Below are 115,343 nucleotides of genomic sequence, written 5' to 3' on the forward strand. Positions count from 1 at the left end.
CGGAGTAACCGGAATGGACTCAGGAGCGATTACAGGGCTTACTTACATGTTCATCGAAAGAGAGCGTATTTATGATATGTACGAGCAGATCTGCGGAGCAAGGATGACAACCAATATGGGAAGAATCGGAGGTTTTGAAAGAGATTTCACGCCTAAGTTTCATGAGTTATTGCAGGATTTCTTAAAGACTTTCCCGGCAAGATTCAAAGAATTCGGTACTTTATTAGAAAGAAACAGAATTTTTATGGACAGAACCATCGGTACAGGAGCTATTTCTGCCGAAAGAGCATTAAGCTATGGTTTCACAGGTCCAAATTTACGTGCAGCAGGAGTAGATTATGATGTAAGAGTTGCACAGCCTTATTCTTCCTATGAAGATTTCGACTTCATTATTCCTGTAGGAACTTCAGGAGATACTTACGACCGTTTCATGGTTCGTCAACAGGAAATCTGGGAATCATTAAAAATTATCAAACAAGCATACGAAAATCTTCCGGAAGGACCATTCCACGCGGATGTTCCTGACTTCTATCTTCCTGAAAAGGCAGATGTATATCAGAAAATGGAAGCATTGATCTACCATTTTAAAATTGTAATGGGAGAAACTGATGTACCGAAAGGAGAAGTTTACCACGCTGTAGAAGGTGGAAACGGAGAATTAGGATTTTATCTTGTAAGTGATGGAGGAAGAAGCCCTTACAGACTTCACTTCAGAAGACCATGTTTCATCTACTATCAGGCATACCCTGAAATGATTACAGGTTCTGTAATTTCAGATGCCATTGTAACGATGTGTAGTATGAATATTATTGCGGGAGAATTAGACGCATAACTGGAATTATAAATTTTGAATTATAAATTATAAATTGATTTTAGACCGTTATTCATTTAGAATTTAAAATCTAAAATCTAAAATTTCAAAAATGAGCGAAACAATAGCTTTTAAACCGGAAAGTTTAGCACAGGTAAATAAAATTATCGCAAGATATCCTGAAGGAAGACAAAAATCAGCTCTTCTTCCTGTACTTCACTTAGCACAGAAAGAATTCGGAGGATGGTTAGATGTTCCTGTGATGGATTATGTTGCCGAACTATTAAGTATCCAGCCGATTGAAGTATATGAGGTGGCTACTTTCTATACCATGTTTAATATGAAGCCGGTAGGTAAATATGTTTTGGAAGTTTGCAGAACAGGGCCTTGTATGGTTTGTGGAAGTGAAAAAATCCTTGACCATATCAGAACAAAACTGAATATTAAGGATGGAGAAACTACTGAAGACGGCATGTTTACATTAAAGCCTGCTGAATGTCTTGGAGCATGCGGATATGCACCAATGCTGCAGTTAGGAAAATTCTTTCATGAAAATTTAACAATAGAGAAAGTAGACGAAATCCTTGAACTTTGCAGACAGGGACAACTTGCTTTAGACTAATAAAGATTTTGAATCCCGGATTTAAAATCAGTTAATTTTTAAAATAATTATAAAAAGCTAACGGCCACAAACCAATAGCTAAAAGCATAATAAACAATGAGTAAAAAACTTTTACTTAAAGACGCACATATAGAAGGTATTCGCTACTTTGAAACGTACCGTAAACAGGGAGGTTATACAGCAGCTGAAAAAGCCTTGAAAATGACTCCTGACGAAATTCTTGAAGAAGTAAAAGCTTCAGGATTAAGAGGTCGTGGTGGAGCAGGATTCCCAACTGGGATGAAATGGAGCTTTTTGGCAAAGCCTGAAGGCGTTCCAAGACACCTTGTTGTCAATGCGGATGAATCTGAGCCTGGAACATTCAAGGATAGATACCTGATGGAGTTCCTTCCTCATTTATTGATCGAGGGAATGCTAATTTCTTCTTACTGTTTAGGTTCTAATGTTTCTTATATCTACATCCGTGGAGAATATTCATGGATTCCTGATATCCTTGAAGAAGCTATTGAAGAAGCCAAAGCAGCAGGATTTTTAGGTAAAAACATCCTGGGAACAGGTTTCGATTGTGAAATTTATGTTCAGAGAGGTGGTGGAGCATACATCTGTGGTGAAGAAACTGCATTGCTTGAGTCCCTTGAAGGAAAAAGAGGTAACCCAAGATTAAAACCGCCATTCCCGGCTGTAAAAGGACTTTGGGAAAGACCAACAGTAGTAAATAACGTTGAATCTATCGCAGCAATTGTTCCAATCATTGATATAACAGGTGCTGAGTATGCTAAAATCGGGGTGGGAAGATCTACAGGTACGAAATTAATTTCTGCTTGTGGAAACATCAACAAACCGGGGGTATACGAAATCGATATGACTATTACCGTAGAAGAATTCATCTATTCTGATGAATATTGCGGCGGTATTAAAAACGGAAAAAAATTAAAGGCTTGTATTCCCGGAGGAAGTTCTGTTCCAATCGTTCCCGCTAATTTATTGCTGAGAACAGTGAATGGAGAGCCAAGATATATGAACTATGAATCATTGGCAGATGGTGGTTTCGCTACCGGAACTATGATGGGTTCAGGAGGTTTCATCGTTTTGGATGAAGACCAGTGTATTGTAGATCATACTATGACTTTGGCAAGATTCTACAATCACGAAAGCTGCGGACAATGTACTCCTTGCCGTGAAGGAACGGGATGGATGTACAAGATTTTAAAGAAAATCGAGAAAGGAGAAGGAAAGATGGAGGATATCGATCTGCTTTGGGATATCCAGAGAAAAATCGAAGGAAACACGATTTGCCCATTGGGTGATGCAGCAGCTTGGCCGGTTGCAGCAGCAATCCGTCATTTCAGAGATGAATTTGAGTGGCATGTGAAAAACCCAGAATTGTCTCAGACACAAAATTATGGATTGGCACATTATGCAGATCCTATTCCGGCTGTTGAAAAGAATGCATAGGTAAAATGAAAAAATTATTGGTTGTCGGCTTAATGATGTCGAATTTTGTATTTGCACAGAATAAGAAAACAGATACTGCAAGTTATAACAGATCCGTTGAAGAGGATTTGTCATATGTAGCGAGTGAGAAACAGCAGATTAAAGCTGAAAAAAAAGAAAAGCCATTACCATTAAGCAAAAAAGGTCAGGTTTTCGTATTTTATGGATGGAACAGAGCGGCTTATAGCAATTCTGATATTCATTTTACCGGAAACGGATACGATTTTCAACTGAATAATGTAAGGGCACAAGACAGACCTACAAAATTTGGAATTGTCTATTTTGATCCAAGCTGGTTTACTGTAACACAGTATAATTTCAGAATAGGATATTTTATTAAAGACAATTTAGCGCTGGTACTTGGGATAGACCATATGAAATATGTAATGGACCAAAACCAGACTGTGGGCTTCAAAGGACATATTTCAGATCCTGAATATGCAGCAATGGTTCAAAACGGACAGGTAAATCTTGCAGATGAGAAGTTCCTTACTTTCGAACATACAGATGGACTTAATTATGAAAACTTAGGTCTTGAGAAATACAAAAACCTTGTTCATAAGAAGAATATAGATTTAGTATGGTCTTATGGAGCTGGAATCGGATTTATGTTTCCGAAAAGTAATGTAAAACTTTTTGGAAATGAAAGAAGTGACCGTTTTCACGTTGCAGGTATGGGAACCGATATCAGATCCAGTCTTAACTTAGTTTTCTGGAAAAACTGGATGCTGAGACTAGAAGGAAAAGCAGGTTATATTAATATGTGGGATATTAAAACTACATTGAATAACAAACCTGATAAAGCACGCCAGGACTTTGTTTTCGGACAGGTTCTAGGAGGAATTGGATATACATTTAATACTAAGAAATATAAATAACAAAGCCTATTGCTTAACGCATAAAGCTTAAAGCATATCATATGAGCGAAGAAGTTAAAAAATTCAAAATAACTATAGACGGACAGACTACTGAAGTGATGCCTGGTACTTCCATTCTGGAAGCAGCAAGACAAATCGGTGGAAAATCTGTACCTCCCGCTATGTGCTACTACAGCAAGCTAGAGACCAGTGGAGGGAGATGTAGAACATGTCTTGTAGAAGTTTCTAAAGGGTCTGAAGCAGATCCTCGTCCTATGCCGAAATTGGTAGCAAGCTGCAGAACAAATGTAATGGATGGGATGGAAGTAAAAAACCTTACTTCTGAGAAAGCTCAGGAAGGAAGAAAAGCGGTTACCGAGTTCTTATTGGTAAACCACCCGCTGGACTGCCCTATCTGTGACCAGGCAGGAGAATGTCATCTTCAGGACTTAGGATATGAGCATGGTGTAGACAGTACAAGAACAGAATTTGAAAGAAATACTTACGAAGCTGATGATCTTGGACCGAACATCAAATTGAATATGAACCGTTGTATTCTTTGTGCAAGATGTGTATTGACAGCAAACCAGCTTACAGAAACAAGAGAACACGGTATTCTTTTCAGAGGAGATCACGCTGAAATTTCAACCTATTTAAATAAAGCTTTAGACAATGACTTCATCGGAAATGTTATCGACGTTTGTCCGGTAGGAGCATTAACAGACAGAACAGCTCGTTTTGCAAGCAGAGTATGGTTTACAAAACCAATGAACGCTTCTTGTAAATGTGATAAGTGTTCAGGAAAAGCTGTAGTATGGATGAAAGGTGACGAAATCGTAAGAGTAACTGCAAGAAAAGACCAATGGGGTGAAGTGGAAGAATTCATCTGTGATACATGCCGTTTCGAAAGAAAAGCATTATCAGACTGGAACATCGAAGGTCCTAGACATATCGACAGACACTCTGTAATTTCATTGAACCACTACGAAAAACCTAAGGATGAGCTAAGAGTTTTAGACAATCCTATGGCTAAAGAAATCAGTGAAAAAGACGAAAAATAAAATAGTTGGATCTAAAAGCCGGAAGCTGGAAGTTTTAATAATAAACCTACAATCCACTTTTAACTTCAATCGTTTTAAAAAATATAAAAAAATTTGGTAATGTGATGAAGAGTTGATGCCGCGAGGTGATAAACTTCCAGCTTCCAGCTCCCATCTTCAAACATTTAAAATAAAAAATGGATTTACTTACATTTAAACTTATACTTGTACTAGCACTTTTCCTGCTATCACTGACGATTGCAGCCTACTCTACCTGGGCAGAAAGAAAAGTAGCCTCTATCATGCAGGATAGAATTGGTCCCAACAGAGCCGGACCTTTCGGATTACTGCAGCCTCTTGCTGATGGTGGAAAGTTTTTCTTCAAAGAAGACTTTACGCCGGCCAATGCAGAAAGATTCCTTTTCGTATTAGGACCTGCTTTGGTAATGTTTATTTCATTGATTACAGGAGCTGTTATTCCTTGGGGTAAAAGTTTAAATATTGCAGGTACTTCTTTTGATCTTCAGGTAGCTAACATTGATGTTGGTGTACTTTTCATCATCGGAATGGCTTCAATTGGGGTTTACGGAATTATGATCGGAGGTTGGGCTTCAAACAACAAATATTCATTACTAGGTGCTATCCGTGCTTCTTCTCAGATGATTTCTTACGAATTGGCAATGGGATTAGCACTTCTTTCTATCATTATGATGACAGGAAGTTTAGACTTAAAAGAAATTACAGAAAGCCAGACTACTGGGAAATTATGGGGTGTAATTCCTTGGGTTTCCGGGTTGAACTGGAATATTTTCTACCAGCCGATCGCTTTCCTTGTTTTCTTTGTAGCAGCATTGGCTGAAACCAACAGACACCCATTCGATTTACCTGAGTGTGAATCTGAATTGGTAACAGGATACTCTACAGAATATTCTTCCATGAAATTAGGTTTATATATGTTCGGAGAATATGTGAACATGTTTATTTCTAATGCATTTATGGTAGTTCTTTTCTTCGGAGGTTACAACTATCCTGGTATTGAATGGGTAACTCAGAACTGGGGTGAGAACACTGCAGGAATCTTAAGTATCGTAGCATTCTTAACGAAGACTGTAATCGGAATTCTGATCTTCATGTGGATCAGATGGACACTTCCAAGATTCAGATACGACCAGTTAATGCACTTGGGATGGAAAACATTAATTCCAATGGCATTGGTAAACCTATTAATTACAGGAGCTGTAATTTTAGCATTTGCAAACTAAGAAAATTTGAAAATGAGCTGATTTGAAAATTTGATAATGAAATCAAAGCTTTATCTTTAGCCTATCATATTCAATCATCAATATTAAATAATTAAGATAACAGACAAGATTAGTCTAAAATCTGGTGTCTAACATCTAATATCTATAATTAAATGAAACTTACAAACAGATCAAAAGTTGTTTCCAATAAAGAAATGACCCTTGCTGAAAAAATCTACCTTCCTGCTATCTTTACAGGGATGGGGATTACATTTAAGCATGCTGTAAGAACCGTGATAAAGGGTGCTCCCGCAGTATATTCGTATCCGGAAGTACAGAAGCCAAGAACAACCATCTGGAGAGGCCAGCACGTTCTGAAAAGAGACGAAGAAGGCAGAGAAAGATGTACAGCTTGCGGACTTTGTGCGGTAGCTTGTCCTGCAGAAGCCATTACGATGACTGCTGCTGAAAGAACAAAAGAGGAAAAAGGTCTTTACAGAGAAGAAAAGTACGCTTCAGTATATGAAATTAATATGCTAAGATGTATTTTCTGCGGAATGTGTGAAGAAGCCTGTCCTAAATCTGCCATCTATCTTACTGATAGACTAGTAGATGTGGAAACGAACAGAGGTTCTTTCATTTACGGAAAAGATAAACTAGTTGAAAAAATAAATGAAAGGATTGATATCACGACAAGACAATCCGAGAAACAAAAAAATGCGGTAAAATAATGGATCAGTTTTTATTTTTCTTGGTGGCGTTTTTAGCAGTGGCAAGTGCAGTTTATTTTGTATTTGCAAGAAATCCTCTCTATGCTATTTTGTCATTGATTGTTACAATGTTTTCAATTGCAGGAATGTACATTCTTTTAAATGCACAGTTCCTGGCAATTATCCAGATTATAGTGTACGCAGGTGCCATCATGGTACTTTTCCTTTACATCCTGATGATGCTTAATCTTAATAAAGGAGACGAAAGTAAGAAGAACAATACTTTAAAGTTTGTTGGAGTTTTTACAGCAGGTATTCTTTTAGTAGGTGTACTAGGAGTTTTCAGAGGTGTACAGGACAAACACATTGTTGTTGAAAATGTAGACAGAGGTATTGGTCTTACAAAAAATCTGGGTAGACTTTTGTTTAATGAATATGTTTTACCGTTTGAGCTTGCTTCCATCCTAATTTTGGCAGGTATTGTAGGCGCGGTATTAATCGGTAAAAAAGATTTATAAAATTATGGGAGAAGTAAATACATTTATACAAAGCATCCCTTTGGACTACTTCATCATTCTTTCATCAGTATTGTTCTGTTTGGGAGTAATGGGAGTATTGCTTAGAAAAAATGCTATTGTGATTCTGGGCTGTGTAGAGCTTATGCTGAATTCTGTAAACCTTTTATTGGCAGCTTTTTCAGCGTATAAAGGCAACGGCGACGGACAGCTTTTAGTTTTCTTCATTATGGTTGTGGCTGCTGCTGAAGTAGCAGTAGGTCTGGCAATTATTGCTATGCTGTATAGAAATACCCGTTCTGTAGATGTGAGTATATTTAATAAATTAAGAGGATAAGAATGGAGAATCTAGTATATGCAATAGTACTTTTACCACTTTTAGGGTTTCTTATTAACGGTTTATTCGGGAAAAATCTTCCAAAAATATTGGTTGGATCTTTGGCTACGGCAATGGTTTTCGGATCATTCTGTATCGCTGTAAGTCTTTTTATGAATTTCAATTCTGAAAGCCAGCCTGTAATCGTAAAAGCTTTTGAATGGTTTAGAGTCAATGGAGTTCAAATCAATTTTGGATTCCAGATTGATCAGCTTTCTTTAATGATGGTGATGATCATTACGGGTATCGGTTCACTGATCCACTTATACTCTATCGGATATATGAGTCATGACAAAGGATTCTATAAGTTCTTTACTTATCTGAACCTTTTCATCTTCTCCATGTTACTTTTGGTAATGGGAAGCAACTACCTTATCTTATTCATCGGATGGGAAGGTGTAGGTCTTTGTTCTTACCTGTTGATCGGATTCTGGTACACTAACGAAGAATACGGTAAAGCAGCAAGAAAAGCTTTCATTATGAACAGAATTGGTGACCTTGCGTTATTGATCGGTATTTTCATGATTGCTTCTCAGACCAATGCTGTAGATTATCTTTCTGTAGCAGAAAACGCTTCAAAATTTGAATTGGACGGAACAGTGATTATCTTTATCACAGCGAGTTTATTCATCGGTGCTACCGGTAAATCTGCTCAGGTTCCATTATATACATGGTTACCGGATGCGATGGCCGGACCTACTCCTGTATCAGCGTTGATCCACGCGGCAACGATGGTAACGGCAGGGATCTATTTGGTAGTAAGATCAAACTTCTTATTTACTTTGGCACCTACAGTACAGGGAGGAATTTTATTCATCGGATTCTTAACGGCTGCTTTGGCAGGATTCTATGCACTTCGTCAGAACGACATCAAAAAAGTATTAGCTTACTCTACCGTTTCACAGCTTGGGTTTATGTTCATTGCTTTAGGTCTTGGAGCGTATACAACAGCGATGTTCCACGTAATGACACACGCATTCTTTAAGGCTTTATTATTCCTGGGTGCAGGTTCTGTAATCCATGCAATGAGCAACGAACAGGATATGCGTTTCATGGGAGGTCTTAAAAAATATATTCCTCTTACCCACGCTACATTCCTTATCGGAACATTAGCCATCTCAGGTTTCCCTTTACTATCAGGGATGATCTCTAAAGACGAAATTTTAGTCGCAGCTTTCGCTAAAAACCCTGTTTACTGGGTAATATTATTTGCATTAGCGGCAATGACTGCAACGTATATGTTCAGACTGTATTATTTGACATTCCACGGAGAATTCAGAGGTACTGAAGAGCAGAAACACCACTTACATGAAAGCCCGTCAAATATGACATTACCATTGATCGTATTGGCTATTCTTTCTGTAATCGGAGGTTTCATCAATCTGCCACACTTCATCGGTCACGGACATTATGCCAAACTGATGGAATGGTTAAAGCCAGTTCTTACGGAACAAAGCTACAGCCAGATGGAAGCTACTCTTTCAGGAGTAGATTTCAATACTGAAATGATCTTATTAGCAGCAACAATCCTTATGTTCTTCTCTGTATGGTTTATCGTTAGAAACACCTACGTGAAGAAGAAAAAAATGGCTGTTGCAGAAGAAAGCTATACCGGATGGGAAAAGCTTTCTGCTAAAAAATTATACGTTGACGAACTTTACAACGCATTGATTGTAAAAACTGTTGAAGGATTAGGACGCGGAGGAAAGATGTTTGATAAGGGTATCTTAGACCGTTTTGTAAACTTTGTAGGTGATGGTGCTGAAGACAGCGGAAAAGCTATGAAGCGTGTTCAAAACGGAAATGTAGAGACGTATATTCTTATCATGTCTTTAGCTGTGGGAATTATATTAATTGTTAACTTTTTATTACAATAATAATGTCTTGTTTATTATTAACATTATTACTATTACCTCTAGTAGGTTCGGGATTAGTTTTTGCGTGGAAGAGTAATTCCAGCAAATATTTGGCACTGGGAATTGCATTGGTACAAATGCTTCTTACATTTTATATACTTTCGGATTTCGATTTTACTCCGACGGTAGATAGTGTATTGCAGCATGAGATCAATTATCCTTGGTCACAATTTATGAAGAGTTCTCTTCACTTCGGTATCGATGGGATGAGTATGCTTCTTTTATTATTGACCAACATTCTGGCTCCAATTATTATTTTATCATCTTTCAACGAAAATGTAAACTACAGAAATACATTCTACGGATTGATTCTGCTGATGCAGTTCGGGCTTGTAGGAGTGTTCACTTCTTTAGACGGATTGCTGTTCTACATTTTCTGGGAAGTAACTTTGATTCCAATTTGGTTCATTGCCGGACTTTGGGGACAAGAGAATAAGAGGTTCGAATTCACTACGAAATTCTTCGTATATACATTCGTTGGGTCATTATTTATGTTAGCCGGATTGATCTATGTGTACAACCACTCAGCATCATTCGCTTTAACAGATCTATACAATGCACAACTGAACGAAGTACAACAGACTGTGGTATTCTGGTTTATTTTCTTTGCATTTGCAGTGAAATTACCGGTATTCCCTTTCCATACATGGCAGCCTGATACCTATACCTACTCTCCTACTCAAGGATCAATGTTGTTATCAGGGATCATGCTTAAAATGGCAGTATATGGTGTATTGCGTTATTTACTTCCAATCACTCCGCTTCCGATAGCAGGAATTTCAGGGCAGATTGTGATCATTCTTGCAATTGTAGGTATTGTTCACGGAGCATTGATTGCTATTATCCAGACGGACATGAAGAGAATCATTGCATATTCATCTTTCTCTCACGTAGGATTGATGGTGGCAGGGATCTTCGCTTCTGCAGTAGTTACACTAAGAGGAACTTTCAATGTAGAAGGAGCTGAAGGAGCATTGGTACAGACTTTCGCTCACGGTATCAACGTGGTAGGATTATTCTACTGTTGTGATATTTTATACAAGAGATTTAAATCAAGAGACATCAGACAAATGGGTGGTTTAGCTAAAGTAGCGCCTAAGTTTGCTGTATTGTTCTTGATCATTATATTAGGTTCAATGGGAGTTCCATTAACTAATGGATTCATTGGAGAATTTATTTTGTTGAAATCTGTTTATGATTTTAATGGGACAGCAGCAGTAATTGCTGGTCTTACGGTAATTCTTTGTGCGGTGTATTTATTGAGATTCTACGGAAAGGCAATGTTTGGAGAAGGAGATGAAGCCGTTTTAAGTACAGCAAAAGATTTGTCAGGAGTAGAATTTTCTGTATTGGCAAGTTTAGCGGTTTTTGTGATCTTACTAGGTATTTTCCCACAACCGGTAATCGACATGGTGAGTAGTTCAGTGAAGTTTATCTACATGGCGATGGCTAACTAAAAAATTAAAAGATTTAAAAATTAAAAAATTAAGAGATTAGAGAGCATAAAGATAAAAGACGAAGAGATTAGGGATGGGAACTTTTGAACCCGGAACTTTAAACTCGAAACCTTAAACTTTAAACTTCAGATCTCGCACCTCAAATCTATATTATGAGTGTTTTAATTATTGTTTTCCTAACAGCAGTTATTGCGTTATTTTCAGGAGTTTTTGAACAAGGAAAATTCGCAAGATACATTGGGATTTTGGGATTAATCATCGCATTGTACGTAAGTTTTATGCCGGAATGTTCGTTCTTCGACCATTACAAGCATATGTATGAGTACAGTGGCAATACTGCATTATTCACTAAAATATCAATCGTAACAACATTATTATTATTCTTTCTGGGAGGTTTTGCGTTCAGCAACCACAGAAACCACCAGTCAGAATTATATGCATTGATGCTATTTGCATTATGTGGAGGGATCATCCTTTTCGGATACCAGAACCTGGTAACGATGTTCTTAGGAATTGAGATCCTTTCTATTCCATTATATGTAATGGCTGGAGCTAACAAAACTGATCTTAGATCCAATGAAGCTTCTATTAAATATTTCCTTATGGGTGCATTTGCAACAGGTTTCTTACTGTTCGGGATTGCGTTCATCTATGGAAGTGCAGGAAGTTTTGATCTGTACAAGATTCATGATTTTGGAGTAGCTAATTCAGGGAATGTAATGTTTATCCTAGGAGTATTACTGATTCTTTGTGCATTGGCCTTTAAAGTAGCTTTAGCACCTTTCCACATGTGGAGTCCTGATGTATATGCAGGCTCTCCTTCATTGATTACAGCTTTCATGGCAAGTGTGGTAAAGATCTCCGGATTCTTTGCATTATTCAGACTGATGACGCTTGGTTTCACCGGAGTTACTCACGAATGGATCAACGTTTTAGGAGTATTCTTAATCATTACCTTACTCTTGGCAAACGTTATGGGTCTTGCTCAGACGAATGCAAAAAGAATGCTGGCTTACTCTTCAGTATCTCATGCAGGATATATCGGATTGGTATTCTTCGGAATGACAAGCCTTTCTACTTATAACTTAGCATTCTATTTATTTGCTTATTCTTTATCTACAGTAGGAGTTTTCATGTGTCTGATCTGGGTAGAGAAATTAAAAAGAGAAACTTCTTTCGGAGCATTCAAAGGATTGGCGAAAACAGAACCTTTATTAGCAACAGCAGCAGCAATCTCTATGCTTTCAATGGCAGGGGTTCCGTTAACAGCTGGGTTTATGGGTAAATTTGCTTTATTCTCCCAGGCTATGAACGGTGCAGCTTTCTTAGTATTGGTAGCAGTATTGGGTTCTGCCCTGTCTATTGCCTACTATTTAAGGCTGATCATCGCAATGTTCTTCTTTAAAGAATCTACATTCAAATCATCAGAAAAAGTAACCCTTACTTACAATATCATTGCAGTAATAATAATTGTTTTAATTATTATCCTTGGGGTTTTCCCGGATCTATTTGCAAGAATGTTCGGATTATAAAATCTGAATTATACAATATAAAAAAGCACAGCTATTCAGTTGTGCTTTTTTATTATAAAACAGTGGTCATATCCGGATAAAAACAAAAACTTATATTTGAAAAAACAAAACCAGGAAACTCCGCATACTTTTAACTTTTACCTCTGTCAAATTTATCCTCCCTCTTTTAATTGAATATGAAAAACATTTTTTGCATCATATTTTTTGCGCTATTATCAATCAGCGGTTACTCTCAAAATAGTAAAGATTATAATTTCGGATTTGAATCAAGAACAGGAAATAATCCGTTACCTGACGGCTGGTTCAGCAGGGGAAACAACAAGGTAAAAACAGAATCAATCCTATCTCATTCAGGGAAAAATCTGTAAGCGTTCAATCTGACACGACAGAACGTACAGGAGGAATCGCATACATTCTTGTCAACAGCTACCGAGGAAAAGAAGTAACGCTGGCAGGCTATATCAAAACAGAAAATGTGGAAAACTCTGCAGGCTTGTTTATAACTTTTGAAGATCAATAAGAAATTCAACTTGAATCTAAAAACGTAAAAACAGAAAACATTCAAGGGACAGCAGATTGGAAAAAATATACAATCAACGTGGTAATTCCTAAAGACACAGATAAAATTATAATTGGAGGATTCCTAAAAGGGAAAGGAAAAGTCTGGTTTGACAGTTTTAAACTTTATATAGATGGAAAAAATGTTGGAGACTTATCCTCCCAGAATCTCTCCCAATCACATGATGAATTCTTTCTGGCTTCTCAGTTCAGAATAGACAGTCTCAATAACCAACAAATCAATAATCTGTATCAGCTTGGAAAAAACTGGGGATATCTGAAGTATCACAGTTCAGAAGTATCGATTACTTTTTCCCCTACAAAGACATCATAGGAAAGAATTGGGACAGTGTTTTAAAAAACTATATTCCAAAGCTAGTCCATACCAAGGATGAACTTCCTATTTATAAAGAATTTGATCAGAATATCGGTTATATTTATGCTGCTGCTACCACGAAAGATGAGATCCAGACGGTCATGAAAAAATTTATGAATAAAAAAGGAATTATCATTGATCTCCGATGCTATCCTAAAGAATTTTCAACCTCCATAATTTCTGATTATTTTTTTCCTACCTCCAAAGAATTTGCAAAATTTACAGCAACATCATTGCAGCATCTGGGAAAATTTGAGATGAGCGGAAAAGCAAAAATTGGAAAAGCAAACAGCAATTATTACAAAGGTAAAATAGCTATTTTAGTGGATGAAATCACACAAAGTGCATCAGAATTTCTTACGATGGCTTTACGAACAGCTCCCAAATCTGCTGTAATTGGTTCACAAACAGCCGGCACAGACGGAGATCTTTGTGAGATACCTCTTCCAGGCGGAATAATGACCGCTATAAGTGGATTGGGAATATATTACCCGAATGGAAAAGGTACCCAGAGAACAGGTATTTCTATTGATATTCAGGTCAAACCAACCTTACAGTCAATCCGTAAAGGAGATGATGCTCTTATTCAAAAAGCTATAACGTTTATTAATCGGTAATATAAATTATGAGAAGAGGTAACCCTTACTTACGACGTCATTACAGTAGTCATTGCTTTGATTATCATTCTGGGAATCTTCCCTGATTTCTTTGCGAATATGTTCAGATTGTAAACAACATCATAAGGAATCAATATAAAACCTTCCAGCTGGCTCTGGAAGGTTTTATTTATTTGGTACCTATATCTTTATTGTATACAAAACATGCATTTAACTATCCAATACATTAACTATTTCAATATATTTCAAAAAATTACTATGCTATACATTGTAAAAAAAATTAAGCAATGAACACTAACAATATAAAAATTATCAATTATATATTGTTATTTCATTTATATTTAAAATAAAATGCCAATTATTGAATTTTAATAAAAATATCGTATTAAAAAAAGTTAAAATAAAACATAAAAAACAATACCATAATCAATACATTTGTTTTGAATTTACAACAAAACACAATTAAACTTGAAATGATGAAGATCAACAACAATGCCGCTGCCGCGTTTCTATTATGCTCAATAGGCTTGGCACAAGCACAGGAAAAAGATTCAGTAACCGCGAAAAAGCTGGACGAAATAGTGATGGTCGGCACCAGAACTGCTCCAAGATCGAGCATCTCCACTCCTCTACCTATTGATAATATAGATGCAGCTATCATTCAATCGTCCGGCCATAGTTCTGTAGGACAAGCACTACAGTACAGGATTCCATCCTTTAATTCTACCAGCGCCGCAGTGCAGGATGCTACTTCATTGCTGGATCCTTTTGAAATCAGGAATATGGGATCATCAAGAACATTAGTTTTGATTAATGGAAAAAGAAAGAATCAGTCTTCTCTCATCTTCACTCAGAATACAATTGGAAAAGGAGAAACGGGAGCTGATTTATCATCTATTCCGTCTATTGCCATCAAAAAAATAGAAATCCTGAGAGACGGAGCTTCTGCCCAATATGGTTCTGATGCAATTGCCGGAGTTATCAATATCATATTAAAAGATAAAATAAACTTTACAGAAGCCAGTGCAAATCTGGGGCTGTACTCAAAAGGAGACGGCTTTTCTCAAAATTTTAATTTGATCACTGGATCTACATTTAAGAACGGAGGCTTTCTTACATTTTCCACCAATCTCCAGAATAATGATTATGCCTACAGAAACGGAAAGGTAAATGCTTACTGGGATGCACAAACATTTGGAGCCAGTCAAAGTGATGTGGATGCTTATTTAGCCAAATATCCTGATGCTCAAAATAAAAATGCATACCCCAAAAAGAACAGCATAAGTTTTTTGATAAATACTTCCATACCGGTATCTGACCGCTCCAGCCTGTATGCAAATGCCTCATTTGCCACCAAAAAGGTAAGCAGTTTTGCCAATCACAGAACACCTTATTGGGTAAATCCCGCCAATGTTCTGAATTCACCCGACGGCTTTACGCCTACATTTATTGGAGACCTTACCGATTACGGAGCCACTCTGGGATACAAAACCAAAACAGAAAGTGAATGTAATATAGACCTGAGCGCAACTTTTGGGGGAAATAAAATTTTATATACAGTAGGAAATACCTTTAATGCAGCATTAGGAGCATCCAGTCCTATTAATTTTAGGCCCGGTGGTTTCAGATTTAATAATATTATCGGGAATATTGATGTTTCCAAAAGATTATCAGAACATATTGCATTGGCATTCGGTTCTGAAGCAAGAAAAGAGGAATATGAAATCTACGCTGGAGATCCTGCTTCCTATTATCAAACAGGATCCATTTCTTTTCCGGGATCATCACCAGAAAATTCCGGAATTTTTTCAAGGTATAATATTGGCGTCTATGCAGATGCAGCCTTTGATATTTCCGAGGCCACAACATTTAATGCCACGGCGCGTTTTGAAAATTACAGCGATTTTGGAAACTCATTGGTTTGGAAACTCAGTGCAAGACAAAACATCATGGGAAAAAAACTGATCGCCAGAGGATCTGTTTCTACAGGGTTTCGCGCTCCTACTCTTCAACAGGTGTATCTTTCTACTATTCAGAATGTTTTTGCTAACGGTAATATCGTTACAGAGGGTCTGTTTAATAATGTAGGTAAAGAAGCTAAAGCAGTAGGAATCCCCAATTTAGATGCTGAAAAATCCCTTAATTTCACCTTAGGACTTGGAATCCAGCCCAATAAAAATTTTTCTATTACCATCGACGGATATTTGATCAATGTGTATGACAGAATCTTACTAAGTTCCAGAATGAGTGATAAAACTACAATTTTAGATCCTTTAAACAATATAGGAATTACCAATGTGAACGCCGCAAGTTTTTTCATCAATGGTGTAGACACAAGAACTATAGGTCTGGACCTTGTTGCCAATTATAGAAATATAGATCTGGCCAAAGGCAAACTTGCCTTTAATCTTGCCCTGAATATGAATCATTCTAAAATAACGGAGAATTCAGACAAGCTGAACGGGCTTAACCTCTCTGCTCCTTTTAACAGAACCGAGGAAGCATTAACCACCACTTCCAGACCAGCTTTAAAAGCTGTTCTCGGTATAGATTATACCATTCAAAAATGGAATATATCACTCAACAATACTTTGTTTGGAAAAGCTACTTATGCGAACAGCGGTATGCCGGGAGCTAATCTGGCCTGGAATGATCCTAATGCCGAATCACAATCCTATCTGAGATTCAGGCCAAGAATTACTACAGATATTACCATCAACTACAATATCAACAGCAAAAATACCATTAACTTCGGTATTCTGAATGTCTTTAATGTTCTGCCTAAATGGGAACTGCGGAATCTACCGGCAAATACAGCGTATGATGAAGTTTATAATACCGTTACCTTCAACGGAAGATATCAGCAGTCCAGCTATGATGCCCAACATTTCAGCATTTTTGGAACACAGTTTATAATCGGATATAATATTAAATTCTAATATTCATATATTTTTAAATACTAAAGTTGTCCTGAATAATTAGGACAACTTTTTTCAAATTCTAAAAAAACATCTATCTGCGCTTTCTAAATGACTAAAATAAAAACATTTACAGAAACCTAAACAAAAAAGAAGGGAATCATCATTTATACCCATTCAAAACACATTTGTAAATAGTGTTTTTTTCATAACTTTACTTTAAATTTCAGCTCTTGGCTAATCTCTATAAAAAAGACTCTCCTTTTCAGGTTTATATATCATTCAAAAAATATTTGGATGTTCTGGAACATATCCGGTATAATGACAGATTAGAGTATAGAGTCAACTATGCAGAATCATTGATCGAGAGCACAAGAAATTATAAAGAGCTTAGAGAAGGTTTTCAGGACACCGCTTTTCTCGAACAGCATGAAGACCTCATCAGACTGCTTCTTGCAGATCTTTTCCCAACAGGTCTTACCAGAAATGAAATAAAAGCAGCGAGTATTCCTCTTTCCAATATCACATTCAATTATACCGAAAGGTTTAAAGATATTCTTAAAGATGCCGGACAAGACTTTGAAATAGAGCTCAGAAACATTACAGACAATGAGTTCTATGTATTCTGCTGCTGCCTGATTCTTCAGAGCTACTTCAAAAAAGATATTAAAAGCACTATTCCGTTCTATTATGATATTCCTAATAAACAGGGAATCATGAAACATTATAAGATTACGGTCAATTCAGATTTTACCGAAATTATCCCCACAGAAGATGCTAAAATCCCATCTGATGATGTGCTGGATATGCTTTTGGAAAACCTGGATGATTTTAAGTTGTGGAAAAAGTATTTCCCTTCAGAATCATGGATATTAAAAGGTTTCACTATCATTTCATTAGTAGACTGTACCTCGGAAGTGGCACTTTCTGATCTGAAATCAAGCATGATAGAGATTGATCCTGAAAATTTGAATCCTAATGAAAATCTGACTGAAATTTTCAAATCCTATTTTGATGTTTCGGAATTGAGTTTCGGGCTGATGACTTTTAATAAAAAAGAACAGAAACTGGATAAACTCCCAATTTATGAGAGTCTTCTTACAAATCATATTCTGGATTTCTGGATTAATGCTTTTGACGAAGATACCCGTAAGAGTACATTTAATAATTTAAATCATAATTCAAAACCTGTAGTTGTTTCCAATGTAAACAACCTGGAGGAAAGTGTAAAACAACTCCCTTCCTTCAGTATTTTAAAGGACAATAATGTCAACAGTTTCATGGTAATTCCTATCATGAAAGACGGTGAACTCCTAGCGATTATGGAGTTTACCTCTCCTATTGCCGGAAGTTTTAATGGTTTAAAACTTAAAAAACTGGAGTTTTTCACTGATATGGTTCTTTTCTCTCTGAACAGATTCTACTTTGAGAAAAACTATCAGATAGAAGCTATTATCCAGCGTGAATATACAACCATCCACGACAGTGTGGTGTGGAAATTCAGAAATGAAGCCGAAAAATATTTCACCGCATCGCTCGGTAAGAAAATATATACCTTAAAGCAGATTGCTTTCAAAAACCTTACTCCGCTGTTTGGTGTTTCGGATATCCGTTCTTCTTCGGAAAAGCGTTATAACCTGATGCTTCAGGATCTTAATCAGCAGATCGAATGGCTAAATGAGATTTTTATACTCACCAATTCCGATTCAGAAAAATTTTTGCTGGCACTGGATGTATTTGAAAATGAACTCAACAATGAGATCAAAGCTGATACAGAACAACGCTTTCAACGATTATTAAGGGAAGAAATTCATCCTTTTTTACAAGGGAAGCTGGAAATAAGAACCTCAAGGGAAATAAAGGCGAAGATCAAGGACTATTTTTCACACATCTTTACACCAACTGACCTTTTTTATCACCACAGAAAAAATCTGGATGATTCTATCACTCTGGTGAACCGTAAACTGGCAGATATGCTGGACGAAACTCAGATAAAAGCACAGGAAATTTTCCCACACTACTATGAAAGATTTAAGTCTGATGGTGTAGAGCATAACCTTTACATTGGCACCACCATCGCACCTGAGCTTCATTATACTTCAAAAGTTGTTCACAAACTGAGATACTGGCAGCTGAAAACCATCTGTAAAATGGAACTTGAATTTCACTCATTCAAAAAATATCTTCCCGTACAGCTGGATATCGCCTCACTGATCTTTGTCTATAATGAAAAAATAGACATCCGTTTCAGAATGGATGAAAAACGTTTTGATGTAGACGGAGCTTACAATTCCTATTACGAAATTATCAAAAAACGCTTGGATAAAGCCCATGTGAAAGATTCTTCAGAACGCATCACCGCTCCTGGAAAGATCACCATCGTCTATTTCGGAATGGAAAATCAGAAAGAATACCTCGACTACATTTCCAAACTCCAGAAGAAAGGAGTACTACAAAATGATATAGAATTCTTAAGGGTTGAAGATCTTCAGGGAATTACAGGATTGCTGGCACTGAGAGTTTCTTTTACACTTCCACAGGAATAGAAGTTATTTAATCTATAAAGTAAGTATCCGGCTTCTTCAATTCACCTTGAGGAATTCCCGCCTGTTCAAAAATAGAAAATTCAATCGTACGGCAGATACTGTTCAGCGCAAGGTCATTCTCTTCCTCACCAAAAGGCTCACCAATCTCCTGAATAATGGCATCAAGAGCAATAAAGGTATAACTGATTAACAGAACAATCATAGGCATCATCCACCCCAGGGAATCTACCAGTCCGAAAGGAAGCCAGAAGCAGTACAGATATACAGTACGATGCAGAAGAACACTGTAAGCAAAGGGTAACGGAGTATTGTAAATTCTCTCACAACCACCGGAAATATTAGAAAACTGATTCAACTGATGATCCATGGCAGTCATTACAATGGTATCAATATTTCCTTTTTTATTCTGTTCGTTCAGCCAGTCTGCAATAAATCCCAGAATAATACTTGGAATAAATTTTTTATCCTTCACCTCTTCCAGTTCTTCAGGAGAAAGAAGCCTTTCAAGATGTTCTGTTCCGGATTTATCTCTCAGTTGAAAATTCAGCGACCAGGAAAATGCAGAGATAAGCTTAATGATTTTCTCTTTTTCTTCTTTAGCTTCGGGAGAAGAATCGTTCACTAACGATAAAATCTGTCTCGTCAAAGATCTGGTTTCAATAACAAGAAGTCCCCAAAGCTTCCGCCCTTCCCAGAAACGATCATAGCTCGCAGAATTACAGAACCCCATAAATATAGCAAGAGCCAGCCCTATCAATGTAAAAATCGTAGGATTCAGATGTACTTTATAATCAAAGATTCTTCCTTTGAAAATATAGATAGCCAGGGAAAACAGCGTGATAATGCTAAGCTGAACAACAATTTTCTTTAATACAGAGCCTCTCCATATAAATAACATTTTCAGCCAATTTGTTCGCTGTCTTACTATCATTTGTGTGTTTATTGTTTAATTAAAGACTAAGAAAAGCAAATCCAAAAGACAGCACGGAAATTATAATCCCTGCCATAAAGACCTTATAAGTGATAGATAAAAGCTTATATTTCCGATCAAGTACCTTTCCAAGATAATACAGATCTTTTACCATAGAATCATAAATATAATCTCTGTCTTTGATCAGATCTTTCATCGCATTATGGTAATCATCAAATAGCATTTGGTGAAAATTTCCAAAGAAAAGCAGATTTACTTTTCTGTTGGCAATATCATTAGCAGTGAAGGTTGTTTTGGTAACATTGGGCTTGGTAGATAATATCGCAAAAACAATCGTTAGCACACTAGATAGCAGCAGAATGAAACTTGGAAGGATCAGATGGGCATTCTTCGGGGTATCCAGCTTGGGAACCAGTACAGAAAGACAAACCGAAATAATCACGGCATTTACAGATAAAAGGATATTGGCTTTGCTGTCTGCAATGTCGCTCAGTCTTGTATGGTTGTTAAGCGTTACTCTGAACAATGTATCTACACTTCTGTCAGATTTTTCTTTATCCTTTTTACCTTCTGAATTTTCCTTTTTTTCCTCTTTTTTCTCTTCTTCTTTTTCCAGCTTCTTTTCGATCTTTTTAATGTTCTTCTTTTTCAGAGGCTCCCAGTTTTCTTTAGCATAATCCGTATAAAAAGTATGCTTATTTTTCAGCATATCCAGATTTCCGGCATTCCATTCTTCATTAGAGAAACATCTTACATTCGTCAGCTCCCATTCTTTTCTCAAAGCATCAGAAATATCGTTATAATCATGACCTGCAAAATGACTGAAATCCGCATCTTTTACAATTTTTTCCAGTAAATTCTGAGGTTCATAATGTATTTTCGTAGCCAGAATCAGTTTTTCAACATCCGCGATATAATTTTCCGGATAATTTTCCTCCTGTAAAAAGGCTTTCATTACTTCCACACTCCTCTCTTCATGGTTCAGGGCACATTCTATATACCCGGTATCATGAAACCATAATGCTACGAGTACTTTCTCCTGATCCTCTTGAGAGACAGGAGTATTTTTCATGATTTCCTCAGCCTTATTGACCGTATAGGCAGTATGGATAAAATTATGATAAAAATATACTGAAGATAACTTATCTTTGAATAAGATTTCAACATAATTTTTAGCTTTTTGTAGAATGCTCATTCCTGAAATTTTGTTAATGTAAATTTATGAATTTATCCTTTAAAACTCATTTAAAAAATACTTCTATTGTTCTTCGAACTGTAATGTCCGCAGGAGCCCTTTATTCCTGTGCTACATATAACGTACAAAAGGGCAAAAACTTATTTGAAGTAAAAGATTCTGAGATAAAATCTGAAAATGATTTTAAACTTTTTCTGATTGGAGATGCAGGAAACGCAGATGAACCTCAGGCACAAAAAACACTGAGTTTACTGAAAAGCAAACTGGATTCTGCCGACAGTAACTCTATGCTGATCTTTTTGGGAGATAATATCTATCCTAACGGGATGCCTAAAGAAACAGATAAAGAGTATGCCTCAGCTAAAGATAAACTGGAAAATCAGCTTGCCATAACGAAGAATTTCAAAGGTAAAACATTGGTAATTCCCGGAAATCACGATTGGTATAACGGACTGGAAGGATTGAACGCTCAGGAAGGACTGGTAAAAAAATACCTCGACGACAAAAAAGCTTTTCTGCCTAAAAACGGATGTCCTATTGATGATATCAACGTTTCTAAAGACATTAAGCTCATAGCTGTTGATACAGAATGGGTTATTGCCAACTGGGACAATTACCCGGGAATCAATAAAAACTGTAATATCAAAACCCGCGAGGATTTTTTTACAGAATTTAAAGATCTGATCATTAAAAATCAGGGTAAAAAAATCATTGTTGCTTTACACCACCCCATTATAAGCAGTGGGACCCATGCAGGTTTTAATTCTGCAAAATCCCATCTTTATCCTTTCAAAAGTAAAGTTCCGGTTCCTGTAGTGGCAAGTGTAGTCAATATACTAAGGAGTTCCTCCGGAGCAAGCCCGGAAGATATCAATAACCAGCATTATGCAGATCTGGCTAACAGATTAAAAAGTATTGTTCAGGACAAGGAAAATATTATTTTCGTTTCCGGACATGATCATAACCTGCAATATCACGAAGATGGAAATCTAAGACAGATCATCAGTGGTGCAGGTTCCAAAACAGACCCGTCTACCATTATAGAGAAAACTGATTTTTCTTACGGAGGAAGTGGTTTTGCTGTTTTAAATTTCAGAAAAGATGAAAGTACAGATGTTGAGTATTTTTCTACGAAAGATGCGCAACTTCAAAAACTGACTCATATTTCAGTAATTTCCAAGCCGGATGTATTTGTCAATAACTTTCCCAATTCTTTTCCGCAGACATTTTCCTCAACCATCTACCCGGTACAGCTTACTCAAAAAAGAAAATTTTACCGATGGCTTTGGGGAGACCATTACAGATATTATTACGGAATTCCGATTGAAGCTCCAACAGCCAATCTTTCAGAATTAAACGGCGGATATATCCCTTTCAGAGAAGGTGGAGGAAACCAGTCCAACAGCTTACGACTGAAATCAGCGGACGGACAGGAATTTGTGATGCGTGGAGTGAAAAAGAGTGCCATCCGTTTTCTTAATAATATGGCTTTCACAAAAAGTACGTTAGGTGAAGAACTTACTGATACTTTCCCTGAAAAATTCTTGTTGGATTTTTATACGACCAACCACCCGTTTACTCCGTTTACGATTGGAAATATGTCAGAGAAACTGAATATTTTGCACAGTAATCCAAAACTCTATTATATTCCTAAACAACAAGCTTTGGGGAGATATAACGAGAATTATGGAGATGAAATGTACATGATTGAAGAACGTTTTTCTTCTGACCCTAAAACATTGGCTTATCTCGGTAATGCAAAAGATATTGTTTCCACGGATGATGTATTGAAGAACCTCAGCAAAAGCAATAAATATTCTGTTGACAGAGAATCCTATATCAGAGCCAGATTATTTGACATGCTTATCGGTGACTGGGACAGACACTCGGATCAGTGGAAATGGGCAGAATATGAAGCGGGTGACAAAGTAGTGTATAAACCTATCCCTAAAGACAGAGATCAGGCATTCAGCAAATATGACGGAGCTGCATTTAAGCTTATTATGAATGTTCCGGCAATTCGCCATATGAAAACCTTTACAGAAGATATCAGCAGTGTCAAGTGGCTTGCTATGGAACCCTACCCGATGGATCTGGTCTTTTTAAAAGGAGCTGATCAGACAGAATGGGAGACTCAGGCAAAATATATTCAGGAACATCTTACTGATGTAGATATTGATGATGCTTTCCATAATCTTCCGAAAGAGGTACAGGACAATACCATTGCTGAAATTCAGAGAAAGCTGAAAGTAAGAAAAACAAAACTTCAGAGCTACGCTGCTCAGTATTATGATGTATTACAGAAAAAAGTATCTCTGGCAGGAACTGTAAATCCTGATAAGTTTGTCATCACCAAAAACGGACATTCAGTACTTGTACAGCAATATAAACTGGGCAAGAACAAAGATCAGAATGAGCTGGTTTTTGAAAAGACCTATCATGATTCAAAAACAAAAGAATTGTGGATCTACGGACTTGAAGATGATGATATCTATGAAGTGGCAGGAACCGGAAACCCTAAAATGAACATCCGGCTGATTGGTGGATATAATCATGATACTTATAATGTTGCTGATGGAAGAAAAGTGAAGATTTATGATTTTAAATCTCAGAAGAATACTTATAACGCTGGCAATGCAACCAAAAACATCACTGATGATTATGACATCAACAGCTATAATTATAAACACCCGAAATACAATTCCTTTGCAGGATATCCAAACCTTGACTATAACCCGGATGACGGTGTCATTCTAGGCGTTCTGGCCAATTATACAGTCAATAACTTCATCCGTGATCCTTATACCCAAAGACACAGCTTAAAAGCTAATTTTTATACTGCTACTGCAGGATTCAGCCTTACCTATAAAGGAGTATTTAAAAAGGCTATCTCAGGTTGGGATTTCAATCTGGATGCATTTTATACGACTCCAAGGTTTTCTCAAAATTTCTTTGGCCTTTCCAATGAAAGTGAATATGATAAGGAAGATACGGAAAGAGAATACAACAGAGCCAGAATTTCAAAATTCAACTTTGCACCTTCTATCTCTCAGAAAAGCTGGATGAATCTGAGTCATCAGTTTCAATTAACCTTTGAAGATAATAAAGTCCAGAGAAAGGCTGACCGCTTCATCAACCAGTCACCGGACGTAAGACCAGGTGTATTTAACAGCCAACAGTTTGTAGGAGCCAATTATACATTTGGCTATAAAAATGCAGATAATACAGCATTCCCTACTCTTGGACTGGAATTTATGCTTAATGCCGATTGGAAAGCAACTCTTTCCGACTTTAATAAAAACTTCCTGACTGTAAAAGGAAAGCTTGCCATTGATCATAGAATTGATAAGAAAGGAAAATTTGTTTTTGCCAATTCCAGTAACGTAATGTGGATCAATAATAACAATTTTGAATTCTATCAGGCCGCTGCAATTGGAGGTAACAATGGGATGAGGGCTTTCAGAAACGAAAGATTCTCAGGAAGATCATATTTTACCAATAATTCAGAGATACGATGGGATTTTGGGAGAGTAAGAAACAATATTATTCCTGCGAATATGGGAATTCTTATCGGATATGATATCGGCCGTGTATGGAATGACAGTGAAAATTCCAGAAAATGGCACCAATCTGCCGGTGCCGGTGTATGGCTGAGTATTGTAGAAATGATGTCTGCAAGACTGAATTATTTCTATGGTTCGGATGGTGGAAGACTTTCCGCAGGGGTAGGAATGAAATTTTAAATAATCAAATTTTCATCATCAGTATTACAATTTTAAGACAGATACAAAACATTCTTTAAAACCTATTAAAACTAATTACAGTTGAATATTCAAAAAAAATCCAATTTTAATTAAATTTAATAATCCTAATTTTCAGCTTACATTTTTCATTAATAAAACCAATATGGCTTTTAAATAAAAGCCATATTTTCAGCTATATAGGTCAACACCACACATAGCTTTATATGTTTATCAATTCTTTAAAAAACAGACATTTTAAAAACATTTTATATTTGTAGCAATAAAAAAATCGACAAATGATGAAAAAGAAGCTATTGTATATGGCATTATTTACCCTGTTTATACATTTAAATGCACAGATAGGGATTAAAACATCAACACCTCAACATACTTTACATGTCAATGGTTCACTACAGATCGTTAAAGACCTGAATATAGGCGGCGATGACAGAACTAAAGGTAATTCAGGAAACAAAGGTGAGGTCCTAATGTCAAACGAAGCCGGAAATACTCCGGTATGGAAAACAATTGAATCTGAAAATTTCTTAAAAGTTGTGTATGTAGGGAACAAAACAGATATCAGCCCATCCAGCGGCAGTTATACAGGAACACACTCTACTCCAATCACCATTCATGAAAGTTATTCACAAACCTACGTCTTCAATGTGAGTAATAAGATTGATACAGCTTATTTAACTTATAACTCAGCAACAGGACTTTTCACAGTGGTAAAACCCGGGTTTTATAATATTGTTCCTTATGCAACCTATGATCTTAATCTAAATCCGTCAGGACAAACTGCAGGAACAGCAAATTCTTATATCCAAAAGGTTTCGCCGGCACTTATAACGCTTGCAGGCATATCTACAGGCCATGGAGAACGCACTACAGGATTGAACCATAATCTTTCATCCATTAACTTTTTCAATACAGGAGAAACCTTCAGAATACGCTGCCGATATACTCAGGATTTTAGGCTATCAAGTGGAAATATCCATATCTCTTACCTTACTCCATAAGATGTAAAAATGTCAATCACTTCAATACATTCATATATTCAAAAACCCCACAGATTTCTCTGTGGGGTTTTATTTGATTTTTTATAGTATTGGAAAGAATAATAATACCTGTCCGTTAGCATCGTATTTATAGTTCCATATTTTTGTTGTTGTCTTTGGAGGAATATTGCCATTAGCCGGATTTAAATTTTCCGTGACAGATACTTTTTTTCTGAAATTATTAGCAGATAAGCTTTTCTCATACAACTCATTATTCAGCAGATAAAGTTTTTTAAATGGATTTGCAGCGTTATCAAAATCAGAATATGTAATCGTAGTTAACTTATTATCTATTCCACTTATTTTTTCTATGACCTCACTTTTAGTAAGGTTATTATTGCTATAATAATAGGTTGTGAAATATTCATAACCACCAGGACCTTCAAATTTCCAATAAATCTTTTTTAATTTATCCTGTTCATAAGTATAGGTTTTGGTGTCAGCTACAGAACCAGGGCCGGTTACATTATTTACATAATAATGTTCCTGTTTTACAGGCCTGTTATTATCCATGGTAAAACGATATTCCTGATAGCCTTGAAAATTTGCTCCTTCCAATTCACTTAAGATTACTTTATTATTACTGTAAGACAGTGTAGTAATCTTATCGGCAAAAAACATATCCTCCATTTGCATAAATATTTTATAAAACCTTCCTTTAACATTCGTTAAATTTCCATTTTCATAAGTAAATTCATAAAATTCTTTAGGATTAGGTGTTCCGATACCATCTACCCCATTAACATAAGCTTTTTCAGTCTGTATAACCGGAGGCGGCGGTGGAGTATCCGCTGGGGTATCATCACTGCTGCTGCATGAGAGCAGGCTTAATGCAAGTGAAATGTAAAACAATTTTTTCATGGTTAATTAGTTAGTATATTTATTATAAAAATATAAAATTTAGTTTAAAGAAAACGTATATACATTCCCCCCTTCATTTTTCCCTTTCTCGTCTGCAATCATAACTGTTTTATCATCAAGAAAAACAATGGCTTCTTTCTGGGAATGATGATTCAATGGAATTTTCTGAATTTTTGCACCACTGAAATCGTTGGCCGTAAAGCCTGTAAGAACGTGTACATTTTTATGCGTAAGCAATACAATTTTATCTTTTGTACTGTTGATCGTAGCTGAAGTAATGGCTGCATCATTATAACCACCCTGAAGTTTTAGTTTTCCGATTAATTTTGCTTCAAAATCACCTTCTTTATTGGGCACCTGGAATACAAGGAAAGTTCCGTCAAAACCCTTACTTCTGTTTTTTGTGAATAAGTAGAAGTTACCATCCATTTCTACAAAAGCTTCACAATCGTACAACAGGTTTGATTTTTTTGGTGGAAATTCCGTTTGACCCTGATAATGGAATTTTGTGGTTTGAACAACTTTTGTTGTTGTCTGTGTACTGCTGGTAAGATCAGTTTTTAAAATAGCAAGATCGGTACGGTTATTATCATTGTTACCAAAATCTCCGATATAAATATTTCCCTGAGCATCTGATATAATGTCTTCCCAATCTGTATTTTCTGTATTTTCTACAGGCACTTTTGCCAACATTTCACCTTTATCATTGATGCCGTATACTGCATTTTTATTCCCTCTGTCTTCTATCACCCAAATGGTCTTCTTATCTTTTGATAAAGCAATTCCGGAGACTTCCTTCAACTTCTTAGGTAGGGAAAACTGGACTTTCAATTCATCCTCGTTAGTGGGAGAATTCTGAGCTTTTGGATTACAGCTCAATAGAAGCAAAGCAGGTAAAATAAGAAAACGTAACATATTTATTTTTATTTTTTTAATTGAATGTAAGAAGCATTAATTGTTCCAATAAAGGGCTATGAAAGCTTTTTTGCCTTTTCCCACAGAACATCCATTTCTTCCAGAGACATATCTGCCAATTTTAAATCCTGTTCCTCAGCAAGTCCTTCCATTTTTTGAAATCTTGAAATAAACTTAAGATTGGTTCTTTCCAAAGCAGAATCGGGATTAATTCCTGAAATTCTTGCATAATTGATCAGTGAGAAAAATACATCCCCAAGTTCCTGTTCCTTTTTATAGAGATCAGTCTCAGCATGAAACTCCTGAATCTCTTCATCTACTTTTTTCCAGGCATCTTCGGCATCATGGAATTCAAAACCGATTCCTTTTACCTTATCCTGGATTCTGTAGGCTTTTACCAAACTCGGCAAACTTTTCGGTACTCCACCCAAAATAGATTTATTTCCTTCTTTTAGTTTTAATTTTTCCCAGTTCTGTTTCACCTCTTCCTCATCTTTCACTTCAATATCTCCATAGATATGAGGATGGCGGAAAATCAGCTTTTCATTAAGGGAATTGATCACATCTGCTATATCAAAACTTTCTTTTTCTGAACCAATTTTAGCATAAAAAACCAGGTGAAGCAGAACATCTCCCAGCTCTTTTTTTATTTCCTGCAGATCATTCTGTAAGATAGCATCTGAAAGTTCATAGGTTTCTTCAAGGGTAAGATGACGAAGCGACTCTAAAGTCTGTTTCTGGTCCCACGGACATTTCTCACGAAGATCATCCATGATATCCAGTAATCTTCCAAAGGCCTCTAGTTTCTCCTGTTTCGTATTCATAAGTAATGAAAAATTCAATCTTGTACAAATGTAAGGGATATTTTGGGTCTGTGGTAGTGGTTTGGAGTGAAAGTTAAGAGTTTGTGGATATGGAATGCAAGAGGTTACAGGTTTAGGGTTTAATGTTTAAAGATACAGACGAAATTTGAACTTAGCAGAAAACTCACTAATCCCTATTATCTGTCATCTGCTACCTCATAAAAAACAAAAAGTCTTGTCAGAAATTTCCTGACAAGACTTTGTATTTTTAATTCAAATTGAATGAATTATCCTTGTTTTCTGTGCGTACTTTTTGGAGCTGATTTTGCAGCTGAAGTAGCTTTTACTTTTGGTGCAGCAGGTTTTTCTGCTTTTGGAGCTTTTTTAGCTTCTTTTTCAATGTTTAATTCTTCTGCAGGCTCTCCATCCAAAGTTTCAGGCTCTGCCTTTACAAAACTTTCAGGAGTAATATATCCCGCTTTATGAAGAACATTGTACCACTGAGCCAATTTCTTGATATCAGAAGCATATACTCTTTCTGTATCATAGTTAGGTAAAGAAGACACCATAAATTCTTTTAAATCTGCATCAGAAGATTTGTGAGAAATTGTTTCTTTATAATCATTGTTTTTAGCAATATTTTCAAAAACTTCGAACAAAGGAACTTCTTTTTCAAATGTAAACATGGCAATATTATCCAACAAACTTACCTGGCTTGAGTTTCCAATACTTACTTTTTTCTTAGTGGTAACATCTTCAATGATGAATCCGTTTCTTAATTGAGAAACTAATTTGTAAAGTCCTGGCTTTCCAGAAATTGAAATTATTTTTTCTAACAGCATAATTTTATTTTTTGTAAATTCTGCAATCAGCTCTAAGCTTTTTGCTTTATATTATTTCTTTTATCCTTGTTTAAATTATTTTGGAAATCTCATTTTGTAACCAATGCTTACGTCACCCTGAGAGATTTTTGTCAGTTTACCTTTTACCAGTTTCTTTTTCAGAGCACTCAGGTGATCAGTAAACAGTACCCCTTCAATGTGGTCATATTCATGCTGAATTACGCGGGCTCTAATATCGGAAAAAGTTTCTGTATGTTTCACAAAATTTTCGTCATAATATTCAATAACGATTGTCCCTTTTCTTTTTACATCTTCTCTTATATCCGGAATAGAAAGACAGCCTTCATTAAACTTCCATTCTTCACCTGATTCTTCAAGAATTCTGGCATTGATGAATACTTTTTTGAACTCTGCCAACTCATCTTTAATATCTTCATAATCCTCATCTTCAGCAAGAGGAGTCACATCTATTATAAATACACGGATATCCAAACCGATCTGAGGCGCTGCAAGACCTATGCCATTTGCGCTGTACATCGTTTCAAACATGTTATCTATCAATTCCTGTAATTCGGGATAATCTTTGTCTATATCTTTTCCCACTTTTCTCAAAACAGGATCCCCAAAAGCTCTTATCGGTAAAATCATCTTAATTTTTGTTCTAAAAAATTCTGCAATATGATGGTTGCACTTACTTTATCTATTAATCCTTTTTCCTGCCTCTTTTTTTTGTTTTTTCCACTTTGAGAAATAAAAAACGAAGCCATTTTGGAAGTAAACCTTTCATCAAAACGATGGACCGCAATATCCGAAAATTCTTTTTTAAATTCTTCAATGAATTTTAAAATATCAGTTTCGATTTCCGAAACGTTTCCTTTCAAATCTATGGGAAGCCCAATTACCACTTCATCTACCTTATTTTCATTGAAATATTTTTTCAAAAATTCCATTAAAAAACGGTTCTCTACAGTCTCCAGCCCACTGGCTATAATCTGCATATCATCTGTTGCAGCGATACCACAACGAGCCTTTCCGTAGTCAATTGCAAGGATTTGTCCCATAAGTCTGCAAATTTAGTAAAATTTACTGATTTTATTCATAACGCAGTTTTTTTATATAAATCATGTTTTATTCCATTATTTTTTTTATAATTTTAATCTTCCAAAAAACAATTATATGAAGAAACTCATCCTCGTAAGACATGCAAAAAGCGACTGGCCGGAGGAAACGGAGGACTTTGACAGACCATTGGCAGACAAAGGTTTGACAGACGCTATGCACATGTCCAGATTCCTTAAAAATAATAATATTTCCATCGATCACTTTGTGTCAAGCCCCGCAGTACGTGCACTGAATACGTGTAAAATTTTTAATCAGGCTTATCAACTTAACTGTTCTACTGATGAAAAATTGTACAATCCTTCGGAAAGAAGTTTTGAATCTGTAATTTATGACCTGGATGACACCCTGAATTCAGTTGCTTTTTTCTCTCACAATAATGGAATTTCAAATTTTGCCAATTCCATTTCTGAAGATATTTTTCATTTTCCCACATGCGGAGTCGCTGGTTTTGAAGTAGACTGTGAATCGTGGTCAGAATTTGACGGTGCCAAAAAGAAACTGCTGTTCTTTTATGAACCAGGGAAAATATAACGTTACATCTCTCTTTTTTTATGCGGCTCTATTCATCTTTCTTTTTTCATGTCAGAAACAGAAGAAATCTTATTTTGAATAGACTGCACTGAATGATATAAAACTCCCGGCTTCTCCAAAACCCGGAAGCTGGCGGTATAACCATCATGAGCATTTCCAGACATTTGAAGATTTTCAGAAAGTAAAAAAAATAAAACCTGAACCTGGAAAAAACACGATTTATCTTCAACCCATCGGAACTTTTGATGAACTTCAGAAAAGAGAAATAGCACTCACCAAAGAATATTTAAAAATATATTTCCAGCTGGAAATAAAAATCCTTCCCGTTTTACCCAATACGATCTTTCCTGAAAAAGTCAAAAGAATTTCAAAGGAAGGACACGAACAAGTTCTGGCAGGTTATGTACTGGACAGCATTCTGATCAAAAGAAAACCTAAAGATGCTGTAGTACTGATGGGAATTACAGAGAAAGATCTTTTTCCAAAACCAGAATGGAACTACGTTTTCGGACTTGCATCTTATGAAGAAGGTGTAGGAGTAACCTCTATGTATAGATTTGCAAATGGTCATTTAACCGATTCCAATTTCAATGAAAGTTTTTTAAGATTAATAAAAATCAGTTCCCACGAGATCGGACATATGTTCGGAATCAGCCACTGCCTGAATGCCAACTGTGTGATGAATGGAACCAACTCACTTACAGAAACAGATTATCACCTTGCAAGAGCTTGCTCATTGTGTCAAAGGAAACTGAATTCAAGCATTCATTATGACAATAAGAAAAGACTTCTTGAACTAAAAAATTTCTTTGAAAAACAACACCTTAATACAGAGCTTACTTTAGCAAATCAGGATCTGAATCTTGTACAGTAAACTACCATTCCTTTTACAGACTTCACATTCCCCTCCTCTGGAGGGGTGGCAAAAAATTTATTTTTTGACGGGGTGGTTAAGTTTCGGCTAAAGCTATTATCGTTGTAAAAATGAAAAAACGGGCTAAAGCCCGTTTCTATTGAATATTTTTTCGATATTATTATTTCTTCTTCAAATCCAGATCATCAAAATCAAAACTGAAATCTGTCACATCAGAAATCGCCTTTAATTTTGCAGATTCTGCCTTTCCGTTTTCGTCATAACTGAAAATAATATAAGCATCTGCATCATAGCTTCTGTCATCCCATTTGATAATAAAAGAATTGTTAGAATAAGGAAGCAATTCTCCTTTTAATCTTGGAGAGTTTTTACATGAAATTCTGTAAGTATTTCCCTGTTGTGCAATTTCCACATCACCAAACCATACGTCATTATAAGTTCCTGTAAACTGCTCTGCTTTTGGCTGAAGAGATTTCTCTTTTTTAAATGTTTCTGATTTTACAAAAGCATCTTTCTTTTGTTTATTAAAATCTGCTTCCATCTTAGACATTCTGTCACCATATGTTTTCAGCCAGTTTCTGTCTGCTACACCAAGATAAGAATCCTTTACCGTATTGGTAATCGTATTGAAAGCAGCGCCGGATTGTTGGTTCGTCAATACAACAATTCCCAGCTTCATATCCGGAATCAAAGTGAATTGGGTAACCGTTCCAATTAACCCACCGGTATGCTGTATCTGCTTATGCCCTTTAACATCGCTTAGAAACCACCCTAAACCATATCCGTAGAAGCTTGTATCGTATGGATTTTTTGCAGCAACTCTATCAGGGATCTGAAGATTCCAAAGCTGCTGAACATTTTTATCTGAAACTAATTTTTTCCCGTCTTTAGTGGTGAAATTATTTAGCAGACATTCTGCCCAGATCGTCATATCCTTAATATTACTCATAATTCCCCCTGCGGCATTTGCTGTTTCGTTCCAGTCGTGGGGAACGGCAATTGCTTTTCCGTCTACAGGAGCATGTGCATCAATTTTATTCGTTACAGACTTTGCTCTGTTATAGCTCCCAAAGCTTGAAGTCATCCCTACAGGTTTCATAATTCTCTGTTCGATAAATTCTGCCCAGCTTAATCCTGAAACTCTGTGAATTACTTCTCCGGCAACAATAAACATGATGTTATTGTAATCTAATTTTGTTCTGAAAGGATTCTCAGGTTTCAGGTATCTCACATTATGAACAATGTCATTCACCGTTAAGTTCCCTCCTTCCGGAAAAAACATAAGATCTCCCTGTCCAAGGCCCAATCCGGCTCTGTGAGTGATAAGATCTTTTATCGTTACATTTTGAGAAACGTATGGATCGTACATTTGAAACTCAGGAATATATTTTGAAACTTTATCATCCCAGTTCAGTTTTCCTTCATCTGCTAAGATTGCTAATGCTGTACATGTAAAACCTTTAGAATTGGAAGCAATTCCCACCAATGTATTATCATCCATAGGCTGTTTGGTCGTAAGAGAACGTACTCCAAAACCTTTGGAATAAATCATTTTTCCATCTTTTACAATTCCCACGGACATTCCAGGCACATCAAAGGTTTTCAGGGTATTTTGGATCAGCTCGTCCAGTTTTTTTTCTTCAACCTGCGCATTGGCCAGTCCTACGGTCAAAAGAAAAATGAAAAAAGAAAGTTTCTGTTTCATTGTTTATTTTAATTTTCCCAAATTTACTAAATATTAAGTGATGCTAATTTTAGCATGGTTAAAAGTTTACATATTTTACTGATAAACCCGTTGTATTCATGAAAAAGACTATTTGTATCTGTATTTTCTCTCTTTTCGCAGTCAGTGGTATCAAAGCCCAGGACAGAACTTCCAATCCTTTACTTTTACAAACCTGGAATCTCAGTAAAATGGATACTTATATTTATACCTACGAAAAGCAGGAGGGTTTTGAGGCAAGAAGAGAAGGAATCAGATTTCAGAAAAATGGAAAAGTCACAGGAAACCTGATTAAATCTACATTAAGATATGATACTCTGGAAGAACCGGTTACTAAAAATGAAAAACCAGACCGTTACATCGGGAGCTGGAAAAAAGCCTCAGATTCTACAGTAACTTTAGTATTTCCTTCCAATACGAATATGACCGGTACTTTTGTTATTTCAAAGCTTACGGAAAATCAACTGAAACTAAAAAAGGTTTTCAGTGCGGATATAGAAAAGAAACTGGATTCTATCCGAAGAACAAAAAATATTATTGACTGATATCCTACATTATTCTCTGAAAGGAATCAGATCTGATAAGTTTATTAAAGCTTCTTATATTTGCAGTCTTAAAAAAATCAAAAAAATGGCAGTAAACAGATTATTGGCTTTCTTCTTCCTGATGATAAGCTGTAATTTATATTTTTCTCAGAACGTCACCATCAAAGATGATAAAGTTTTATTAGATGGAAAACAGATTCTGAAAGCTGAAAAAATTAATGTGGCCCAGTATTCATTTTTTTCTATGAAGAATGATGAAGAGATTCTTCTTTACCGATATATGGACAATGAAACTCCAAGCTATGTAAGTGATGATTATTTTATCCTGAATTTTCTGCCTGAAAAAACAAAAGTAGAATCAACAGATATAGCCAAAATTGCCAATTTTATGAATTCTAAAAAAGGAATGGAAAAGCTGGTAAAATGGTTATTAAAAGAAAGAGTAATCAATCATGACGGAGAACTGAATCCTGAACGTGTAGCGATATTCAAAGATAAATACCACGAAAATATTACAGAAAGAACCCTTAGATAATGACAAAGATCCTTCTCCTTTCCGACTCTCACTCATATATTGATGACCGGATTCTGGAATACGCTTCTCAGGCTGACGAAATATGGCATTGTGGAGATTTTGGAAATCTTGACGTCATTGAGCAGCTGGAAAAGATAAAACCTCTGAAAGGAGTCTACGGCAACATTGATGATGCTAAAATCCAGGCTGAATTTCCGGAGGTCAACCGTTTCTTTTGTGAAAAGCTGGAGGTTTTGATGATTCATATCGGAGGTTATCCCGGAAAATATACTCCACTTACTAAAAAAGAAATAGCAGAAAAAGCGCCTAAATTATTTATCTCGGGACATTCGCATATTTTGAAAGCGATGTATGATGAGAAAAACAACCTGCTGCACCTTAATCCCGGTGCCTGTGGAAAACAGGGCTGGCATAAAGTAAGGACGATGATGCGCTTTGTGGTAGACGGTGAGGAAATCAAAGATCTGGAAATTATTGAACTTGGACCGAGAGTTTGAGTGTTTAAGTGTAGAGGAGTTTGATTTCATACATTTTACTTTCTACCTTTGTACAATAATTGATTCAGACAAGTCTTAAAATATGAAAATCGGCGACAAGGTTTCGGTAGTAGATGAAGATTTAAGCGGAGTGGTAACTTCCGTGAAGGGAAATATTGTCGTTTTTAAAGATGAATATGGCTTTACCCACCAATATCCTAAAGAAAAACTGGTTCCTAAGGATTCTGATCTTTATGAAAATATCAGAGTAATAAGAAAAGCAGAACCTAAAAAAATCATTTCTAAGAAACATCAGAAAAATCATTTGGTTTTAGACCTTCATTTTCATAATTTGGTAAAGAATCCCAATGACTATGACAGCTTTGAAAGATTGTTTATCCAAAAGGAAAAACTGATTGAAGTGATCGGGTTTTGCAGAAAGAACAACCTGAAGAGACTGGAAATTGTTCATGGCATTGGTGACGGGACTTTGCAGAGGATGGTTTGGGATGTATTGGAAAGCCAGGTCAATATTGATTTTTATAATAAGGAAATACTTCACCATCAATCGGGTGCGGTAATGGTAGAATTTCACTAAATTTGCATCAATTGAAATATGAACGTACTTAATTTACTTTTTACCAAAGACGGATTGATCTGCCAGATTGTTAAAAACAAAAACATTCTGGAGGAAAAATCTTATTTCGTTACTGAAGAGACCCCAGCCAATCTTATTGAGCAAAAGCTGGACGAAGTTCTTATTAAGCAGCGCTATGATGAGATCCAGGTGATTTCAGCATTTAATCATTTTACTCTGATGCCTGAAGGTTTTTCTGAGCACGAGGCTGGATTTGATCTGATTGCCTTCAACGCTCCTGCCGATAGAGAGAAGGAAGAGCTGATGCTTTCTATCAACAAAAAATTCAATATCCAGTTTTATTATACTTTCCCGAAAAATTATTATAAAAAAATAAAAGAGCTTGCGATACCGGTTCATTTTAATTTCTCCGGAGAAAAGTTTCTAAGTTCAATTAATAATAAAACCAACAAGGAAATTCACATCAATCTTTATCATAACCAATGTGAGTTTTTTGCGATTGACAATAAAAAAATAATCCTTTATAATAATCTTGATGTCAACTCAGAAGTAGATTTCCTTTACTTCATTATGTTTACATTGAGTAAGATAGGTTTTGGAATCAATGAAACCAGCTTTTATGCTTATGGAGAAACTACGGAAAATGAAACATTCATTTCCGAACTTCAGAAATTTGTTAAAAATCTGAAAATTGTTTTTGACAATATTCCAAACAAGAATTTTATACTTAACTAGGTTGCAGGCCGCAGGGAATAGGGTTAGAGCCCAAACAACCACCTGCCACCTATAATCTATTACCTAAACCCTAACAACAATATGTTCAGAATAATATCAGGCAAATGGAAAGCCAAAAAAATTGCCGCCCCTAAAAACTTTGATGTAAGGCCTACCACCGATTTTGCGAAAGAGGCTTTATTCAGCATTCTGGAAAACAAATACGATATGCAGTCGATCTCCGTGCTTGATCTTTTTGCAGGAATTGGCTCTATTACCTTTGAATTTGCTTCCAGAGGATGCCAAAGTGTTACCTCTGTAGAAATGAATCCAAAGCATACGGCATTTATCAACACTACCGCTTCTGAGCTTGACATGGCACTTCAGATCAATGTACAGAGAGGTGATGTATTTGACTGGCTTAAAAAATTCAGAAATAAAAAATCTTTTGAGATTGTTTTCTCTGATGCTCCTTTTGAAATGGAAGAAAAGAAGTATTATGAATTGATTTCTCTGGTCTTAAACAATAAATACCTGAAAGAAAACGGAGTTCTCATCGTGGAGCACCAAAGCCGTATGAAGCTAGAACATCCCAACCTAATAGATACCCGAAAATACGGAAACGTGAGTTTCAGTTTTTTTGAACCGAATAAAGAAGATAATCAGGAACTTTAATTCCTGATTATTTTTTTTGACCTTTCCGGAGCTGTTTTTCCCCAGTCTGTAATTGCTTCCAATACGGGAAGAAGAGTCCTTCCAAAATCCGTTAAGGTATATTCAACCATTAACGGAGGTTTTTCTGTAAACACTTTTCTGTCAATAATATCATCTTCCTCCAGCTGCTTAAGCTGAAGACTCAATGTCCTTTCCGTAATGGTAGGAATTATTTTTCTTAGTTCATTATATCTTTTAGCACCATCTATCAGGTGAAATAAAATCACAGCCTTCCATTTTCCGCCTATAAACCTCATGGTTACACTGGTGCAGCATGGGTATGCTTTATCATCTATTGTATACATTTTTATACTATCCTTTTTTACCGTTATTGCAAAGTTAATAAACTTAAATTAATTTTGTAACTATAAAAATGATAGTATAAAATTATGAACTTTTTAGACAAAATGAAAAACAGGTATACTGTAAAAAAGTATAACCCACAGGGAAAAATCAGTGAAGAACAGATCGCTACTTTACAAGAGATTTTACATCTCAGTCCTTCATCTATTAACAGCCAGCCATGGAATTTTATCTTTATAAAAAATCCTGAAATCAAGAAACAACTGGCAGACAAATCCTATTTTAATAAGGAAAAAATTCTGGACAGCAGCCATATAATCGTTTTCCAGGCTCTTAAAAATCCGGAAGATTTTGAAAAGCAGATCGAAGGTGTCCTTCCGGAAGGATCTGTTGCTTATTACAATAACTTTGTAAAGTCTAAAGGAGAAGATGGAATTAAATCCTGGCTTAAACACCAGGTTTACTTATCACTAGGTGTCTTGCTTTCTGCCTGTGCCGATATGGAAATCGACTCAACTCCAATGGAAGGAATTGAACCCGAAGGATATGATGCTATCCTGAATAATGAAAAATACGAAACATTGCTCGCAGTCGCTATCGGGGAAAGAGATGAAACAGACACCAATCAGCCTAAGTTTAATCCAAAAACCAGACTGAAAGCTGAAAAGGTAATTGTAGAGGCTTAATTTTCTTTACCAATATATACTAAAAAAGCCTGCTTCAATATGAGGCAGGCTTTAATTTATAATACTTTCAATTCTAAATCTATTGTTTTCCCAAAGAACTTCTTTGAGATCTTTTCAAAATTCTTGGTAAGATCGGAAAGGTAGAAGTGATAATTCGGTTTGGGGTTATTATCATTTAAAAGGTTGTACTTATCCAAAATAATCTTCAGATGGTTCGCTACAATATTCGGAGAGTCAATAACACGGACTCTGTTTCCGTAATACTGTTTGATTTCATCAATTAAAAGAGGATAATGGGTACAGCCCAAAATAAGTGTTTCAATATTCTTTAATTTACTATTACTTAAATAATTATAAATAATTGCATGAGTGATCGGATGGTTTTTAAATCCTTCTTCAATAGCAGGAACCAGCAATGGCGTTGCCAATTCATCCACTTTGATCCATTTATTATGCTTTCGGATACTCTTTTTGTAAAGTCCGGAATTCACAGTAGCTTTGGTCGCAATAACTCCTACATTATTGTGGATTTCATAAGATACTTTTTCTGCTACGGGATTGATAACGTCTATAACAGGAACTTTTCCTGCAACAGACTGCATCACTTCATTTAAAGCATTAGCTGTTGCCGTATTACAGGCAATTACAATCGCTTTACAGTTCTGCTGCAGCAAAAAATTGGTGATCTTTGTAGAATATTCAATGATTGCTTCCTTGGATTTTTCTCCGTAAGGAAGATGCTTTGTATCTCCAAAGTAAATAAGATCTTCATTAGGCAGAAGTCTTTTGATTTCTTTGGCAACGGTAAGGCCTCCCACCCCACTGTCGAAAATTCCGATAGGCTGGCTTGGTGAAAGATGTGAATAATCTTGTTTTTTAGTTTTCAAATGAACTGAAATTTTATACAAAATTAATGAATTTATGTTGCATAGTATAATATACTACTTAATTAAAAAATTTTGATGTTAGATTATATTTTAGATCTGTCATGCTGAGCAAAGTCGAAGCATCTTTCATTCTATACGATAAACAAATCTGAGGCAATTCCGTCTGCCATAAACCAATGTTTCTCAGGGATTTTTAAATGGTCATTCTCAATAATTAAAATACCTTCTTCTATTTTCGTTTTGATTTCTGTCTGAAAATGTTCCAGTAATCTATCTGAAAATTTATTTTTTAAACTCCTAAGATCTACACCCCAGATCGTACGCAGGCCAATCATGATCATTTCATTGAACTGATCTTCCTTAGAAAGAATTTCTTCTTCTTTGGCCAACAGTTTATTATCATTAAGCTTTCTAATGTATTGCTGGTTATTAGCCACATTCCAGCTTCTGACATCAAATCCGTTATAAGAATGTGCCGAAGGTCCTATTCCCAGATATTCCTGATATTTCCAATAGGAAGAATTGTGACGGGAGTAGAATCCTGGCTTGGCAAAATTGGAAACTTCATAATGTTCAAAGCCATTATCTTTTAAAAAGTCAGACAGATAATAGAATTCTCTGTTCTGTTCTTCTTCTTTTGGACTTTTCACCTTTCCTTTTAAAATCCAGTTTTCCAAAGCTGTTTTGGGCTCTACTGTCAAAGCATAAGACGAAATATGAGGAACTTCCAATGCAATTGTTTTATTCAGGTTTTCTTTCCAGATCTCAAGATTGGAGGTTGGTGAACCGTAGATCAAATCAATACTCAGGTTTTCAAAGCCAAAATCCTGTGCCCGTTTGATAGAACCTTCTGCCTCGGAAGCAGTATGGGCCCTGTTCATTAATTTTAAATCTTCTTCAAAAAAACTTTGAGTACCAATAGACAGTCTGTTCACTGGTGTTCCGGCTAATTGTTTTAAAAAACTTTTATCCAGATCATCCGGATTGGCTTCCAGAGTAATTTCAATATCTTTTTCAAAACTGAAATACCGTAACGCTTCATCAATTAAGGAATTGATTTCATCTACGGATAGAATAGAGGGTGTTCCTCCGCCAAAATAAAGGGATTTCAGCGTTCTGTTCTGTAATTCATCTTTTCTGAGCAGCATTTCGGTTTTCATTGCACGAAGCATTTCATCCTTGAAATTCAGGGATGTTGAAAAATGAAAGTTACAATAACTGCATTTTTGTTTACAGAACGGAATGTGAATATATATCATAAAAAAAGCTCTGAAATTTTTCAGAGCTCAAATTTATTTAAATTAAATTAATTAGTATCTAAATCCTCTAGCATTAATAAAGTTGTCAAAGTTATAACCCAGACCAATCATGAAGCTGTTTCCACCATAGCTTTGGATATCAGATATTCCAAGGTTATAAGTTGCTCCGATCATGAATTTGTTGAATCTCACTTTTACAATTGGAGAGATACTCAGGTTCTGATTGTCAAATCTGTTCTGAACCGTTCTGTAGCTTACCCCGAAAGAGAATGCGTTGATATCATTAGAGAATGTAGCCATAAGGTTCCAGTCTATCATTCTCGTTGAGTTTGTATTAAGGTTGATTAATGCTGATGGTGCTATTGTAATATTATCAGCAATGTTCCAGTTATATCCTAAGTTTAAGAAGAATTTAATTGGAGAAGGCTCGTAGTTGTTTACGATAGAAGCATCATTACTTAATGCAATATCATTTACGGAAACACCCCCGAACAGCCCTCTATAGGTAGCAGCCAAACCGAAGTTTGCATACACCATGAAGATATTACTTTCTTCACCTCTCAATAACGGGTCGCCTCCTTCTTCAGTATTAATTTTAGAATAATCAAAGTTCATGTTATAGAAGTTAACACTTGTACCGAAAGAGAACTGGTCTTTTCTGTCTCCTTCACTACTTAGAGGAATAAAATATGAAGCACCAGCTGTAATCCCTCCTGCAGAAATAGGTCCGTTGCTATCTCTGAACACAGAAATTCCAGCACCTACTCTATCAAAGATATTCGCATTAATCCCGATTGACTGAACATTCGGAGAATTGTTGAACTTTGAAAATTGTTGTTGATAATTGGCGTTGAGCTGTACGTAATCTGTTTTTCCGTATTGAGCTGGGTTGAACAGGAACTCACCATCCAAAAGATATTGCTGATAGTATGGTAGTGATTCTTGTGCTTTGTATGCATTTGACAAAAGAGCTAAACATACGATAGCATATAGTTTTCTCATAACAAATCTTGATTTCAATTCAACAAATATAAAAAAATTCTCAATATATTTTTAGTTTTCTAAATAATTTCTCCATTTTTTTACGGCATCCGCCATATCTTTGGGCATTGGGCTCTCAAAATATAATTCCTTTTTAGTCGTTGGGTGTATAAATCCGAGGGTATGGGCATGAAGGGCATGTCTTGGCAAAATTTCAAAAACATTTTTAATGAATTGCTTATATTTTGGGAGATTTATCCCTCTTAGAGGCGTATGTCCTTCATATCTTTCGTCATTAAACAAAGTATGCCCGATATGTTTGAAATGCGCCCTGATCTGATGGGTTCTTCCCGTTTCAAGCTTACATTCTACCCATGTCATGTATTTGAATCTTTCAAGGACTTTATAATGGGTTACTGCGTGTTTTCCATGGCTGCCATCTTCATAGACAGACATCTGCATTCTGTTTTTAGGATGTCTTCCGATATGGCCTCTGATTGTACCTTCTTCATCCTGAGGGTTCCCCCATACAAAAGCCCAGTACAGTCTTTTGGTAGTTCTGTTGAAGAATTGTTTTGCCAGAAAGCTCAATGCATACTCATTCTTGGCGATCACCAGCAGTCCGGAGGTATCTTTATCAATCCTGTGAACAAGCCCTACTCTGTCAAGATCAGACTTTGCTCCATTCTTTTCAAAATGGAAAGCCAGCGCATTCACCAATGTTCCGTCCCAGTTTCCGAATCCCGGGTGTACAACCATTCCTGCTTCCTTATCCACTACCACAAGGTCATCATCTTCATAAATGATATTTACAGGGATATCCTGCGGAACAATGACATTCTCTCTCGGAGGATGGGTAAGCAGCACCGAAATCTGATCTCCCGGTTTCACACGGTAATTCTGTTTTACAGGAGCTCCGTTCACCACAACGTTTCCGGCTCTGCAGGTCTGTGAAATTTTATTCCTTGAAGAATTCTGCCTGTGGATCAAAAGGAACTTATCAATTCTTAATGGTTCCTGTTTACTGTCAACAGTGATATTAAGATGTTCATACAATCCTTTATTTTCCTCGTCAATATCGATGTTTTCAATACTGTTGGAATCTAATAATTCTTCATCTAAAAAATCGTCGTTATCTTCTGACATTGTTTTATTTTTTTTACACAAAAGGCCTCAACATTTTGCAGTTGAAGCCTGTATTTTTGATATTAATCTGATTTTATTCTACGACTACCTTCTTAGCTTTCGGCTTTTGAGCAGGCTGTTGTGTCGTTGTTGAAGCAGCCGGTTTAGCTGTATGTCCTGTAGCAGGAGCAGCAGTAGAAATTTTAGGCTTCTCAGTTGCTGAAGTGGCAGGTTTAGAAGTCGTTGTCTGTGTCTTAGGGGTCTCATTTTTTGGCACTTCAGGCTTTGGAGTTTCTCTTCTAGGTACCGGAGCAGGCACTACAGGAGCATCATAACTTGGTTCATTATGTACTTCTTCATATCGTACCGGAGGAAGTGAAGTATCTACCTTCATACGGTAAATAGAATTCAGCTGCTCTATTTTCGCTCTTAGCTCTGCCGGAGTTTTCTTACTGGCCCAAAGGTCAATCTGCATTCCCTGATCACGAACATCTCCTGAAGCAGGATCCTGATAATAAATAATATCCGATTCGTCTTTGCTTCCATCTTCATGCTCTACCAGTCCAACTTCAAACATACTTTTGGTAATGACAGCTCTCGCTTCTTTTACCGTAAGTCCTACTACATTTGGAATGGAAATATTTCTCATAGGTCCTGAACCTACTACTACATCAATAATGGAGAATCTAGGTAAACGAGCACCCGGATTTACCGCATTTCCTTTATATAAAATTCTTAAAAGGGCATCCTTCTGAATACTCGGTTCATAAATGGTATCTCCAATCTTAAGACCCACCTGATCCAGTCTCTGGAATGCAAGCCCTGAATATTTATTGATAACATCCGGAACGGCAATCGGAGCCCATGTTCTCGGGTTTACTGTAAGGTGTACTGTTCTTCCGTCCTTTACACGGGAACCCGGTGCAGGATAAACCTGAAGAACCTGGAATGGTCTGAATTTAGGATTATAGTTGGCACTGTCTACTTCATATTCCAATCCTGTATCATCTAAAATTTTAACAGCGTCATGTATAGATTTATTTACAATATTAGGAACAGGTATTTCCTGACCATGATTTGTATGGTGTTCCAACCAGCGAAATGTGAGCCATACCAACCCTGCAAAAACACCGATGGCTATTACTAAATTCAGTAAAACTTTCCAATTGAAAAGTGATTTAAGCATACTTAAAAATACTTTAATTATAACCGCAAATATAGCTAATAATTTTAGAATGGACTTTTTATTTAACACAATTCATTTTTGATCTTAAAATTTGCGGATTTCCCATATTGCATTGCATAAAATGTTTAAATTTGCCTTAATTGATACTATATGATTATGAACAAAAAAAGTGTTGCCGTAGTAATGGGAGGCTATTCTGATGAATATGTCGTTTCTTTAAAAAGCGGACAATTGATTTATGATTCTTTAGACAGAAATCTCTATGATGTATATAAGGTAGTAGTCCTTAAAGATGAATGGTATTTTTTAGGAGAAAATGATAAAAAATACGAGATCAACAGAGGTGATTTTTCTGTAACTTTAGATAATGGGGAAACCTTAAAATTTGATGCCTGCTTCAATATCATCCACGGGACTCCGGGAGAAAACGGAATTCTTCAGGCATACTGGGATGCAATAGATCAAAAATATACCGGATGTGATTTTTACCAGAGTGCTCTTACATTCAATAAGAAAGATACTCTTGCCGTATTATCAAAGTATGGAGTTTCTTCCGCGAAAAGCATCTATTTAAGAAAAGGTGAAGAAATCAATGTAGATAAGATTGTATCAGAATTGAATCTACCGCTATTTGTAAAACCTAACCAGTCCGGATCTTCTCTGGGAATCACTAAAGTAAAAGAAAAATCTGAACTGATTGCCGCTACTGAAATCGCATTCAAAGAAGATAATGAAATCCTGATTGAAAGTTTCCTGGATGGAATGGAAGTTTCTGTAGGAGTTATTGATTTTAAAGGAGAAACCATTGTTCTGGGAATTACAGAAATTGTTCCTACCAACGAGTTTTTCGATTATGAAGCAAAATATGAAGGTGCTTCTGAAGAAATTACACCAGCAAGAATTGATGATGAAACCACAAAAAGAGTGGAAGAAATCGCTAAAAGAGCATACAATTCATTAGGAATGAGTGGTTTCTCAAGAAGCGAATATATTTTAATGAATGGAATTCCTTATATGCTTGAAATGAATACCAATCCGGGATTCTCTCCTGCAAGTATTCTCCCACAACAGGCAAGACACTATGGAATTTCCATTATGGATCTTTGCGGAAATGAAGTTGAAAAAGCTTTAAATAAATAAAAAAGTTAGAAATTAAATGCTAGAAGCTAATTTAAAGTCTATAGCAGATAATTCACTAATCAAAATCATAACTCGTACAACATGAAAATTGCTGTTTTCCCAGGGTCATTTGACCCGATTACACTAGGACATTACGATATTATAGAAAGAGCGGCCCCATTATTTGATAAATTAATCATTGCCATAGGGCAGAATTCTCAGAAGAAATACATGTTCCCTCTTGAAAAAAGAATGGAATTTATCCAGAACTCCGTAGCAGAATTTCCCAATGTGGAAGTAGATTCGTTTGAAGGGTTAACGGTAGACTACTGTTTTGAAAAAAATGCTCAATACATTATAAGAGGGTTAAGAAATCCTGCCGATTTTGAGTTTGAAAAAGCAATTGCTCATACCAACAGAACATTAGCCCACAAAAAACTGGAAACTGTATTCTTACTGACCTCCTCAGGAAAATCTTTCATCAGCAGCAGCATCGTAAGGGAAATTATCACCCACGGCGGCGAATATGAGCTGATGGTTCCGGATTCGGTAAGAGTGGAGAAATAAACACAACAATATTTGATAAGCGATAAATGATAATTGATACAATGGCCAAGAATTTGCTTAAGCAAAAAATCATTCATCAATTATCATTTACCATTTATAATAGATATGCACGAACAGTTCAATTTTGCTATAGAAGTCCTGGGGACCATTGCTTTTTCCATGTCTGGAAGTTTTGCAGCCATGCAGAAACGGCTTGATCCGTTCGGAGTGCTTATTATTGCATTTGTAACTTCTGTGGGAGGCGGAACTGTAAGAGATCTTTTGCTTGATATTCCTGTATTCTGGATGCATGATATCCTGATGTGTACCCTTATCCTGGTGACCAGTATTTTCTCCATGATATTCAAATCTCTTGAGAAAAACTTTAAAGTAACTTTATTTATTTTCGACAGCTTTGGTCTTGGGTTATTTACCATTATCGGAGTTCAGAAAGGTTTAAATGCAGGTATACATCCTATGATCTGTATTGCATTAGGAACCATAACAGGTTGTTTCGGAGGGATTATCCGGGATATATTGCTCAACAGGATACCATTGATTTTCAGAAAGGAGATTTATGCTACCGCATGTATCGTGGGAGGAGCAGCATTTCTGCTGATGACCAAGTATACTCCACTCTCCTATACTTTTATACAGGTTTTCACCATTATCCTGATTGTTGTGATCCGAACTTTTGCTGTAAAATATCATTGGCAAATGCCTAAATTTTATGGTTATGATCAGAATTCGGAAATGTAAAACATATTTTTATCCATAAAAAAAGCACCTGAAACAGGTGCTTTTTATTTTTATATTTTCTAGCTAGAAGAATTTCCCTCTATTTCTCATATTAGGGTTGTGCATATGCTTCTGCATGGTTGGCATTTTCAGCTGATCTTTCATCATTTTGATCTGATCAGTCATCATTCCAGCACTATCTAATCTTTTAGCTTCTTCCAATAGCTTCTGCCCTTCCTGCTTTCTTCCTTTAGAAATAGCGGCTGCTGCAAGATTTAAAGTAGCCATTGCCCTGTCATGTTTCATATTCAAACCATATTCCAAAGCTTTCTTCATGAAAGGCTCTACTTTTGCAGGGTGATCCTGAGCTTGTGTTAATCCTAATAAATAGTGAAAATATCCATATTGAGTTTTATGAAGCTGTCCTTTATAATCAGTTATTTTTGACAGCCACTCGCCGGCTTTTTCCATATTCTGTTTTCTCAGTTGCCAGAATGCCAACAGGATATATTCATTTTTAAAGAATAATAAGATCGGGGATGCCGCTAAAAGAAAAACAACAATACCCCATCCAAGATTTCTTGTGAAAATCATCAGATAAAGTCCTGCCAGGATAAGAACTGCTGCTATTGCAATTTTTATGTATTTATTCATTATTAAATTTTAGAAGTGCAAAGATAATAAATTTAAGGCTTAAAGTTCAAAAAGTCAATTGTGAATGGTCAATTCGCTGCGCTTGTTAATTTTTGTAAATGTGAAAATTCACGATTCACTGTGCGAAGCAAAAATTCACGATTCATTTATGCTTCTTTTTTTATTTTTTCAAACGTCTGGAAACAGAAATCATAGCTATTCTTTTCATCTTTCTCATGACAGATTTCGTTTGTTTTTTTCCAAATCTTCGGATCTATCTTCGGAAAGAATGTATCAGCTTCAAGATCTGCCTTCACCAAAGTAACTTCAAGCCTGTCTACAACCTCCATAGTCTGTTCATAGATATTTCCACCACCAATAACGAAAACTTCTTCATCAATCTTTTTAGCAAACTTCAATGCTTCCTTTATACTTCCTACAATAAGGATTCCTTCCTCAAACCAGTCTTTCTTTCTTGACACAACAATATTGGTACGGTTCGGAAGAGGTTTCCCAATACTTTCATATGTTTTTCTTCCCATTATAATCGGATGCCCTGAAGTAATATCTTTAAAATGTTTTAAATCTTTAGGAAGATGCCAAAGCAACTGATTATCAAAACCAATTTCATTTTTCTCTCCCATTGCCACCACTATTGTTGTCATTCAAATATTTTTTTACAAAATTAGCACATAATTTGTATATTTGGTTAGCACAAAAAATTTAAAAAAATAAACTATGAAAAATAAAGGATGTCTGGGCGCTGGAACAATTGGTATCGCCCTCCTTATCATTGTTGCTGTTCTATTCTTTTGGGGAAAAAGCGGATATAATAATTTCGTAACCAAAGAACAGACGGTCAACACAAAATGGTCAAACGTAGAAACTGTGTATCAGAAAAGAGCGAACCTTATTCCTAACCTGGAAAGAACGGTAAAATCGTATTCAAAATTTGAACAGGAAACTTTAACGCAGGTTGTAGAAGCACGTTCTAAAGCTACTTCTATCAACATTGATCCTACAAACATGACTGAGGCTGATATTGCTAAATTTCAGGCAGCACAAGGTGAGCTATCCGGAGCATTGAGCCGATTGATGGCTGTAGTAGAGTCCTATCCTAACTTAAAAGCAGACCAGCAGTATATCAACTTCCAAAGAGAATATACCGCTATTGAAAACAGCATCAGAACAGAAACTGTTTATTACAATGAAGCTGCACAGGATTACAACACTTCTATCAAGACTTTCCCAAATAATATTTTGGCGAATTTCACCAACTTTAAAGAAAAACCTTATTTCAAAGCTGAAGCAGGAGCTCAGAAAGCCCCTGAAGTATTCAAATAAATAATGGGTAATTTCCTAACAAATCAACAGATCGCTTCCCTAGTGGAAGCGATTCAGTCTGCGGAAGATCATTCTACAGGAGAGATCAGGGTACATATTGATTCCAATACAGATAATCGGGATGCTAAAACAGCATTTGAGGTTTTCAAAAAACTCGATATGGACAAAACCGCTGAAAGGAATGCTGTTCTTTTCCATGTCAATTTCGAACAAAAATATCTGACCATCATTGGAGATATCGGAATCCATGAAAAGGTAAAACAGTCTTACTGGGACCATCTTCACGACTATATTACTGCTGAATTTGCCAAAGGACATTATTACCAGGCTCTGAAAAGTGCCATCTTGGAAACAGGACTTGAACTCAAAAAATATTTTCCTGTTGAAGGAGAAAATCCAAACCAACTCTCAAATGAAATTACGTTCTCTTAAAATAGTATTTTCATTTTTATTGCTTTGCTTTTACACTTTTGTATCAGCACAATACACTATTCCTGAAAAACCGGCCGTTCTTTATCCTGTTTTTGATGAAGCCAATCTGCTTTCTCAACAGGAAAAAGATGCCCTGAATAATAAGCTGATCAAGTTTGCAGATACTACCTCAACGGAAATTGAAGTAGTGATCATACGCTCTACCAAAGGAGAAGATGTCAACTTTCTGGCAACCATGTTTGGGCAGAAATGGAAAATCGGAAAAAAAGGAGTAGATAACGGCGTCGTTTTCCTTATTGCAACAGAAGACAGAACAATGTCTATCCAACAGGGACGTGCCGTAGAACAATACCTTACCGCATCAGTAGCAGGACAGATCTTAGATTATATTGTTACGCCCAACTTCAAAAAGGGCCTTTGGTATGAAGGGATCAATGGAGGAACCTCAGCCATTATGGAGGCTGTTCAGGGCAAATTCAAACCTGTAGCAACAACGGCTCCTTCCGGTAATGGAAGCGCTTTTAAAGTTCTTATTATCGCTTTTATTATTTTCATCATTATTGCTATACTTTTCGGTAACAGAGGAGGCGGACGTGGTGGAAATAATGACGATGACGATGATGTGATCATTACAAGAAAAGGACGCAGAAATTATCCAGGTGGTTTCTTCCCATTCCCTGGCAGTTTTGGAGGTGGCGGATTTGGTGGTGGAAGTTCCGGCGGCGGTGGCGGCGGATTTGGAGGCTTCGGCGGTGGCGGAAGTTTCGGAGGCGGTGGTGCATCCGGCGGATGGTAAATCAGTCAATCATTTTCAAAATATATAAACAGATCAGGTCATCACGACCTGATTTTTTATTTAAAAACCGAAAATATCATCAATTCTTTACCTTTTCTTAATGTTAAATTGTTTTTTTCATATTAAAAAATTAACAAAACCACATAAAAACTATCTTTTATTTAATATTTTTTCGCTATATTTACTGAAAACAGGATTATGAAGAAGACGCTGGTAGTATTTGCACACCCTTATCTGGAGCACTCCAATTCGAATGTAGAGCTCATCAATTTCTACGTTCGCCACCAGCATTATACCCTAAGAGATCTTTATGAAGAATATCCTGATTTTCATATTGCAGCCTTCAGAGAAAGAAAACGCCTTAAAAATTATGAACGCTTTGTCTTCCAGTTTCCTTTAATATGGTTTGGAATGCCTCCTCTTCTCAGATTATGGATTGATGAAGTTTTCGACAGAGACTGGCTTAAAGAAGGCGAACACAATCCTCTGGAAGGAAAAGAAGTCTATATTCTGATAACCACCGGGGGAAAAGAAAGATCTTTCAGCAAAACCGGCACTTATCAATATACAATCGATGAGTTGATCAGCGGACTCATTGTTTCCTTAAAAGTTTTCAAAGCAGATATCAAACATATCAAGATCGTATACGAAGCCAATAAGCTGTCTAAAAAAGAAATTATCCTGCATAAAAAAGAATTTACAGAACTCCTCAATCAATAATTTATGGAATCCAGCTTAGCGATGAACACATTAATTTTCCTGGGTGTAGCCATTATCATGGTTCCATTGGCCAGGAAATTAGGGTTGAGTTCTGTAATCGGTTATATTTTAGGAGGAATCATTATCGGTCCATATGTACTCAGGCTTACAGGAAAAAATGTGGATGACATCATGCATGCCAGCGAATTTGGAGTCATTATGCTTTTATTCCTGGTAGGTTTGGAACTTGAGCCCCGGAAATTCTGGGAGATGCGAAAGAAAATAATGGGACTGGGACTTTCTCAGATGGCACTTACTATTTTATTGCTTTTTTTAGTGTTCATCAGTGTAGGCTGGAGAGTAGATAAAGCAATTACCATTGCCATGTGTTTTGCATTATCTTCTACGGCAATTGTTCTGCAGACTTTACAGGAAAAAAACAATCTCAAGACCACAGCTGGAGAAGCCTCATTCTCTACCTTACTTTTTCAGGATATTTCTGTGATTCCTATTCTGGCAATACTCCCTCTTGTAGCTAATTATAAAGCCAAGCATCATGATAATGAAATTCAGATTCTGATCCAAAAGCTGCCGGAGTGGCTGCAGGCCAGTACTGTAATTTTTGGAGTAGCTCTGCTTATTTTATTGGGCAGATATGTCTTTGTTCCTTTTTTACGCTATGTTTCAAAATCGGGAATGACAGAACTGCTGACTGCCTCATCCCTGTTCCTGGTTATTGGTGTTTCCGAATTGATGGTTGTCATCGGACTTTCTCCCGCATTGGGTGCTTTCCTTGCCGGGGTAATGCTTGCCAACAGTGAGTTTCGTCATGAGCTGGAAGCGCAGATCAATCCTTTCAAAGGACTGCTGTTAGCCGTTTTCTTCGTTAGCGTTGGATCAACCATTAACTTTAATATTATCCAAAAAGACCCTTTATTTATCTTCAGTACTGTATTTACTGTGCTGGCTGTAAAATTTGTTGTTTTATACACTATCGGAAAGTTTTTCAGGATAGATACTCCTCAAAGTTTCTTTTATGCATTTGCACTATCCCAGGTGGGAGAATTTGCATTTGTACTCCTCAATTATGCCTCGGATCTTTATCTGTTAGGTCCTGAAATGAACGCTCAAATGATGGCTGTTACTGCAATTACCATGTGTATTACTCCCATTCTTTTGATCATTAATGACAAGTTTATTACTCCGAAATTCATTAAAGAAATTCCCGAAGAAGAAAATGATTACAACATTCTCGACAATGATATAATTCAAAAGAAAATTATCATTGTAGGTTTTGGACATTTCGGAAGTACTGTGGGACGTCTTTTAAAGGCTAATAAAATATCAGCTACTGTTTTGGACCGTGATTCTGATCGTGTAAAACTGCTCAGAAGTTATGGTTTTAAAGTATATTATGGTGACGCTACCAGAATACCCATTTTGCGGGCTGCCGGAATTGAAGATGCTGAAATTTTGGTTTTATGTCTGGATGATCCGGATGATAATAAATTCATTGCAGAACTTGTCCGTGAGCATTATCCTAGTGTTAAAATTTTTGTGCGGGCAAAAAACAGAATTGACGCCTATGAATATCTTAACAGTGGAGTCAATCATATTTACCGTGAAACATTAGGAACAGCCGTTGATATGGCCGTTGATGTACTTCATGAAACAGGAATGAGAAAATATGCAGCGAGACGTATGGGGCAAAGGTTTATGGCTATTGATAAGGCATCCATCAGAAAACTTGCCAAAATGAAGGAAAATGATGATGACATTACGCTGTTTACTACAAAAGAAATCCTCCAGCGAGAGGAGGAATTATTAGCTTACGACAATCTTAATTTTGATAATAAAAATTGGGAAGGATCCTCATCCACCGATGAAGAAGATGAGGATGAATCCCAGGATTAGTTTATTGGATGTTTACGCTGCCACCGCTGCTTTCATCTTTGATCACATTCTTAAGCTCGCCTTTTTTAGAAATATCCACACTTCCACCGGATGAAGCACCTGCTTTCACACTGGCGACAGCACTGATATGAACACTTGCCCCACTTGATGCATCTGCTTCTACATCATCAGCGATAACTCCTTTAGCCGAAACACTACTGCCTGAAGATGCACTGATATCTGCTTTTTTCGCTTTTCCGGAAATATCAAGCGTAGACCCTGATGAAGCTTCAATATCAAGGTTAACAGCCCATATTTTACCATCATAGCTGCTGCTGCTGCTTATGTTAATATCCATATCGTTAGCTTCCAGATCTCCGGAAATACTGCCTGCACTTGATGCTTCAACATCTGTTTTCTCCTGGGTAAATTTATCTTTTATGATAATTCTTGCAGCTGAATCAGCAAGAAGTTTATTAAAGTCTTTTGTATAAATTTTAGCAGTCACTTTGCTGATATTCATCACTCTGATACCAGGTTTATAATGAATGTGCAGCTTTCCGCCATCATTATCTACAAGAATTTCATTGATGATACTTTGAGGTGCTGAGATTTCTACTTTTTCTGTTTCAGATTTTATGATTTCAGCTTCTATAGCCTGGGAAACCTGAATTTCATCAAAATCTCCGTTAAATTCTTTATGCTGTATCGGACCGCTTTCTTTGTTCACGACTTTCTCTACCCAGTTACTTCTGTCACCATCTCTATCTCTGTTTCTGTTCTCATGTTTATCATTACATGAGGCTAATGAGGCTAATGCCGCTAAGGCTGAAAAAATAAATAAAGTCTTTGTTTTCATGCTTATTTCTTTTGTCGATTATTTTTGTTGATTTCTTTAATTAAATAACAACTAATTTATAAAAAATATTACATTACATTTAAAAATACTGCAATTACCTACAATCCAGATTTTTCAGAAAGAACTTGATGTGCCCTGCAATGCCTAACGTATTCATTTTAAAATCACTCACAAAACGGCTTCAGTAAATACCTCTGCCAAAATTGATCCTATGATACAAGTTTTTAATATCTTTATGCTTTAATAACAACTATATTTATGAAGAATATTTCATCGGTATTATTAATTTCTGCCTTGGCGTTCAATCAATCTTGTACTACAATGAAACAGACCGATATTCAACAGGAGCTACCCGCACCTGATCCCTCTTTATCTTCTAATCCTTTTATGAAGAAAAGCAAGCTTCAATACGAAGCTCCGGAGTTTGACAAAATCAAAAATGAGCACTTCAAACCTGCTTTTGAATATGGTTTGAAGCAGCATGAAGCTGAAATTGTAAAAATCGCCAACAATCCGGCTGCTCCTACTTTTGAAAATACAATCGTTGCATTGGAAAAAAGTGGTGAAGTATTGAGAAGAGCACAAATTGTATTCTCAAATCTTACAGGTGCAAATACAAACCCTACTTTGCAGGCTTTAGACGAAGAATATGCACCTATTTTTGCAGCCCATTCTGATAAACTGTACCTGAATGAAAATCTTTATAAAAGAATACAGTCCATCAAAGAAGACGGTCTAGATTCTGAAAGTAAAAGACTGGTACAGTATTATAAGCAGAATTTTGAAATTGCAGGAGCAAATCTTTCTGCGGCTGATAAAGAAAAGCTAAAACAGCTCAATCAGGAACTGGCTTCTCTTTCTACACAATATTCTAATAAATTATTGGAAGCAAGAAAGCAGGGAGGTGTATTTTTCTCTGATGCAAAAGAACTGGACGGACTTTCTGCTGATGAAATTGCAGCGGCAGCAGCTGATGCAAAAACGGCAGGACAGCCTGGAAAATATCTTCTGGCTTTACAAAATACAACACAGCAGCCCCTTTTACAAAATTTAAAAAACAGAACTACCAGAGAAAAGCTGTTCAAAGCTTCATGGACTAGAGCTGAAAAAGGAGATGCTAACGATACAAGATCAACAATTGAAAAACTTGCTAAACTGAGATTGAAAAAAGCTCAGATTTTAGGCAAGAAAAACTTTGCTGAATGGAAACTTCAGGACCAGATGGCAAAAACACCTGAAGCTGCTACTAATTTGATGAACCAGATTGCTACTCCCGCAGTGGAAACAGCAAGACGTGAAGCAAAAGATATCCAGGATCTTATTGATCAGCAAAAAGGAGGTTTCAAAGTAGAGCCTTGGGATTGGAATTTCTATGCTGAACAGGTAAGAAAAGCTAAGTTTGATCTTGATGAAAGTGAAATAAAACCTTACTTTGAAATCACAACGGTTCTTGAAAAAGGTGTTTTCTTCGCCGCTGAAAAATTCTACGGACTGACTTTCAAAAAGAGAACAGATCTTCCGGTTTATCACCCTGATGTAGTAACCTACGAAGTTTTTGATCATGATGGAAAATCTATCGCCATCTACTATCTGGATTTCTATACAAGAGATTCTAAAAACGGTGGTGCATGGATGAGTAACTTTGTTGAACAGTCTTATTTATTAGGAACAAAACCTGTAATCGTTAACTGTTATAACTATCAGAAACCGGCTCCGGGAAAACCTTCATTAATCAGTTATGATGATGTTTCAACGATCTTCCATGAATTTGGTCACTCTATTCACGGAATGTTTGCAAGCCAGAAATACCCTTCTCTTTCAGGAACAAATGTACCAAGAGACTTTGTAGAATTCCCTTCTCAGATCAATGAGCACTGGGCTTTAGATCCTGTGGTTCTGAAAAATTATGCTGTACATTATGAGACTAAGCAACCTATTCCACAGGCTTTGGTAGACAAAATCAAAAAGGCATCTACTTTTAATCAGGGATACATGACTACTGAATTGGTTTCTGCTGCTGAACTTGATATGGATTGGCATACAGTAAGCAACGACAGCCAGTTTATTCCTGTTTTAGATTTTGAAAAGCAGTCTTTAGCCAGCCATGGATTCAATTTGGCAACGGTTCCGCCAAGATACCACACTCCTTATTTTGCACACATCTGGGGAGGTGGATATTCTGCAGGATACTATGCTTATTTATGGTCTGAAACGTTGGATAATGATGCATGGGAATGGATCAGTAAAAACGGTGGGTTAACCAGAGAGAACGGTGACCGATTCAGAAAATATATTCTTTCCGTAGGAAATTCTGTGGATCTGAATCAGGCATTCAGAGACTTTACAGGACACGATCCGGATATCAAACCATTATTAAGAAACAGAGGATTTATAAAATAATCTATGATACTCAATACAGGTATAAAAGTATTGTCCTCATTAATCATTCTGACTTGCTTTTCATTAAAAAACAAAGGATTTGAAAGCAGGTCAGAATCTTTATTTCAAAAACAATCTGATACAACAATCTCTAAGGAATTAGAGGAATACATTAAAGAAGAGAGAAAGTATCTGGATTCACAATGTATTGCTGAAACCGCAAGAGCACATGCAGACATTAAAAAAGGCAAGCTTGTTTATTTTCATTACTTCGGAATGGTAGAAAGCTACAGAAGCAATGCTGAAATGGATGTTCTTTTGAAACAAAAGAATATCGATGTTGGAAGTGCCCTGTACTACTGCACGGTTCCTTTGGAGCTGCAAAATTGTTATGAAGATGTAATGTCAAAGGAAATTGACAGAAAGTTTGGCCCAAAGTTCATCGATTCTTTGAGACATATCGCAGACGTACAATATGTTAAAAAAAACATTGACAAAGTCTATGATTTTGAAGAATGTGATACCATTTCAAGGTATCCGGGCAGCAAATCTTACGGAGACTTTTTTAAAGATTATGAAAAAGACTTTTGGAAAAATGTGCACTATCCCGATGAATTTGAATACCGGCAAGACAAAGACTTTTATTCTTCTATTTCTGCGAAATTTACCCTACACAAAAACGGAACAGTCTCAGATATAGATATTGATCTTACCTTCCAAAATAAAAAAAATTATAAGTACTCATCCTACTTTATCAACGAAATAAAAAAATTTATAAAAAAAACAAAATGGGTTCCTGCCAAAACTATGGGAATAACAGTAAACAGCAGGGTTCCTCTCACATTATTTTTTAAATAACCATGAAAAAAATCATTACGGCAACATTATTAGTTGTCTTTGAGGCAATGTATGCTCAAAAAGGCCATGCAAAACCACAAGCCAATAAAATAGATCCCCAACTTGTGGGTCTGTGGAAAGGAAGCGAGAAAGACCAGCAGGTAGAAGGTATGGAAAAGCGCTGGGTAATGGAAAGAAAAGCAGACGGCACTTTTATGCTTATTTTCACCGCTATCCAGAATTGCGACGTCAGACAAGTTATCGAAAGAGGGCAATGGTGGATTGAAAAAGGAGAATTTCATGAACTTCATTTTAACTCAGGGAAAACGGATATTTACACATACAAGGTTTTAGATCCATCCCATGTAAAATTTAATTCAAAAGAGCAGGCTCTGGATATAGCCACTGAAAATTACAGCTTTGTAGATACTAAAATTGACGAAGACAATCAGTAAAAGATAACGGGAAGCATTCTTTAAGAGTGCTTCTTTTTATTTATAATTCATTTCTATTGATATTCATTATTTTTGCAGTTCAACATTTAAAATACACTATATGGACTGTCCCTGCTGTTCAGGAAAATCATACGAAGAATGCTGCAAGCCTTATCATACCGGAGAAAAACATGCTCCTACTGCCGAAGCTCTGATGCGTTCAAGGTTCTCTGCTTTTGCCATCCCGAATGGTGAATATCTGATGGAGACTACCCTTCCGGGAAAAAGAAAATACCACAATAAGAAAGATCTTCAGGAATGGGGAGAAATCAACCAATGGACAAAACTGGAAATTATCCGTACTCCCGCTTTAAACCAGGTAGAGTTTAAGGCTTATTATACAGACCAGAACGGACATCCACAGCTTCATCATGAGTTTTCGCTTTTTCAGAAAATGCACGAACGCTGGTATTATGTTTCAGGAGAATTTTTGGATGAGTGATAGAGCCTGATTTGTTGGTAACAATTTAATGTAGAATAATTCTTTGCGTATAGAATCCCCAATATTACGCACCAATAATAAAAATCCCCACAGATAGTTTTGTGGGGATTTTTTTATCTTTTATCCAAAAAATATTGGATAAATATTCATAAAATGTCCGAAAAAACCGGACATTTATATTATTTTTTAGTGAGCTTCGTTTCCGTCAATTCCGTGAGCATGACCATGAGATAATTCCTCTTCAGTTGCCGGACGTGTGTTCAAAATTTCTACGTCGAAATCTAACACTTTTCCTGCCATTGGGTGGTTAAGGTCTGCTACTACAGCTTCTGGTGTTACTTCTACCACAAAAGCCTGGAAATTATTCCCTTGGTTATCAGACAAAGGTAAAATAGCTCCGATAGGTGGAGTTCCTGATTCTTTAAACATCTCAATCGGCAATTGAGCGATAGCGTCTGGCTGTCTTTCACCATAAGCTTCTTCAGGCTGAATAACAAAAGCAGCTTTATCACCAGCTTTTAAACCTAAGATATTTTCTTCAAACTTTGGAATCATCATTCCTACACCGTACAAAAATGTAAGTGGATTTTCTGCTGTTGTTTCTTCTACAAGAACTTTAGTTCCGTCCGCTTCGATAGTGTGAAGGATGTAACGTACAGCTACAACGTGATTGTTTTCAATTGTCATATTTTTTCTTTTTTTCGTGATTTCGTTTCACGATTAATGTTACAAATATACTATTTTTTGAAATGATTCAATGAGCCTGGAAGCCAGGAGATGGAAGAAGGAAACTATGAAAGGCATAAAGAAAATATATCTCCCTTTTACTTTATATTAATTCCATAATAGCTTCAATAACTTCCAGCCTTTATTTTTTTCTGGTCTCATCTCTTTTTTTCTGTCTCAGCATAAAAAGATACAGACTTTCCACTTTTGTTCTTGCCCACGGTGTTTTCCTTAGAAACTTCAGAGAAGAGTTGATGCTTGGGTTATCTGTAAAACATTTAATATTGATCTGCTCACCCAATTTCTCAAATCCTTTGTAATACTCTACCAGTTCTTCAAGAATAGCATCAAGCCTTTTTCCATGTAAAGGATCTTTTGATTTTTCTTCCATAACGCAGTAAAATTAAAACATTTTATCAGACCTGGCCACTAAAATTGTTTAAACTCTTAATCTTTAGTATTTTTGATGAAGCTATTTCTTACCCATAAAAATTATTCGTTACCAACCAATATGAGCAAAAACAACGAAGCAAACAGGAAAAAAAATAAAAAGCAAATTGATCAGAAAAAACGGAAAATACAAAATGCAGAAGCAGAAAGGAAAACACGTTTAAAGCAAATCCGGGAAGACTTCAAAGCAAAAGAATCTGATAATCAACTATAAAAATGGTTTATTACTCAACTTACTTTAAACAATAATAAATTTATGAAAATTCTGCATACCGCCGACTGGCATTTGGGAAAAAGACTGGACCGCTTTTCACGGATGGAAGAGCAAATCCTGGTAATGGAAGAGATTATAGGCATTGCCGATGAGGAACACGCAGATCTTATTCTTGTTGCCGGTGACCTTTTTGATAATTTTAATCCAGGTGTAGAAGCCATTGAGCTTTTTTATAAAACCCTGAAACGTTTATCTTTAAATGGAAAACGTCCTGTGATTGCTATTTCCGGAAATCATGATTCTCCCAGCCTAATCAATGCCCCAGATCCTCTGGCTCGTGAATGCGGAATTATTTTAATAGGACATCCTAAAGCCGAGATTACACTTTTTAGTACAGAATATTTCAAAGTTTCAAATTCTAAGGCAGGTTTTATAGAATTAAAAATCGGAGGAATAGATTTTCCTGTAAGAATTCTTCATACTCCTTTCGCAAATGAAATCCGGCTAAAGGAATATTTTGGTGAAAATAAAGAGGAAGAAATTAATAAAGTACTTTCAGAAACATGGAAAAACCTTGCAGATCAGTTTTGTGATGATTCCGGAGTCAATATTCTGACCGCTCATTTATATATAAATAAAAGAGGTGCAGAAATTCTGGAAGAACCGGAAGGAGAAAAACCTATTAAAATCGGAAATGCAGATCTGATTTTTTCGGACAGTATTCCTGAGCAGATCCAGTATACAGCACTTGGCCATCTCCATGGGTTTCAGAATATCGGTACAAAAGAAAAACCCGTTATTTATTCATCTTCTCCCCTTTGTTACAGCTTCAGTGAAGCCGGGCAGAAAAAGTATGTTTCCATTATTGATACAGAGCCGGGAAAAACAGTGTCTTACGAGAAAAAAGTACTGAAAAGCGGAAGAATTTTAGTCAGAAAAACATTTACTTCCATCGAAGATACCGTTCAATGGCTGGAAGAAAATCCCAATACATTTATAGAACTTACCCTTGAGAGTGAGACATTTTTAACAGCTGATGAAAGAAGATTAATTTATCAGTCTCATAACGGGATCGTTCACCTTATTCCAAAAGTCAAAAACCGGGAGCTTGATGAAGAGCAGAGCCACGAAATCAATTTAAATCAGAATATTGATATATTATTTAAAGATTATTTTAAATCCAAAAACGGCGGGCAGGAAGCCAATGAAGAACTGATGAATTTGTTTAACGAAATTTTAAATGCATAAGCCATGATCCCTGTTCAACTAACTATCGAAGGACTTTACTCGTACCAGGAGCGCCAGACCATTGATTTCAGAAACCTTACTGAAGCGGGACTTTTTGGTATTTTCGGGGCGGTGGGTTCTGGAAAATCATCGGTTCTTGAAGCCATTTCATTTGTCTTGTACGGAGAAACGGAACGTCTGAACATGCGTGATAAAAGAGCTTATAACATGATGAATTTAAAATCAAACAGCTCTTATATAGAATTTGATTTTATAAATTATGAGAATAAGCTTTTCCGTGCTACCCGTGACTTTAAGAGAAATTCCAAAAAATTTGAAGAAGTAAAGCCTAATGCAGTTACTTTCTATGAAAATAGTAATGGCAAATGGATTCCTCTGGATCACTCTAATGCAGAAATAATCATTGGGTTAAGCTATTCCAATTTTAAGCGAACCATCATTATTCCGCAGGGACAGTTCAAAGAATTCCTTGAACTGGGTGCTGCAGAAAGAACAAATATGATGAAGGAGATCTTCAATCTTCAAAAATTTGACCTTCAGAACAATGTTTCTGCACTTCATGTAAAAAACAGATCTGAACTGGATCAGCTTGAAGGTCAGTTAAAAGGTTTTGAAGAAATCAATGAAGAGAAGATCAAAGTTCAGAAAGAACAGCTGACTGAAGAACAGAAACTACTTTCGGAATCCAATGAAAAACTGGAAAAGATTTCCAACACTTATCAACAGCTGAAAAACTTAAAAAGCGATTTTGACAGTTTACAGCAGAATAAGGAAAAATTCAGCAGACTCTCTGAAGAGAAACCTCAGATGGATGCGCTGGAAGCGCAAGCGGAATTATATGACCGTATTTTCAGACTCTTCAATCCATTGATTATTGAGAAAAATAAGCTTTCAAAAGAGATTTCGGAGAAGCGGAACGAGAGAGAAGAACAAATTAAAGCATGGCAGGAAACTGAAAAGGCCTTTATCGTTATAAAAGAACAACTTTCCATTCTTGAGCCGCAGTTCAAAGCTTTGGAACAGTCCAAAATTCAGGAAAATGATATGAACCTTATCCTTCAGGTTCTGAAGTTTACTGAGGAAATCAAAATTCTGAATGAAAGAACCCAGAAAGGTTCCGAAAAAGTAAAAGAAGTAGATCTCAATAAGGAGAAGATTCAAAAGAAGATTGATGAACTTTCTTCACATGTGAAACTATTGAAGGAACAAAAAGTGGATTCCGCATTGTTATCTGAAGTGGGAAATTGGTTTATTCAACAAAAAAATTTAAAAAAATCACTTCAGGAACAAACCGAAAAGATTGAGAAATATCAAAAACAGATCGGAGAAATTGCAGAAGAATTAAAACCTTTTGCTTACAACGAAAATTATAAAGAAGACTTCAGAATCAGAAAAGAAGCCTTAGAAACTAAGAAAAAGGAACTTTCTCAGAAACTGGATCATCTCAAAATACAAAAAGAGCTTTCCCGTTTTGCCAGTGAGCTTCATGATGGGGAAAACTGTCCTCTTTGTGGTTCTAAGGAACATCCGCATATTGTGGAATTTCATGATGTGAATGCTGAACTGCAGGAAATTCAGGAGAAAATAACATCCGTAGAACAGGAAACAGCTGGTCTTCAAAAGCAGGAAGCAGAAATTGATAAAATTCTGGACCGAAAAAAAATCTTTGAGGAACAGCTTTTTTCAGAACAGAAAATTATCCTGCAGATTCAGAAAGATATTGAAAATCATATTCTGAATTTCTCATGGAAGCCTTTTTCCCCGGATCAGGAAGAAGAGTTTGATAAAAAACGTTCAGACTCATTTACTTTAGAAAAAAAGGTTGAGGAAACGGAGCGAAACACTGCTTTGGAAAGAGAAAATCTGGAAAAAGAAACCAAAACGCTGGAAAAGTATAAGAGTGCCCTCGAGGCTTTCCGTTTGGAAGAAGTTTCAAAACAGGAGCAGATCAATATCAGCCGTTCCGGGCTTAAAATTCTTGACTGGAATAGGTATGCTCAAAAGGAAAAAGCTGAGATTGAAGACACTTATCAAAAGTTGGTACAATCTAACAGGGAAACCGAAGAAAATTACCAAAAGGCATTACAGCAGGAAAAGATTCTCTCTCCGAAACTGGCAGAGCAAAAAGCCATTGTCAACCAATCTGAAAAACAGATCACAGAACTCGAGAAGGAAATTTCCGGTAATGAAGAAGCTATCGTCAAAGCTTTGGCAGCTCAAAATTTTACAGAGTTCAGAGAGGTTGAAAATATTTTACTTCAGGAAATCAATATTCAACTGGTGAGAACAAAAGTTCAGAACTTTAAAGTTGATTTTGAAGCTTTAAAGAAATTCATCGGAGAACTGGAATTAAAACTGAAGGGACTGTCATTCGATAATGAACAGTTTTCTCTGGCTGAGCAACAGTTCGGTGAAGCGCAAAGTGAACAGAAAAAAATAAGTGATTCTGTAGTAACAAAAACTGCAGAAATAGACCGACTGGAAAAAGAATTCGTAAAAAAAGAAGACCTTTTGAAAGAACTGGCAAAACTTCAGAAACGTTCAGAGAATTTAAAAATAATGATGAACCTGTTTAAAGGAGCAGGTTTTGTACAATATGTTTCATCTATTTATCTGAGACAACTTTGTGATCATGCGAATGTGCGTTTCCACAGAATGACCAGAAACCAACTGAGTCTGCAGCTTAATGAAAATAATGATTTCGAGATCATCGATTACCTCAACGAAGGGAAAAGCAGAAGCGTAAAAACGCTGTCGGGAGGGCAGGCATTTCAGGTCTCTTTAAGTCTGGCTCTGGCACTGGCAGAAAGCGTTCAGGCCAATGCACAGGCAGATAAAAATTTCTTCTTTATTGATGAAGGCTTTGGAACTCAGGATACCGAATCTGTGAATATTGTATTTGAAACCCTCACCAATCTGATGAAAGAAAACAGGATTGTAGGAATTATTTCGCACGTTGAAGAGCTGAAAGAGAAAATTCCTACAGCTCTCAATATCATTAAAGACGAGGAAAGAGGAAGTCTGATTGAGATTATATAATTAATCTTTAAACCTCAAAAGAAATTAAACTAAGGCTGGCTTGAACATTTATGCATGAAGAATCAATACAGCCTTTACAGATTTGTTCAGGATCTCGTCTACAGTACTACCGGAAAATAATCGGTAAATAATATTATGATTGTGTTTTACAAGACATAAAATATCTGTTTTATTGGTTTCTATGAAATCAATAATTCCGCTTGATGGTTTATCATCCTCAACGTAATGAAAGGTGATTTCCACAGAAGAAAGCTGATCTTTTAATTTTTTTTCACCATTTTCTATGGCTCTTGCAGCTGTATCTTTGTCTGAAATATGAAGTATTTCCAATTTTTTAGGATCGGAAACTTTAAGGATCTGGTTCAATGCCTTTACATCCCTTACGGATAGTTTTGTGGTTTTATAATCTGCAGCCAGCGTGATAACAGGTGTTGGATGAAGTATACTTTCCGCAGGAACTATTAATGTTGGAATCCGCATTTTGCTAATGGCTAAACTGGCATTGCTTCCTATAATTCCCTTAATGCCCGTAGCTCCCGTCATTCCCATTACTAAAAACGATACATCATTATATTCTATGTATTTGGTAATAACATTTCTTAAAAAGCCAACATCACAAACGGTTTTTACCGGAATGTCTTTATATACGTCATTATTACAGAAAGTATCTGTCCATTCTTTCAGAGCGGATCTTTTTCTTGCATAGTAATCTTCAATAAAAATGGCGTTGTATGTACTATTGTTGATGCCTTCCGTAGGATGAATGGCATTCAGTACCGTTACTTTCATCTTTAAAGTTTTGGCGAGGGAGAGAGCATACAACAGCGCATTACCTGCGTTATTGGAAAAGTCTGAGGCAACTAATATTTGTTTCATTTTTTTTCGGTTTTAATAATAATCACTGAACTAAAAATCTGCCACTAAATAAACAGATGGAAACATATAAATAACAGTAAAGATAATACAATAGAAACCGGTAAAGTAAGTACCCAGGCAAGACCGATACTTTTTAATGTAGCCGGATTAAGGTTACTTTTACCACCGGAAGCGACCATAGACCCTGCTATACCACTTGACAAAACATGCGTGGTACTTACCGGTAATCCCAGCAATGTACTTATACCGATAGTAGATGCGGCAACAATTTCGCTGGATGCACCCTGAGCATAGTTCAAATGTTCATTTCCTATTTTCTCACCAATAGTTACAGCAATTCTCTTCCAGCCTATCGTAGTTCCCAGCCCGAGAGATACTGAGATAATAATAATCACCCATAGGGGAGCAAATTCGGTTAATTTTTTAAGTTCAGAAATCTGGCTGGTAAGTATTGCTCTGTTGGATTCGTCAATAGCTATGGTTTTATTTTCATTCAGCTTTTTCAGAGAATCAACAAGGTTGTCTATCTGTTTCCGGAATTTATAAGTAGCGGCTTTGTCTTTTTCATTCTTATGGATCAGATGTTCTTTTACATTTTCAACAGCCAGATTCAATGTCTTAAATTCTGCTGTATTTCGAGTATTCCGGGCAGCTGTTGCCTGTAATGTACGTTCCGTTGTGTTCAGGATAGAAATAATCTTATCATTAGGAATATCATGATTAACTGCAAATTGGGCAGGCATGAAAGCAATCAGGATCAGCATAAAAAGTCCTACACCTTTTTGTCCGTCATTACTTCCGTGAAAAAAGCTTACTAAAGTACAGGTTGTTATTAAAATGGCTCTGATCACCAAAGGAGGTTTGTCATTAGCTCCGGTTGGAATATGAAAAAGCGTTTTATAACGGATTACATATTTAAAAAACCACATCAGCAAAACAGCTAAACAAAATCCTACTATAGGGGATAAAATAAGTGACATCCCAATTTCTTCTGCTTTATGCCAGTTCACTCCTCCGCCATAATACCAGGTAAATCCTAAGCCGGCACCAATTAAAGCACCAATCAGGGTATGAGAACTGGAGCATGGTATTCCAAAATACCAGGTTCCCAGATTCCAGATGATCGAAGCCAGTAGAACAGCAAGAACCAAAGAGGCTCCCACAGCAATTGGCAGCGTTATGAGCGTATCCATAGGTACCAATTTTAAGATTCCCATCGCAACAGCAATTCCCCCTGTAAAAACTCCCAGAAAGTTCCAAAAGCCTGACCAAGGGATTGCGATAACGGGCTTAAGAGCTTTGGTATAAATTACAGTAGCCACAGCATTGGCGGTGTCATGAAAACCGTTTACAAACTCAAAAGCCACTACCGCTACAAGACACAGGATGAAAATAATGACAAGACCTGTACTGAGATCCGGATCCACTGAAAAAAATAGAATATTGTTTAAAAGCATGGTTTTTTGTTTAGATTTTGGAATAACTGGATCAACAGAGCATCCAGAATATTGAGAAATGAAACCATCAGAAAGGGATAATAAGAACGATATCCTGAATAGCAATGGATTTTAGAATATCCAAACAACCTTTTGAACAAACTGGCTGTGAGAATAAACAGTTTGTCACCAGTACAATACAAAGTTTGTATCATACGGATTATAGACAGGTCAATCATTAATAGCTATCGTTTTGTTTCATCACTGTAAAGAAATGAAGTTTAAAAGATTACGATGTTAATAAATGATTAACAGTTTATTATATTTAAAAAATAAGAGTCTTTGCAATATAAGACAAAATAAAAAGGAGACCTTTTCTGGTCTCCTTTTTTTATATCTCTAAACTTCCTTGTTATAATCCTTGTATAACAGGCTTCACTTCATTCCCAAACAATTCAATAGACTTCATCATCACCTCATGAGCAGGATCTCCCACATCCATATGTCCGATAAATCTTGTAATTCCGAAAATCTCTTTCATATAAGCAATTTTGTCTGCTACTTCTGCCGGGCTTCCGATAAATAAAGCGCCGTCTTTGCTTCTTCCGCCATCATACTGTGCTTTTGTGTAAGGGGCCCAACCTCTGGAAGCCCCTATTCTATCCATCTGAGATTTATAATTATGGAAATACCCGTCCACTGCTTTTTGATCATCACTCACAAAAGTATGTGAATGAACGGCAATCTGCATTTTTGAAACATCATGTCCCGCTTTCTGGTATTCCTGCTTATAGAATTCGATCAGATTTCTAAACTGAATCGGCATTCCTCCAATAATGGCTACCACTAAAGGCATTCCCAATTGTGCTGCACTTAAAACAGACTGCGGAGTTCCTCCAACAGCTCTCCAGATTGAAAGTTTTCCATCATTCTTTGCTCTTGGATACACGGTTTGATTATTCATGGGAGCACGAAGTTTCCCAGACCAGCTTACATTTTCCTCAGAATTGATTTTCAATAATAATTCTAACTTTTCATCAAATAGCTGTTCATAGTCATCCAAAGAATAGCCATACAACGGAAATGACTCAATGAAACTTCCCCTGCCCACAAATATTTCGGCTCTTCCGTCTGAAATCAGATCCAGTGTTGAAAAGTCTTCATATACTTTTACCGGCTCCGAAGAACTCAAAACAGTAACTCCACTGGCTAGTTTTATATTTTTTGTAATGCTTGCTGCAGCTGCCAATACTATTTCCGGTGAGGAAACAGCATAATCCGGACGGTGATGTTCTCCCATTGCAAAAACATCAATTCCCACCTCATCCATCAATTTTACCTGATCCAATATTTCACGGATCTTAATTCCTGCATCTCTATATTTTCCGGTTGACTGGTCAAATGCCAGATCACCAAACATACCTATTCCTAATTCCATATTGTTGATTTTAGTGATACAAAAATACCACTATGAAAAATCAAAAACATTGATGTTTGGTAAGATCGAAAAGTTGTTGTTTTTTCAAACACAAATAACACTAATTTTCCACCAATAACACAACATTGTCATTGCGAGCAAAGCGAAGCAATCTCAATTAAGCATAATACAATAATGTTAAGGTAATGTTCAAAAAAATCCAGCCTAAAACTGGACTGGATTTTTTTATTATTTCTTCAGATATAAATCAAAATAATCTGTAATCTTCTGCATCAGATGAACTCTGTCTTTCCCGATCACATTATGCGGATGCCCCGGATATGTAAAGTAATCTAACTGAACTCCGTTATCAACAGCAGATTTGATGAATTTTATAGAATGCTGCCATACTACTACATCATCCTGTGCCCCGTGAATCATCAGTAGTTTTCCTTTCAGATTCTGAACTTTATCCAAAAGATTAGCAGCTGCATATCCCTGTGGATTTTCCTGTGGAGTATCCATATATCTTTCTCCGTACATGATCTCATACATGCTCCAGTCGATTACCGGTCCTCCAGCTACTCCTACTTTGAATACATCCGGCTTACGAAGCATGAAGCTTGTTGTCATAAATCCTCCAAAACTCCATCCATGGATTCCCATTTTATCTCCGTTTACATAAGGAAGAGACTTTAAGTACTCTACTCCCTTCATCTGGTCGTTCATTTCTGTAGTTCCCAGGTTTCTGAATACAGCCTGCTCAAACTTCATTCCACGATTGGAAGAACCTCTTCCGTCCATGGTGAAAATAATATATCCGTTCTGAGCCATATATTCATACCAAAGGTTTCCGGAAGCCGGGAAGCTGTTTGTGATCAACTGTAAGTGCGGTCCGTTATACAGATAAACAATGGCAGGATATTTTTTATTCGGATCAAAATTTGTTGGAAGGATGATTTTCCCATACAAAGGAGTTCCGTCATCTGCTTTTAGCTCTACATTTTTAATTTCCGGTCTCTGATAATTCTTTAATGGATTTTCAGAAGTAAGGATATTGGTAGCTTTTAAATTAGAAGTATTGATAATATTGGCAACTCTTGGTGAATTGGCATTGCTGTAAGCATCATACAGATAATTTCCATCATTGCTCAAAGTTCCGGCATGCATCCCTTCTGCACTGTCCAGTCTCTGCATTTTGAAATTAGTCCAGTTGATTCTATATAAATGTCTTTCTAAAGGAGTTTCTTTTGTGGAAGTGAAATAGATTTCCTTTTTCTTTTCATTGAATCCTAAGATATCCGTTACCAGCCAATCACCTTTTGTGATTTGTGCTACCAGTCCTTTTTCTAAACTATAGTGGAACAAATGATTGTATCCTGTTCTCTGACTCTGCCAGATAAAGTCTGTATTGGAATTCGGGAAGAAAGTAAGTGGATGCTGCGGCTCGACATATTTGCTGTCTGTTTCTTCAAATAATGTTTTTACCAGTTCTCCGGTTGCAGCATCATACTGATTCATTTTCATATGATTCTGACCTCTGTTCAGAACTCCTACGAAAATATACTTTGAATCCGGACTCCATGTAACGGCTGTTAAATATTGATCTTTTTCTCCCTCAACTTTTAAGAAAGTCGTAGCTTGAGTTTTAATATTGAAAACACCTAATGTTACCTGATGAGAAGTCTGACCAGCCATTGGGTATTTGATATTGTGATTCACAGCTGGCGTTACAGACCAGTCAATGATTGGGTAATCAGCAACCATACTTTGATCCATTTTATAAAATGCTACACTCTCAGAATTGGGAGCAGGAAAAATTCCTGTATCAATTCCGAACTCATTTCTATGAACAGCTTGCCCGCTGATAATATTTTCATTGGTTTCATTGGTTACAGCAATGGTTTTTCCATTTCTGTTTACAAATAAATTATTCTTTGCTGTGAAGGCAAAAGTCTGGCCGTCACCAAACATTTTCACATTCGCGGCATCCTGATCTACAGCAGCTGTACTTTTTACTTTCCAGTCATTTCCTGATTTTTCAATCCATGACATTTTACCGCCTGTTGTAAAATATCCATTGGAATTTCCTGTAAATTTGATTGCAGGAACTGCCTTCAGTTTATCATTGGATAAGTTTCTATTCAGTTGGTTCAACGAGATCAGAGTATCCTGCTTGTTGGTTTTCAAATCTGTAATCAAATAACCACCTTTCACTGCCTGGATGTATGATTTTCCGTCTGCAGCCCATGAAAACTGGGAAATATTTTTCACTGCAAGGTTTGTTCTCATCCCATTTACAGCCTCTGCCATAGTAAATTTCTGGGTCTGGGCAAATGCTGAACTGCCTAAAACCAGCATCAATAAAGAAAAATTATGTAATTTCATTGTATAAAATTGAATCCATCAAAAATAAGAAATAAAAATCATCCGTTAAGAAATGTTAAATTAAAACATTCATAAATTAGAATTCATGCTTTCAAAGAAATTATTTCTTAACTTAATAGTAGAATTTTTATAGGTATTAAAATAGGTCAATCGTGAATTGTCAATACGCTCCGCTTGTCAATTTTTAAACTTTGGGACAGCTATAGCCATTCACCATTCACTTGCGAAGCAAAATTGACTATTGATATAAAATGCGTCAATCGTAAATTGTCAATCCGCTCCGCTTGTCAATTTTTAAATTTTGAGACAGCTATAGTCATTCACCATTCACTTGCGAAGCAAAATTGACTATTGATGTAGAAAAATGCATTTCTTATCCTATATCAATGACTTGTATAGGTATCCTATCCTAAATTTGCATCATTATAACAAACAAAAAATACAAAATACAATGGCAACAAAATGGATCTTAGACCCTACGCATAGTGAAATTACTTTCAAAGTAAAACACATGATGATCTCTAATGTAAAAGGAAGCTTCAGAACCTTCACCGCTGAAATTGAATCTGAAGATGAGTTCTTTGCAAATGCAAAAACTACAGCTACAATTCAAACAGATTCTGTATTCACAAACAATACAGACAGAGACAATCACTTAAAGTCTGCAGAGTTCTTCAACGCTGAAGTACATCCTACAATCACTTTTGAATCTCAGGCATTAAACAATTCTATCGTTGGAAATCTTACCATCAACGGAATTACAAAACCTGTAGATCTTGACGTAGATTTCGGAGGAATCAATGTAGACCCATGGGGAAATACAAAAGCAGGTTTCTCTTTTGAAGGAAAAATCAGCAGAAAAGACTTCGGATTAAACTGGAATGCAACTCTTGAAGCAGGAGGTGTAATGGTAAGTGATGATGTAAAAGTAGCTGGTGAATTACAGTTTGTAAAACAGGCTTAATAAATAACATATATTATAAAAGGTTCAGGGATTTTTCTAAAAGCCTTGAACCTTTTATTTTTTTATAATCTTCAATATTTATGAACCTCAATGATCTTCAAAACATAAGCGACGGTTTTAAAAGCACACAGAGAATGCCTGTTTTATTTCTTGGACACGGCTCACCAATGAATGCCATTGAAGAGAATCAATTTGTGCAGGGTTTCAGAAAAGCTGCCTCAGAAATTCCAACACCTAATGCAATTCTTTGTATTTCTGCTCATTGGTATACAGCCGGAACTTTTGTAACCGCTATGGATATGCCGAAAACCATCCATGACTTTTATGGGTTTCCAAAAGCTCTTTTTGATGTGCAGTATCCTGCCCCGGGAAGTCCGGAATTAGCAAAGGAAACAGCAGAGCTCCTTCTCCCTGTTGATGTGGAAGAGGATCACAGCTGGGGACTGGATCATGGTGCATGGTCCGTCATTAAGCATATGTATCCTGATGCAGATATTCCTGTGATTCAGCTGAGTATTGATCATACAAAGCCTCCGCAGTATCATTATGATCTTGCGAAAAGACTCAATAAGCTTCGTGAAAAAGGTATTCTGATCATCGGAAGCGGAAATATCGTTCATAACCTCCGCCTTATCGACTGGAAAAATATTAATACAGTAGGTGCCGGCTGGGACTGGGCAATAGAAGCCAGAGAAAAAACCAACAACTGGCTTCTTGACGGTAATTTTCAAAATATTATTGATTATCAGAAACAAGGAACTTTCTTACAGTATGCTGTTCCTACCCCTGATCATTATCTTCCTTTATTATATACTTTGGGGCTTAAAGATCAGTCTGAAGAGCTTACTTTATTCAACGATGAGCTTATCGGAGGCTCGCTGAGTATGACGAGTGTAAGGATTGGATAATCATAATCGGATATTAAAAATAAAAAAGGAAATACCTCAGCTGAGATATTTCCTTTTCTTTTATAAAGGTAGTATTATTTACTGTACTGCTTTTAATACATTGATGTTTCCGTAGCCATAGCTTGAATTAACATTTGGATAGTAAGTAGCAGCCTGTCTCATTTTATTAAGTACCTGATCTCTTGTCCATGATGGATTTTTAGCCCAAACTAATGCTGCGATTCCTGCTGTAGCTGCTGTGGCTACTGAAGAACCACCTACATAGTCTGCCTGCCCGTTGTAATAGCTCAATACAGGAACCGTATTTCCTGAAGATCTCTCCATCTGAAAGGTAAAATCAATCTGGCTTCCGGAGTGGCAAACATCGCATTTCTGATTGGATGTATTCTCTTTTACCCCTGTTATCGCCTGAGTTTCCGACATTGATGCAGGGAAAATCACCCCCACAAAACTGGTAAAGCTGGTAGAAGTTCCTCCGGCACAAAAAATAAGTTTTCCTTTAGAATAAGCATATTTAACACCATCTTCAATTTTCCCGACAGAGAAAATATGTCCCATAGACATTGAAATGATTTTTACACTGGTGTTATTACCCAATTCTGTAAAAGCCGTTTTTACAGCAGTCTGCTCGCTGGATGTTTCCAAAACAACATTTTCTGCGGCTCTGTAAGCGATCAGATTGGCATTGTAAGCTACTCCTACCGGCAGTCCTGCATTATTTCTTGGGGCTGTCATTACGGAAGCCATTTTTGTTCCGTGTCCGCACTGATCTCCGGATCCATCTGAGTTATACACTCCCACTTTGCTGATTGTTCTTCCTGAAGAAGCACCATTATTAAAGCTTCCTCCCAGTAAAGTCTGTTCCGGAGAAACCCCTGTATCAATAAGTCCGATGGTAACACCTGCTCCTGTACTGTAGCTCCATGCTTCAGGAATGTTGTGTTTTGTGAAAGCCCAAGGAATTTTTGCGCTTGGTGTTGTAGATGTGTAGTCTGCTGTACTTAATGTTGATGATGAAAAACCACATCCTGATGAACCGCTTCCAGAGGATTTTGCAGCTGCATTATATTGAGCCTCAAATTCAAAATAATGATAATCTGCCGGCTCTACGTATCGGATGTTTTTCATTTGTCGAAGAGCAGTAATGGTTTCTTCTTTTTCAATCACAACATCCATCTGATTAAGATATTGATCTGAAAGAAGAAGGAAATTTCTTTCCTCTTTTCCTTCATATTTTTTGATGACAGAAAGGACCTCCTTTTCCATTTCACTGTTGTTTGGGGATTTACTTCTGTCAAAGTCATCCTTAGAAGCTCCAAAACCTATGGATACCATTTTGTTCCCACGGAAAATAGCACTCCATACGAAATGATCGGATTCATTCTTCCAATTGAAAGCACCATCCGTTTTAATAGCCTGATTGATCCGTTCATTGATCTGTTTTGCCGTCAGTGGATCTTTCTGAGCCATTTCTGTTTTTACATTTTCGTTCTGAAGTTCTTCTCTGGAACACGAGTGTAAGGCAAAAAATATTGCCAGTAGGAATACAGTTTTTTTCATATGTTATAATTTTGGTTGGTTCCACAATATAACACTTTGACGGGAATTAAAAACTGAAAAAAAATGAATTTACCATTACATGAATATTAAATTACAATTCTTTCTCGTAGCAGACACTTTGCTCTATTCCAATGTATTGTCCGTAGTTGGGTATTCTGTAAAAACCGTTTTTTTCATACACTGAAATAGCACTTTTAAGATCCTGGGACGTTTCTAAAACGGCTTTTTCAAAATTCAATTCTGCTGCCCAGTTTTCAAGCTCTTTTACAATGGCTGAGCCTAGTCCTTTTTTTCTGAATTCCGGATCGGTAAACATTCTTTTTATTTCTACTGTATCTTCGGAAAATGGTTTGAATGCCCCGCAAGCTGCCGGAATAGCATCAATATAAACTACAATACAGTTTTTAATCGTATCAATTTTATTAAACTGAGCAAAAAAATCATCTTCCTCACCATTATGTTCTGCTAATGTAACGTCAAGAGATTTTACTAATTTTTGAAAGTCTGGATTGGTAGAGTCTGTTCTAAGTACATTCATGTCTATTTGATTTAAAAATTGAAGTTGTGAAAACAAAAAGCTCCCTTTCGGAAGCTTTTATTTTTATGGAGCTGGTGGAGGTGGATTTTGAAAATTATAATGTTTATTCAATTTATCATTAACCCTTTTATCTAATGCTTGTGCATAATCACTTCCAATTTTCATTGAATCATTCATTAAGTTGGGCATATTTTCAATCATTTTCTGACCTGCCGGAGTTTTATAAAATTTAATAAGCTCATCAACGTCCGAATCAGTAAAATACTTTTTATAGACAGGAATGTACAACGCAAAAATTTTCTCCGATGACATGTCTTTTTTAAACTCATCCCAGAAACTATCCGGTAGATCTTTATACCTATTGTTATAATGATCCATAAACTGTTGAAAAGCTATAGACAACATCTTATCTGATCTTGTTAAAGTGATCAGTTCTTTCAATTTTGCTTCATTTGACTGAGAAAAAGCATTTATTCCCAGCAAAAAGAAACATAAAATAATCCCCTTTCTCATTTCTTATTTTACATCAACAATAAACTTTCTCTCATTGATGAGCTCTGCAATGGCCAGCATATCTTTACCGATCAGTCTGTCGTCTTCCAGTTTGGCAACTTTGGAACGAAGAATCGTAAAGTTTTCTTCAATTACTTTAGAGCATTTCGCCGGTCTTCTGAATTCAAGTCCCTGAGCAGCAAACATGAGCTCAACAGACAAAATGTTCACAAGATTTCCAAGAACCTGATTGAATTTTCTTCCTGAGATACTTCCCATAGAAACATGATCCTCCTGGCCTAAACTTGTAGGAATAGAGTCTGCCGATGCCGGGAAACATAATGTTTTATTTTCTGTAACCAAAGCAGCTGAAGTATACTGAGGAATCATAAATCCTGAGTTTAATCCTGAGCTTTCCGTCAATAATCTTGGAAGACCGTATTTTCCTTCTAATAATAAATAACTTCTTCTGTCAGAAATATTTCCTAATTCTGCAGCCGCCAGTGTAGCATAGTCTAAAGGAAGAGCCATCAGCTGTCCGTGGAAGTTTCCGCCTGAAATAGATTCTTCGGCACTTAATACAATCGGGTTGTCTGTTACGGAATTCAACTCTGTTTCCGCCATACTTCTAAGGTGCTCAAAAGCATTTCTGCTGGCTCCGTGAACCTGTGGTACACATCTCATGGAATAAGGATCCTGAACTCTCTCACAATCTTCGTGAGCTTTCATATTTTCTGATCCTTTTAAGAATTTAAGCATTCTTGCCGCTACTTTTTTACTGCCTTCAAAAGGTCTGATCTCGTGAAGCTCTTTTTTAAATGGGCTCGCAGAACCTCTGTATGCTTCAATACTCATTGCAGCAGTCATATCTGCAAGATCTAATAAGTATTCGAATTTTTCAAGTCCTTTGATCGCATGGGCAAGGATAAACTGTGTCCCGTTGATCAGTCCTAATCCTTCTTTTGGTCCTAAAGCCAATGCTTCAAGATCATGTTTATTCAGCACTTCCATGGTCTCAGAAACCTGATCTCCTTCCCAAACCTGTCCTAAACCAAGCAATGGCAGCACCAGATGGGCTAAAGGAGCAAGGTCTCCCGAAGCTCCTACAGATCCCTGTTCAGGAACCACCGGGATGATATCTTTTTCCAGCATCAGAATCATTCTTTCAATAACTTCAAGAGAAACTCCTGAAAATCCTTTTGAAAGGGCATGAACTTTAGCAATCATCATGATCTTGGAAAGTTCTTTGTCAATCGGTTTTCCTACTCCTACTGCATGGGAGATGATCAGATTATATTGTAACTGAGCTGTTTCGTCTGCTGATATTTTAGTATCACATAAGGGTCCGAACCCGGTATTGATTCCATACACACATCTGTCAGACTCTACTATTTTCTGTACGTTTTTCTGTGATTTTAAGATTTGTTCTTTTGCGGCTTTATTAAGCTTGGCTTTATTTGGCTTTTTACAGATTTCCAGAACATCATGGAAAGTAAAAACATCTACTCCGTATATCATTTCTAAAAAATTTTCTTAAAATTACGCATTTAACAATAATTGGAAAAGCTAAATTTCAATCTTCTATATTTTTATATAAACAAGGGAATTATTTTACTATTTTTAGCCCCGAAATTAAAAACAATAATACATGAGACTGAAAACTCTACTCCTTGCTTTATGTGTAGCAAGCACAACAGCTTTCGCCCAGAAAGTAAAATATTCTAAAGAGGACATCAAAAAAATGGAAACTTACCTTTTCAATGAAGGTTTTAATGCTCCATCGCCTAAGAAAACTTCTACAATTATCTTAAAAGACGGAACTACATACAAAGGTTTCTGTAATAAGATTGAAACCAAAAAAGGGCAGATCTACGAAGTAGCTATCAAAGACAGTGTAACAAAAAAGAATACTACATTTAATGCTGATCAGATCAACGAGATGTATGTATATCCGAGCAATGCAGAAAAGATTGCTAAAGTGGCCAAATATATGGGAAACATCAGAAATTTTGGCACTAAGAAGCTGACTAAAAACACCAACAACGACAGAATTTATTTTGTAAACCAGACTGTTTCCTTAAAGAACAAAAAAGATGATAAGGAATTCCTGATGCAGGTAATCAATCCTGGTTTTGATGATATTATTTCAGTATATCACGATCCCAGGGCTAAAGAAACAACAGGTTTTTCTGTAATGGGCTCTCCACAACTTGGAGGCGGGGTTATCAAATCTTATTATGTAAAGAAAGGAGATAAAGTGATGTGGCTTCACAAAGATGATTTCGAAGACAATTATGATTTCCTTTTTGGAGACAATCAGGACTTTATGAAAAAGTATCCTAAAAACTCAGTGGAATGGGATTACTTCAGTTTTCTTATAAGTGAATATACTGCAATAACAAACGGATAAAATAATTTGACCTTATAAAAAACCTGTAGATCCATCTGCAGGTTTTCTTTTTTAAATAGGGAAAGTTTCCTTAATTTTGTTATATGAATCCTTCTTTAGAACTACAGCTCAAAACCTTACCATCCGAACCCGGCGTTTATCGTTATTATGATAAAAATGAACAGCTTTTGTATGTGGGGAAAGCTAAAAATCTTAAAAAGAGGGTTCTCTCCTATTTCAACAAAAACCTTTCCGGATACAGGATCAAAATAATGGTCGGTAAAATCCAACGATTGGAAACGACAATTGTAAACAGTGAGTATGATGCACTTTTATTGGAGAATAATCTGATCAAGGAACATAAGCCGTTTTATAATGTCATGCTGAAAGATGACAAAACCTATCCGTGGATATGCATCAAGAATGAAGATTTCCCAAGAATTTTTCTGACCAGAAATGTAATTAAAGATGGATCCGAATATTATGGTCCTTATGCAAAAGTGCGTCCTGCAAAGATCTTACTGGATACCATCAAGCATATTTACAAGCTCAGAACCTGCAATCTGAATCTTTCTCCAGCTAAGATTTCGGAAGGAAAATATAAAGTCTGCCTTGAATATCATATCAAAAACTGTGAAGGCCCGTGTGAAGATCTTGAAAGTAAGGAAGAATATGATGAAAAGATAGATGCCATCCGTGGAATAATCAAAGGGGATTTCCGCAAAGCTAAAGATTATCTGGTCAATCAAATGATGAAACTGGCTTCCAACCTTCAGTTTGAACAGGCTCAGATCATTAAGGAAAGACTGGATATCCTGGAAGATTACCAGGCTAAGAATACGATAGTTAACCCTAATATTGATGATGTAGATGTCTTCGGAATGACCAGTGATGAAACGGCAGCATATGTCAATTTCTTTAAAATCAGAAATGGAAATATCATTCAGAGTTTTACTACTGAGATCAAAAAAATCCTTGAAGAAACAGATGAAGATATTATGGAAGAAGCATTGATCGAGATCCGTCAGAAGTTTTCTTCTGATTCCAAAGAAGTACTGCTACCATTTCATTTGTCTGTAGAAATTCCTAATGTAAAACTGATTGTTCCTAAGGTTGGAGATAAAAAAAGAATTGTAGAGCTTTCTGAAAAGAATGCTAAAGAATATCGTCTGGAAAAACTGAAACAGGTTCAGATTGTAGATCCTGAAAGGCATACCAACAGAATCATGGCTGAAATGCAGAAACTTCTCAGAATGCCGGTTGAGCCGAGACATATTGAAGGTTTTGATAACTCAAATATTCAGGGAACGAATCCTGTCTCAGCATGTGTTGTTTTCAAAGACGGCAGACCGAGTAAAGCAGATTACAGAATTTTCCATCCTAAAACAGTGGAAGGGCCTAACGATTTTGCGACTATGGAAGAAGTGATCTACCGCCGTTACAAAAGGATGCTTGATGAAGGTGAAGATCTTCCCCAGCTGATTCTGATAGACGGAGGAAAAGGGCAGCTGTCTTCTGCAGTAAAGAGCCTGAGATTGTTGGGACTTTACGGAAAGATTACCATTGTAGGTATTGCCAAAAGACTGGAAGAGATTTTCTTTCCTGAAGACCCTATTCCTTTATATCTGGATAAAAAATCCGAGACTTTAAAAATTCTACAGCGTGTACGTGATGAAGCTCACCGATTTGGGGTAAAGCATCACAGAACCAGAAGGAAAAATTCTACTATTAAATCTGAACTGGAAGAAATTTCCGGTGTTGGAGAAAAAACTATTGAACTACTTCTGTCTAAACTGAAGTCTGTAAAACGTATCAAAGAAGCTAATCTGGAAACTCTGGAAGAGATTTTAGGGAAAAATAAAGCTAAAGTAATTTGGGAGTTTTTTAATGCCAATTGATAAACTCTGGTACAGACAGTTAAATTTTCACAACTAAAAGGCAGTTTTCATAGCATTTCACCATCATTTCCTATTTCATCAAAAAGGGACAAAAGCCCAATATTTTATTGAATACAACAGAAATACTACAATGAAAAACAGAAATAAATAAATATTTTATTTAAAAATGGTATTATATATATTTTTTTCATAAATTAGTATTATCAACTAACAACGATAATATTATGAAATTTTTTCTCTTTTTATAAATTTTTCTACATTTTCATTACCATTATAGATGATGACTTATCTCTCGTATTTGTATAGTATATGTTTTTTGTAGAAAGCCCAAACACAAACCTTTTCAAACTTTCGAAAAAATGAAAAACACATCAGCATATATATTATAAAAGGCTCTTTTTTAAGAGCCTTTTATGTTTATTATTTTATTATTTTCAGATTATTTTGCCATAAAAACTTCTTTGGAATATCTTCCGTCAGCCTGTGGAATATCTATCACAATACCCCCATTTTCAAAATATCCAATGGTAGTATTTCCATCAGCCAGCTTTACAATGAAAACTGAGTTCTTAGAAGTGGTTTTAAAAGCTGCAAATGGCACAGAACTGCCAGATTTAGCCAAAATAAACTGATTAGGATCAATCTGTATTTTTTGAAGATCAAGTTTCCCATTGGAGTAGCTATTCGCTTCAGGAGTAGTCGTAGATGCAACAGATACGGCAGGTTCAGGAGATGTATTCTGACCATTGGTGGATGCGGGTAAGAATGCAACAGGATTTGAAAGCGGGATTTTTATTAAAGCTTCTTTTATTGCATCCTGTAATCCTTCTTCATATTCTTTGATTTTTGACCCTCCTTTTGATTCCTGTATTAAATTATTATTACAATCCTTAAACTGTACTATTACTTTATTTTTAAATAAATTTTTATCATTAATAACATCAGCATTCACCACATTACAGAAATTACTTTTAGCTTCTGCAGGCCAGTTATCTTTAATTACCGGAAGTACTATATACTTTTTCCCTGCCAAAGCTTTGATGAAAAAGTTTTTTAAACCATAATCTTCCTTAAATGTTTCAAATTTTTCAGGAACTGAAACATATTTGTAGTCTGAAACTTTTTGTGCAAAAACCATTGTTGAACTTACTGCCAACATCAATATTGATAACTTTTTCATTTTCTATAATTTTAATCGTTTCTGAATGCTCCCATATCCAGTTTCAATGAGAAGAAATTGGAATAGAAGTTAGATCCACCTATCCCCGAATTTGTAATCGCATAATCCAGTGTAAGCCCTCTGTATCTTATTCCAAGACCTGCACTTGGCTGGAAAGAAACTTTTCTCTTAAGATCTTCTATATCTGTAATCGACTGGAATCTGTTGATCCCCAATCTCACAAAAATCATTTTCTGATACCCTAGTTCAGCTCCGGCATAAGGGCTGATACTTGCAAAATCTGTGGAAATTAATGAAGCGGTTTTAGCAAAATCCACATTTATCCCTGCTTCTGGCAATACATATACACTGCTATTGATTTCAAATAATTTACTGGCACCTACATTCAGCTTAGGCATTGTAAGTTCCAGTTTATCTTTCGGTGCCGGGTTGAATTCTTCTCCGTTAACAACGGTTGAAAGTTCTTTCTGATTGATACTCCAGAAGTTTACGGTAGTAGTAATATCTCTTACCATACCTCCAAACTTCCATCCGTTATCTGCTTTATAAATAGCACCCACATCAAAACCAAAACCATAACCACTTGCAAATTTACCTACGTTACGGTAGACAATTTTAGCATTTACCCCAACATCCAATTTTGGATTTCCTCCGGGTCTGAAGGCATAAGAAAGGATAGCAGCGTAATCGGATTGAGAGAATTTAGTAATTTTATCATAATCAATATTCCCTTCTGAGTCAATCATTTGGGTAGTATTCAGAATATTGTCTACCCCAAGTCTTACCACTGAAACACCAAAAACACCTTCTTCAAGTACTTTCGCATATGCCAGATAGTCGTATTTTGCGATAGACTCAAAGTATTCTGCGTGCATGGCTGCACCCTGCCAGTCTCTTTCAACTGACATCAAACCTGCAGGGTTCCACATAGGAGAATATACATCATCCTGATTGGTAATTACTGCCCCACCCATTGCAAGACCTCTTGCTCCGGCTCCGATATTTAAGAATTCATTGGAATATTTCCTGATAATCTGAGATTGAGACAGCCCAAACAGCAGTGAAAATGCAAGTAAAAGATATTTTTTCATCATATAAATTTGATGCTTAGTTTAAGTTTTTAGTTTTTCTGGCTTTAATTAATCCATTGACAATGATAGCCAGTATCATAACTCCTGAAGCAATATAAAATATAGGGCTCATATGTTCTGATTCCCCAAAGATAAAAAAAGCTAGTATAATTCCGTAGACAGGTTCTAAATTAACTGTTAAAATTAAAGTGAAAGGTGATATATACTTCATTAAATTCACCGATTCTAACATAGGAAAAGCAGTGAAAACACTAGCTAACAAGCATATTAACGCCAAATCCCGGTAGTTTATTTCATTCATCTGAAAAATTTGCCCGGAAAGCAAATAAAATATCATTAAAATGAACCAACCACAGAAAATTTCATAAAAAATAATGTTTCCTGAGCTCGTTTTACCAAACATTTTACCATTAAAAACAGAAAAAATAGTCCCGAATACAGCACAAAAGATTCCATAAATAATACCTTCTTTAAAATGAAATTCCGTTTTAAAGATCAATAGTATACAGGCAACAATGACTGTTCCCATAATGACTTCAGAGATATCAATTTTTCTTTTAAAAATAATAGGCTCCAGGATAGAGGCAAAAAGTGTAGATAAGGAAAGACAGCTTAATGCAATAGAAACATTGGAGACTTTAATAGAATAAAAAAAGCAATACCAATGAAGCGCCATAGCAAAACCTATTGCTGCCAGCTGAAAAAATATTTTCCTGGAAACTTTTATACTGTCCTTTTTAAAAACTCTGATGAATACAAAAAGAAAAATAGAAGCAAAGAGCATTCTGTAAAATACCAGAATCTGTGCATTGGCATGAATCAATTTTCCCAAAATTGCGGTGAATCCCCACAAAAATACAATTAAGTGTAACCTGAAAAGCGCCAATTTATGCATAACCTATCTCCTTAGAATTTTTAACGTGCAAATTTACAAATACGCTTTTATAAATCTTATAAAAAAATATAAATTTACATTAATAAAAAGATGATAAATAAAGTTTTTAATAGTTTTTTACCTAATACAGCACCTTTTCTATTCATTTAATAAAAAGATCAAAATTACAATATGATATTAAGTCCAAATATTGAAATCAAAACAAAACGTCTAACCTTGAAGCCTGTTAAAGACTTATATATAGATGATATTTTAGAACATTTTACAAATGATGTTACCAGATACATGCCTTTTAATCCACAAGGTAACAGACAGGATATAATTACCTTCGTTAATGAATCCAAAAGAACTCTGTCGCAAAACACAGATCTGGTAATGGCTGCCCTGGACTCTGATGGTGATTTTACAGGATGTTGCGGTATCCATAATATAACAGAAGAATCTGTTGAGCTTGGCCTTTGGTTAAAAAAAAGTTCTCAGGGAAAAGGATTGGGAACTGAAATCATAACAGCCCTCATAGAATTCCTGGAAAAGAATTTCACTTTCAAGTATATTTTATATCCTGTAGATGAAGAAAATATAGCAAGCAGAAAAATTCCGGAAAAATTAGGCTTTATTCCTGCTAAAAAATATAAAAAAACCAAGAATCATCTTATCGACCTGAATATTGTAGAATATAGAAAGTATTACTAGCTATCGCACAAACAGCAATAAAAAAAACCCTGAAAATTTGTTAAACTTTCAGGGCCTTCAAATAATAAACTATTAAAAAAATAAACTAGGAACTTAGAGTATTTTGCAGAGAATATCACCTCTGTTACTCTACTGTAAAGTTAGAAAAAATATAAATTATTTAAAAATATTTTTTAGTTAAAAATTTCACAATTTACTAGAAACCAAAGTATTAAACAACTGTTTTACTTCCTATTTGTATTCCTCATAAAAATAGTATCTTTAAGCGTAAAAAATTAAAAATTTTATGGACATTGAATTCAATAAACGAGAAGATCAAAACAGATTAAAATTATCTGAAATAAATCGCTTACTCACTGAGATCAAAAAAGGTGGTGGTGAGAAGAGGCTTCAAAAGCTTCGTGATGAAGGAAAAATGACAGCAAGAGAAAGAGTAGATTATCTTCTCGATAAAGATTCAGATTCCATAGAAATAGGAGCATTTGCAGGATACGAAATGTATAAGGAGCATGGAGGATGTCCTAGCGGCGGGGTTGTAGTGGTGATTGGCTACGTTTCCGGAAGACAATGTATCATCGTTGCCAATGACGCTTCTGTAAAAGCCGGTGCATGGTTTCCTATCACAGGAAAGAAAAACCTGAGAGCACAGGAAATTGCTATGGAAAACAAACTTCCAATCATCTATCTGGTAGATTCTGCAGGTGTTTATCTGCCTATGCAGGATGAGATCTTCCCGGATAAAGAACATTTTGGGAGAATTTTCAGAAATAATGCTAAAATGAGTTCTATGGGAATCATCCAGATCTCTGCCGTAATGGGAAGTTGTGTAGCCGGAGGAGCTTATCTTCCTATTATGAGTGATGAAGCCATGATTGTAGATAAAACAGGCTCTATTTTCCTTGCCGGAAGCTACCTGGTAAAGGCCGCTATCGGAGAAAGTATTGACAATGAAACATTGGGCGGTGCTACTACTCACTGCTCTATTTCAGGAGTGACAGATTATAAAGCTAAAGATGATAAAGATGCTTTGAACAGAATCAAAAACATCATGAAGTCTATCGGAACTACTGAAAAAGCAGGTTTTGACAGAATAGAAAGCTTCCCACCTAAAGAAAATCCTGAAAATATCTTCGGAATTATGCCGGTTTCAAGAGCTGAGCAATACGATACTTACGAAATTATTAAATGTATTGTAGACAACTCCGAATACGAAGAATATAAACCTGATTACGGTAAAAGTATTATCTGCGCAACAGCCAGAGTTGATGGCTGGTCTGTAGGTATTGTAGCCAATCAAAGAAAGCTTGTTAAGAGCGGTAAAGGAGAAATGCAGTTTGGTGGAGTGATCTACTCAGATTCTGCAGATAAGGCTACACGATTCATTGCTAACTGTAATCAAAGAAAAATACCTTTAATCTTCTTACAGGATGTTACCGGATTTATGGTAGGCTCGAAATCTGAACATGGAGGTATCATTAAAGACGGAGCCAAAATGGTAAACGCTGTTTCCAATTCTGTAGTTCCTAAATTTACCATCATTACAGGGAATTCTTATGGAGCAGGAAACTACGCTATGTGTGGTAAAGCTTACGATCCTAGACTCATCGTTGCATGGCCTTGGGCTGATCTGGCTGTAATGGGAGGTACACAGGCTGCAAAAGTACTTGCTCAGATCCAGGAATCTACATTAAAGAAACAAGGAAAAGAAATTACCGAAGAAGAGCACAACGAAATTCTGGATACAATTTCAAAAAGATATCAGAAGCAAACCGAATCTACCTATGCAGCAGCAAGATTATGGACAGATGCCATCATCAACCCTGCAGATACAAGAAAATGGATTTCTATGGGAATCGAAGCGGCTAATCACGCTCCCATTACTGAGAAATTCAACTTAGGAGTAATTCAAGTCTGATCTCAATATATTTATAAAATAAACACGGCTATTTCAGTTTGAGATAGCCGTGTTTTTATTTATATCTTTAAATTATAGGAATATTAGTTTCCATATTCTTCTTTACAAAATTCTATAGGCCCGCCCAGCCTCATACAGCATTGATATTTGCTCAAACAGATTCCATTAGGCCATCCCGGAGGATAACACATTCCAAATGCCGGATCATCCGGGCAACCAGGGCCACCGCTTCCTTTAAGTGATTTTAAACTCTCTCTAGAAATCTTTACCAGATTTTTCATAGTTATTTAGTTTTTGATAATTCCTACTCTATTATAGCTTTTCGGATTACGCTTTTCTAATATACTATTTTTTCAATATCTAGTGAAATTTAATAAGAATTTTTTCATCTTCAATTTAAAGTATTCTTAAGTAAGATTTATATATACGATAAAATAGGATTGATGAGGAAATACTTTAACAAATTTCAGAAGCCTTCTCCCGCTATCCATTCATACTCCTCGCGCCAGGCTGCCCTGCGCTGCATCCCACTGGGTCTCCCAGGCATGCTGCGGGGTAACCATTACTATCGGGGCTAGGAGAAGGAGTCTAATTATGAATTATAAGTTATGAATGATGAGTTGTGCGACTCTGGGCTCTGCGTATGAACTATGGAGTGATGAGTGATAAGTTATAAATCATACTAATATCCCTTTTCCCAATTATGTCATTCCGTAGGAATCAAGGCTTATTTATTAGAATCTTAAGAGTTCAAAGGAATACTATAGATGTTTTAATATTTAAGTGATTGATAAATTGATAATCTTAGATCTACTTAATTATAAAATTTAAAAGGTATTGTATAGACTCCTACGGAGTGGAGTATGTATCAATGATAAACGGTAAATAATCAATGATCTTGGATTACAATAGGGGACAGTCAATCATTATTGATTGCTGATTGCCTATTATTTATGAGTTGGGTATAGGCTTGGGTATAACGCAAAAAAAAATCCTTTATCATAAGATAAAGGATTTTTTAAAAATAAAATAAAAACTGGCGGCGGCCTACTCTCCCGCTTTCGCAGTACCATCGGCGCTGGTGGGCTTAACTTCTGTGTTCGGAATGGGAACAGGTGAGCCCCACCGCTAAAACCACCCTAAAGAAGGTATATAAGGTTGCACGGTATAGATAAAAGGATACAGGTTTTACCTGATTCCCAATAGCTACCATCTGCTACCTGGTTATTTTCGATAAAAACTTTCACAAAGAGGTAACCTTGCTGCACTTTCGTGCGCCATATTAGGCTATAAATCTACGGGTAATTAGTACTACTCGGCTATGACATTACTGTCTTTACACCTGTAGCCTATCAACGTCGTCATCTCCAACGACCCTTAAAAGATGTCTCATCTTGAGGCGAGTTTCGCACTTATATGCTTTCAGTGCTTATCTCTTCCAAACGTAGCTACTCAGCAGTGCACCTGGCGGTACAACTGATACACCAGAGGTTTGTTCAATTCGGTCCTCTCGTACTAGAATCAAGCCCTCTCAAACATCTAACGCCCGCAATAGATAGAGACCGAACTGTCTCACGACGTTCTGAACCCAGCTCGCGTGCCACTTTAATGGGCGAACAGCCCAACCCTTGGGACCTTCTCCAGCCCCAGGATGTGACGAGCCGACATCGAGGTGCCGAACCTCCCCGTCGATGTGAGCTCTTGGGGGAGACTAGCCTGTTATCCCCGGAGTACCTTTTATCCTATGAGCGATGGCCCTTCCATACGGAACCACCGGATCACTATGTCCTGCTTTCGCACCTGATCGACTTGTAGGTCTCACAGTCAAGCACCCTTATGCCATTACACTCTACGCACGGTTACCAAGCGTGCTGAGGGTACCTTTGAAAGCCTCCGTTACTCTTTTGGAGGCGACCACCCCAGTCAAACTACCCACCACGCAATGTCCTTCCATTAAGAAGTTAGGCTCCAAGTAAGTAAAGGGTGGTATTTCAACGTTGGCTCCACCTACACTAGCGTGCAAGCTTCAAAGCCTCCCACCTATCCTACACATTACTTACTCAAAGTCAATACGAAGTTATAGTAAAGGTTCACAGGGTCTTTTCGTCCCATTGCGGGTAATCGGCATCTTCACCGATACTACAATTTCACAGAGCTCATGGTTGAGACAGTGCCCAGATCGTTACACCATTCGTGCAGGTCGGAACTTACCCGACAAGGAATTTCGCTACCTTAGGACCGTTATAGTTACGGCCGCCGTTTACTGGGGCTTCAGTCAATGCCTTCGGTTTAACCCTAAGCACCTTCCTTAACCTTCCAGCACCGGGCAGGTGTCAGACCCTATACTGCATCTTTCGATTTTGCAGAGTCCTGTGTTTTTGATAAACAGTCGCCTGGGCCTCTTTACTGCGGCCACCATTGCTGATGGCGTCTCTTCTCCCGAAGTTACGAGACTATTTTGCCTAGTTCCTTAACCATGATTCACTCTAGCACCTTAGGATTCTCTCCTCGACTACCTGTGTCGGTTTTGGTACGGGTTGCTTCACTTCGGCTTTTCTTGGAAGCACTTTCCCTACAGCAGCTTCGCCCGAAGGCTAGGCCTTGACTATTCCGTCAGTCTCCAGTAAGTACGGCACTCCGTCCCCTTTTTAGTGTGAGCAAGTATGGGAATATTAACCCATTGTCCATCCACTACCCCTTTCGGGTTCGCGTTAGGTCCCGACTAACCCTCAGCTGATTAGCATGGCTGAGGAAACCTTAGTCTTTCGGTGAGCGGGTTTCTCGCCCGCTTTATCGTTACTTATGCCTACATTTTCTTTTCTATCCGCTCCACAATACCTCACAGTACTGCTTCAGCGCAAATAGAATGCTCTCCTACCAGATGTACATAAAGTACAAATCCATAGCTTCGGTAATATGTTTATGCCCGATTATTATCCATGCCGGACCGCTCGACTAGTGAGCTGTTACGCACTCTTTAAATGAATGGCTGCTTCCAAGCCAACATCCTAGCTGTCAATGCAGTCCAACCGCGTTGCTTCAACTTAACATATATTTGGGGACCTTAGCTGTTGGTCTGGGTTCTTTCCCTCTCGGACATGGACCTTAGCACCCATGCCCTCACTGCCGTAGAACATTTATTAGCATTCGGAGTTTGTCAGGAATTGGTAGGCGATGAAACCCCCGCATCCAATCAGTAGCTCTACCTCTAATAAACTTATATACGACGCTGCACCTAAATGCATTTCGGAGAGTACGAGCTATCTCCCAGTTTGATTGGCCTTTCACCCCTACCCACAGGTCATCCGAAGACTTTTCAACGTCAACCGGTTCGGTCCTCCACTCTGTGTTACCAGAGCTTCAACCTGCCCATGGGTAGATCACAAGGTTTCGCGTCTAATCCTACTAACTATACGCCCTATTCAGACTCGCTTTCGCTCCGGCTCCGGTACTTAATACCTTAACCTCGCTAGTAAAATTAACTCGTAGGCTCATTATGCAAAAGGCACGCCGTCACAGCTTAATGCTGCTCCGACCGCTTGTAGGCGTACGGTTTCAGGTTCTATTTCACCCTTCTATTCGAAGTGCTTTTCACCTTTCCTTCACAGTACTTGTTCACTATCGGTCTTTCAGGAGTATTTAGCCTTGGAGGATGGTCCCCCCATATTCAGACAGGATTTCACGTGTCCCGCCCTACTCATTTATCACTCAAATATGCCTTTCATATACGGGGCTATCACCCTCTACGGCCGTTCTTTCCAGAACATTCTATTAAACATATATCAGCTTTTGGGCTAATCCGCTTTCGCTCGCCACTACTTACGGAATCTCTTCGATTTCTTTTCCTCCGGGTACTTAGATGTTTCAGTTCTCCGGGTTTGCTCCTCCTTAGAGGTGACTGGTCTTCAACCAGCCGGGTTGCCCCATTCGGACATCTGCGGATCAATTCGTGTGTGCCAATCCCCGCAGCTTTTCGCAGCTTACCACGTCCTTCGTCGCCTCTGAAAGCCTAGGCATCCGCCATACGCCCTTAACGATTTCTTTCCTAATAATTATATTAGTTCAGTATTTTTTGATAAATTTAATTTATCGATATTTTTATAAACTCGGCACTCGAAAGTGCTCGGTTATCTCTTTGTGATGTCTTTACCGTTAATGTCAATGATCTTAATTTCTTTTTATCCAACTGATGAACAGATATTGTTTTTGGCTCTATCCGTAACTTTTAAATCAGTCTTCTAAAACTGTGGAGAATAAGGGAGTCGAACCCTTGACCTCCTGCGTGCAAGGCAGGCGCTCTAGCCAGCTGAGCTAATTCCCCCTCTAGTTGCTGTTGGCTATTTGCTTCTGGCTTCTGGCATTTTTGCCATAAGCTATAAGCTATTTGCCAGCCGCTTTAATTAGTAGTCTCGGGCAGGCTCGAACTGCCGACCTCTACATTATCAGTGTAGCGCTCTAACCAGCTGAGCTACGAGACTTTATATGAGTTATGGGGATGAGTAAGTAAGTTATACTTTTCCTCTTCTTCATTTCTCAATCTCTTTCCCTATACTAATTTCTAGTGGGTGTTGTATTTTTAATATAACCAACCAAACAAAAAACTAAAGCTTTACTTTGAAGTAAGTGCATGGTACATTTAAGTACCTTTGTTTTTTTATCGTCTTTAGACGCTCTAAAATGAGATGTTCCAGCCGCACCTTCCGGTACGGCTACCTTGTTACGACTTAGCCCTAGTTACCTGTTTTACCCTAGGCAGCTCCTTTTACGGTCACCGACTTCAGGTACCCCAGACTTCCATGGCTTGACGGGCGGTGTGTACAAGGCCCGGGAACGTATTCACCGCGCCATGGCTGATGCGCGATTACTAGCGATTCCAGCTTCATAGAGTCGAGTTGCAGACTCCAATCCGAACTGAGACCAGCTTTCGAGATTTGCATCACGTCACCGTGTAGCTGCCCTCTGTACTGGCCATTGTATTACGTGTGTGGCCCAAGGCGTAAGGGCCGTGATGATTTGACGTCATCCCCACCTTCCTCTCTACTTGCGTAGGCAGTCTCACTAGAGTCCCCAACTTAATGATGGCAACTAGTGACAGGGGTTGCGCTCGTTGCAGGACTTAACCTAACACCTCACGGCACGAGCTGACGACAACCATGCAGCACCTTGAAAAATGTCCGAAGAAAAGTCTATTTCTAAACCTGTCATTTCCCATTTAAGCCTTGGTAAGGTTCCTCGCGTATCATCGAATTAAACCACATAATCCACCGCTTGTGCGGGCCCCCGTCAATTCCTTTGAGTTTCATTCTTGCGAACGTACTCCCCAGGTGGCTAACTTATCACTTTCGCTTAGTCTCTGAATCCGAAAACCCAAAAACGAGTTAGCATCGTTTACGGCGTGGACTACCAGGGTATCTAATCCTGTTCGCTCCCCACGCTTTCGTCCATCAGCGTCAGTTGTTGCTTAGTAACCTGCCTTCGCAATTGGTGTTCTAAGTAATATCTATGCATTTCACCGCTACACTACTTATTCCAGCTACTTCAACAACACTCAAGACCTGCAGTATCAATGGCAGTTTCACAGTTAAGCTGTGAGATTTCACCACTGACTTACAGATCCGCCTACGGACCCTTTAAACCCAATAAATCCGGATAACGCTTGCACCCTCCGTATTACCGCGGCTGCTGGCACGGAGTTAGCCGGTGCTTATTCGTATAGTACCTTCAGCTACCCTCACGAGGGTAGGTTTATCCCTATACAAAAGAAGTTTACAACCCATAGGGCCGTCGTCCTTCACGCGGGATGGCTGGATCAGGCTCTCACCCATTGTCCAATATTCCTCACTGCTGCCTCCCGTAGGAGTCTGGTCCGTGTCTCAGTACCAGTGTGGGGGATCACCCTCTCAGGCCCCCTAAAGATCGTTGACTTGGTGAGCCGTTACCTCACCAACTATCTAATCTTGCGCGTGCCCATCTCTATCCACCGGAGTTTTCAATTTAAAATGATGCCATTCTAAATATTATGGGGTATTAATCTCCCTTTCGAAAGGCTATCCCCCAGATAAAGGCAGGTTGCACACGTGTTCCGCACCCGTACGCCGCTCTCTCATTTCCGAAGAAACAATACCGCTCGGCTTGCATGTGTTAGGCCTCCCGCTAGCGTTCATCCTGAGCCAGGATCAAACTCTCCATTGTATGTTTGTCTGACTCACTCAAAGTTTTTTTACGCTTTAGTTTTTCCTTACTTGGTTGTTATATTGTATGTCAATGATCTTTATATCTTTCGCTTTATAACGAAACACTCTCTTCTGTCAGTGGTGCTCCGTATTTGCGAGTGCAAAAGTAAAACTTTATTTCTTAATGACCAAATGTTTTGAAAGAAAATTTTAAAGTTTTTTAAGTAACCTTAATCCCTCTCCTAAACCTTAATCACCCTACTCCTGCGCTCCCTTTATTTGGGACTGCAAAGATACAAACTCTTTTTAAACTCGCAACTTTTTTTTGATAAAAAAAATTAAAGTTTTTTGTCTGCCTCTTGTTGAAGTATCATAATGTCTATGCTTATCTAAAAGTTCTCCTGCGCTACTGTATTACTCTCGTTTTTCAGTGGGGCAAAGATAACAACTTATTGCAACGCAAAACAACTTTATTTAACATAAATTTTACACCACCGTAATATTTAACCCTAATACACTGGAACGCAGGGAGAAAAATTTTAAACATTTGTTTGGGATTCCAAGTGGAAGGTTGGAGGGTGGGAGAATTTGAGGGGTTGAGGGTTGGAGCGTGAAAGGGGAATCATGGGTAATGAGTAATGAGTAATGAGTAATGAGTAATGAGTAATGAAAGATACATTCTATTATATATAAGATAAAGGGAAGTTTGGGGGAAAGGTGCAGGGGGAAGCTTTTATAAAACAGGCTCCCTTCGTCTACGCTCAGGATAATAGTGCGTTCTTATGGAATGAGTATTGGGGTAACCACAGATCACGAAGATTTGCACAGATGATGATGTATATTTAGTATAGGGTATTTCATTCGGGGGAATTCATAATTTATAATTTATAATTCATCATTAACCTCACCCCTAGCCCTGATAGGAATGGGTACCCCGCAGCATGCGTTGGAGAGCAGGCGGATTTGAGAATCGCACAGCCCGGGCGCGAGGAGTATGAATGGATAGCAGGAAATAGCTCCTGATTAAGTTTGATAGTTGGAAGGGGTAAGAGTTTGAGAAAACCTTACTGTTCCTGTATAGGGGAAAAAGTTTGGAAAGGAGTGCTGCTCTTTTCTAAGAGTAAAGTTAAAAGAAGCGTTTGATTAATATCTTATATATATAGTATCCCAATAGACATCCTATGGTATCTGCTACGATATCCAATGTTTCCATAGATCTGCCTAGTCCCATTTCTTCCTGCAGAATTTCGGTAAGGAATGCATAGATAAGAATGATCTGAAAAAAGTATGAGAATTTTATTTTGGGAAATGCAGCAATGAAAGAAAAACCTAAGGCTGCGAATATACTTAGATGTAAAATTTTGTCAATCCCACTGAACATAAACCAATATTCATGGTTCTCTTCTCCGGGTTTGAGAAGCATATAAGTAAGAAATGCCCAATAAATGGGCAATATCTTACTAAATATTTTTGAAATCTTATCCAATGATAGCTTTGTAATCATCTGCAGAAAGTAACTCAGACTGATCTGCCCCATCAGCAATTTCCAATTTGATAATCCATCCGTCTCCATAAGGATCTGTATTCAACAGTTCAGGCTGAGATTCCAATTCTGAATTGAACTCAATAACCTTTCCAGCGATAGGTAAGAATAGATCTGAAACAGTTTTTACCGCTTCTACACTTCCGAAAACATCTCCTCCATTAAGGTCATCATCTACAGTATCTATGTCTACATATACGATGTCTCCAAGTTCTCCCTGAGCGAAGTCTGTAATACCGATTGTAGCAACGTTACCTTCAATCTTGATCCATTCGTGATCTTTGGTGTACTTTAATTCTGATGGTGTGTTCATTTTTTAATTTTTATTTTGTACAAATGTATTCAAAAATATAGTAGCTTCAAATATTGGATATAAAAAAAGTCCTTCAAAACTGAAGGACTTTTAAGTTTATATCATTTTTAGAATCCGCCTCCGGAATCTCCGAATGTAAATGTGGCAGAAATACCTGCTCTCACTGTAGACAGCGGGAATGCTGTGGAGATCTTATACTTTGAGGTCATCTGTTCATAGAATACTCTCAGGTTCAGGTTTTCGGAAACGTTATAGTCTGCGGAAAGTTTGATGTTCATCAGTCTTTGTCCTCCTGTTACCTGAGCATCATTCAACAGAATATTCATAATGGAAGTCTTGCTGTCTCTTAATGAAATATCTCCTCTGATGTTAAGGTCACTTCCTTTTCCTCTTGTTCCTCTTCCTCTGATATTGGCTGTTCCCAATCTGAAATTTCTAACAATATATCCAAGTCTTACTACATATTCTGTATTGGCATCTTCAGTAAGCGTTTGGTTTACCAGTCCCAATACCATCATTCTTGTTTTGTTGTACTGTATCCCGAACTGCATATTGTTTCTCATGGTAACATCTATCCCAATAAGCGGTGAGAAAGATTCTACATATCCTACCTGTGCAAATGTATACGGATTGATCTTGTCACCATCGTTTTTGATTACATTTCCTGCATTATCTACTGTCTGGTAGTATCCATCCGGGTTACCATGATAATCTACATTGCTTTGGATACCTGTTGCTGTATATGTCGCTGTATAACCATGTAAAATATCAAACTTGGTGAACTGTCCACTGATTATAGGAATATTTTTTAATCCTGAATACGTAATTCTCCAGTTTGGTAACGGGAATCCTGCTTTTTTAGGATTGGTCATTGGTGTTGCAGATTTTCCTTCCATAGCTGCTCTAAAGGCTGGGATCAATACATAGGCATTTCCAATACTATAATGCTTCGCAAATCCATTGTTGTCTAATACCGCTCCCGGGCCGCCTAACTGTTGTGAAAGTGCTCTTGCATTTTCTCTGATCGCCTGATAAACAGCCTGGCCATCTTTAAATGATGTGTTAAGAAGTACTGCAGAGTTGGAATAGGTTATCATTTCACTGGCAAATGTAAAGTCAGGATCTGAAACTCCATTATTATTGGTATAGTTAAATCCTGTGTGTGAGAAGTTACTATTAAAGGTATGTAGCACATTAAGATCCACTCTTAAATCGTTCATCGGCATCATCTGCAAGTCTGCTCTCAATTCTTTGGTGGACATTCTTACATATGGATCTGTCATATAATTGGAATCACTCACCCATCCGTTTTCCATTACTGTTCTTCTGATATCCGCCTGCGATCCTAAAAGGAATCCTAGAGTTGGTCCTCCCAGTGTCTGTCCAGATCCATACCAGTTTGGAGCTGATATTAATCCCGGAAGCACTGTTCCATTTGTTTCATTATAACTTACGTTCAACTGTTTGAAAGAAGTAAGGAAGAATGCTGCACTTTGAAGTGGAGTAAGCTTATTTTTAAATTTATATTTCTTATATCTATATCTGTTCTTTTCCCACTGTTTGGTATACACATTGTTCAGAGAGTCCATTTCTTGTCTGCGCTTCTGAAGCTTGGCATTTATATTTTTGAAATAATTAAACTGGCCAAAGAACTTCGGAAGATCTGCTGAAGCTGTTGCCTGAATAACATTGGTATTCTGACCAACAGATCCTAAACTTGCAGTCTGGTTCGTATTAGGATCTACAAATCCAGTCAATGAAGTAGATCTCGCCGCCCAGTTATAGGTAAATCCATATCCTACTTCTGCATCAATGAAATCAAGATAAGGCAGATACTGGAATGGTAGTTTATAGTTCAGCTGTGCTCTGTGGTTATACAATACTGGTCTTCCGGCTCTGAATACATTCCCGAAGATCGATTTGTTATCCATTGAATTTACATCCAGATTATCATTAAGCGTTCTGGTTGCTGAATTGATTTCCAGTTTTAATGATTTCGTGAAATTGAATCCTAACCCATATTGCCATCCGAAGAAGAAGTTTCTGTTTCTGATCGCATCAAAATTACTATTCATATCCCCATTAAGAATTGCTTCTACATTTCTGAACTCAAGTTCATTGTAATTTCTGTCGATTTCAGTTCTGAAAGATATTCTCGTAGGAATTGGATTAAAATTGAATTCTTTCACCCATCTTAAATACTTCGTAGACTTTGCCGTATCACTGATCATTTTATTGAAAGGTTTGATTACCCATGGTTTAAATGTGTAGTTATAATCAACATATCCTCTCAGGTATTGTCTGTAATTTCTCTTGGTATAAATATCTCTGAAGTAGTCATCATTATAAACAGCCGTTACCGAAACGTTTTCGATGTCATAAAACTTAGGCTTTTTATTTGGATTTACTCTTTCCTTGTGCATATTCACGACTCCTATACTTCTCTGCTGAGTATAGGTTCTCGCTACTTTTTTCAATTGCTCCCTGTTTGGTGCCTTACTGAACTCTACATCGGTATCCAGAGGGTTATATTTTGGATCTTCAATAGTCTGTGAGTAAGAATAGTTTAAAGGAATTTTCACCCCTGTTTTTTCAGGAAGGAATTTATCTACATTGATAGCGGTATTAATACTGAATGCTGATTGGGTAGACTGCGTTCTTTCCGCAGGTTTTGAATCTATATTTCCGAAACCAACAGATGTATAGGATGCATTGGCATTAACTGTTGCCAAATCTCCCATATTAAAGTTTAAGCTGGCATTTCCTGCATATCCTCCGTCATTCTCAATTTCAGAAAGACGGATTTCGTTTACCCATAAAACTCTTGTTATTCCAGCTCCCCCTCTTGCATCAGCATTCCTTACTCCAATCATAATGGTAGTAATGTTTCCTAAGCTTGGTCTCCCTTTGATGTAAATATTCTTGAATGGTTCCTGATAGGTTGGATCCATTGTTCTATTTGTAATAGGAACTCCTGATTTGTCTCTTCTTATTTTAGCATCTACAAAATTCTGAACATCAAGATTGACTTCATTTTCCAACGGCCAGATTTCCATAGGAGCAGTTGCCGTAGTAGGAGTCATGTTTAAAGACGATTCATACTCGTAATAGTTATCAGTAGCATCACTTCCGAAACGGATAAAGAATTTGGTTTTCTCATCCATTCCTATTACTCTGTTCAGAGGATCATGAGCATGTACAAATAGCTTCAACTTTTTGTATCTTCTCATATCCAGTGTAGTATTTTTGAATACTCCCCTTGCTTCTGTTTTAAGATCAGTTACTTTCATGTAAAGTGAAGCTTCATTTTGTCTTTGAGCTCCGGCATTACCACTTAATACCTGTCTGTCAATTCCCGGAGGCAATACATATGGAGGCTGGTTCAGTGCATTTTCTTCAATATTTACACTACCTACTTCAAAATTTGGATCTGTCACAGTACCCACTCCTTCGTCTGAACCTGGGATATTTGTGCTGGCAATGTTACTAGTATACTTTCTCCAGTCTGATCTTACAAGATCCATTGTTCCGAATCTTAAAGTAGAGGTTTGGTCAAATCCAGCAAGCATTAATCTTGCAAATCTTACATTATTTAATACAGATGGATCTGCAGTTCCTTCAGCTTTATCATAATTAGCAACAGGAATTCTGAACAAGTACCATTTCACATCTGCAGACTGCCCGTTCTGGAAGCTTGCTTTTACTGTTTTAACATCTACAATATTATTCGACCCAAGTGACAAGCTTGGTTGGTCAAGCTTTACAACATATTGGTTATAGTTTTCAGTCTGATCAAGGTTGTAATCTTTATTGATATCTTCGGCATCCGGAGTTTGTGAAGCTACGTTCAGTGAGTTTGCTTCTGAGTTTCCTTCCGGGTTTCTGAAATATTTGTATCTCTCCACAACTGAAGCAGCCTGGCTTCCGGTAAATTTATCAGAAAGATAGAATACGAAGTCATCCACTGCTGGGTCAGCAATATTGGTTACCGGGTTTACAAAAGTATTTCCGAATCTCATTGCTTCCTGATCAGAAGTAAGACCATCATATCCAGCATCCTGCACTCTTCTGTCATCTCCTTCCGTAGAGAATGCATATAAGATTGGTGGTTGTTTTGGCTGCGTTCCCCAGTTTGAATTCGTAGTAGAAGATGGTGTTCCAGGAGTTGGAAGCCCATTTTCATACTGCATTTTTCCATCCTTCAGAACATCTTCGGAAACGTTTCCTAAGTGAAGTAAAAGTTTTGGATCAGTACCCAATGTTTTACCATCTGCATAGGGATCCATCATCCAGAATTCAACGTATTCGATGTTTGAAGTAACAAAGTTCGGAACACTGATTGATCTCATGATCCCCGCCCATCTGCTTTGTGCCTGTTCTGTTACCGGATTTACGTTGTAAGGCCCTTTTTCTTTAGGGAAATAAGAGATATCGAATGTATTGGTGAAAGTTTGTTCTCCCGCTACGAAATCTCTGTTGTTATAAATCTCGGAATATTGTACTCTTCTGGACGCGTGGTTGGATACAGACTGCGGCGTAATTCCTGAAGGAGCTTTTCCACCAACACCCCAGAATCTAGGGTCAATATTATACCATGTTAATAATCCTCTTCCATATCCGCTTGTTAAGTCATCATTGCCAGGTATTGTGTTAAATGGTGGCAATTTATTTTTTTCGGGTTTTGAAGCTAAGCTCCATGCTGCCGGTTCTTTTAATGATATCTTGGAAGTTGTCTGTTCAAAATCGTCAATATAAGATTGGTTATTGGTTCCCTTATTTAATCCAGGAATCAAATATGCCGCTTCCATCTTAAAGTTTAAGTTAGATGGAGCTTCGGTTTTTACCATTGGAAGTTTATTGGTAAGTCTTGTCAGATAAGGAGCCTGATTATTGTACATCAAATTGATCCCTGCCATGGTATTATTTACCGCTTCCTGTCCGAAGTTTACTTTTTGGGTAAGTGGAGACTCTGAATAATTGATCACGGTCCCTCCCAAGATAAAGTTCTCACTGAATCTTCTTTCTAAATTTAGTCCTAAGAATCTTTTTCTTTGGGTATTAAATGTTAATTGATTTTCTAACGAGATATTGATCGCCTGTCCGGACTGTTTTACATTTTCATTAATGATAGTAACGGTCCCAAGCATATAGTCTACTGTATAGTCTACTCCTTCTGTAAGCTGTACTCCGTTTGCGGCAACTTTTACTGATCCCTGAGGAACGTTTACTGCGCCTAACGAAATACCCTGTCCCTGAACTCCTTTATAACGACCTTCCAATGTATACCTCTGTGCAAGGTTACTGGAGAGCGCTTCTTGTTTTTGCTTGGTATAAAGATCCTGGAAAACGTATTGAGGATTAAAAGTTCCTCCTAAAACCTTTTGCATATAGTTACCAAAAGGCTGTACTTTCGTGAAGATTACTCTTCCGGTTTCCGGTCTGATGGTAATCCCGTTGACAAAGTCAAAAATACCATCTCCTTTGCTTCCGTCTTTATTATTCTGAATGTCTCCATTCATATTAAGACGATCCCAGTTAAATAATTTCAGTAAGTTCTGATCTTTTACAGGAGTATCCGGAAGATAGTTTACCTTACCTCCCGTTTTTGGGTCTCTGTAATATGCATTAAGAATAAATCCATCTTGTGCTACCTGTCCTGCATCTATTGAATAGATATTCTTCATCATCAGGTCCCACATCGGAGACTGAGTATTCACTTTATTGTTTACTCTCAATACTTTAGTAACCAATACAGGACTTTCTTCAGAAAATTCCCCTACTTTGTATACTTTATTACTTCCGTTAACGGTAAAAGAGTATGAAACTGCTAAAAGCTGCTGATCATTAAGCTTTTGATTTAGTGATATATATCCTAGTTGCGGCTGAAAGGTAAACTCATTACTATTCAGCTTTCTTGCTTTTGTATTGTATATGAACTGTTCTCCATTATCATAGGGAATAGGATCTGCCCCAAGCACTTGTCCCTGAAAAAGAGTACCATAGTTTTTTCCTGCTTCTCTGCTTCCGGCTACTGTGGATACAGCATCATATAAACCATTCAGAGAGTTATCCGGTAAAGTAACTCCGCCAGGACCTTCTCCAAGGTCTCTGATCCCGATTATACTTTTCTGATAAGCCAGGTTACTGTTTCCCTGATCCAATACCCAAACTTCCAATCTGGTAATATTGATCGTTGAGTTGATCTGTGGATAATTAAGTAAGGCATCATCATACTTGTTCAGGAAATAATGTCCTAAAAAGTAGTGCTGGTTTTCCTCATAGTCAATAGCGTTGACTTTAAAATTATTCATAACACCACCACCCTGTACTACAATATTACGGGCTTCACCCTGTTGTTGGGAAAGGACAACGGTTCCAAATGTTTTTCCTAACTGAAATTCTGTTTTCACCCCGAACAGTGATTGTGAACCACGGATCAAACTGGTTGAAAGCGGCATATTTACGTTACCAAATTCAACTCTTTTGATGATTTTATCTTCTCCTCCTTCGTTGGGTTTATCCACATTTCCAAGACCTTTGCTTTGAAGATCTTTCCAGCTTCCTTTTGCCTGCCAAACAAGGTTCATTCTGTTTTCAAAAGCAAAACCACTCTGGGTATCATAATTAGCCTTTAGCTGAAGGTTTTCTCCTACTTTACCCAATAATCCCAGCTGAATTCTCTGATCAATATCAAAGGTGAAACTTGTCCTGTTTTGTGGCAGGATCATCGGGTTATCTATTTTTTGGTAAAGTCCGGCAAAATCCAGAGATGCATACCCTGAAGGGATGATTTCAATTTTATTACCTCCGAAAATAGTTTCAAAAAGCCTGTTATTAATCAACAATGAAGGGATAAGCCCCTTCTTCCTTGCATCTGATCTGTCTCTTCTGAAAAGAAGGTTATATTTATCAGATTTTTCCTTGTAATAGGCCTTAGTCTGGGTTGCAAGCATATATTCTTTATACTCTTGCGGAGACATTGCTGTAGGAGGACCCGTTATGGTATTTCCAATTTTAGGATACACATAGTACATCCCGGTTTTTATATCGTAATAGGCTTCGTACCTCGTAGGGTCGGCCACTTCATATTGTTTTCGTATAATCGCCGTGTCTTTTTGTACCTGCGCAAAAGTGCTGACAGACATAAACAGGAACGACAGGAACAAAAATATGTTAAGATGCTTACTATTCGCCACCAAATGTTAAATGTTTTTTAAGATTTGTTTAACCAATTCTTCTACCGAGATACTTGGATTTTGTTTTATAATTCTATCCGCAATCTTCTCGCTTGCACGTTTAGGAATCCCTAAAACTTCTAATGCAGATAACGATTCTTCCTTAATTTTATTATCTACCATCACAGAAATGTTCGCGTTTGGATCACTGTATTTCTGTACTTTATCTTTAAGATCTACGATAATTCTTTCAGCAGTTTTTGCACCGATTCCTTTTGCTTTTTGAATCAGCGCGCTGTTTCCGGAAAGTATTGCAGAAGCGATCTCATCAAGGCTTAATGTTGACAGCAGAATCAATGCTGAAACAGCACCCACTCCATTAACGCTTATTAACAGATTGAACATTTCTTTTTCTGAACGTGTGTTAAATCCAAAGAGAAGATGAGCATCTTCGCGGATGATCTGCTGGATAAATAAGAAAGTCTGCTGATTCAAAACCAGCATCTGTGAGGTCATCAAACTGATTCCCACGTAGTAACCAACTCCTTGTACATTGATGACCGCGTAGGTAGGCGTAAGTTCTTGAACGTTACCTTGTAAAGAAAATATCATTATTAATTTTTAAAACTCCCAAATATAGCAATTTAAACTAATTAATGTTTTCATTTAACGTGCGAATGATTTTTAACTTAATTTTCAAATAAGAATTCAATGAATTAACATAAAAGCAAAAGACTCCAAAATATGGAGTCTTTTATTATCTCAACACGGTTTAAAGTGTCATTTTTTAATAAGAAAATCTAATTAGAGGTTAGTGATTACTAATTACGATTTAATTTTTAGATTGATTTCTTTTCTCTCCTTTGAGCATCAAGAACAGCAATCGTAGCAAGGTTTACAATTTCGTCTACGCTTGAACGCATTTGAAGAACGTGCACCGGCTGCTTTAATCCCATTAAGATAGGTCCTATAACCTGCGCTACTTTCATCCCTCTTATAATTTTATAAGAAAGATTAGCACTTTCCAGGTTAGGGAAGATGAAGGTATTCGCTGGTGTTGTTCCTAATTTTGAGAATGGATAATCGCTCAGGTGATCTGCATTCATTGCAAAATCCGGCTGAATCTCACCATCTACAATCATTTTAGGGTATTTCTCATGAAGGATGCTCACTGCTTTAGCCACTTTCTTGGAAGTTTCAGAAATAGCAGCAAAGTTTTCAAACCCAAGCATCGCAATTCTTGGTTCTATAGCAAAAGATTTTACTGTAAACTCTGCCATTTTAGCAATATTTACAAGATCTTCAGAAGTAGGATTCTGGTTGATAGAAGTATCTGCGAAGAAAATAGGTTTCTTTTCAGACAGGATCATCATCATTGCCGCTACTTTGTCTACTCCTTTATCTTTTTCAATAACTTCTAAAACAGGACGTAAAACTGAAGTATAGTTTTTAGAGAATCCTACGATAAGACCATCAGTATCACCATGTTTCAGCATAAGAGGTCCGAAATAATCTCTCTGACGCACATATCTCTTCGCTTTGTACTCGTTCATTCCTTTTCTCTGACGAAGTTTCCAAAGGGTTTCTCTGTATTTTTTTCTGTTTTCTTTCTGATCGTCATCACTTGGATCAATGATTGGAACATCCAGCGTAATCCCGTAACGCTCCATCTGCTCCTTGATATATTTTTTATCTCCCAGAAGACTTGGAAAAGCAATTCCTTCTTCATAAAGGATTTGAGCTGCCTTCAATACGTTATATTCTTCAGCATTTCCAAGGGTGATTCTTTTCGGATTGGATTTAGCACGGCTCTGCATCATTCTTACCAATCTCTCATCTCTTCCCATTCTGTCTAAAAGCTGGTGCTCATATTCTTCAAAATCCGTAATGGTTTTTCTGGCAACACCACTTTCGATCGCTGCTTTCGCTACGGCACTTGATACTTTTGTGATCAGTCTGTTATCGAACGGCTTTGGAATGAAGTAGTCTCTTCCGAACTGCAGGTTCTGAACATTGTATGCTAAAATTACAGCTTCCGGTACCGGTTCTTTTGCTAAATCAGCAATTGCGTGTACGGCAGCCAGTTTCATTTCTTCATTAATTCCTGTAGACTGTACATCCAATGCTCCACGGAAGATATAAGGGAATCCTAATACATTGTTTACCTGGTTAGGATAATCACTTCTTCCTGTTGCCAGGATTACATCTTTACGAGTTTCAATAGCAAGATCATAAGCAATTTCAGGATCAGGGTTAGCTAAAGCGAATACGATAGGATTTTCGTTCATGCTCAACAGCATTTCCGGAGTCATTACGTTTCCTTTTGATAATCCGACAAAAACATCAGAGCCTTTTACAGCATCTTCTAATGTTTCAATATCTGTCTGAGCGATGAAATCTAGTTTTTCAGGGGTAAGGTTTTCTCTTTTATGGTTGATAACCCCCTTACTGTCACACATCAGGACATTTTCTTTTTTCAATCCTAATGAAATATAAAGCTTGGTACATGCAATAGCTGCCGCACCTGCTCCATTCACCACCATTTTCACTTTATCAATATCTTTATTCGCAATCTGCAAAGAGTTGATCAATGCAGCTGCAGAGATAATTGCAGTTCCGTGCTGGTCATCGTGCATCAAAGGAATATTTAACTCCTCTTTCAGTCTTTGTTCTATATAAAAAGCTTCAGGAGCTTTAATATCTTCCAGGTTAATCCCTCCGAAAGTAGGAGCGATACCTTTTACGATTTCAATAAATTTATCCGGATCTTTTTCATCAATCTCAATATCAAAAACGTTGATATCTGCAAAGATCTTGAACAAAAGTCCTTTCCCTTCCATTACCGGCTTTGAAGCTTCAGCACCGATATCTCCCAGTCCAAGTACGGCAGTACCGTTAGAAATTACTGCTACCAGGTTTCCCTTTCCTGTATAATCATACACAGTTTCAGGCTTATCATGAATTTCCATACAAGGAACAGCTACTCCCGGAGAATAAGCCAATGACAAGTCTCTTTGAGAAGAGTGTGGCTTTGATGGGATTACTTCAATTTTTCCTTTGGGTTCTGCTTTATGATAATCCAGCGCGGCCTGGCTGAAGTTCTTTTCGTCACGATTGTTGTTACTTGACATAAAATTTTGTTTTTTGTTAAAGTATATATTTAATGTGGTAATCTACTAAGCTTTCTATTGGTTTCTGCACAACATGTCCCACATTTAAATTAAGTTCTGTAGCTACAGAACGTAGTATATTTTCATAATAATAAGCGATAGATCCGATAAAATTGATTTCAACGTCTTTAGCTTCTTCATAGGGTATTACCTGGTATTCAAAGAAGTTTTTCATTTCTTCAAAAACCATATCCCTGAAATAAGGATGATCTTTTCTTTCGATCACAAATTTGGTAAAGTCTGCCAAATAAGCATTTGGTCTTGTCGTATGATACATATTTTGCAATGCATCCTCTACGGTAAGCAGATAGTTGGCTTCAAATTCGGCACGAAGGTCTGAAGGCAGTTTTTTCATGAAATATCTGCGCAGCAATTGTTTTCCTATAGCACTGCCACTTCCTTCATCTCCAATAATAAATCCTAATGAGGGTAATTCTATCTTTACATTTTCACCGTCGAAATAACAAGAATTTGATCCTGTGCCAAGAATGCACACGATAGCAGGTTTTCCGCTGTATGCTGCATAGGCTGCAGCCATCAGATCTTCCTTCACAATAAATTCTGCTTTTACAAAAACCTTCTTCAGCTCTTCCTCTATGGTTTCGCAGTTTTTTTTGACACCACATCCGGAACCATAAAAAAAGACTTTGGTAATTGAATTTTTAACCGATACCAGATTGCTATTTTTCTGTATCTCAGGAGCGATAAGTTCTCTGTTGATAAAATTCGGATTGAAACCGATTGTTTCTGTTTTCAGAAAAACTTTCTTAAAGTCATCAAGTATTACCCAATCCGATTTAGTAGAACCACTATCTACAATAGCAACCATATTTTAGATTTTAATTTAAGGGTGCTAAATTATGAATTTATCTTCAATTAGCGTTTATAAACAACCTGGAAGCTGTCTAAAATCATTAATGTTTAATCTGTGTCTTTTTTTCGTTGAACTGCAATAGCCAATCTTCTATTTCATCTTCCAGATAGGAAGTCTGTAATACCATTGCATTGATAAAATCATCAGGCACTGGTTCTCCTTTGGAGTTTTCAAGATTCCATAATTCATCTGACATATTTTCATATTCTGAATACACTCTTTTGAAGCGGGAATTTTCTTTCTCAAGAGCTTCAATATTTTTCTGTTGAAGCTGGAATTTTCTGTATTTGTTTTGACTTTTCATACAAATATTATTAATAATTGGGTCATAAAATGTAGGGGTATATGCTCTTAATCGTGCACTACAAGATAGAAAAAACCATCAACACAAGAAGTTGAAAATGAATTTATTATCAGGTCATTATTACATCATTCTGAATATTAAAATTAGAAATAATTTTAATTAAAAAAAATATTTTAACAACTTTTTTCAGTGTTTAACATATAGTTATACATTTGCATACTCATATTGTGAAGCTTTGACATTATTGGCATTCTAAAACGGCTATTAACAGCCGGGATACAGTAAAGCCTTTATATTCTGAGATATAAATCATTTCAGTCTTATACAATATGTATTTATATATTTAGTTTTTATATTCATGACATGAAAGAAATACTCTTACGCCAGAAACAGGTTCTGTTCTTCATCATTGCAGGAGGACTGAGTGCGATTGTAGAAATAGGCAGCTTTAAGATTTTCAGTACCTATCTTCCGCATTTCTTTGCAAAAGAAATCAACTTCCATGGTATACATTATCCTTTAAGCAACATTTTTTCTACGAGCTGCGGGATTATTACCAATTATTTCCTGAGTATCTGGTTTGTATTTGAAAGAGGAAAACACTCAAAGAAAAAAGAGTTTGTTTATTTTATGGTGGTTTCTTTCTTTTCAACGTTACTCAGCCTAGGTTTTTTCCAGGTCTTTTACAGTTTCATATTTAAAGATAATATCAATTTATTTTTTTATACCTTGAGCCCGGAAATGATCAGCAAAATTGCAGCAATATTGCTGGTTTCCATTCTGAATTATTCGATAAAAAAGAAAGTAATTTTTAACGGTTAGGCTGTGACAAAAATTTTAAATTATCTCTGGAGATTCTGGCTGTTGCTGTTAGCATTTTTCCTGACAGTTATTATTGGAATCCCTGTCTATATTTTATCCTTTAACAAAAAGCATTATAAATACGGCTATAAACTTGTCAGGATCTGGTGTTTCGGAATGTTTTACGGAATGGGTTTCCGGTATGATCTCATTAAACTTTCGGAACAGGAAAAAGACAAAAGTATTCCTTATGTTTTTATCTCCAATCATACATCCATCATGGATATTATGCTTACCTGCATTATGTTTCCAAACCATCCGATATGTTTTGTAGGGAAGAAAGAACTGGTAAAGATTCCTATTTTCGGAACCATTTATAAAAGGATATGTGTAATGGTAGACAGAACGAGCGCAAAAAGCCGTGCGGATGTATACCGAAGATGTGCTGAAAAGATGGAAGAAGGCAACAGTATTGCCATTTTTCCTGAAGGCGGCGTACCGGACGACACTTCTATAATCCTGGATGACTTTAAGGACGGAGCATTTATGCTGTCCTCGAAACATAACTCTCCTATCGCGGTTTATACCTTTATCGGACTCAAGGAAATGTTCCCTTTTGAAAACTCAAAAGGCTATCCTGGAAGAGTAAAGGTGTATTTCAATGGTATCATTGAGCCTACCAATTCGCCAAAAGACTTAAAGGCAGAGGCTTACGAAGAAATAAAAAAAACTTTAATCAGGTATTCCGTTGAAAGGAAATAGTTATATTTGTTTGTGAAATCTATAATAAATATGTCAAATTATTCTAAACAAACCAATTGGGCCCAATTCATTCCATTGGTTACTGTATTCTTCTTTTGGGGATTTGTAGCAGCCAGTAATGATATTCTGATCCCCGTTTTTCAAAAAGCCTTCAATCTATCTCAAACTGAAAGTATGCTGGTACAGATATGCTTTTATGTAGCGTATACTGTAGGTTCTTTAATTTATATGATCATATCAAAGAGTCTGAAACAGGATTTGATCAATAAAATCGGGTATAAAAACGGCCTTATTGTGGGGCTCCTTATTTCAGCAATGGGAACCCTGTTGTTTTACCCGGCTGCCAATATGCATTCTTTCCCTTTAATGATCTCCGGATTATTTATTGTAGGTTTAGGCTTCTCTCTTCAGCAGATTGTTGCCAATCCGCTTGCTATTGAAGTAGGTCCTACAGAAACAGGATCACAGAGATTGACAATGGCTGGGGGAATCAATAACTTAGGAACTACAATAGGACCGCTTATTGTTGCATTTGCTATTTTTGGTTCTGCAAGCGCAGGCAATACGGAAGCCAGTATAGAAAGTGTAAAAACTCCCTATCTGATATTAGGAGCTGCTTTTGCTCTTGTGGCTTTAATGCTTAAATTCTCTTCTCTTCCTGCTGTAACTCCAACGAATACTGAAAACACAGATGATTCAACTCCGGGTGAGCACAGAAAGTCAGCATTTCAATATCCTCAATTGGTAATGGGAATGATCGCGATCTTCGTGTATGTAGGGGTAGAAGTTTCCACAGCCAGTAATCTTCCGGCTTATATGGAAAAAAACTTAGGCTTTGAAACAAAAGATGTGGCCCCTTACATCTCTTTATACTGGGCATCATTGATGATCGGCCGTTGGACAGGTGCTGTAGAAGCATTTGATGTGAATGCCGGATTCAAAAAAATCTTAAGGTTCTTAGCTCCTTATCTTGCATTTGGTGTATTTTTACTTGTAAATGCTATTGCAAAACATGACCTGTCTCCATTCTATGTATATGGATTCATTATTATTGCGATGATTATCTGTGATATCTTAAGTAAAGGAAATCCCGCAAGAATGCTTTTGATCTTCTCTTTGGCAGGGATTGCAGCTTTACTAATAGGGATGTTCACTACAGGAATGGTATCTGTCTATGCATTTACAAGTGTAGGTCTTTTCTGTTCTACTTTATGGCCATGTATTTTTGCTCTTGCCATTAATGGACTTGGAAAACATACCAATCAAGGATCAGGATTACTTATTATGATGATTATGGGTGGAGGTATTGTAAGCATTATACAGGGATATATTGCAGATATTACGAATATTCATTTCAGTTATATCGTAGGGGTTATTTGTTTTGCTTATCTTGCATTCTATGCGATCCGTGTGAGTGGGATTCTAAAAGCCCAGGGCATTGATCTTGATAAAGTATCTAAAGGCAATGGTCATTAATATAACGAAAACAATATATAAAAAGAAAAGGTTTTGGGCAGGTGTATTACTTGCCCAATTTCTTTTGTTTTATGTTTGCTCAAAATCCAGAGTGATGATCTCGTTTTTTGAAAGCTTTTTTGAACTTCAAAAAGGAACCCATCAGGCATTGTTCAGCTGGATTCCATTTTCTACAGGAGACCTTATTTATATCATATTAGGTACTTTCCTTTTGTATTATTGCATCATGCTATTCAGAAAGCAGCGAAGACATGATTCTATGCTCAGAACTCTGATCATCATCAATATTTTTTATTTTATCTATCAGATCTTTTGGGGAATGCTGTATTTCCAGACTCCTATCATCAAGAAGCTTTCAAGCCAGAAAGAACCTGATGTGGAAAAGGCTAAAAAACTGGCTCTCTCTTACCTTGAAAAATGTAAGCTGACCAGGCAATATGTCCGGGAAGACAGCAAAGGAGTATTTATCATTACAAACCTTAATTCTATACAACAGGAAATTCTGCATCAACAGGCAAAATTACCTTCTTATATTTCAAATAAAAGGGCGACTCAGATTTTGGATATCAAACCCAGTTTATTCAAAAATATAATGAGTTTTACAGGTATTTTGGGATATTACAATCCCTTTACTGCTGAAGCTCAATATAACGCTGAATTACCTTCCACATTTATTCCCTTTACAACGGCGCATGAAAGTTCCCATCAGCTGGGTTTTGCCAGAGAACAGGAGGCTAATTTTGTGGGGTATTTAATAGGTATTCATTCCAGTAATCCTGAGTTGAGATACAGCACTGAGTTTTTCACTTTAAAAAGCCTTTTAAGGTTCATTGTGGAGGAAGATCCGGAGTTTGTCAAGAATGTTCTACATCAATATTCTTCTGCAATGAAAAGAGACCGTATGTATGAGAAGAATTTTGTACTCAGTCATCAGGGCTGGCTGGATGATTTTTTTGGATACACCAATAATCTCTTCCTGAAAAGCAATCAGCAGGAAGGTTCTGTCACCTATTCTTACTTTATAGATCTTCTCTTAAACTATGAAAAATAAATAAAAAAAAGAATCGTATCAGGCGATACGATTCTAAAAACACAAATGATGAAAAAAAATTTATTACCTTGACTTGTTCCCTCATTCAAGGCGATGTAAAAGTACGACATATTTTATAAATACAAAAACATTTACATCCTTTTTTAAAACTTTATGAAAACTTTATGATTTTTTAAGTTTTTTTGAGTTTACACCGCATTCTGACAAATCGCAATCAACACCAGTATTCGATATGAAAAACATCGTTTAAACCCGTACAGCCTATTAAATCACCATAGAATCAAACATTTGTTTAAATAAAAAACATTCGGTTTTTACCCTTTTTTCGTCATTTAAAAAAAAGGAGTTATCCACCGTATTTTATATATATTTCTACTATTTATATCGTAAAAATGTCAAGATTTTGATCAAAAATAATAGCCTTTATTATTCCAATTTATTCCATTGCTTTCCGCATGAAATTGAATGTAAACTATAACCCTGAAAACTTTTAAACAACCGCCTGCGAAACCGCATCTTACGTCTTAAAACCAATTCATTTGAAAAATTTCGTATTCTAAGCCAAAACTCCTGCTTTATCTAATAATACTATGAATAAATTCTACACTAAGCAGCAATAAAATCATATAATTTTTTTAGAATATCCTAAATTTGGAACCCATATTTTGTGAAATAAAATATTGAAAGTCAAATCTAATCTACCAATAGCCGTTTATATCTCACTAATAAAAGAAAAAAATTTTTGTATATTTAAAACATCTGTGTATTTTAGATAAAAATATTAATATGATTTTTGACAAACTAATTAACCACCTAAAACTCGATAAACAGGAATTCATTTTCCAGTTCAATTCACATCCCAATTATCCATCTGCATTGGCTTTCAGTGACACGCTTAACTTTATGGGGGTGAAAAATGATGCTTATGAACTAGACAAAGAATATTGGGACGAACTTCCGGAAGAATTTATTGCTATTGTTGAAAATTCATTTTCTCTTGTAAAAAAGTCAGGAAGCAATTATTCAGTATACTCAGAAAAAGCAAAAACCTTCGGTAAAGAAGAACTTTATACCAAATCAACTGATTTTGTCCTGTTATTTGAAAAGACCGAAAATGCAGAAAATAAACTGGCCTTCAATTTCAAGCCGGTACTTTATTTAATTTTTGCAGCTGTTCTCGCTTATTCATTTATAAGCCAAACCATTTATGAAGCCTTATTCAATCTTCTCTCTCTGGCTGGTGTATATATTTCACTTGAAATCTTCAATCAGAAATTCGGGAATACATCTACCGTAATCGGAAGTATATGTGGTGGAGGTGCTGCTGCCAGCCAGACAGTCAACTCATGTGATAAAATTATTAAGCAGGATAAGACCAGTATTTTAGGGTTAAAATTTGCAGACTTTTCCCTGATCTATTTTGCAGGACTTACCGTGCTGGGATTATTTTTACCGGCTACAGCTTATATTGTAAAAGGATTCACCTTTGTTTCTATCCTTGCAATAGGGTATTCTCTATACATTCAGGCTTTTGTAGAAAAAACGTTTTGTAGAGTATGTCTTTTGATTATTTCAATTCTTGCAGCACAAATAGTAGTAAGCAGTTTATTTTTCGAGAATATGTCTTTCAGTGTGGGAACACTTTTATTGACAGTCATTTTATGGGCTCTGGTATTCTCTGCCGTTATTTATTTCAATACTCTTCTTGAACAAAAAGAAGCGCTACAAAAATCTAATGCGAAAAACCTTAGATTCAAAAGAAATTATGAGCTGTTCAAAAACCAGATGGAGCAGAATCCAAAAATCGAATTCCAGAATACCGAAACTTTTGCTGTCGGAAAAAGAGATGCGAAACTTCGTATTTCTATCGTATCCAATCCATATTGCGGTTTCTGTAAGGATGCTCATAAACTGGCAGAAGGCCTTTTGGAAAAATACCCTGATACGATCTCTTTACAGATGAGATTCAATTACAGTCCCGAAAGAGCTCCTGAAAAATACACACAGCTTATTTCAGACTTAACTCATATCTACCATAACAAGCCTGAAAAAGAGTTCCTACATGCTGTAGAAGAATGGTTTGAAACTAAGGACGAAAGTAAAATCAATGCTCTTTCCGGAGGAAATGTAACATCGGAAAACCTGAATCCACTAGTAGAGATGTCTATCGAAAACAGTAACGCAGGATTAAACTTCACCCCGATTTTTATCATCAACGGATATCAATTCCCTGACAAGTATGATCGTGAAGATATTTTATTCTTTATTGATGAATTAATAGAAGATGATGAGATTTAGTAAATAAATATCATTCATCTGAAAATTTCACTATCTTAGGAAAAACAAAAATAACATCTGATAAGGTGTAAAAGAGCAGAAAAACAGTGACAAATGGGACTATTTCCGGTTTACCATTTCATTGAATTATAATTGAATTAAAGTAAATGTCGTCATCCGCTGACGGCATTTTATAATGAGTAGTAGTTTTGAAAAAAAAGTTTCCTTTTTATAAGCAACCAGATACCAAAGACTGCGGTCCTACATGTCTCAGGATCGTAAGTAAGTATTATGGTAAAAGTATATCTCTGCAGCAGATTCGCAGCCTTTCCGAAACAACACGTGAAGGAAGCAGCCTTCTTGGGCTAAGCGATGCGGCAGAAAACCTCGGATTCCGGTCTATGGGAGTCCAGATAGATTTCAATACCCTTACAGAAGAGGTTTCTTTTCCTTGTATAGCACACTGGAATAAAAACCATTTTGTGGTTGTATACAAGATTGACAAAAATAATAAAGTATATATTTCAGATCCCAGTTATGGACTTATTACGTATACAAGAGAAGAGTTTATCAAATCCTGGATCGGAGAAAATGCAAACGAAAATACAGAAGAAGGAATTGTTCTGATTCTTGAAACAACACCAGCATTTTTTCAGACAGAATTTGACGCTGAAGAAAGTAAAGCCAGCTTTACGTTTCTTTCCAAGTATCTCCTTAAATATAAAAGACTTGTAATCCAGCTGGCCATAGGGCTTCTGGGAGGAAGTTTATTATCCCTGATATTCCCGTTTCTTACCCAAAGTATTGTAGACGTTGGAATCCAGAACCAGGATATTAATTTTATCTATGTCGTTTTACTTGCACAGATTATGCTATTTCTTGGAAGAATGGGAATTGAAACCATACGAAGCTGGATTCTTCTCCATCTTTCGGCGAGAATTAATATTTCCATCATCTCCGATTTCTTTATCAAGCTTATGAGACTTCCGATAAGTTTCTTTGATACGAGAATGACCGGAGATATCATGCAGAGAATAAATGACCACCACAGAATCGAGCAGCTGCTTACAAGTTCATCGTTAAACACCCTGTTCTCACTGGTAAACCTTATCATCTTCAGTATTGTTTTACTGTTTTATGATTACAGATTATTCATTGTTTATCTTGTTGGAGCGATATTGTACATTGGCTGGATCAGTTTTTTCCTGAAAAAGAGAAAGGAGCTTGATTACAAAAGATTCTCTCAGGTCTCTCAGGAACAAAGTAAAGTGATTGAGCTTATCAACGGTATGCAGGAGATTAAAATGCATAATGCAGAAAAACAGAAACGATGGGACTGGGAATTTCTTCAGGTAAAACTGTTTAAAATCAGAATAAAATCACTTTCATTAGAACAATGGCAGTCTGTTGGAGGAAATTTTATCAACCAGATGAAGGATATACTGGTAAGTTTCCTTTCTGCAAAGCTGGTTTTGAGCGGAAATCTTACTTTAGGGATGATGCTTTCTGTACAATATATTATCGGACAGTTGAACAGCCCTCTTCTTCAGCTTATCGACTTTATCAAGCAGACTCAGGATGCTAAGATTTCCCTTGAAAGATTAGGGGAAATTCATGATAAAGATGATGAGGAGGATAAAAATGAGCAGTATGTTACAGATGTTCCAAAGAAAGACATCGAGATCAAAGATATGTCATTCCGTTATATTGGTTCTGATGCTCCGGTTTTTGAAAATTTAAGTCTTACGATCCCTTATCAGCAGACTACAGCTATTGTGGGAGCCAGTGGAAGTGGAAAAACAACCCTGTTGAAGCTGTTAATGAAGTTTTATGATCCTGACCAGGGTGAAATCAGAATCGGAAGCACCAATATGAAGAATATCTCCCCGAGATACTGGAGAGATCATTGCGGAGTGGTAATGCAGGAAGGCTATGTATTCAACGATACTATTGCCAATAACATTGCTGTAGGTGAAGATCATATTGACAAACAAAAACTGAGACGTGCTGTAGAAATAGCCAATATCAAGGAATTCATTGAAAGCCTTCCGTTAAGTTACAATACGAAAATAGGAAATGAAGGTGTTGGGGTCAGCGGCGGTCAGAAACAGAGACTCTTCATTGCAAGAGCCGTTTATAAATCTCCTGAATATATATTATTTGATGAAGCAACATCAGCATTGGATGCCAATAATGAGAAAGTAATTATGGAAAACCTTGAACAATTTTTCAAAGGGAAAACAGCAGTGGTTATTGCCCACAGACTTTCCACGGTAAGACATGCGGATAAAATCATTGTGCTGGATCAGGGGAAAGTTGTAGAAGAAGGCAGCCATGCAGATCTTGTAGATTTGAGGGGAGAATATTACAGACTTGTAAGAAACCAGCTTGAATTAGGAAGCTAGCCAAAATATAGCGGAACCGAAAAGCTTATAGAGTAGGAAAACAAAAACTAATTTTAATCATGAAAAATCTAAAAAAACTTTCGAGAAAAGAACTGACATTTGTCAGCGGAGGTGTAGTTATTCCGGACAACAATTGCTGTGGTTCCTGGTGTCTTGGCAGCTGGATGCCATGCCATCTCCATCACATTGCATGTCCACCGGATGCAGATACTTCACCACCATCGTGGTATGACGGGAATTGCCCATTTGGTTAAATTATATTCCCCCTGAAATATTGGGGGAAATTTTATCTTAGAAAAATGAAAGAAGACGTTTTAGACAATATTGAACTCCGCTCAGAAAGCGTACAGGATATTCTTACCCAGCCCCCGCATTGGATGATACGCTGGGGAAATACTGTTATATTTATTATTCTCCTGCTGATTCTCTTGATGAGTTACATCATAAAATATCCGGAATTTGTACCGGCTCCTATTATTGTAACTTCGCAGAATCCTCCAGAGAAGATTGAAGCAAGGACAAGTTCCAAAATTGAAAAAATATTCATAAAAGACCATCAGCAAGTTAAAAAGAATGATGTTCTGATGGTAATGCAGTCAGCAGCCAACTATAAGGATATTTTAGAGTTGAAAAAACTGGTAGATTCCATTACTCCTGATAATTTATATAGCTTCCCTCTTGCTCAGGCTTCAAGGTTCAAATTGGGAGAATTACAGGGTGAATACAATAGTTTTGCAAAAGCATTTCAGGATGAAGCCCTTTTTACAAGATTACAGCCTTATGCTCCGGAAAACCTGGCAGCCAATCAGAGTATTTCTGAATACCGCATACGAATTGCTACCTTAAAACAACAGAAAAACCTGGAATCAATAAAATATGATCTGACTAAGAAAAACTTCAACAGGTCTCAGGAACTTTTCAATCAAGGAGTTATTTCTGCTATGGAACTTGAAAATGAAAAGATCAAATATCTTCAGGCCCAGCAAAATCTTGAAAATCTTAAAATCTCCATATCACAAATGGATGAAGGGGTTTCCAATCTTAATAAAACTAAAAGCGGAACGGCCATTAACACAGAAAAAGACAGAATTACATACTCTTCACAAACTTTACAGCTTCTTGAGCAACTGAGAAAATCATTGAAACAATGGGAACTGAATTATCTTGTTATATCATCTACAGATGGTGTTGCCAGTTTCCAGCAGTTTTTTGGTGAAAATCAGTTTGTAAAATCGGGTGAACCTATTCTTTCTATTCTTCCTAAAAATAAAGAGCAGTTGGTAGGCAGAATGTCTGTTCCTACCGTAAACTCAGGAAAGATCATTCCGGGCGAAAAAGTATTGATTAAACTAGATAACTATCGATTCCAGGAATATGGTATCATCGAAGGAAAAGTACAGAATATCTCTCTTATTCCTGATGATAAAGGAAATTATTATGTAGATGTTATTTTGCCAAAAGGATTAAAAACAAGTTACAACAAAACGCTTACATTCGATAAAGAACTTAGAGGCAGTGCAGAGATCGTAACACAAGATCTTCGATTGATTGAAAGATTCTTCTATCAAATCAGAAAGCTGCTTGGATATCAGGTCTGATAAAGAACTTAGATAAAAAAATAAAGCCGTTTTGCAGATTGTAAAACGGCTTTTTTTTATTATGGTACTTCAGATTAGCTCCATTTAAAGTAATGTACATAAAATCCAAAGTAGTATAGTTCATTCATTACGGGCTTTATTCTGCGAAGGGTTTCGATCGTACATCAATAGATCAATCAAAAAAAGTCGGTAAGAAAGCGAATACAGGGAAAACAATGATCTCCTGTTTTAAAACATTCCAATAACGAAGTTGAAAAAGTAAGTTCTAAAAATGGGATAAGATATAACTACAAACAAGATGTAAGCCAGGGAGAATATTTTATTTTGAATAATGATGTCCTTGAATTTTACAACACAGAAAATAAAATGTTTACATCTGGAATTAAACTTTAATAAAAATCTAATAACGGAATAAAGAATTAACTCACAAATAATACGAATTAATCCTTAAAGCATTAGAAGAGGTTTCTTTCTATTAAAATATGATTTTCAAATAAATTATAAAAGGCGAGATTTTATCTACTATTGTTTCAAAACACAAGAGTAAAAATAAATTAAATGCAAAAAATAAATTTTTGGATATAAAAACCTATCAAATAAATTATAAATAAAATAATCAAATTAAAATTTGAATTTTTAGGTACGTTTATGGTTTACCATAATTTAAAGTTGTAGATTTTCATTAATTTACAACTTTTTAATAACCATTTATGACTCAATTAATTGACCCTTCTGATATTCATTCTGCTGCAGATATTTGGAATGGCTTTATTTATCAAGGCAAAGTCGCACTGTTTCACGTTTTAAAATTAATAAGTGAAAAGGATAATATTGAAAATTTGCACGTTCAATTAGACTCGTTGGAAGATTTTGCTATCGTTAGGTATGATGAAAATGATAATATTATTCCAATTTCTCTTCATCAAGTAAAAGCTTTAAAATGTAACTTATATTCAACATACGATAAAGCTTTCACAAAACTTGAACAAAGAAAAACTCAATACCCTTGTGAAGATAATGCCTATTTTCATTTAGCAAACCAAAATGAGAAAGACCTTACAGAAATAGAAACTTTACATCCAAATTTAAAACTATATATTTATTCTGGAAATCCATATTGTAATATTAAGGATATTCAAAGTTTAATATTAGAAGAAGTTAAATCTTGCCTAATCAAATTAAACAAAAGTGAGTTTATTGGGAATCATGATTATATTTTCTATTTGAGTAGTGTATTAGAAGAAATAATTACTTCTCAAATTCTAGCTATTCATGCTTGCAATCATTCTAGGGATGGTCTTTTAATTAATGAGGGCGCTTATTATTTTACGATTCCTTTGAATAATTTTAAAGATAAAATAGCTTGTAATTTTGAAGACTTGCTATTTGATAAAGTATTTTACTTCAAAAGATTAAGACTAGATGTAAATACATATTATCAAGAATTTTGCTTAGAATTTGAAGACGATTTAGTTGAAATTCAAAAAGAAAAATTATCTAATTATTTAATTTATATAAATAGTCTAACTGAAACTGAATTTGAAAATTTAATCCAAAAAATTACTCCTCACAAAGAAATAAAATATTCCGATTTAGATGAATATAAAAGATATACCGTAAATGATGACGATTTTAAAATAGCTTTTTTATATACCCTTTGTGAGATTAGAGATAGTAACTTAACAGACAGTAAAGTAGGC

97 protein-coding genes, 2 tRNA genes and 3 rRNA genes (2 of these 102 cut by a window edge) are annotated in these 115,343 nt (G+C 36.6%); 58 read left to right on the top strand and 44 right to left on the bottom strand.

Annotated elements, in window-relative coordinates; genetic code table 11:
- From nuoD to ACPF63_RS17790, 17 genes are all read left to right on the top strand, one after another.
- Positions 1-832 carry the 3' portion of an NADH dehydrogenase (quinone) subunit D gene (nuoD, locus tag ACPF63_RS17710; protein ID WP_047494369.1) on the top strand. Its footprint begins 392 nt before the window's first position, so the window shows 832 of its 1,224 coding nt (coding positions 393-1,224); the start codon falls outside the window, past its left edge; it ends in the stop codon at positions 830-832.
- 91 nt (positions 833-923) lie between these two features.
- The gene (nuoE, locus tag ACPF63_RS17715) at positions 924-1,433 is read left to right on the top strand and encodes an NADH-quinone oxidoreductase subunit NuoE (protein ID WP_426480791.1); all 510 of its coding nucleotides are present in this window, start codon (positions 924-926) and stop codon (positions 1,431-1,433) included.
- 96 nt (positions 1,434-1,529) lie between these two features.
- Complete coding sequence (gene nuoF, locus ACPF63_RS17720; protein ID WP_426480792.1) at positions 1,530-2,888, top strand: NADH-quinone oxidoreductase subunit NuoF; 1,359 nt, start codon at positions 1,530-1,532, stop codon at positions 2,886-2,888.
- 5 nt (positions 2,889-2,893) lie between these two features.
- The gene (locus ACPF63_RS17725; RefSeq protein WP_180565154.1) at positions 2,894-3,805 is read left to right on the top strand and encodes a hypothetical protein; all 912 of its coding nucleotides are present in this window, start codon (positions 2,894-2,896) and stop codon (positions 3,803-3,805) included.
- Positions 3,806-3,846: 41 nt separating this feature from the next.
- Positions 3,847-4,845 carry a 2Fe-2S iron-sulfur cluster-binding protein gene (locus ACPF63_RS17730; protein ID WP_047382170.1) on the top strand — a complete coding sequence of 333 codons (999 nt, stop codon included), beginning with the start codon at positions 3,847-3,849 and terminating at the stop codon, positions 4,843-4,845.
- Between the two features lie 176 nt (positions 4,846-5,021).
- Complete coding sequence (nuoH, locus tag ACPF63_RS17735; protein WP_426480793.1) at positions 5,022-6,086, top strand: NADH-quinone oxidoreductase subunit NuoH; 1,065 nt, start codon at positions 5,022-5,024, stop codon at positions 6,084-6,086.
- Between the two features lie 152 nt (positions 6,087-6,238).
- Positions 6,239-6,796: a NuoI/complex I 23 kDa subunit family protein gene (locus ACPF63_RS17740; RefSeq protein WP_040996950.1), complete on the top strand. Its 558-nt coding sequence runs from the start codon at positions 6,239-6,241 to the stop codon at positions 6,794-6,796.
- Positions 6,796-7,293 carry an NADH-quinone oxidoreductase subunit J family protein gene (locus tag ACPF63_RS17745; RefSeq protein ID WP_047382162.1) on the top strand — a complete coding sequence of 166 codons (498 nt, stop codon included), beginning with the start codon at positions 6,796-6,798 and terminating at the stop codon, positions 7,291-7,293. Before ACPF63_RS17740 ends, ACPF63_RS17745 begins: the two co-directional genes overlap by 1 nt.
- Positions 7,294-7,297: 4 nt before the next feature.
- Positions 7,298-7,627, top strand: coding sequence for an NADH-quinone oxidoreductase subunit NuoK (nuoK, locus tag ACPF63_RS17750; RefSeq protein ID WP_002983557.1), 330 nt, complete (start codon positions 7,298-7,300; stop codon positions 7,625-7,627).
- Between the two features lie 2 nt (positions 7,628-7,629).
- Positions 7,630-9,543 (top strand): NADH-quinone oxidoreductase subunit L, encoded by a 1,914-nt coding sequence (gene nuoL / locus ACPF63_RS17755; protein ID WP_077413860.1) that lies wholly within the window; start codon positions 7,630-7,632, stop codon positions 9,541-9,543.
- 2 nt (positions 9,544-9,545) lie between these two features.
- Positions 9,546-11,039, top strand: coding sequence for a complex I subunit 4 family protein (locus ACPF63_RS17760; RefSeq protein WP_077413859.1), 1,494 nt, complete (start codon positions 9,546-9,548; stop codon positions 11,037-11,039).
- Positions 11,040-11,191: 152 nt separating this feature from the next.
- Positions 11,192-12,571 carry an NADH-quinone oxidoreductase subunit N gene (locus ACPF63_RS17765; protein ID WP_426480794.1) on the top strand — a complete coding sequence of 460 codons (1,380 nt, stop codon included), beginning with the start codon at positions 11,192-11,194 and terminating at the stop codon, positions 12,569-12,571.
- Between the two features lie 176 nt (positions 12,572-12,747).
- Positions 12,748-12,939, top strand: a complete 192-nt coding sequence (locus tag ACPF63_RS17770; protein ID WP_426480795.1) for a hypothetical protein — start codon at positions 12,748-12,750, stop codon at positions 12,937-12,939.
- Between the two features lie 230 nt (positions 12,940-13,169).
- Positions 13,170-13,463 (top strand): hypothetical protein, encoded by a 294-nt coding sequence (locus tag ACPF63_RS17775; RefSeq protein WP_426480796.1) that lies wholly within the window; start codon positions 13,170-13,172, stop codon positions 13,461-13,463.
- Positions 13,464-13,606: 143 nt separating this feature from the next.
- Positions 13,607-14,122 (top strand): S41 family peptidase, encoded by a 516-nt coding sequence (locus ACPF63_RS17780; protein ID WP_426480797.1) that lies wholly within the window; start codon positions 13,607-13,609, stop codon positions 14,120-14,122.
- A 473-nt stretch (positions 14,123-14,595) separates the two neighbouring features.
- Positions 14,596-17,061: a TonB-dependent receptor plug domain-containing protein gene (locus ACPF63_RS17785; protein WP_426480798.1), complete on the top strand. Its 2,466-nt coding sequence runs from the start codon at positions 14,596-14,598 to the stop codon at positions 17,059-17,061.
- Positions 17,062-17,273: 212 nt separating this feature from the next.
- Entirely contained in the window at positions 17,274-19,586 is a 2,313-nt protein-coding gene (locus ACPF63_RS17790; RefSeq protein ID WP_077413853.1) for a GAF domain-containing protein, read from the top strand.
- Between the two features lie 7 nt (positions 19,587-19,593).
- Here the strand turns inward: ACPF63_RS17790 and ACPF63_RS17795 are convergent, their stop codons facing one another.
- Together ACPF63_RS17795 and ACPF63_RS17800 are read right to left on the bottom strand one after the other, a co-directional pair.
- A complete protein-coding gene (locus ACPF63_RS17795; RefSeq protein ID WP_426480799.1) occupies positions 19,594-20,484 on the bottom strand; it encodes a bestrophin family protein in 891 nt (296 codons plus the stop codon).
- A 52-nt stretch (positions 20,485-20,536) separates the two neighbouring features.
- A complete protein-coding gene (locus ACPF63_RS17800; protein WP_426480800.1) occupies positions 20,537-21,712 on the bottom strand; it encodes a Pycsar system effector family protein in 1,176 nt (391 codons plus the stop codon).
- 26 nt (positions 21,713-21,738) lie between these two features.
- Between ACPF63_RS17800 and ACPF63_RS17805 the strand changes: the two genes are divergently transcribed.
- Together ACPF63_RS17805 and ACPF63_RS17810 are read left to right on the top strand one after the other, a co-directional pair.
- The gene (locus ACPF63_RS17805) at positions 21,739-25,455 is read left to right on the top strand and encodes a metallophosphoesterase (RefSeq protein ID WP_426480801.1); all 3,717 of its coding nucleotides are present in this window, start codon (positions 21,739-21,741) and stop codon (positions 25,453-25,455) included.
- Between the two features lie 296 nt (positions 25,456-25,751).
- Positions 25,752-26,474 (top strand): hypothetical protein, encoded by a 723-nt coding sequence (locus tag ACPF63_RS17810; protein ID WP_426480802.1) that lies wholly within the window; start codon positions 25,752-25,754, stop codon positions 26,472-26,474.
- Positions 26,475-26,555: 81 nt separating this feature from the next.
- Here the strand turns inward: ACPF63_RS17810 and ACPF63_RS17815 are convergent, their stop codons facing one another.
- The 6 genes from ACPF63_RS17815 to ruvX form a co-directional block, all read right to left on the bottom strand.
- On the bottom strand, positions 26,556-27,374 hold the full coding sequence (locus tag ACPF63_RS17815) for a hypothetical protein (protein WP_426480803.1): 819 nt from the start codon (positions 27,372-27,374) through the stop codon (positions 26,556-26,558).
- 39 nt (positions 27,375-27,413) lie between these two features.
- The gene (locus ACPF63_RS17820; protein ID WP_426480804.1) at positions 27,414-28,289 is read right to left on the bottom strand and encodes a hypothetical protein; all 876 of its coding nucleotides are present in this window, start codon (positions 28,287-28,289) and stop codon (positions 27,414-27,416) included.
- A gap of 56 nt (positions 28,290-28,345) precedes the next feature.
- Positions 28,346-29,113: a nucleoside triphosphate pyrophosphohydrolase gene (gene mazG / locus ACPF63_RS17825; protein WP_426480805.1), complete on the bottom strand. Its 768-nt coding sequence runs from the start codon at positions 29,111-29,113 to the stop codon at positions 28,346-28,348.
- Positions 29,114-29,379: 266 nt separating this feature from the next.
- Entirely contained in the window at positions 29,380-29,934 is a 555-nt protein-coding gene (locus ACPF63_RS17830) for a DUF5606 domain-containing protein (protein ID WP_077413846.1), read from the bottom strand.
- A 75-nt stretch (positions 29,935-30,009) separates the two neighbouring features.
- Positions 30,010-30,582 carry a peptide deformylase gene (gene def / locus ACPF63_RS17835; RefSeq protein WP_180565144.1) on the bottom strand — a complete coding sequence of 191 codons (573 nt, stop codon included), beginning with the start codon at positions 30,580-30,582 and terminating at the stop codon, positions 30,010-30,012.
- A complete protein-coding gene (ruvX, locus tag ACPF63_RS17840) occupies positions 30,579-30,995 on the bottom strand; it encodes a Holliday junction resolvase RuvX (RefSeq protein WP_047382122.1) in 417 nt (138 codons plus the stop codon). The genes def and ruvX overlap by 4 nt, the downstream gene beginning before the upstream one ends.
- A 115-nt stretch (positions 30,996-31,110) precedes the next feature.
- Between ruvX and ACPF63_RS17845 the strand changes: the two genes are divergently transcribed.
- Positions 31,111-31,587, top strand: a complete 477-nt coding sequence (locus ACPF63_RS17845; RefSeq protein WP_047377738.1) for a SixA phosphatase family protein — start codon at positions 31,111-31,113, stop codon at positions 31,585-31,587.
- Positions 31,588-32,041: 454 nt separating this feature from the next.
- On the top strand, positions 32,042-32,461 hold the full coding sequence (locus ACPF63_RS17850; protein WP_426480806.1) for a hypothetical protein: 420 nt from the start codon (positions 32,042-32,044) through the stop codon (positions 32,459-32,461).
- A gap of 160 nt (positions 32,462-32,621) precedes the next feature.
- On the opposite strand, the gene ACPF63_RS17855 is transcribed toward ACPF63_RS17850, so the two are convergent.
- Entirely contained in the window at positions 32,622-34,166 is a 1,545-nt protein-coding gene (locus ACPF63_RS17855; RefSeq protein WP_426480807.1) for a serine hydrolase, read from the bottom strand.
- Positions 34,167-34,264: 98 nt separating this feature from the next.
- Between ACPF63_RS17855 and ACPF63_RS17860 the strand changes: the two genes are divergently transcribed.
- The 6 genes from ACPF63_RS17860 (at position 34,265) to rsmD (ending at position 37,727) form a co-directional block, all read left to right on the top strand.
- Positions 34,265-34,729: a hypothetical protein gene (locus ACPF63_RS17860; protein WP_426480808.1), complete on the top strand. Its 465-nt coding sequence runs from the start codon at positions 34,265-34,267 to the stop codon at positions 34,727-34,729.
- 85 nt (positions 34,730-34,814) lie between these two features.
- Positions 34,815-35,264 carry a hypothetical protein gene (locus ACPF63_RS17865; RefSeq protein ID WP_426480809.1) on the top strand — a complete coding sequence of 150 codons (450 nt, stop codon included), beginning with the start codon at positions 34,815-34,817 and terminating at the stop codon, positions 35,262-35,264.
- Complete coding sequence (locus tag ACPF63_RS17870; protein ID WP_264519178.1) at positions 35,264-35,761, top strand: metallophosphoesterase family protein; 498 nt, start codon at positions 35,264-35,266, stop codon at positions 35,759-35,761. Before ACPF63_RS17865 ends, ACPF63_RS17870 begins: the two co-directional genes overlap by 1 nt.
- A gap of 82 nt (positions 35,762-35,843) precedes the next feature.
- Entirely contained in the window at positions 35,844-36,338 is a 495-nt protein-coding gene (locus tag ACPF63_RS17875) for a Smr/MutS family protein (protein WP_077413839.1), read from the top strand.
- Positions 36,339-36,356: 18 nt separating this feature from the next.
- Positions 36,357-37,073 carry a DUF3822 family protein gene (locus ACPF63_RS17880; protein ID WP_047382109.1) on the top strand — a complete coding sequence of 239 codons (717 nt, stop codon included), beginning with the start codon at positions 36,357-36,359 and terminating at the stop codon, positions 37,071-37,073.
- Positions 37,074-37,154: 81 nt separating this feature from the next.
- Positions 37,155-37,727, top strand: a complete 573-nt coding sequence (rsmD, locus tag ACPF63_RS17885; protein WP_077413837.1) for a 16S rRNA (guanine(966)-N(2))-methyltransferase RsmD — start codon at positions 37,155-37,157, stop codon at positions 37,725-37,727.
- Here rsmD and ACPF63_RS17890 read toward each other — a convergent pair.
- Positions 37,724-38,071, bottom strand: a complete 348-nt coding sequence (locus ACPF63_RS17890) for a winged helix-turn-helix transcriptional regulator (protein ID WP_077413836.1) — start codon at positions 38,069-38,071, stop codon at positions 37,724-37,726. The two genes, rsmD and ACPF63_RS17890, sit on opposite strands and share 4 nt — an antisense overlap.
- Positions 38,072-38,155: 84 nt before the next feature.
- Here ACPF63_RS17890 and ACPF63_RS17895 point away from each other — a divergent pair, with 84 nt between their 5' ends.
- Entirely contained in the window at positions 38,156-38,755 is a 600-nt protein-coding gene (locus ACPF63_RS17895) for a nitroreductase family protein (protein ID WP_426480810.1), read from the top strand.
- Positions 38,756-38,811: 56 nt separating this feature from the next.
- Here ACPF63_RS17895 and murI read toward each other — a convergent pair whose 3' ends face one another.
- The 5 genes from murI to ACPF63_RS17920 all read right to left on the bottom strand — a co-directional run bounded on the left by murI (position 38,812) and on the right by ACPF63_RS17920 (position 44,193).
- On the bottom strand, positions 38,812-39,642 hold the full coding sequence (murI, locus tag ACPF63_RS17900; RefSeq protein WP_047382099.1) for a glutamate racemase: 831 nt from the start codon (positions 39,640-39,642) through the stop codon (positions 38,812-38,814).
- Between the two features lie 131 nt (positions 39,643-39,773).
- Positions 39,774-40,901: a radical SAM family heme chaperone HemW gene (hemW, locus tag ACPF63_RS17905; RefSeq protein WP_426480811.1), complete on the bottom strand. Its 1,128-nt coding sequence runs from the start codon at positions 40,899-40,901 to the stop codon at positions 39,774-39,776.
- Between the two features lie 51 nt (positions 40,902-40,952).
- On the bottom strand, positions 40,953-41,903 hold the full coding sequence (locus tag ACPF63_RS17910) for a PorP/SprF family type IX secretion system membrane protein (protein ID WP_047377725.1): 951 nt from the start codon (positions 41,901-41,903) through the stop codon (positions 40,953-40,955).
- A gap of 51 nt (positions 41,904-41,954) precedes the next feature.
- Positions 41,955-43,028: an RluA family pseudouridine synthase gene (locus ACPF63_RS17915; RefSeq protein ID WP_426480812.1), complete on the bottom strand. Its 1,074-nt coding sequence runs from the start codon at positions 43,026-43,028 to the stop codon at positions 41,955-41,957.
- Positions 43,029-43,101: 73 nt separating this feature from the next.
- Positions 43,102-44,193 carry a PASTA domain-containing protein gene (locus ACPF63_RS17920; RefSeq protein WP_426480813.1) on the bottom strand — a complete coding sequence of 364 codons (1,092 nt, stop codon included), beginning with the start codon at positions 44,191-44,193 and terminating at the stop codon, positions 43,102-43,104.
- 156 nt (positions 44,194-44,349) lie between these two features.
- On the opposite strand from ACPF63_RS17920, the gene ACPF63_RS17925 reads away from it, so the two are divergent.
- The 3 genes from ACPF63_RS17925 (at position 44,350) to ACPF63_RS17935 (ending at position 46,617) form a co-directional block, all read left to right on the top strand.
- Positions 44,350-45,333 (top strand): D-alanine--D-alanine ligase, encoded by a 984-nt coding sequence (locus tag ACPF63_RS17925; protein WP_426480814.1) that lies wholly within the window; start codon positions 44,350-44,352, stop codon positions 45,331-45,333.
- A gap of 81 nt (positions 45,334-45,414) precedes the next feature.
- Complete coding sequence (gene coaD, locus ACPF63_RS17930) at positions 45,415-45,879, top strand: pantetheine-phosphate adenylyltransferase (RefSeq protein WP_076356137.1); 465 nt, start codon at positions 45,415-45,417, stop codon at positions 45,877-45,879.
- Positions 45,880-45,984: 105 nt separating this feature from the next.
- Positions 45,985-46,617 carry a trimeric intracellular cation channel family protein gene (locus ACPF63_RS17935; protein WP_426480815.1) on the top strand — a complete coding sequence of 211 codons (633 nt, stop codon included), beginning with the start codon at positions 45,985-45,987 and terminating at the stop codon, positions 46,615-46,617.
- Between the two features lie 63 nt (positions 46,618-46,680).
- On the opposite strand, the gene ACPF63_RS17940 is transcribed toward ACPF63_RS17935, so the two are convergent.
- Positions 46,681-47,250 (bottom strand): hypothetical protein, encoded by a 570-nt coding sequence (locus tag ACPF63_RS17940; protein WP_047382084.1) that lies wholly within the window; start codon positions 47,248-47,250, stop codon positions 46,681-46,683.
- 146 nt (positions 47,251-47,396) lie between these two features.
- Positions 47,397-47,894 carry a dihydrofolate reductase gene (locus tag ACPF63_RS17945; RefSeq protein ID WP_180565135.1) on the bottom strand — a complete coding sequence of 166 codons (498 nt, stop codon included), beginning with the start codon at positions 47,892-47,894 and terminating at the stop codon, positions 47,397-47,399.
- Between the two features lie 73 nt (positions 47,895-47,967).
- Between ACPF63_RS17945 and ACPF63_RS17950 the strand changes: the two genes are divergently transcribed.
- From ACPF63_RS17950 to ACPF63_RS17970, 5 genes are all read left to right on the top strand, one after another.
- Positions 47,968-48,573, top strand: coding sequence for a LemA family protein (locus tag ACPF63_RS17950; RefSeq protein ID WP_077413830.1), 606 nt, complete (start codon positions 47,968-47,970; stop codon positions 48,571-48,573).
- A gap of 3 nt (positions 48,574-48,576) precedes the next feature.
- Positions 48,577-49,005: a TPM domain-containing protein gene (locus ACPF63_RS17955; protein WP_175627188.1), complete on the top strand. Its 429-nt coding sequence runs from the start codon at positions 48,577-48,579 to the stop codon at positions 49,003-49,005.
- The gene (locus ACPF63_RS17960) at positions 48,986-49,801 is read left to right on the top strand and encodes a TPM domain-containing protein (RefSeq protein WP_426480816.1); all 816 of its coding nucleotides are present in this window, start codon (positions 48,986-48,988) and stop codon (positions 49,799-49,801) included. Before ACPF63_RS17955 ends, ACPF63_RS17960 begins: the two co-directional genes overlap by 20 nt.
- Positions 49,802-49,999: 198 nt before the next feature.
- A complete protein-coding gene (locus tag ACPF63_RS17965) occupies positions 50,000-50,521 on the top strand; it encodes an NAD(P)H-dependent oxidoreductase (protein WP_077413827.1) in 522 nt (173 codons plus the stop codon).
- 3 nt (positions 50,522-50,524) lie between these two features.
- Positions 50,525-52,414, top strand: a complete 1,890-nt coding sequence (locus tag ACPF63_RS17970; RefSeq protein ID WP_426480817.1) for a monovalent cation:proton antiporter-2 (CPA2) family protein — start codon at positions 50,525-50,527, stop codon at positions 52,412-52,414.
- Position 52,415: 1 nt separating this feature from the next.
- Here ACPF63_RS17970 and ACPF63_RS17975 read toward each other — a convergent pair whose 3' ends face one another.
- On the bottom strand, positions 52,416-53,252 hold the full coding sequence (locus ACPF63_RS17975; protein ID WP_426480818.1) for a GIN domain-containing protein: 837 nt from the start codon (positions 53,250-53,252) through the stop codon (positions 52,416-52,418).
- Between the two features lie 258 nt (positions 53,253-53,510).
- On the opposite strand from ACPF63_RS17975, the gene ACPF63_RS17980 reads away from it, so the two are divergent.
- The 4 genes from ACPF63_RS17980 (at position 53,511) to ACPF63_RS17995 (ending at position 57,404) form a co-directional block, all read left to right on the top strand.
- On the top strand, positions 53,511-55,652 hold the full coding sequence (locus ACPF63_RS17980; protein WP_077413824.1) for a M3 family metallopeptidase: 2,142 nt from the start codon (positions 53,511-53,513) through the stop codon (positions 55,650-55,652).
- Between the two features lie 3 nt (positions 55,653-55,655).
- On the top strand, positions 55,656-56,489 hold the full coding sequence (locus ACPF63_RS17985) for a hypothetical protein (RefSeq protein ID WP_426480819.1): 834 nt from the start codon (positions 55,656-55,658) through the stop codon (positions 56,487-56,489).
- A 2-nt stretch (positions 56,490-56,491) separates the two neighbouring features.
- Positions 56,492-56,923 (top strand): hypothetical protein, encoded by a 432-nt coding sequence (locus ACPF63_RS17990; RefSeq protein ID WP_426480820.1) that lies wholly within the window; start codon positions 56,492-56,494, stop codon positions 56,921-56,923.
- A 100-nt stretch (positions 56,924-57,023) separates the two neighbouring features.
- Positions 57,024-57,404: a YchJ family protein gene (locus tag ACPF63_RS17995; RefSeq protein ID WP_426480821.1), complete on the top strand. Its 381-nt coding sequence runs from the start codon at positions 57,024-57,026 to the stop codon at positions 57,402-57,404.
- A 186-nt stretch (positions 57,405-57,590) separates the two neighbouring features.
- Here ACPF63_RS17995 and ACPF63_RS18000 read toward each other — a convergent pair whose 3' ends face one another.
- A complete protein-coding gene (locus ACPF63_RS18000) occupies positions 57,591-58,091 on the bottom strand; it encodes an FKBP-type peptidyl-prolyl cis-trans isomerase (RefSeq protein ID WP_426480822.1) in 501 nt (166 codons plus the stop codon).
- A gap of 181 nt (positions 58,092-58,272) precedes the next feature.
- Positions 58,273-58,521, bottom strand: a complete 249-nt coding sequence (locus ACPF63_RS18005; protein ID WP_077413820.1) for a VF530 family DNA-binding protein — start codon at positions 58,519-58,521, stop codon at positions 58,273-58,275.
- 75 nt (positions 58,522-58,596) lie between these two features.
- On the opposite strand from ACPF63_RS18005, the gene ACPF63_RS18010 reads away from it, so the two are divergent.
- The 3 genes from ACPF63_RS18010 to ACPF63_RS18020 are packed head-to-tail and all read left to right on the top strand — an operon-like array spanning position 58,597 to position 63,081.
- Positions 58,597-58,794, top strand: coding sequence for a hypothetical protein (locus ACPF63_RS18010; RefSeq protein WP_077413819.1), 198 nt, complete (start codon positions 58,597-58,599; stop codon positions 58,792-58,794).
- A gap of 42 nt (positions 58,795-58,836) precedes the next feature.
- Positions 58,837-60,042 carry a metallophosphoesterase family protein gene (locus ACPF63_RS18015; protein ID WP_426480823.1) on the top strand — a complete coding sequence of 402 codons (1,206 nt, stop codon included), beginning with the start codon at positions 58,837-58,839 and terminating at the stop codon, positions 60,040-60,042.
- A 3-nt stretch (positions 60,043-60,045) separates the two neighbouring features.
- Positions 60,046-63,081 carry an AAA family ATPase gene (locus tag ACPF63_RS18020; RefSeq protein ID WP_426480824.1) on the top strand — a complete coding sequence of 1,012 codons (3,036 nt, stop codon included), beginning with the start codon at positions 60,046-60,048 and terminating at the stop codon, positions 63,079-63,081.
- Between the two features lie 48 nt (positions 63,082-63,129).
- Here the strand turns inward: ACPF63_RS18020 and ACPF63_RS18025 are convergent, their stop codons facing one another.
- The 4 genes from ACPF63_RS18025 to ACPF63_RS18040 all read right to left on the bottom strand — a co-directional run bounded on the left by ACPF63_RS18025 (position 63,130) and on the right by ACPF63_RS18040 (position 69,198).
- Positions 63,130-63,957 carry a universal stress protein gene (locus tag ACPF63_RS18025; RefSeq protein ID WP_426480825.1) on the bottom strand — a complete coding sequence of 276 codons (828 nt, stop codon included), beginning with the start codon at positions 63,955-63,957 and terminating at the stop codon, positions 63,130-63,132.
- Positions 63,958-64,001: 44 nt separating this feature from the next.
- A complete protein-coding gene (locus ACPF63_RS18030; protein WP_426480826.1) occupies positions 64,002-65,414 on the bottom strand; it encodes an inorganic phosphate transporter in 1,413 nt (470 codons plus the stop codon).
- 391 nt (positions 65,415-65,805) lie between these two features.
- Positions 65,806-66,831: an LLM class flavin-dependent oxidoreductase gene (locus tag ACPF63_RS18035; protein WP_077413813.1), complete on the bottom strand. Its 1,026-nt coding sequence runs from the start codon at positions 66,829-66,831 to the stop codon at positions 65,806-65,808.
- A 228-nt stretch (positions 66,832-67,059) separates the two neighbouring features.
- On the bottom strand, positions 67,060-69,198 hold the full coding sequence (locus tag ACPF63_RS18040) for a DPP IV N-terminal domain-containing protein (RefSeq protein WP_426480827.1): 2,139 nt from the start codon (positions 69,196-69,198) through the stop codon (positions 67,060-67,062).
- Between the two features lie 451 nt (positions 69,199-69,649).
- Here ACPF63_RS18040 and ACPF63_RS18045 point away from each other — a divergent pair, with 451 nt between their 5' ends.
- Complete coding sequence (locus ACPF63_RS18045; protein ID WP_426480828.1) at positions 69,650-70,162, top strand: YceI family protein; 513 nt, start codon at positions 69,650-69,652, stop codon at positions 70,160-70,162.
- Between the two features lie 80 nt (positions 70,163-70,242).
- Entirely contained in the window at positions 70,243-71,070 is an 828-nt protein-coding gene (gene ygiD, locus ACPF63_RS18050; protein WP_426480829.1) for a 4,5-DOPA dioxygenase extradiol, read from the top strand.
- Between the two features lie 78 nt (positions 71,071-71,148).
- Here the strand turns inward: ygiD and ACPF63_RS18055 are convergent, their stop codons facing one another.
- From ACPF63_RS18055 to hutH, 4 genes are all read right to left on the bottom strand, one after another.
- Positions 71,149-72,630 carry a S8 family peptidase gene (locus ACPF63_RS18055; protein WP_426480830.1) on the bottom strand — a complete coding sequence of 494 codons (1,482 nt, stop codon included), beginning with the start codon at positions 72,628-72,630 and terminating at the stop codon, positions 71,149-71,151.
- A gap of 91 nt (positions 72,631-72,721) precedes the next feature.
- Positions 72,722-73,168, bottom strand: coding sequence for a GNAT family N-acetyltransferase (locus tag ACPF63_RS18060; RefSeq protein ID WP_426480831.1), 447 nt, complete (start codon positions 73,166-73,168; stop codon positions 72,722-72,724).
- Positions 73,169-73,231: 63 nt separating this feature from the next.
- Complete coding sequence (locus ACPF63_RS18065) at positions 73,232-73,681, bottom strand: DUF2059 domain-containing protein (protein ID WP_426480832.1); 450 nt, start codon at positions 73,679-73,681, stop codon at positions 73,232-73,234.
- A 3-nt stretch (positions 73,682-73,684) separates the two neighbouring features.
- The gene (gene hutH, locus ACPF63_RS18070; protein ID WP_426480833.1) at positions 73,685-75,178 is read right to left on the bottom strand and encodes a histidine ammonia-lyase; all 1,494 of its coding nucleotides are present in this window, start codon (positions 75,176-75,178) and stop codon (positions 73,685-73,687) included.
- Positions 75,179-75,308: 130 nt separating this feature from the next.
- On the opposite strand from hutH, the gene ACPF63_RS18075 reads away from it, so the two are divergent.
- Together ACPF63_RS18075 and uvrC are read left to right on the top strand one after the other, a co-directional pair.
- Positions 75,309-76,070 carry a hypothetical protein gene (locus ACPF63_RS18075; RefSeq protein WP_180565120.1) on the top strand — a complete coding sequence of 254 codons (762 nt, stop codon included), beginning with the start codon at positions 75,309-75,311 and terminating at the stop codon, positions 76,068-76,070.
- A gap of 83 nt (positions 76,071-76,153) precedes the next feature.
- Complete coding sequence (gene uvrC / locus ACPF63_RS18080) at positions 76,154-77,947, top strand: excinuclease ABC subunit UvrC (RefSeq protein ID WP_426480834.1); 1,794 nt, start codon at positions 76,154-76,156, stop codon at positions 77,945-77,947.
- 439 nt (positions 77,948-78,386) lie between these two features.
- Here the strand turns inward: uvrC and ACPF63_RS18085 are convergent, their stop codons facing one another.
- From ACPF63_RS18085 to ACPF63_RS18095, 3 genes are read right to left on the bottom strand one after another with little or no spacing between them, the layout of a single operon-like run.
- Positions 78,387-79,127, bottom strand: coding sequence for a hypothetical protein (locus tag ACPF63_RS18085; protein WP_426480835.1), 741 nt, complete (start codon positions 79,125-79,127; stop codon positions 78,387-78,389).
- 11 nt (positions 79,128-79,138) lie between these two features.
- Entirely contained in the window at positions 79,139-80,221 is a 1,083-nt protein-coding gene (locus ACPF63_RS18090) for a PorV/PorQ family protein (RefSeq protein ID WP_077413805.1), read from the bottom strand.
- 13 nt (positions 80,222-80,234) lie between these two features.
- Positions 80,235-81,113, bottom strand: a complete 879-nt coding sequence (locus tag ACPF63_RS18095) for a DMT family transporter (RefSeq protein ID WP_180565119.1) — start codon at positions 81,111-81,113, stop codon at positions 80,235-80,237.
- A 171-nt stretch (positions 81,114-81,284) separates the two neighbouring features.
- Here ACPF63_RS18095 and ACPF63_RS18100 point away from each other — a divergent pair, with 171 nt between their 5' ends.
- Together ACPF63_RS18100 and ACPF63_RS18105 are read left to right on the top strand one after the other, a co-directional pair.
- Complete coding sequence (locus tag ACPF63_RS18100) at positions 81,285-81,806, top strand: GNAT family N-acetyltransferase (RefSeq protein WP_077413803.1); 522 nt, start codon at positions 81,285-81,287, stop codon at positions 81,804-81,806.
- Between the two features lie 286 nt (positions 81,807-82,092).
- A complete protein-coding gene (locus ACPF63_RS18105; protein WP_077413802.1) occupies positions 82,093-83,721 on the top strand; it encodes an acyl-CoA carboxylase subunit beta in 1,629 nt (542 codons plus the stop codon).
- Between the two features lie 83 nt (positions 83,722-83,804).
- On the opposite strand, the gene ACPF63_RS18110 is transcribed toward ACPF63_RS18105, so the two are convergent.
- The 13 genes from ACPF63_RS18110 to ACPF63_RS18170 form a co-directional block, all read right to left on the bottom strand.
- Positions 83,805-84,002 carry a hypothetical protein gene (locus ACPF63_RS18110; protein ID WP_149835059.1) on the bottom strand — a complete coding sequence of 66 codons (198 nt, stop codon included), beginning with the start codon at positions 84,000-84,002 and terminating at the stop codon, positions 83,805-83,807.
- 753 nt (positions 84,003-84,755) lie between these two features.
- Positions 84,756-84,863: ribosomal RNA gene (gene rrf, locus ACPF63_RS18115) — 5S ribosomal RNA — on the bottom strand.
- A gap of 143 nt (positions 84,864-85,006) precedes the next feature.
- Positions 85,007-87,765 (bottom strand): 23S ribosomal RNA (locus tag ACPF63_RS18120).
- A 203-nt stretch (positions 87,766-87,968) separates the two neighbouring features.
- Positions 87,969-88,042 (bottom strand) — tRNA-Ala (locus ACPF63_RS18125).
- An 83-nt stretch (positions 88,043-88,125) separates the two neighbouring features.
- A tRNA-Ile gene (locus tag ACPF63_RS18130) sits at positions 88,126-88,199 on the bottom strand.
- Positions 88,200-88,396: 197 nt separating this feature from the next.
- Positions 88,397-89,913: ribosomal RNA gene (locus ACPF63_RS18135) — 16S ribosomal RNA — on the bottom strand.
- Together the 16S, 23S and 5S rRNA genes with 2 tRNA genes alongside form the textbook arrangement of a ribosomal RNA operon.
- 1,107 nt (positions 89,914-91,020) lie before the next feature.
- On the bottom strand, positions 91,021-91,347 hold the full coding sequence (locus ACPF63_RS18140) for a VanZ family protein (protein WP_317043595.1): 327 nt from the start codon (positions 91,345-91,347) through the stop codon (positions 91,021-91,023).
- A gap of 25 nt (positions 91,348-91,372) precedes the next feature.
- A complete protein-coding gene (gene gcvH, locus ACPF63_RS18145; RefSeq protein ID WP_047383072.1) occupies positions 91,373-91,750 on the bottom strand; it encodes a glycine cleavage system protein GcvH in 378 nt (125 codons plus the stop codon).
- 107 nt (positions 91,751-91,857) lie between these two features.
- A complete protein-coding gene (sprA, locus tag ACPF63_RS18150) occupies positions 91,858-98,895 on the bottom strand; it encodes a cell surface protein SprA (RefSeq protein WP_426483232.1) in 7,038 nt (2,345 codons plus the stop codon).
- Positions 98,896-98,952: 57 nt separating this feature from the next.
- Positions 98,953-99,537 carry a Holliday junction branch migration protein RuvA gene (gene ruvA / locus ACPF63_RS18155; RefSeq protein ID WP_180565117.1) on the bottom strand — a complete coding sequence of 195 codons (585 nt, stop codon included), beginning with the start codon at positions 99,535-99,537 and terminating at the stop codon, positions 98,953-98,955.
- A gap of 227 nt (positions 99,538-99,764) precedes the next feature.
- Positions 99,765-102,056 (bottom strand): NADP-dependent malic enzyme, encoded by a 2,292-nt coding sequence (locus tag ACPF63_RS18160; RefSeq protein ID WP_426480836.1) that lies wholly within the window; start codon positions 102,054-102,056, stop codon positions 99,765-99,767.
- Positions 102,057-102,072: 16 nt separating this feature from the next.
- Positions 102,073-102,924 carry a BadF/BadG/BcrA/BcrD ATPase family protein gene (locus ACPF63_RS18165; protein ID WP_426480837.1) on the bottom strand — a complete coding sequence of 284 codons (852 nt, stop codon included), beginning with the start codon at positions 102,922-102,924 and terminating at the stop codon, positions 102,073-102,075.
- Between the two features lie 85 nt (positions 102,925-103,009).
- Positions 103,010-103,273, bottom strand: a complete 264-nt coding sequence (locus ACPF63_RS18170; protein WP_047373857.1) for a hypothetical protein — start codon at positions 103,271-103,273, stop codon at positions 103,010-103,012.
- Between the two features lie 363 nt (positions 103,274-103,636).
- On the opposite strand from ACPF63_RS18170, the gene ACPF63_RS18175 reads away from it, so the two are divergent.
- From ACPF63_RS18175 to ACPF63_RS18215, 9 genes are all read left to right on the top strand, one after another.
- Positions 103,637-104,095, top strand: coding sequence for a GtrA family protein (locus tag ACPF63_RS18175; RefSeq protein ID WP_077413706.1), 459 nt, complete (start codon positions 103,637-103,639; stop codon positions 104,093-104,095).
- 3 nt (positions 104,096-104,098) lie between these two features.
- The gene (locus tag ACPF63_RS18180) at positions 104,099-104,836 is read left to right on the top strand and encodes a lysophospholipid acyltransferase family protein (protein WP_426480838.1); all 738 of its coding nucleotides are present in this window, start codon (positions 104,099-104,101) and stop codon (positions 104,834-104,836) included.
- 30 nt (positions 104,837-104,866) lie between these two features.
- Positions 104,867-106,312 carry an MFS transporter gene (locus ACPF63_RS18185; RefSeq protein WP_426480839.1) on the top strand — a complete coding sequence of 482 codons (1,446 nt, stop codon included), beginning with the start codon at positions 104,867-104,869 and terminating at the stop codon, positions 106,310-106,312.
- A 94-nt stretch (positions 106,313-106,406) separates the two neighbouring features.
- A complete protein-coding gene (locus ACPF63_RS18190) occupies positions 106,407-107,363 on the top strand; it encodes a DUF3810 domain-containing protein (protein WP_426480840.1) in 957 nt (318 codons plus the stop codon).
- A gap of 786 nt (positions 107,364-108,149) precedes the next feature.
- On the top strand, positions 108,150-109,661 hold the full coding sequence (locus ACPF63_RS18195; RefSeq protein WP_426480841.1) for a thioredoxin domain-containing protein: 1,512 nt from the start codon (positions 108,150-108,152) through the stop codon (positions 109,659-109,661).
- A 188-nt stretch (positions 109,662-109,849) separates the two neighbouring features.
- Positions 109,850-112,045, top strand: coding sequence for a peptidase domain-containing ABC transporter (locus tag ACPF63_RS18200; protein ID WP_426480842.1), 2,196 nt, complete (start codon positions 109,850-109,852; stop codon positions 112,043-112,045).
- 59 nt (positions 112,046-112,104) lie between these two features.
- Complete coding sequence (locus tag ACPF63_RS18205) at positions 112,105-112,299, top strand: hypothetical protein (RefSeq protein ID WP_180565115.1); 195 nt, start codon at positions 112,105-112,107, stop codon at positions 112,297-112,299.
- A 45-nt stretch (positions 112,300-112,344) separates the two neighbouring features.
- Positions 112,345-113,643 carry an HlyD family secretion protein gene (locus ACPF63_RS18210; RefSeq protein WP_077413712.1) on the top strand — a complete coding sequence of 433 codons (1,299 nt, stop codon included), beginning with the start codon at positions 112,345-112,347 and terminating at the stop codon, positions 113,641-113,643.
- A gap of 710 nt (positions 113,644-114,353) precedes the next feature.
- Positions 114,354-115,343, top strand: partial view of an ABC-three component system protein gene (locus ACPF63_RS18215; RefSeq protein ID WP_426480843.1) — the 5' portion only. 303 nt of this gene lie beyond the right edge of the window; only the first 990 of its 1,293 coding nucleotides appear in the window; the start codon lies at positions 114,354-114,356; its stop codon lies beyond the right edge, outside the window.

Source organism: Chryseobacterium sp. R2ACT005, from assembly GCF_049949215.1.
In the GTDB taxonomy this organism is placed as follows: Bacteria; Bacteroidota; Bacteroidia; order Flavobacteriales; family Weeksellaceae; genus Chryseobacterium.

What these genes read in the sequence shown, in the direction of transcription:
- nuoE (WP_426480791.1), top strand. Translation starts at nt 924, where the DNA reads ATGAGCGAAACAATAGCTTTTAAACCGGAAAGTTTAGCACAGGTAAAT.
- nuoF (WP_426480792.1), top strand. Translation starts at nt 1,530, where the DNA reads ATGAGTAAAAAACTTTTACTTAAAGACGCACATATAGAAGGTATTCGC.
- ACPF63_RS17725 (WP_180565154.1), top strand. Translation starts at nt 2,894, where the DNA reads ATGAAAAAATTATTGGTTGTCGGCTTAATGATGTCGAATTTTGTATTT.
- ACPF63_RS17730 (WP_047382170.1), top strand. Translation starts at nt 3,847, where the DNA reads ATGAGCGAAGAAGTTAAAAAATTCAAAATAACTATAGACGGACAGACT.
- nuoH (WP_426480793.1), top strand. Translation starts at nt 5,022, where the DNA reads ATGGATTTACTTACATTTAAACTTATACTTGTACTAGCACTTTTCCTG.
- ACPF63_RS17740 (WP_040996950.1), top strand. Translation starts at nt 6,239, where the DNA reads ATGAAACTTACAAACAGATCAAAAGTTGTTTCCAATAAAGAAATGACC.
- ACPF63_RS17745 (WP_047382162.1), top strand. Translation starts at nt 6,796, where the DNA reads ATGGATCAGTTTTTATTTTTCTTGGTGGCGTTTTTAGCAGTGGCAAGT.
- nuoK (WP_002983557.1), top strand. Translation starts at nt 7,298, where the DNA reads ATGGGAGAAGTAAATACATTTATACAAAGCATCCCTTTGGACTACTTC.
- nuoL (WP_077413860.1), top strand. Translation starts at nt 7,630, where the DNA reads ATGGAGAATCTAGTATATGCAATAGTACTTTTACCACTTTTAGGGTTT.
- ACPF63_RS17760 (WP_077413859.1), top strand. Translation starts at nt 9,546, where the DNA reads ATGTCTTGTTTATTATTAACATTATTACTATTACCTCTAGTAGGTTCG.
- ACPF63_RS17765 (WP_426480794.1), top strand. Translation starts at nt 11,192, where the DNA reads ATGAGTGTTTTAATTATTGTTTTCCTAACAGCAGTTATTGCGTTATTT.
- ACPF63_RS17770 (WP_426480795.1), top strand. Translation starts at nt 12,748, where the DNA reads ATGAAAAACATTTTTTGCATCATATTTTTTGCGCTATTATCAATCAGC.
- ACPF63_RS17780 (WP_426480797.1), top strand. Translation starts at nt 13,607, where the DNA reads ATGAAAAAATTTATGAATAAAAAAGGAATTATCATTGATCTCCGATGC.
- ACPF63_RS17785 (WP_426480798.1), top strand. Translation starts at nt 14,596, where the DNA reads ATGATGAAGATCAACAACAATGCCGCTGCCGCGTTTCTATTATGCTCA.
- ACPF63_RS17795 (WP_426480799.1), bottom strand. Translation starts at nt 20,484, where the DNA reads ATGTTATTTATATGGAGAGGCTCTGTATTAAAGAAAATTGTTGTTCAG.
- ACPF63_RS17800 (WP_426480800.1), bottom strand. Translation starts at nt 21,712, where the DNA reads ATGAGCATTCTACAAAAAGCTAAAAATTATGTTGAAATCTTATTCAAA.
- ACPF63_RS17805 (WP_426480801.1), top strand. Translation starts at nt 21,739, where the DNA reads ATGAATTTATCCTTTAAAACTCATTTAAAAAATACTTCTATTGTTCTT.
- ACPF63_RS17810 (WP_426480802.1), top strand. Translation starts at nt 25,752, where the DNA reads ATGATGAAAAAGAAGCTATTGTATATGGCATTATTTACCCTGTTTATA.
- ACPF63_RS17815 (WP_426480803.1), bottom strand. Translation starts at nt 27,374, where the DNA reads ATGAAAAAATTGTTTTACATTTCACTTGCATTAAGCCTGCTCTCATGC.
- ACPF63_RS17820 (WP_426480804.1), bottom strand. Translation starts at nt 28,289, where the DNA reads ATGTTACGTTTTCTTATTTTACCTGCTTTGCTTCTATTGAGCTGTAAT.
- mazG (WP_426480805.1), bottom strand. Translation starts at nt 29,113, where the DNA reads ATGAATACGAAACAGGAGAAACTAGAGGCCTTTGGAAGATTACTGGAT.
- ACPF63_RS17830 (WP_077413846.1), bottom strand. Translation starts at nt 29,934, where the DNA reads ATGCTGTTAGAAAAAATAATTTCAATTTCTGGAAAGCCAGGACTTTAC.
- def (WP_180565144.1), bottom strand. Translation starts at nt 30,582, where the DNA reads ATGATTTTACCGATAAGAGCTTTTGGGGATCCTGTTTTGAGAAAAGTG.
- ruvX (WP_047382122.1), bottom strand. Translation starts at nt 30,995, where the DNA reads ATGGGACAAATCCTTGCAATTGACTACGGAAAGGCTCGTTGTGGTATC.
- ACPF63_RS17845 (WP_047377738.1), top strand. Translation starts at nt 31,111, where the DNA reads ATGAAGAAACTCATCCTCGTAAGACATGCAAAAAGCGACTGGCCGGAG.
- ACPF63_RS17850 (WP_426480806.1), top strand. Translation starts at nt 32,042, where the DNA reads ATGGGAATTACAGAGAAAGATCTTTTTCCAAAACCAGAATGGAACTAC.
- ACPF63_RS17855 (WP_426480807.1), bottom strand. Translation starts at nt 34,166, where the DNA reads ATGAAACAGAAACTTTCTTTTTTCATTTTTCTTTTGACCGTAGGACTG.
- ACPF63_RS17860 (WP_426480808.1), top strand. Translation starts at nt 34,265, where the DNA reads ATGAAAAAGACTATTTGTATCTGTATTTTCTCTCTTTTCGCAGTCAGT.
- ACPF63_RS17865 (WP_426480809.1), top strand. Translation starts at nt 34,815, where the DNA reads ATGGCAGTAAACAGATTATTGGCTTTCTTCTTCCTGATGATAAGCTGT.
- ACPF63_RS17870 (WP_264519178.1), top strand. Translation starts at nt 35,264, where the DNA reads ATGACAAAGATCCTTCTCCTTTCCGACTCTCACTCATATATTGATGAC.
- ACPF63_RS17875 (WP_077413839.1), top strand. Translation starts at nt 35,844, where the DNA reads ATGAAAATCGGCGACAAGGTTTCGGTAGTAGATGAAGATTTAAGCGGA.
- ACPF63_RS17880 (WP_047382109.1), top strand. Translation starts at nt 36,357, where the DNA reads ATGAACGTACTTAATTTACTTTTTACCAAAGACGGATTGATCTGCCAG.
- rsmD (WP_077413837.1), top strand. Translation starts at nt 37,155, where the DNA reads ATGTTCAGAATAATATCAGGCAAATGGAAAGCCAAAAAAATTGCCGCC.
- ACPF63_RS17890 (WP_077413836.1), bottom strand. Translation starts at nt 38,071, where the DNA reads ATGTATACAATAGATGATAAAGCATACCCATGCTGCACCAGTGTAACC.
- ACPF63_RS17895 (WP_426480810.1), top strand. Translation starts at nt 38,156, where the DNA reads ATGAACTTTTTAGACAAAATGAAAAACAGGTATACTGTAAAAAAGTAT.
- hemW (WP_426480811.1), bottom strand. Translation starts at nt 40,901, where the DNA reads ATGATATATATTCACATTCCGTTCTGTAAACAAAAATGCAGTTATTGT.
- ACPF63_RS17910 (WP_047377725.1), bottom strand. Translation starts at nt 41,903, where the DNA reads ATGAGAAAACTATATGCTATCGTATGTTTAGCTCTTTTGTCAAATGCA.
- ACPF63_RS17915 (WP_426480812.1), bottom strand. Translation starts at nt 43,028, where the DNA reads ATGTCAGAAGATAACGACGATTTTTTAGATGAAGAATTATTAGATTCC.
- ACPF63_RS17920 (WP_426480813.1), bottom strand. Translation starts at nt 44,193, where the DNA reads ATGCTTAAATCACTTTTCAATTGGAAAGTTTTACTGAATTTAGTAATA.
- ACPF63_RS17925 (WP_426480814.1), top strand. Translation starts at nt 44,350, where the DNA reads ATGAACAAAAAAAGTGTTGCCGTAGTAATGGGAGGCTATTCTGATGAA.
- coaD (WP_076356137.1), top strand. Translation starts at nt 45,415, where the DNA reads ATGAAAATTGCTGTTTTCCCAGGGTCATTTGACCCGATTACACTAGGA.
- ACPF63_RS17935 (WP_426480815.1), top strand. Translation starts at nt 45,985, where the DNA reads ATGCACGAACAGTTCAATTTTGCTATAGAAGTCCTGGGGACCATTGCT.
- ACPF63_RS17940 (WP_047382084.1), bottom strand. Translation starts at nt 47,250, where the DNA reads ATGAATAAATACATAAAAATTGCAATAGCAGCAGTTCTTATCCTGGCA.
- ACPF63_RS17945 (WP_180565135.1), bottom strand. Translation starts at nt 47,894, where the DNA reads ATGACAACAATAGTGGTGGCAATGGGAGAGAAAAATGAAATTGGTTTT.
- ACPF63_RS17950 (WP_077413830.1), top strand. Translation starts at nt 47,968, where the DNA reads ATGAAAAATAAAGGATGTCTGGGCGCTGGAACAATTGGTATCGCCCTC.
- ACPF63_RS17955 (WP_175627188.1), top strand. Translation starts at nt 48,577, where the DNA reads ATGGGTAATTTCCTAACAAATCAACAGATCGCTTCCCTAGTGGAAGCG.
- ACPF63_RS17960 (WP_426480816.1), top strand. Translation starts at nt 48,986, where the DNA reads ATGAAATTACGTTCTCTTAAAATAGTATTTTCATTTTTATTGCTTTGC.
- ACPF63_RS17965 (WP_077413827.1), top strand. Translation starts at nt 50,000, where the DNA reads ATGAAGAAGACGCTGGTAGTATTTGCACACCCTTATCTGGAGCACTCC.
- ACPF63_RS17970 (WP_426480817.1), top strand. Translation starts at nt 50,525, where the DNA reads ATGGAATCCAGCTTAGCGATGAACACATTAATTTTCCTGGGTGTAGCC.
- ACPF63_RS17975 (WP_426480818.1), bottom strand. Translation starts at nt 53,252, where the DNA reads ATGAAAACAAAGACTTTATTTATTTTTTCAGCCTTAGCGGCATTAGCC.
- ACPF63_RS17980 (WP_077413824.1), top strand. Translation starts at nt 53,511, where the DNA reads ATGAAGAATATTTCATCGGTATTATTAATTTCTGCCTTGGCGTTCAAT.
- ACPF63_RS17985 (WP_426480819.1), top strand. Translation starts at nt 55,656, where the DNA reads ATGATACTCAATACAGGTATAAAAGTATTGTCCTCATTAATCATTCTG.
- ACPF63_RS17990 (WP_426480820.1), top strand. Translation starts at nt 56,492, where the DNA reads ATGAAAAAAATCATTACGGCAACATTATTAGTTGTCTTTGAGGCAATG.
- ACPF63_RS17995 (WP_426480821.1), top strand. Translation starts at nt 57,024, where the DNA reads ATGGACTGTCCCTGCTGTTCAGGAAAATCATACGAAGAATGCTGCAAG.
- ACPF63_RS18000 (WP_426480822.1), bottom strand. Translation starts at nt 58,091, where the DNA reads ATGACAATTGAAAACAATCACGTTGTAGCTGTACGTTACATCCTTCAC.
- ACPF63_RS18005 (WP_077413820.1), bottom strand. Translation starts at nt 58,521, where the DNA reads ATGGAAGAAAAATCAAAAGATCCTTTACATGGAAAAAGGCTTGATGCT.
- ACPF63_RS18010 (WP_077413819.1), top strand. Translation starts at nt 58,597, where the DNA reads ATGAAGCTATTTCTTACCCATAAAAATTATTCGTTACCAACCAATATG.
- ACPF63_RS18015 (WP_426480823.1), top strand. Translation starts at nt 58,837, where the DNA reads ATGAAAATTCTGCATACCGCCGACTGGCATTTGGGAAAAAGACTGGAC.
- ACPF63_RS18020 (WP_426480824.1), top strand. Translation starts at nt 60,046, where the DNA reads ATGATCCCTGTTCAACTAACTATCGAAGGACTTTACTCGTACCAGGAG.
- ACPF63_RS18025 (WP_426480825.1), bottom strand. Translation starts at nt 63,957, where the DNA reads ATGAAACAAATATTAGTTGCCTCAGACTTTTCCAATAACGCAGGTAAT.
- ACPF63_RS18030 (WP_426480826.1), bottom strand. Translation starts at nt 65,414, where the DNA reads ATGCTTTTAAACAATATTCTATTTTTTTCAGTGGATCCGGATCTCAGT.
- ACPF63_RS18035 (WP_077413813.1), bottom strand. Translation starts at nt 66,831, where the DNA reads ATGGAATTAGGAATAGGTATGTTTGGTGATCTGGCATTTGACCAGTCA.
- ACPF63_RS18040 (WP_426480827.1), bottom strand. Translation starts at nt 69,198, where the DNA reads ATGAAATTACATAATTTTTCTTTATTGATGCTGGTTTTAGGCAGTTCA.
- ACPF63_RS18045 (WP_426480828.1), top strand. Translation starts at nt 69,650, where the DNA reads ATGGCAACAAAATGGATCTTAGACCCTACGCATAGTGAAATTACTTTC.
- ygiD (WP_426480829.1), top strand. Translation starts at nt 70,243, where the DNA reads ATGAACCTCAATGATCTTCAAAACATAAGCGACGGTTTTAAAAGCACA.
- ACPF63_RS18055 (WP_426480830.1), bottom strand. Translation starts at nt 72,630, where the DNA reads ATGAAAAAAACTGTATTCCTACTGGCAATATTTTTTGCCTTACACTCG.
- ACPF63_RS18060 (WP_426480831.1), bottom strand. Translation starts at nt 73,168, where the DNA reads ATGAATGTACTTAGAACAGACTCTACCAATCCAGACTTTCAAAAATTA.
- ACPF63_RS18065 (WP_426480832.1), bottom strand. Translation starts at nt 73,681, where the DNA reads ATGAGAAAGGGGATTATTTTATGTTTCTTTTTGCTGGGAATAAATGCT.
- hutH (WP_426480833.1), bottom strand. Translation starts at nt 75,178, where the DNA reads ATGATATACGGAGTAGATGTTTTTACTTTCCATGATGTTCTGGAAATC.
- ACPF63_RS18075 (WP_180565120.1), top strand. Translation starts at nt 75,309, where the DNA reads ATGAGACTGAAAACTCTACTCCTTGCTTTATGTGTAGCAAGCACAACA.
- uvrC (WP_426480834.1), top strand. Translation starts at nt 76,154, where the DNA reads ATGAATCCTTCTTTAGAACTACAGCTCAAAACCTTACCATCCGAACCC.
- ACPF63_RS18085 (WP_426480835.1), bottom strand. Translation starts at nt 79,127, where the DNA reads ATGAAAAAGTTATCAATATTGATGTTGGCAGTAAGTTCAACAATGGTT.
- ACPF63_RS18090 (WP_077413805.1), bottom strand. Translation starts at nt 80,221, where the DNA reads ATGATGAAAAAATATCTTTTACTTGCATTTTCACTGCTGTTTGGGCTG.
- ACPF63_RS18095 (WP_180565119.1), bottom strand. Translation starts at nt 81,113, where the DNA reads ATGCATAAATTGGCGCTTTTCAGGTTACACTTAATTGTATTTTTGTGG.
- ACPF63_RS18100 (WP_077413803.1), top strand. Translation starts at nt 81,285, where the DNA reads ATGATATTAAGTCCAAATATTGAAATCAAAACAAAACGTCTAACCTTG.
- ACPF63_RS18105 (WP_077413802.1), top strand. Translation starts at nt 82,093, where the DNA reads ATGGACATTGAATTCAATAAACGAGAAGATCAAAACAGATTAAAATTA.
- ACPF63_RS18110 (WP_149835059.1), bottom strand. Translation starts at nt 84,002, where the DNA reads ATGAAAAATCTGGTAAAGATTTCTAGAGAGAGTTTAAAATCACTTAAA.
- gcvH (WP_047383072.1), bottom strand. Translation starts at nt 91,750, where the DNA reads ATGAACACACCATCAGAATTAAAGTACACCAAAGATCACGAATGGATC.
- sprA (WP_426483232.1), bottom strand. Translation starts at nt 98,895, where the DNA reads ATGTCTGTCAGCACTTTTGCGCAGGTACAAAAAGACACGGCGATTATA.
- ruvA (WP_180565117.1), bottom strand. Translation starts at nt 99,537, where the DNA reads ATGATATTTTCTTTACAAGGTAACGTTCAAGAACTTACGCCTACCTAC.
- ACPF63_RS18160 (WP_426480836.1), bottom strand. Translation starts at nt 102,056, where the DNA reads ATGTCAAGTAACAACAATCGTGACGAAAAGAACTTCAGCCAGGCCGCG.
- ACPF63_RS18165 (WP_426480837.1), bottom strand. Translation starts at nt 102,924, where the DNA reads ATGGTTGCTATTGTAGATAGTGGTTCTACTAAATCGGATTGGGTAATA.
- ACPF63_RS18170 (WP_047373857.1), bottom strand. Translation starts at nt 103,273, where the DNA reads ATGAAAAGTCAAAACAAATACAGAAAATTCCAGCTTCAACAGAAAAAT.
- ACPF63_RS18175 (WP_077413706.1), top strand. Translation starts at nt 103,637, where the DNA reads ATGAAAGAAATACTCTTACGCCAGAAACAGGTTCTGTTCTTCATCATT.
- ACPF63_RS18185 (WP_426480839.1), top strand. Translation starts at nt 104,867, where the DNA reads ATGTCAAATTATTCTAAACAAACCAATTGGGCCCAATTCATTCCATTG.
- ACPF63_RS18190 (WP_426480840.1), top strand. Translation starts at nt 106,407, where the DNA reads ATGATCTCGTTTTTTGAAAGCTTTTTTGAACTTCAAAAAGGAACCCAT.
- ACPF63_RS18195 (WP_426480841.1), top strand. Translation starts at nt 108,150, where the DNA reads ATGATTTTTGACAAACTAATTAACCACCTAAAACTCGATAAACAGGAA.
- ACPF63_RS18205 (WP_180565115.1), top strand. Translation starts at nt 112,105, where the DNA reads ATGAAAAATCTAAAAAAACTTTCGAGAAAAGAACTGACATTTGTCAGC.
- ACPF63_RS18210 (WP_077413712.1), top strand. Translation starts at nt 112,345, where the DNA reads ATGAAAGAAGACGTTTTAGACAATATTGAACTCCGCTCAGAAAGCGTA.